Genomic DNA, 115,343 nt, shown 5'->3' with positions numbered 1-115,343 from the left:
CGGTGCCGTCCTCCACCCGGCCCGCCCGGTTCACGGCTCCCGCCGTCAGCGCGAGAGCCTCCACCAACGTCGTCTTGCCCGATCCGCTGTGGCCGACCAGCACCACATTCCGTACGGACGCGGGGTGGTCGGCCGCCGTAGCCCTGCCGGCGGCTCCGGGGTGTGCGTTCGCCTTGTCGCCCATGGCCTTGCCTCCCGTGCACGGTGAGGTCTCTGTGGGCGCGGGCACGACGGATCCTTCCCCGGACCGGGTCCAGGGGTACCCCCAGCGGTACGGCTCCGATGACGCCCGCGGTGACTTCGAGCTTTGCACTCGCGTCACGGTGCGTCCATACGGAGGACGCGATCGCGCCGTGCCACCCGCGGAGTCCCCGCGTGACACGGGGTGCGGGTGCCCGACCGTCGCACATGCGCGCGCGTGACTACGATGGGCCAGCCGGGGGCCAGCAGGGGCCGCCCGGCGACACCGACCGTCGGGAAGGCCATGCTGAACAAGTACGCGCGTGCATTCTTCACGCGTGTCCTCACACCGTTCGCCGCGTTTCTCATCCGCCGGGGGGTAAGCCCCGACACGGTCACCCTCCTGGGCACGGCCGGAGTGATGGCGGGCGCGCTGGTCTTCTACCCCCGGGGAGAGTTCTTCTGGGGCACGATCGTCATCACGCTCTTCGTCTTCTCCGACCTCGTCGACGGCAACATGGCGCGCCAGCTCGGCCGCTCCAGCCGGTGGGGGGCCTTCCTGGACTCCACGCTCGACCGGGTCGCCGACGGGGCCATCTTCGGCGGCTTCGCGCTCTGGTACGCGGGCAACGGCGACAACAACGTGCTCTGCGCCGTCTCGATCTTCTGTCTGGCCAGCGGGCAGGTGGTCTCGTACACCAAGGCCCGCGGCGAGTCGATCGGTCTGCCGGTCGCCGTCAACGGTCTGGTGGAGCGCGCCGAACGCCTGGTGATCTCACTGGTCGCGGCGGGCCTCGCGGGGCTGCACGAGTTCGGGGTTCCCGGCATCCAGTGGCTGCTGCCCGTCGCGCTGTGGATCGTCGCCGTCGGCAGCCTCGTGACGCTCGTCCAGCGCGTCGTCACGGTACGCCGGGAGTCCGCCGAGGCCGACGCGGCCGCCGCGCACAGCAGCGGGGCCACGTCGTGACCAGCCTCCAGGACAGACTGGTGGACGGGGCGTACGCGCTCGGCTGGAGCACCGTCAAGACGCTCCCGGAGCCGGTCGCCGTACGTCTCGGCCGCACCATCGCGGACATCGCCTGGAGGAAACGCGGCAAGGGCGTACTGCGCCTGGAGAGCAACTACGCGCGCGTGGTGCCCGACGCGGGCCCGGAACGGCTCGCGGAGCTCTCCCGTGCGGGCATGCGCTCGTACCTGCGCTACTGGATGGAGTCCTTCCGCCTTCCCGCCTGGAGCCGGGAGCGCGTGCGGACGGGCTTCGACCCCAGGGACGCGCATTACCTGACCGACGGCATCGCCTCCGACCGGGGTGTCATCCTCGCCCTCCCGCACATGGGCAACTGGGACCTCGCCGGCGCGTGGGTCACCACCAAGCTGGAGACGCCGTTCACCACCGTGGCCGAGCGCCTCAAGCCGGAATCGCTGTACGACCGCTTCGTCGCCTACCGCGAGGGCCTCGGCATGGAGGTCCTCCCGCACAGCGGCGGCACCGCGTTCGGCACCCTGGCCCGGCGGCTGCGCGACGGGGGCCTGGTCTGCCTGGTCGCCGAACGCGATCTGTCCGCGTCCGGCGTCGAGGTCAAGTTCTTCGGAGAGGCGACCCGGATGCCCGCGGGCCCGGCGCTGCTGGCCCAGCAGACCGGCGCGCTGCTCCTCCCGGTGACGCTCTGGTACGACGACTCACCCGTGATGCAGGGCCGTGTGCATCCCCCCGTCGAGGTCCCCGAGACAGGTACCCGGGCCGAGAAGACGTCTGTCATGACACAGGCGCTGGCCGACGCCTTCGCCACGGGTATTTCCGACCATCCGGAGGACTGGCACATGCTGCAGCGCCTGTGGCTCGCCGACCTGGAGCCCCGCCCCGCACCGTCCGACGGGGAGCGGCCGTGAAGATCGGCATCGTCTGCCCGTACTCGTGGGACGTACCGGGCGGCGTCCAGTTCCACATCCGTGACCTCGCCGAACATCTCATCCGCCTCGGGCACGAGGTCTCCGTCCTCGCCCCCGCGGACGACGAGACCCCTCTGCCGCCGTACGTCGTCTCGGCCGGCCGCGCGGTCCCGGTGCCCTACAACGGCTCGGTGGCGCGCCTGAACTTCGGCTTCCTGTCGGCGGCCAGGGTGCGGCGCTGGCTGCACGACGGCACCTTCGACGTGATCCACATCCACGAACCGACCTCGCCGTCCCTGGGACTGCTCGCGTGCTGGGCCGCGCAGGGGCCCATCGTCGCCACCTTCCACACCTCCAACCCGCGCTCCCGGGCGATGATCGCGGCGTACCCGATCCTGCAGCCCGCGCTGGAGAAGATCAGCGCGCGGATCGCGGTGAGCGAGTACGCGCGGCGCACGCTCGTCGAGCATCTGGGCGGTGACGCGGTCGTCATCCCGAACGGCGTCGACGTCGACTTCTTCGCCCGCGCCAAGCCCCAGCAGGAGTGGCAGGGCGACACACTCGGGTTCATCGGCCGCATCGACGAGCCCCGCAAGGGTCTGCCCGTCCTGATGAAGGCACTCCCGAAGATCCTCGCCGAACGCCCCAGGACCAGGCTCCTGGTCGCCGGCCGGGGTGACGAGGAGGAGGCCGTCGAGTCACTGCCCGCCGAGATGCGCTCACGCGTGGAGTTCCTCGGCATGATCAGTGACGAGGACAAGGCCCGCTTCCTGCGCAGCGTCGACGTGTACGTGGCACCCAACACCGGCGGCGAGAGCTTCGGGATCATCCTGGTGGAGGCCATGTCCGCGGGGGCGCCGGTACTGGCCTCCGACCTCGACGCCTTCGCCCAGGTGCTCGACCAGGGAGGGGCCGGGGAACTGTTCGCCAACGAGGACGCGGACGCGCTGGCCGCCTCCGCCGTACGCCTGCTGGGCGACCCCGAGCGCCGCGCCGAACTGCGTGCGCGGGGCAGCGCTCACGTACGGCGCTTCGACTGGTCCACGGTCGGCGCCGACATCCTGTCCGTGTACGAGACGGTGACGGACGGGGCGGCGGCGGTGGCGGCGGACGAACGGACGGGGCTGCGGGCACGGTTCGGGCTGGCGCGGGACGAGCGCGGGGGAGCGGCAGGAGGGCGTTGACGCCCTCCTGCGGGGCGGGACGCCCGCGCGGGGGACGTGAGGGGCGGGTGACCACGCCCGAGTAGCCTTGCGGCCCGTGACCGCAACCTTGATCTGGATCCTCGTCGGCCTCGCCGCGATCGGCCTCTACCTGAGCTGGACCGCGGGGCGTCTCGACCGGCTGCACGCCCGGATCGACGCCGCGCGCGCCGCGCTCGACGCGCAGCTGTTGCGCCGGGCCTCGGTCGCCCAGGAACTGGCGACCTCCGGGGTGCTCGACCCGGCCGCCTCGATCGTGCTCTACGAGGCGGCGCACGCCGCCAGACAGGCGGAGGAGGAGCAGCGCGAGGTCGCCGAGAGTGAGCTGAGCCAGGCTCTGCGGGCCGTCTTCGGAGAGGTGCAGCAGATGGAGGCGGTGCGGGAGGCACCCGGCGGGGACGCGGCGGCGAGTGAGCTGGCGCAGGCGGTGCGGCGGGTGCCGATGGCCCGGCGGTTCCACAACGACGCCGTGCGGGCGGCGCGGGCGTTGCGCAGGCACCGCAAGGTGCGGTGGTTCCGGCTGGCCGGTCACGCGCCCTTCCCGATGGCCTTCGAAATGGACGACGAGCCACCTACCGCGTTGGCTGACCGGCCTACGAGCTGAGCCGTCTGCTGCCTGGCCGTCCCTGGGGGCTGCCGCCCCCAGACCCCCGCTCCGGCCTTGAGGGCCTTGTCCTCAATCGCCGGACGGGCTGATGGTGCTTACCTGTGCTGGATATTTTCAGCCCGTCCGGCGTTTGAGGACGAGCCCTTCGGGCGATGCGGGGGTCCAGGGGCGCAGCGCCCCTGGCGGGGTCCGGGGCGGAGTCCCCGGGGACGGGTCGGGCAGGGGCGGCGGGGGCCGGAAAACGAGCCACCGGGTCCCCATTGGCCCTTGCAGTGGCCTGGTCCACTCCCGTTTCCTCGGTACTGCAGAAACCCTCTTTCACCGAGTGAGGTCAACCCGTGTCCAGCACGCTCCCCACCCCCGCCCGCCCCGAAGACAACGCGGCGACCGGCACCGCCCGAGTGAAGCGCGGCATGGCCGAGCAGCTCAAGGGCGGCGTGATCATGGACGTCGTCACCCCCGACCAGGCGAAGATCGCCGAGGACGCGGGCGCCGTCGCCGTCATGGCCCTGGAGCGGGTCCCGGCCGACATCCGCAAGGACGGCGGCGTGGCCCGGATGTCCGACCCGGACATGATCGAGGGCATCATCGACGCCGTCTCGATCCCGGTGATGGCCAAGTCCCGCATCGGCCACTTCGTCGAGGCCCAGGTCCTGCAGTCCCTCGGCGTCGACTACATCGACGAGTCCGAGGTCCTCACCCCGGCCGACGAGGTCAACCACTCCGACAAGTGGGCGTTCACCACCCCCTTCGTCTGCGGTGCCACCAACCTGGGCGAGGCCCTGCGCCGTATCGCCGAGGGCGCCGCGATGATCCGCTCCAAGGGCGAGGCCGGCACCGGCAACGTCGTCGAGGCCGTCCGTCACCTGCGTCAGATCAAGAACGAGATCGCCAGGCTGCGCGGCTACGACAACAACGAGCTGTACGCCGCGGCCAAGGAACTGCGCGCCCCGTACGAGATCGTCAAGGAGGTCGCCGAGCTCGGCAAGCTCCCGGTGGTGCTGTTCTCCGCGGGCGGCGTCGCCACTCCCGCCGACGCGGCGCTGATGCGCCAGCTCGGCGCCGAGGGCGTCTTCGTCGGCTCCGGCATCTTCAAGTCCGGCGACCCGGCCAAGCGCGCCGCCGCCATCGTGAAGGCCACCACCTTCTACGACGACCCGAAGATCATCGCGGACGCGTCCCGCAACCTCGGCGAGGCCATGGTCGGCATCAACTGCGACACCCTCCCCGAGGCCGAGCGCTACGCCAACCGCGGCTGGTAGGACACACCACTCATGAGCACCCCCGTCATAGGCGTCCTGGCCCTCCAGGGTGACGTACGGGAGCACCTCATCGCCCTGGCCGCGGCGGACGCCGTGGCCAGGGCGGTACGGCGCCCCGAGGAACTCGCCGAGGTGGATGGCCTGGTCATCCCCGGCGGTGAGTCCACCACCATCTCCAAACTGGCCCACCTCTTCGGCATGATGGAGCCCCTCCGCGCGCGCGTGCGTGAAGGGATGCCCGTGTACGGCACCTGCGCCGGCATGATCATGCTCGCCGACAAGATCCTCGACCCGCGCTCGGGGCAGGAGACGATCGGCGGCATCGACATGATCGTGCGCCGCAACGCCTTCGGACGCCAGAACGAGTCCTTCGAAGCGGCGGTCGCCGTCGAGGGCGTCGAGGGCGATCCCGTGGAGGGCGTCTTCATCCGCGCGCCCTGGGTCGAGTCCGTGGGGGCGGAGGCCGAAGTGCTGGCCACCCACGAGGGCCACATCGTCGCCGTGCGCCAGGGCAACGCGCTCGCCACCTCGTTCCACCCCGAACTGACCGGAGACCACCGCGTGCACGGCCTGTTCGTCGACATGGTGCGCGCGAACCGGACACCCGGCTCCTAGTAGGATCTGGGGGTCCCCCAGGCTCTCGCAGCGCGGGGGAGTTCGTACAGGATGGGTTACGCGAAGGAGACAGGCAGATGTCCGGCCACTCTAAATGGGCTACGACGAAGCACAAGAAGGCCGTGATCGACGCCAAGCGCGGCAAGCTCTTCGCGAAGATGATCAAGAACATCGAGGTGGCGGCCCGCACGGGCGGCGCCGACGTGTCCGGCAACCCGACGCTCTTCGACGCCATCCAGAAGGCCAAGAAGAGCTCGGTCCCGAACAAGAACATCGACTCGGCGGTCAAGCGCGGCGCCGGCCTCGAAGCCGGTGGCGCCGACTACGAGACGATCATGTACGAGGGTTACGGCCCGAACGGCGTCGCGGTGCTCATCGAGTGCCTCACCGACAACCGTAACCGCGCCGCCTCGGACGTCCGCGTCGCCATGACCCGCAACGGCGGCAACATGGCCGACCCGGGTTCGGTCTCGTACCTCTTCAACCGCAAGGGCGTCGTCATCGTTCCCAAGGGTGAGCTGACCGAGGACGACGTCCTGGGTGCCGTGCTCGACGCGGGCGCCGAGGAGGTCAACGACCTCGGTGAGTCCTACGAGGTCATCTCCGAGGCGACCGACCTGGTCGCCGTGCGCACCGCGCTGCAGGACGCCGGGATCGACTACGACTCCGCCGACGCCAACTTCGTCCCGACCATGCAGGTCGAGCTCGACGAGGAGGGCGCCCGGAAGATCTTCAAGCTGATCGACGCGCTCGAGGACAGCGACGACGTGCAGAACGTCTTCGCCAACTTCGACGTCAGCGACGAGGTCATGGAGAAGGTCGACGCCTGAGCGCCGACAGCCGAACGGGCCGACGGGACACACCCCGTCGGCCCGTCGCTTTGTCAGTGGCACCCGATAGCCTGCACGAACAGCTGTCACCGGTGGGTGACCGGGGGAGATCGACGAAGGGGGACCGGGGTGCGGGTACTGGGTGTCGACCCCGGGCTGACCCGATGCGGTGTCGGCGTGGTCGAGGGAGTCGCGGGCCGGCCCCTGACCATGCGCGGGGTCGGTGTCGTACGCACCCCGGCGGACGCCGAGTTGGGCCTGCGCCTCGTCGCCGTCGAGCAGGGCATCGAGCGGTGGCTCGACGAGTACGCGCCCGAATACGTCGCGGTGGAGCGGGTGTTCAGCCAGCACAACGTCCGCACGGTGATGGGCACCGCCCAGGCCAGCGCCGTCGCCATGCTCTGTGCCGCCCGTCGCGGCATCCCCGTCGCCCTGCACACCCCGAGCGAGGTCAAGGCCGCCGTCACCGGCAGCGGACGCGCGGACAAGGCCCAGGTCGGCGCGATGGTCACCCGGCTGCTCAGGCTGGACGCGCCGCCCAAACCCGCCGACGCCGCCGACGCCCTCGCGCTGGCGATCTGTCACATCTGGCGCGCACCCGCCCAGAACCGGCTCCAGCAGGCCGTCGCGCAGAACCGACTCCAACAGGCGGCCGCCCTGCACGCGGCGCAAGCGGCGTCGCAGGCCGCACCGCACCACGCATCGAAAGGCCGTACCGCATGATCGCCTTCGTCAGCGGCCCGGTCGCCGCTCTCGCCCCCGACTCAGCGGTGGTGGAGGTCGGCGGCATCGGAATCTCCGTCCAGTGCACGCCGGGCACCCTCGCCGCGCTCCGCATGGGACAGCCGGCCAGGCTCGCCACCTCCCTGGTCGTCCGCGAGGACTCCTTGACCCTGTACGGCTTCGCGGACGACGACGAGCGCGGGACCTTCGTGCTGCTGCAGACCGCGAGCGGTGTCGGCCCGCGCCTCGCCCAGGCCATGCTCGCCGTGCACACCCCAGACGCCCTGCGCCGGGCGATCGCCACGGGTGACGAGAAGGCCCTCACGGCCGTACCCGGCATCGGCAAGCGGGGAGCCCAGAAACTCCTGCTGGAGCTCAAGGACCGGCTCGGCGAGCCGCTCGGCACGGGCACCGGGATCGGCACCCCGGTCAGCACCGGCTGGCGCGAGCAGCTGCACGCCGCGCTGATCGGCCTCGGGTACGCCACCAGGGAGGCCGACGAGGCGGTCTCCGCGGTCGCCCCGCAAGCCGAGGCAGAGGAGGGGGCACCCCAGGTGGGCCGGCTCCTGAAGGCCGCCCTGCAGACTCTCAACCGCGCCCGCTGACCCGGCGGCCCGCCGCCCGACCCGACCGGCGCCCGCCGACCCACCGGCCGCCCCACCACCACACCGCGAGGCACACGCAATGAACTGGGACGACACGACCGACGAGACCGCCGCCGACCGGCTCGTCGGCGCGTCCGCCGACCGTGAGGACCAGGCCGTCGAGGCGGCCCTGCGCCCCAAGGACCTGGACGAGTTCATCGGCCAGGAGAAGGTCCGCGAGCAGCTCGACCTCGTGCTGCGCGCCGCCCGCGCCCGCGGCGCCACCGCCGACCACGTGCTGCTCTCCGGCGCCCCCGGTCTGGGCAAGACCACTCTCTCGATGATCATCGCGGCCGAGATGGGCGCCCCCATCCGCATCACCAGCGGCCCCGCCATCCAGCACGCAGGCGACCTCGCCGCGATCCTCTCCTCGCTCCAGGAGGGCGAGGTGCTCTTCCTGGACGAGATCCACCGCATGTCCCGGCCCGCCGAAGAGATGCTCTACATGGCGATGGAGGACTTCCGGGTCGACGTGATCGTCGGCAAGGGCCCGGGAGCCACCGCGATCCCCCTGGAGCTGCCGCCCTTCACCCTGGTCGGCGCCACCACCCGGGCAGGACTGCTGCCGCCCCCGCTGCGCGACCGCTTCGGCTTCACCGCACACATGGAGTTCTACGAGCCCGCCGAGCTGCAGCGCGTCATCCACCGCTCCGCGAACCTCCTCGACGTCGAGATCGGCACCGAGGGCGCCGCCGAGATCGCCGGCCGCTCCCGCGGCACCCCCCGTATCGCCAACCGTCTGCTGCGCCGGGTCCGGGACTACGCGCAGGTCAAGGCCGACGGCATCATCACCCGCGAGATCGCCGCCGCGGCGCTGAAGGTCTACGAGGTCGACGCCCGCGGCCTCGACCGCCTCGACCGAGGTGTCCTGGAAGCCCTGCTCAAGCTCTTCGGCGGCGGCCCGGTGGGGCTGTCCACGCTCGCGGTCGCCGTGGGGGAGGAGCGGGAGACCGTGGAGGAGGTCGCCGAGCCCTTCCTGGTGCGCGAGGGACTGCTCGCCCGTACGCCCCGTGGTCGCGTCGCGACTCCGGCGGCATGGGCACATCTCGGTCTCACCCCGCCCCAGCGGGCCATGGGGGGAAACGGACAAGGGGACCTGTTCGGGGCGTGACGGCGCGGGCACTCGCGGGGTCAGGAACCCCGGTGCCATGCTGAGCGTTGTTCCCTGAGCGCGGACTCGCTTAGACTCCGCCGATGCCGCCCTTGTAGGCGACATACATACCCCCATCCAGCAGGCCGCTCACCATCGCGGTCGAAGAAGGAAGTTCCGACCCGTGAGTCTCGTGACCCTCCTCCCGTTCATCGTGCTCATCGGGGCCATGTTCCTGATGACCCGGTCTGCCAAGAAGAAGCAGCAGCAGGCTGCTTCCATGCGCAACGACATGCAGCCCGGCTCCGGCGTGCGCACGATCGGTGGCATGTACGCCACCGTCAAGGAGGTCAACGAGGACTCGGTCCTTCTTGACGCGGGTCCCGGCGTGGACCTGCTCTTCGCGAAGAACTCGATCGGCGCCGTCCTCACCGACGACGAGTACAACCGCATCGTGCACGGCATCGAGCACGACCTCGAGGCCGACGGCCCGGTTGTCCCGGACGACGCCTCCTCCCTCACCGAGACCGACGAGCCCGCCGCCGACGCCTCTTCCGACGCCTCCGACGACAAGCCCATCGACCTCGGCAAGAAGGACGCCGCGGACGAGCCCGCCGACGCGAAGGCGGCCGAGGGCGACGAAGCAGAGCCGAAGAAGACCGACGGCGAGTCCGGCGCGAAGTAGCATCCCCCGGGGAACACGGCGCGATCCGCTCGCGCCCCGTGAACCCCAGGGATGTGCCTCTGTCGCACGGAGTCCCGACACCATGCCATGGCCGCCCACGCGCTGACCCCGCGCGAGGCGGCCCGAGAGGGAGTACGAGAAGGTGGCAGCACCGAAGAAGGGCCGGAGCGCGAGTGCCCAGAGCAGGCCGGGGCGCTCGCTTGCCCTCATCCTGATCGCCATCGTGGCGCTCACCGGGGGGATGTTCCTCTCCGGGCATTCCACCCCGCGTCTCGGCATCGACCTCGCCGGCGGCACCAGCATCACGCTGGAGGCGAAGAACGAGCCGGGCCAGCCGAACGCGATCAACAAGACCAACATGAACACCGCGGTCGACATCATGAACCGCCGTGTCAATGGTCTTGGTGTCTCCGAGGCAGAGGTCCAGACCCAGGGCGATCGCAACATCATCGTCAACATCCCCAAGGGCACGAACTCCAAGCAGGCCCGGGAGCAGGTCGGCACCACCGCCAAGCTCTACTTCCGCCCGGTGCTGGCCACCGAGGTCGCCGGGAACGCCGCGACGGCCAGTCCCTCGCCGAGCGCCTCCAGCAGCGACTCCTCGAAGGACAAGGCGACCGGCAAGGCGACCGACAAGGCGACGTCGTCGAGCTCCGCGACTCCGTCGGCCACGGCCACCTCCCAGGGCCGTGCGGTCACCGACGCTCTGAAGGCCGACAGCACGCCGTCCGCGAGCGCCTCGGCGAAGTCGTCGGCCTCCACCGCCGCCACGCCGTCGCCGAGCGGCAGCGTCGACCCCGCGACCGCCAAGCTCCAGGCCCAGTACGCCGCGCTCGACTGCACCGACAAGGCGGTCCGTGCCACGGCCGGTGACGGCGTCAAGCCCACCGACCCCACGGTCGCCTGCGGCAAGAACTCCTCGGGCCAGTGGCAGAAGTACGTGCTCGGCGCCGCCGAGGTCTCCGGCACGGACATCAAGAGCGCCGCGGCCGTCTTCGACACCCAGAGCGCCGCGGGCTGGAAGGTCACCATGGACTTCACGTCCGGTGGCTCCAAGAAGTTCGCCGACATCACCGGCAAGCTCGCGAAGAACCAGTCCCCGCAGAACCAGTTCGCCATCGTCCTCGACGGTGAGGTCGTCTCCGACCCGTACGTCAGCCAGGCGCTGACCGGCGGCAACGCGGAGATCTCCGGCAGCTTCACGCAGACCGAGGCGCAGGACCTGGCCAACATGCTGAAGTACGGCGCGCTGCCGCTCACCTTCAAGGAGGCGAGCGTCAACACCGTGACGGCCGCCCTCGGCGGCGAGCAGCTGCACGCCGGTCTGATCGCGGGCGCGATCGGCCTGGGCCTGGTCATCATCTACCTGGTGGTCTACTACCGGGGCCTGTCGGTCATCGCCATCGCCTCCCTGATGGTCTCCGCCATCCTCACGTACGTGATCATGGCGTTGCTCGGCCCCGCCATCGGGTTCGCGCTGAACCTGCCGGCGGTCTGTGGCGCGATCGTCGCCATCGGCATCACGGCGGACTCGTTCATCGTGTTCTTCGAACGCATCCGGGACGAGATCCGCGAGGGCCGCAGCCTGCGCCCGGCCGTCGAGCGTGCCTGGCCGCGCGCCCGGCGCACCATCCTGGTCTCCGACTTCGTGTCGTTCCTCGCCGCCGCGGTGCTCTTCATCGTCACCGTCGGCAAGGTCCAGGGCTTCGCGTTCACCCTCGGTCTGACCACCCTGCTCGACGTGGTCGTCGTCTTCCTCTTCACCAAGCCGCTGATGACGCTCCTCGCCCGCAAGAAGTTCTTCGCGAGCGGCCACAGCTGGTCCGGACTCGACCCGAAGCGACTGGGCGCCCAGCCGCCGCTGCGCCGCACCCGTCGCGCGTCCGCCCCCGTCGACACGAAGGAGGCGTGAGATGTCGAAACTCGGCACCCTCGGCGCCCGGCTCCACCGCGGTGAGATCGGCTACGACTTCGTCGGCAAGCGCAAGATCTGGTACGCCATCTCGATCCTGATCACCATCACGGCCATCCTCGGTCTGACGGTGCGCGGCCTGAACATGGGCATCGAGTTCCAGGGCGGAGCCGTCTTCACGACGCCGAAGCACATGACGTCCTCGGTGAACCAGGCCGAGACGTACGCGCAGGACGCCTCCGGTCACGACGCCATCGTCCAGAAGCTGGGCGACGGCAGCCTGCGCATCCAGATCGCGGGCATCGACACCGACAAGTCGGACCAGATCAAGGACCAGCTCTCCAAGGACCTGAAGGTCGACTCGGAGCAGATCAACGCCGACCTGGTCGGTCCCAGCTGGGGTGACCAGATCGCCAACAAGGCCTGGGAGGGCCTGGCGATCTTCATGGTCCTCGTGGTGATCTACCTGGCCATCGCGTTCGAGTGGCGCATGGCCATCGCCGCGCTGGTCGCCCTGATCCACGACATCACCATCACGGTCGGCATCTACGCCCTGGTCGGCTTCGAGGTCACCCCGGGCACCGTGATCGGTCTGCTGACGATCCTCGGTTACTCGCTCTACGACACGGTGGTCGTCTTCGACAGCCTCAAGGAGCAGACGAAGGACATCACCAAGCAGACCCGGTACACGTACAGCGAGGTCGCCGACCGCTCGATCAACGGCACCCTGGTCCGTTCGATCAACACCACGGTGGTCGCGCTGCTGCCCGTCGCCGGCCTGCTCTTCATCGGTGGCGGCGTGCTCGGCGCGGGCATGCTCAACGACATCTCGCTCTCGCTGTTCGTCGGCCTCGCCGCCGGCGCGTACTCCTCGATCTTCATCGCCACGCCGCTCGTCGCCGACCTCAAGGAGCGCGAGCCGCAGATGAAGGCGCTCAGGAAGCGCGTCCTCGCCAAGCGCGCCCAGGCGGCCGCGAAGGGCGAACCCCTGGACGAGCCGGCCTCGGCCGTCCCGTTCGACGACGATGACGAGCCGGAGGACGCCACACCGGCGGTCGTCGGCCCGCGCAATCAGCCCGCGTCCCGCAACCGGGGCCGCGGCCGACCTTCGGGGAAGCGCCGATGACCGAGCTGACGGACGTCTCCACGCTGCTGCTCAGCCGTATCCGCGACGTGGCCGACTATCCGGAGCCGGGCGTGGTGTTCAAGGACATCACGCCGCTGCTGGCCGACCCGGTCGCCTTCGAGGCGCTCACCGGCGCGTTCGCGGAGATCGCCGTCCGCACCGGGGCGACGAAGATCGTCGGCCTGGAGGCCCGCGGCTTCATCCTCGGTGCCCCGGTCGCCGTCCGCGCCGGGCTCGGCTTCATCCCCGTACGCAAGGCGGGCAAGCTCCCCGGAGCGACCCTGTCGCAGACGTACGACCTGGAGTACGGCTCCGCCGAGATCGAGGTGCACGCCGAGGACCTGGACGCGGGCGACCGCATCCTGGTCGTCGACGACGTCCTCGCCACCGGCGGCACCGCCGAGGCCTCGCTCCAGCTCGTCCGCAGGGCGGGCGCCGAGGTCGCGGGCGTCGCCGTGCTGATGGAGCTCGGCTTCCTCGGCGGCCGAGGCCGCCTGGAGCCCGCTCTCGCGGGCGCTCCGCTGGAGGCACTCCTCCAGATCTGAGCAACCCCCGACAGCTCGGAACAGCTCGGAACAGCTCGGGAAAGACCCAGGAAAGCTTCAGGAAAGGCCTGGGACACCCGTGGGACACCGTCGGAGGCGGGCCCGGAGGAATCCGGTGCCCGCCTCTCGCGTTCCCCCTGTACGGGCCGTCCCCACGGCCCAGAGCGAGCCCGGCGCCCAGGATCGCTACCATGGGGTCTCCGGAGCCTGACCGGGGGACCCGGAACGCGCACGAGGAGCCCTCTTGCCAGACGAGGCCCAGCCACTCACCGCCGCCAAGCCCGAGCCCGCCCCGGGCGGCACGGACACGCCCGCGAAGAGCGCCGCTCCCGGGCCGGTCGAGCACGCCCAGTCCGCGCCCGACGACAAGGCGGCCGAGCAGCCCCGCCCCAAGCCGGCCCCTGCCGAGCGCGTGGCGAGCACCCCGGCGGTCCGTTCGGCCCCGAGCCAGCCCGCGCGCACCGGTGGCTCCTCCAACCGCGTCCGCGCCCGCCTGGCCCGGCTCGGCGTGCAGCGCTCGAACCCGTACAACCCGGTCCTGGAGCCCCTGCTGCGGACAGTGCGCAGCAACGACCCCAAGATCGAGACGGCCACGCTCCGCCAGGTCGAGAAGGCCTACCAGGTCGCCGAGCGCTGGCACCGCGGCCAGAAGCGCAAGAGCGGCGACCCGTACATCACGCACCCGCTCGCCGTCACCACCATCCTGGCCGAGCTGGGCATGGACCCGGCCACCCTGATGGCGGGTCTGCTGCACGACACCGTCGAGGACACCGAGTACGGCCTGGACACCCTCAAGCGCGACTTCGGCGACCAGGTCGCCCTGCTCGTCGACGGCGTCACCAAGCTGGACAAGGTCAAGTTCGGTGAGGCCGCGCAGGCCGAGACCGTGCGCAAGATGGTCGTCGCCATGGCCAAGGACCCGCGCGTCCTGGTCATCAAGCTCGCCGACCGCCTGCACAACATGCGCACGATGCGCTACCTCAAGCGCGAGAAGCAGGAGAAGAAGGCGCGCGAGACCCTGGAGATCTACGCGCCGCTCGCCCACCGCCTGGGCATGAACACCATCAAGTGGGAGCTGGAGGACCTCGCCTTCGCGATCCTCTACCCCAAGATGTACGACGAGATCGTGCGCCTGGTCGCCGAGCGCGCCCCCAAGCGCGACGAATACCTCGCCATAGTGACCGACGAGGTCCAGTCCGACCTGCGCGCGGCCCGGATCAAGGCGACCGTCACCGGCCGCCCGAAGCACTACTACAGCGTCTACCAGAAGATGATCGTCCGCGGCCGTGACTTCGCGGAGATCTACGACCTGGTGGGCATCCGTGTCCTCGTGGACACCGTCAGGGACTGCTACGCGGCCCTCGGCACCGTGCACGCGCGATGGAACCCGGTACCCGGCCGGTTCAAGGACTACATCGCGATGCCCAAGTTCAACATGTACCAGTCGCTGCACACGACGGTCATCGGGCCCAACGGCAAGCCGGTCGAACTCCAGATCCGTACGTTCGACATGCACCGCCGTGCCGAGTACGGCATCGCCGCGCACTGGAAGTACAAGCAGGAGCCCTCCGCCGGCGCCTCCAAGGTCCGCACCGACGCCCCGAAGAGCGTCAGCAAGGACAAGGACGCTGTCAACGACATGGCGTGGCTGCGCCAGTTGCTCGACTGGCAGAAGGAGACCGAGGACCCCAGCGAGTTCCTGGAGTCGCTGCGCTTCGACCTGTCCCGCAACGAGGTATTCGTCTTCACGCCCAAGGGTGACGTCATAGCGCTCCCGGCGGGCGCGACCCCCGTGGACTTCGCGTACGCGGTCCACACGGAGGTCGGCCACCGCACGATAGGCGCCCGGGTCAACGGACGCCTCGTCCCCCTCGAATCGACCCTGGACAACGGCGACCTGGTGGAGGTCTTCACCTCCAAGGCGGCCGGCGCCGGACCCTCCCGCGACTGGCTCGGCTTCGTCAAGTCCCCGCGCGCCCGCAACAAGATCCGCGCCTGGTTCTCCAAGGAGCGCCGCGACGAGGCGATCGAGCAGGGCAAGGACGCCATCGCCCGCGCGATGCGCAAGCAGAACCTGCCGATCCAGCGCATCCTGACCGGCGACTCCCTGGTGACGCTCGCGCACGAGATGCGCTACCCCGACATCTCCTCGCTGTACGCGGCCATCGGCGAGGGCCATGTCGCCGCGCAGAGCGTCGTGCAGAAGCTGGTGCAGGCCCTCGGTGGCGAGGAGGCGGCCACCGAGGAGATCGACGAGAGCGTCCCGCCCGCCCGCGGCCGCGGCCGCAAGCGGCGCTCCAACGCCGACCCGGGTGTGGTCGTCAAGGGCGTCGACGACGTGTGGGTCAAGCTCGCGCGCTGCTGCACCCCGGTTCCCGGCGACCCCATCATCGGCTTCGTCACCCGGGGCAGCGGTGTCTCGGTCCACCGCAACGACTGCGTCAACGTGGAGTCCCTGTCGCGCGAGCCCGAGCGCATCCTCGACGTGGAGTGGGCGCCCACCCAGTCCTCGGTCTTCCTGGTCGCCATCCAGGTGGAGGCCCTGGACCGCTCCCGGCTGCTCTCCGACGTGACCCGCGTCCTGTCCGACCAGCACGTCAACATCCTGTCCGCGGCCGTCCAGACCTCCCGCGACCGGGTGGCGACCTCGCGCTTCACCTTCGAGATGGGCGACCCCAAGCACCTGGGGCACGTCCTGAAGGCGGTACGGGGCGTGGAGGGCGTGTACGACGTGTACCGGGTGACATCGGCACGCAGGCCCTAGTCGCTCGCCGGCATACGAGAGGGGCTCCCGTACCGATGTACGGGAGCCCCTCTCGTATGCCCTGGCGCGGAGGGCGACGGCTGGTCAGCCGCCGAACTCCTGCAGCCCCTTCAGCGCCTGCTCGAGCAGCGCCTGACGGCCGTCGAGCTCCCGCTGGAGCTTGTCGGCCTTCGAGGCGTTGCCCGCGGAGCGCGCGGTCTCGATCTGGCCCTGGAGCTTGTCCACGGCGGCCTGCAGCTGACCGGTCAGCCCCTCGGCACGCGCGCGCGCCTCCGGGTTGGTCCGGCGCCACTCCGCCTCCTCGGACTCCTGCAGGGCCCGCTCCACCGCGTGCATCCGGCCCTCGACCTTCGGCCGGGCGTCGCGCGGCACATGGCCGATGGCCTCCCAGCGCTCGTTGATCGAGCGGAAGGCGGCACGGGCGGCCTTCAGTTCCTGCACCGGGACGAGCTTCTCGGCCTCCTCGGCCAGCTCCTCCTTGAGCTTCAGGTTCTCCGACTGCTCCGCGTCCCGCTCGGCGAAGACCGAACCGCGCGCCGCGAAGAACACGTCCTGGGCGCCGCGGAAGCGGTTCCACAGGTCGTCCTCGTGCTCGCGCTGGGCGCGGCCCGCGGCCTTCCAGTCCGCCATCAGCTCGCGGTAGCGCGCCGCCGTCGGACCCCAGTCCGACGAGGCGGACAGCGACTCGGCCTCCGCGACCAGCTTCTCCTTGGTCTTGCGGGCGTCCTCGCGCTGCGCGTCCAGCGAGGCGAAGTGCGCCTTGCGGCGCTTGGAGAACGCCGAGCGCGCGTGCGAGAAGCGGTGCCACAGCTCGTCGTCCGACTTGCGGTCGAGCCGCGGCAGCCCCTTCCACGTGTCCACCAGGGAGCGCAGCCGCTCACCGGCCGCCCGCCACTGGTCGCTCTGCGCCAGCTCCTCCGCCTCGACGACCAGCGCCTCCTTGGAGTGCCGCGCCTCGTCGGACTGCTTCGCCCGCTGGACCTTGCGCTCCTCGCGGCGCGAGTCCACCGTCTCGACGAGCTTGTCCAGCCGTACCTTCAACGCCGCCAGATCGCCGACCGCGTGGTGGGCGTCCACCTGCGAGCGGATGTGGTCGATGGCGGTCTGGGCGTCCTTCGCCGACAGGTCGGTGGTCTTCACTCGCTTCTCGAGGAGGCCGATCTCCACAACCAGGCCTTCGTACTTGCGCTCGAAGTAGGCCAGCGCCTCGTCAGGGGAGCCGGCCTGCCAGGAACCGACGACCTGCTCGCCGTCGGCCGTACGCACGTACACGGTCCCCGTCTCGTCGACGCGGCCCCACGGGTCGCTGCTCACAGCGCCTCCTCCACATGATGCCTGCGAGGGCCTTCAGCGCCCCCGGGCATCGTCCACAGTTTCGTCACGGCCAACATAGGCGACCAGCACGGCGGCTGTCCGCATCCAGCGCGACCGAAATTTCGCAGTTGACGGTCAGGATTTCGTCACGGTCATCTTGTTGACCACGACCGTCGCGTTCGGCGCCCCGTCGCCCTGGCCCGTGCTCTCGCCGGCCGCGGCGATCTTCTTGAGGACCGTCAGACCGGACTTGGAAATAGTTCCGAACGGTGTGTAACTGGGCGGCAGCTGACTGTCCTGGTAGACCAGGAAGAACTGGCTGCCGCCGGTGTGCTTCTGGCCGGTGTTGGCCATGGCGACCGTGCCCGCCGGGTAGACGCCGCCCTTGAGGGATTTGTCCTTCAGGTTCTCGTCCGGGATCGTGTACCCGGGACCGCCGCTGCCGGTGCCCTTCGGGTCACCGCACTGCAGCACGTAGATGCCGTTCGTGGTGAGCCGGTGGCACTTCGTGTGGTCGAAGAAGCCCTTGCCCGCGAGGAAGCCGAACGAGTTCACGGTGTGCGGAGCCGCCGCCGCGTTGAGCGCGATGTCCACGTCTCCGCAGGTCGTGGCCATCTTCATGGTGTAGTCCGCGGACTTGTCGATGGTCATCGCCGGCTCCTTCTTCCAGCTCAGCGACTTCACCGCGCCCTCGGCCGGCTTGTTGCACGGATCCGGCGCCTTGCTGGTCGGGGCGGCGCTCGGCGTGACCTCCGCGCCGGCGTTGGCCTTCTTGTCGTCGTTCTTGAAGACCCCGGTCGCGTACGACACCACACCGACGACGACGACCACGCCGAGGACCGACGCGACCACCGTGTTGCGCGTGTGTGACTTGCGCCGCGCGGCCGTGCGCCGCTGCTGCTGCCGCAAGAACTTCTCCCGGGCGAGCTGACGCCGCCGCTGTTCCTGGGTGACCACCGGGTTATCTCCTCGTGCGTCTCGTACGTCAGGTGTGACGCGTGCGTCTGGTGAGCCGATCGCCCGCGTGTGCCCCGTACCGTATATGGGTTGGCTGAGGATTCGGCAGCGCCGGTAGGCTCTGAGCCACAGCCGCCCGCCCCGTACGACACAGCGCGTACCCATCCCGAAGGACGATCGTGCTCATTGCCGGGTTCCCCGCCGGGGCCTGGGGGACCAACTGTTACCTGGTCGCCCCCGCCGCGGGTGAGGAGTGCGTGATCATCGACCCGGGCCACCAGGCCGCCCAGGGAGTCGAGGAAGCACTCAAGAAGCATCGGCTCAAGCCCGTCGCGGTCATCCTCACCCACGGCCACATCGACCATGTCGCCTCGGTCGTCCCGGTGTGCGGAGCGCACGGGGTACCGGCGTGGATCCACCCCGAGGACCGGTACATGATGAGCGACCCCGAGAAGGCGCTCGGCCGGTCCATCGGCATGCCGCTGATGGGCGAGCTGACGGTGGGTGAGCCGGACGACGTCAAGGAGCTGGCCGACGGTGCCGGACTCGAACTGGCCGGTCTGGAGCTGTCCGTCGCGCACGCGCCCGGTCATACCAAGGGGTCGGTGACCTTCCGGATGCCCGAGAGCGCGGACGTCCCGTCCGTGTTCTTCTCCGGGGATCTGCTGTTCGCCGGCTCCATCGGACGCACCGACCTGCCCGGCGGTGACATGGACGAGATGCTCGGCTCGCTGGCCCGCGTGTGCCTGCCGCTCGACGACTCGACCGTGGTGCTGTCGGGGCACGGTCCCCAGACCACCATCGGCCAGGAGCGCGCCACCAACCCGTACCTGCGGCAGGTGGCGGCAGACCGTCAAGAGTCCGGCCCGCGGCCGGCTCCCCGACGAGGAATGTGACGAGAGACCTTCGTGAGCACCTTCAAGGCCCCCAAGGGCACCTACGACCTGATCCCGCCGGACAGCGCGAAGTACCTCGCGGTCCGCGAGGCCATCGCGGCGCCGCTGCGCAACTCCGGCTACGGCTACATCGAGACGCCCGGCTTCGAGAGCGTCGAACTGTTCGCGCGCGGGGTGGGTGAGTCCACCGACATCGTGACCAAGGAGATGTACGCCTTCGAGACCAAGGGCGGCGACCGGCTGGCGCTGCGCCCCGAGGGCACCGCGTCCGTGCTGCGCGCCGCGCTGGAGGCGAACCTGCACAAGCTCGGCAACCTGCCCGTGAAGCTCTGGTACTCCGGCTCGTACTACCGCTACGAGCGCCCCCAGAAGGGCCGGTACCGCCACTTCTCGCAGGTCGGTGCCGAGGCCATCGGCGCGGAGGACCCGGCGCTCGACGCCGAGCTGATCATCCTGGCGGACCAGGCGTACCGGTCGCTGGGACTGAGGAACTTCCGGATCCTCCTCAACTCGCTCGGCGACAAGGAGTGCCGTCCCGTGTACCGGGCCGCGCTCCAGGACTTCCTGCGCGGTCTCGCACTCGACGAGGACACCCTCCGGCGGGCCGAGATCAACCCCCTGCGGGTCCTCGACGACAAGCGCGACGACGTGCAGAAGCAGCTGGTCGGCGCGCCGCTCCTGCGCGACTTCCTGTGCGACGCGTGCAAGGCGTACCACGAGGAGGTGCGCGAGCTGCTCACGGCCGCGGGCGTGGCCTTCGAGGACGACGGCAAGCTGGTGCGCGGTCTGGACTACTACACCCGCACCACCTTCGAGTTCGTCCACGACGGTCTCGGCTCGCAGTCCGCGGTGGGCGGCGGCGGCCGCTACGACGGTCTCTCCGAGATGATCGGCGGCCCCGAACTGCCGTCGGTCGGCTGGGCGCTGGGCGTCGACCGTACGGTGCTGGCGCTGGAGGCGGAGGGCGTGGAGCTCGAAATCCCCGCGTCCACCAGTGTGTTCGCGGTGCCGCTGGGCGAGGAGGCCCGCCGGGTGCTCTTCGCCAAGGTCACGGAGCTGCGCAAGCTGGGGATCGCCGCCGACTTCTCGTACGGCGGCAAGGGGCTCAAGGGCGCGATGAAGAACGCGAACCGGTCCGGGGCGCGCTACACGATCGTCGCCGGCGAGCGGGATCTCGCCGAGGGCGTGGTGCAGCTCAAGGACATGGAGTCCGGCGAGCAGACCGCCGTCGGCGTCAACGAGATCGTGGCGGAACTCGAGGTCCGGCTCGGCTGAGCCCGCGGTGCTCCGCCCCGTCCGTCCTGCCCCTGAGGTGATTCCCGGGGCACGGGCGGCGGGGCGGTGCGTCAACCCGGCGGGCGCGGATTCGTCCTGTCGGACGATGCCGATCCGAGAGCGCCACGGGCGTGCTCCCGTCGCCGGGTCCGAGCAGGCCGAACACCACGCCCCGGCGGATTCCGGGATCGATGCCGTCGACGGCGCTCCCGTCCCCGCACCGGTTGCGCAGCCCTCGCGTACGTCCAACGCGAGCCCTTCCACCGGTGTCGCCATGGCCCCGGGCCTTCCGCCGAACCGAACGCTCCGGGACGACCGCACGTACCTCCTTATGTCCATCGAACGGTGGACACACCCGCGGGTACGGCACAATGTCGGTGCCCGCAGGCCCTTCGAAGCTACGGAAACGGCGTGATGAGCAAGACGACAGTCAAGGACGTCTCCACCGACCCGGAACGCGTCGACGGTCCCCGGACGGCCGGCGGCAGCCGTGCGCTCGCCCTGTTGCTGGTGATCACCGGTGCGGCCGGTCTGCTCGCCGCGTGGGTCATCACGATCGACAAGTTCAAGCTGCTGGAGAACCCGAACTTCGTGCCGGGGTGCAGCCTGAACCCGGTCGTCTCCTGCGGCAACATCATGAAGAGCGAGCAGGCCTCGGCCTTCGGGTTCCCCAACCCGATGCTGGGCCTGGTGGCGTACGGCATCGTGATCTGCGTCGGCGTGAGCCTGCTGGCGCGGGCCACCTTCCCACGCTGGTACTGGCTGACCTTCAACGCCGGCACCCTCTTCGGCGTCGGCTTCTGCACCTGGCTGCAGTTCCAGTCGCTGTACCGCATCAACTCGCTGTGCCTGTGGTGCTCGCTGGCCTGGGTCGCCACGATCATCATGTTCTGGTACGTGACGTCATTCAACGTACGCAACAGCTTCCTGCCCGCCCCGCGCTGGCTGAAGAGCTTCTTCGGCGAGTTCACCTGGGTCCTGCCGGTCGTGCACATCGGCATCATCGGCATGCTGATCCTGACCCGCTGGTGGGACTTCTGGACGAGCTGACAGCCCGAGGGGATTGTCAGTGGGGTGACATAGGGTTTCGTCCGTGGAGCCCGACCTGTTCACCGCCGCAGCCGAAGAACGCCAGGAGAAGGACCCCTCCGGGAGCCCCCTGGCCGTCCGGATGCGCCCGCGCACCCTCGACGAGGTCGTGGGCCAGCAGCATCTGCTGAAGCCGGGCTCACCCCTGCGCAGACTGGTCGGCGAGAGCGGCGGCGGCCCCGCAGGACCGTCCTCCGTGATCCTCTGGGGCCCGCCCGGCACCGGCAAGACGACCCTGGCGTACGTGGTCTCCAAGGCCACCGACAAGCGCTTCGTGGAGCTCTCCGCGATCACCGCGGGCGTCAAGGAAGTGCGCGCGGTCATCGAGAGCGCCCGCCGCGCCACCGGCGGCTTCGGCAAGGAGACCGTCCTCTTCCTGGACGAGATCCACCGCTTCAGCAAGGCCCAGCAGGACTCCCTGCTCCCGGCCGTCGAGAACCGCTGGGTGACCCTCATCGCGGCGACCACCGAGAACCCCTACTTCTCGGTGATCTCCCCCCTGCTCTCCCGCTCCCTCCTGCTCACCCTCGAACCGCTCACCGACGACGACCTGCGCGGACTGCTGCGCCGGGCGCTCAGTGACGAGCGGGGCCTCAAGGAATCCGTCACCCTCCCCGAGGACACCGAGCAGCACCTGATGCGGATCGCCGGCGGTGACGCCCGCCGCGCCCTGACCGCCCTGGAGGCGGCGGCGGGCTCCGCGCTGGACAAGGGCGAGGCGGAGATCACCCTCCAGACCCTGGAGGAGACCGTCGACCGCGCCGCGGTGAAGTACGACCGCGACGGCGACCAGCACTACGACGTGGCGAGCGCCCTCATCAAGTCCATCCGCGGCTCGGACGTGGACGCCGCGCTGCACTACCTGGCGCGGATGATCGAGGCCGGCGAGGACCCGCGCTTCATCGCCCGCCGGCTGATGATCTCCGCCAGCGAGGACATCGGCCTGGCCGATCCGCACGCGCTGCCGACAGCCGTCGCCGCCGCCCAGGCCGTCGCCATGATCGGCTTCCCCGAGGCCGCGCTCACGCTCAGCCACGCCACCATCGCCCTGGCCCTGGCGCCGAAGTCCAACGCCGCGACGACGGCGATCGGCGCCGCCATGGAGGACGTGCGCAAGGGCCACGCGGGCCCGGTGCCGATGCACCTGCGCGACGGGCACTACAAGGGCGCGGCCAAGCTCGGGCACGCCCAGGGGTACGTGTACCCGCACGACCTGCCCGAGGGCATCGCCGCCCAGCAGTACGCCCCGGAGGAGCTCAGGGACCGGGAGTACTACACGCCGACCCGGCACGGCACGGAGGCGCGCTACGCGGACGCGGTGGAGTGGACCCGCAAGCACCTCGGTCGAGGACGCTCCTGACCACCCTGTAGGATGACGCGAAGCGCTGCGTCCCGTGTCCGGCTCCGGTCGGCACCACCAGAACGGGACATCCAGCCGGAGCCCCCGCCTCCACGGGGGGATTCCAGGAGCGTCGCGCACCGTCGAAGGTGTCGCGGGCAGCCCACCACCACCCGGACTTCCGGGACAGGTCGGTGGGCCACTCGCGTGCTGCACGTATGTGCCCAGACCCAGGAGCGGCTGCCCGCCCCGCCCACGTGGATCCCCACAGTGGCGAGGAGGGTTTCCCGGGCTGCGGATTGCGACCTCCCCTAACCCTGGTGAAGCCGTATTCGCATCGGAAACATGAGGTGTTTGGTTCATGGCGAACCAGTCCCGCCCCAAGGTCAAGAAGTCGCGTGCCCTCGGCATCGCGCTGACCCCGAAGGCCGTCAAGTACTTCGAGGCCCGCCCCTACCCGCCGGGTGAGCACGGCCGCGGCCGCAAGCAGAACTCGGACTACAAGGTCCGTCTGCTCGAGAAGCAGCGTCTGCGCGCGCAGTACGACGTGTCCGAGCGCCAGCTCGTCCGCGCCTACGAGCGTGCCTCCAAGGTCCAGGGCAAGACCGGTGAGGCCCTGATCATCGAGCTCGAGCGCCGTCTCGACGCGCTGGTCCTGCGTTCGGGCATCGCCCGCACGATCTACCAGGCCCGCCAGATGGTCGTCCACGGCCACATCGAGGTCAACGGCCAGAAGGTCGACAAGCCCTCGTTCCGCGTCCGTCCCGACGACGTCGTGATGGTCCGCGAGCGCAGCCGCAGCAAGACGCTGTTCGAGGTCTCCCGTGCCGGTGGCTTCGCCCCCGACGGCGAGACCCCGCGCTACCTCCAGGTGAACCTCGGCGCCCTGGCGTTCCGCCTGGACCGCGAGCCGAACCGCAAGGAGATCCCGGTGATCTGCGACGAGCAGCTCGTCGTCGAGTACTACGCCCGCTGATCCTCATCCTGCGGACGTAGCACCACCTGCGCGTCAGCCCGTCGTCCCGCCGCCCTTCGAGGTGCGCGAGACGGCGGGCTCCTGCGTGTCCGGGGCCGGCCTGCGCGGTGCGGGCACCGCGCCCGGCGGTCGCTGTCCGGCCCGCCGCAGCGCCCGCTCCACCGCCGCCTCCCGCCCGAGCCGCTCCCCGGCCCGTACGCACTCCTCGTAGCGCTCGTCGCCCAGCCGCTCCCGGGCGCCCGCCTCGCACCGCTCGTGCGGCACGTTGTAGTACGCCGAGCCGAACAGCGGGAGCCCCACCGACGGCCACAGCCGGGCCGCCGCGCCCTGCAGCACCGCGGCCTCCGCCGGATCACCCTGCACCGTCGTGACCAGGGCGAGCAGCTCCAGCGCGAGGACCGTGCCGAGCAGGTCGTGGAAGGTGTGCGCGATGTCCAGGCACCGGACCAGAAGGTCCCGGGCCCGTGCCGGATCGCCGGCGGCGAGGGCCTCGTACGCCAGCACGTACAGCGCGTACGCCAGCGCCCAGCGCTCCCCGTGGTCCTCGCACACGCGGCGGACGTCCTCGCACAGCTTCACCGCGGCCGGCAGATCGCCCTGGAACGCCAGCGCCATCGCCAGCTCGACCTGCCCCATCAGCACGTTGCTGTTGAGCTCACCGATCTCGTGATAGCGGTCGAGCGCCGAGCGCAGCAGGGTCTCCGCGCGCCGCATGTCGTCGCTGACCAGCGCGAGACAGCCGGCACGGTGCTCGGCGTAGGCGAGGGCGGTGGGGTTACCGGTGCGCAGCGCCTCCTCGCGGCACTCCTGGAGCGCGGTCAGCGCGGACACCGTGTCGCCCTGCAGGATCGCCACGTAGCCGAGCACCCACAGGGCCTTGAGCCGCGACTGGTCACGGTCGCTGTCGAGTTCCACGCCGCGTTCCAGCCAGTGCCGGCCCTCCGCCAGCCGCCCGCAGCCCACCCAGTAGAACCACAGACTGCCCGCGAGGTACTGGCCCAGATGCGTCTCACCCGGCTCGGTCAGGCAGTACTCCAGGGCGCGGCGCAGATTCGGCAGCTCCGCCTCGATCCGCGCGGCCACCTCGGCCTGCCGCGGCGAGAACCAGTCCAGCTCGCACCAGGTCGCCAGGCCCATGTACCAGTCGCGGTGGCGGCGGCGCAGCCGGTCCGCGTCCCCCGACGCCGCCAGCCAGTCCGCCCCGTACGCCCGGACCGAGTCCAACATCCGGTAGCGCGGACCCGCGGGCGTCTCCTCGCGGGCCAGCACGGACTGCGCGAGCAGCGCGCCGAGCACGTCGAGGACGCGGTCGGCGTGCAGCCCGTCGCCGCCGCACACGTACTCGGCGGCCTCCAGATCGAACCGGCCGGCGAACACCGAGAGCCGCGACCACAGCAGCCGCTCCTCGGACGTGCACAGTTCATGGCTCCAGCCGATCGCCGTACGCAGCGTCCGGTGCCGCGGCAGAGCGTCCCGTCCGCCGCCCGTCAGCAGCCGGAAGCGGTCCTCGAGACGGGAGAGCAACTGGGCGGGGGAGAGGGCGCTCAGCCGGCCCGCGGCCAGCTCGACGGCGAGCGGGATCCCGTCGAGACGGCGGCACAGCTCCTGTACGTCCGACCGGTTGCCGTCGTCCAGCTCGAACCCGGGAACCCGGGCCGCCGCCCGCTCCTCGAACAGTTCCACGGCCTCCGCGTCGCCCAGCGGCGCCAGCGGGAACAGCCGTTCGCCCTCGATCTCCAGCGGCCTGCGTCCGACCGCGAGCACCCGCAGCCCCGGTGTGTGCCGCAGCAGCTCGCCCACCAGTGCGGCACACGCGTCCACCAGATGCTCGAACCCGTCGACGACGAGGAGGAGTTGGCGCCCGGCGAGACGGTCGAGCAGGAGCTCGCGCGGTGCCCGCGACGTCTGGTCCGTCAGGCCGAGGGCCTCCACGACCGCGTACGCGACGAGGTCCGGATCCCGTACGGCGGCCAGCTCCGCCCGCCACGTGCCGTCCCGCGCGTCCGCGCGCGCCGCCGTCCGCGCGGCGAGGCGCGACTTGCCGACGCCGCCCACGCCGGTCACCGTGACCAGCCGGGACCCCTCCAGCGCCTCGGCCAGCCGCGCGAGTTCGGCCGAGCGGCCGACGAACGCGTCGAGTTCCAGGGGCAGATTGCCGCGCGGCGTGCCGTCGGTGGGCCGGGGCCGGTCAAAATGCTGCATAGGACACGGAGAGTACTGACCTGTATGCGTTCCGTACAATCGCTTCGCACAACTCCGGCCCCCTCGGCCGTTAATGCGGTACGGGGCGACGGCCCCGGCGCGATAGGCTCGGGGGACGACTTTTCGATGTTCAGGCACGTACTAGGGAGCGGGTGCGACAGTGTCCGGTGGCGAGGTGGCCGGGATCCTGGTGGCCGTCTTCTGGGCGATCCTGGTCTCGTTCCTCGCCGTCGCGCTGGCGAGACTGGCCCAGACGCTCAAGGCGACCACCAAGCTCGTGGCGGACGTGACCGACCAGGCCGTCCCGCTGCTGGCCGACGCCTCGGAGGCGGTGCGCTCCGCACAGACCCAGATCGACCGGGTCGACGCCATCGCGTCGGACGTCCAGGAGGTCACGTCGAACGCGTCGGCGCTCTCCACGACCGTCGCCTCCACCTTCGGCGGCCCGCTGGTCAAGGTCGCGGCGTTCGGCTACGGCGTCCGCCGCGCCATCGGCGGCCGCAAGGACAATGTGCCCCCCAAGGCCTCCCGTCGTACCGTGATCGTGGGCCGCACCGTCCCGTCCGCGCGACGGGGAAAGCGGAAGAAGGACTGACGCAGCGATGTTCCGCCGTACCTTCTGGTTCACCGCCGGCGCAGCCGCTGGCGTGTGGGCCACCACCAAGGTCAACCGCAAGCTCAAGCAGCTGACTCCCGAGAGCCTCGCCGCCCAGGCCGCGAACAAGGCGATCGAGGCAGGGCACCGGCTCAAGGAGTTCGCGCTCGACGTCCGCGAGGGCATGGCCCAGCGGGAGGCCGAACTCGACGAGGCGCTCGGGCTGGGCGCGTCCGTCGAGCACGAACTCCCCGCACCCCGGCGGTACGCCGCCATCGAGAACCGTAACGATCCGAGGTATGTCGAGAGGTCGACGTACTCGCACAACCGGAATGAGGACCACTGATGGAGTCGGCCGAGATTCGCCGCCGCTGGTTGAGCTTCTACGAGGAGCGCGGTCACACCGTCGTTCCCTCGGCGTCGCTCATCGCGGACGACCCGACTCTGCTCCTGGTCCCCGCGGGCATGGTCCCCTTCAAGCCGTACTTCCTCGGCGAGGTCAAGCCGCCGTGGCCGCGCGCCACCAGCGTGCAGAAGTGCGTGCGCACGCCCGACATCGAAGAGGTCGGCAAGACCACCCGCCACGGCACGTTCTTCCAGATGTGCGGCAACTTCTCCTTCGGCGACTACTTCAAGGAAGGCGCCATCACCTACGCCTGGGAGCTGCTCACCTCGCCCCAGGACAAGGGGGGATACGGGCTCGACCCCGAGCGGCTGTGGATCACGGTCTACCTCGACGACGACGAGGCCGAGTCCATCTGGCGCGACAAGATCGGTGTCCCCGTCGAGCGCATCCAGCGCCTCGGCAAGAAGGACAACTACTGGTCCATGGGCGTCCCGGGGCCCTGCGGACCGTGCTCCGAGATCAACTACGACCGCGGTCCCGAGTTCGGGGTCGAGGGCGGCCCGGCCGTCAACGACGAGCGGTACGTGGAGATCTGGAACCTGGTCTTCATGCAGTACGAGCGCGGCGAGGGCACCTCGAAGGAGGACTTCGAGATCCTCGGTGAGCTGCCCAGCAAGAACATCGACACCGGCCTCGGCCTGGAACGCCTCGCCATGATTCTGCAGGACGTGCAGAACATGTACGAGATCGACACCTCCATGGCCGTCATCAGGAAGGCCACCGAGCTGACGGGCGTCGAGTACGGCGCCGCCCACGAATCCGACGTCTCGCTGCGGGTGGTCACCGACCACATGCGGACGTCCGTGATGCTCATCGGCGACGGTGTGAGCCCCGGCAACGAGGGCCGCGGATACGTCCTGCGCCGCATCATGCGCCGCGCCATCCGCAACATGCGGCTGCTCGGCGCCACCGGTCCCGTCGTCAAGGACCTCATCGACGTCGTGATCGAGATGATGGGCCAGCAGTACCCGGAGCTGGTCGGCGACCGTCGGCGCATCGAGACCGTGGCCCTCGCCGAGGAGGCCGCCTTCCTCAAGACGCTGAAGGCCGGCACGAACATCCTCGACACGGCCATCACGGACACCAAGGACTCCGGCGGCACGGTTCTCGCCGGCGACAAGGCCTTCCTGCTCCACGACACCTGGGGCTTCCCGATCGACCTCACCCTCGAAATGGCCGCCGAACAGGGCCTCTCCGTGGACGAGGACGGCTTCCGCCGCCTGATGAAGGAGCAGCGGGACAAGGCCAAGGCCGACGCCCGGGCCAAGAAGACCGGCCACGCCGACCTCGGTGCCTACCGGCAGATCGCCGACGCCGCCGGTGAGACCGACTTCATCGGATACGACCGGACCGAGGGAGAGTCGACGATCGTCGGCATCCTGGTCGACGGTGTGTCGTCGCCCGCCGCCACCGAGGGCGACGAGGTCGAGATCGTCCTCGACCGCACCCCGTTCTACGCCGAGGGCGGCGGCCAGATCGGCGACACCGGGCGCATCAGGGTGGACAGCGGCGCGATCGTCGAGGTCCGCGACTGCCAGAAGCCCGTCCCGGGCGTGTACGTCCACAAGGGCGTCGTCCAGGTCGGCGAGGTCACCGTCGGCGCCCAGGCCCAGGCCACCATCGACACCCGTCGCCGGACGGCCATCGCCCGCGCCCACTCGGCCACGCACCTCACCCACCAGGCCCTGCGCGACGCCCTCGGCCCGACGGCCGCCCAGGCCGGTTCCGAGAACCAGCCGGGCCGCTTCCGCTTCGACTTCGGTTCGCCTTCGGCCGTCCCCACGGCCGTCATGACCGACGTCGAGCAGAAGATCAACGAGGTGCTCGCCCGGGACCTGGACGTGCACGCCGAGGTCCTGAGTCTCGACGAGGCCAAGAAGCAGGGCGCCATCGCCGAGTTCGGCGAGAAGTACGGCGAGCGCGTGCGCGTCGTGACGATCGGCGACTTCTCCAAGGAGCTGTGCGGCGGTACGCACGTCCACAACACCGCCCAGCTCGGCCTGGTCAAGCTGCTCGGCGAGTCGTCGATCGGCTCCGGTGTGCGCCGTATCGAGGCCCTGGTCGGCGTCGACGCCTACAACTTCCTCGCCAAGGAGCACACGGTCGTCGCTCAGCTCCAGGAGCTGATCAAGGGCCGCTCGGAGGAGCTCCCGGAGAAGGTCTCCGCCATGCTCGGCAAGCTGAAGGACGCCGAGAAGGAGATCGAGAAGTTCCGCGCGGAGAAGGTCCTGCAGGCCGCCGCCGGTCTCGCCGGGTCCGCCAAGGACGTCCGCGGTGTCGCTCTGGTCACCGGCCAGGTACCGGACGGCACGGGCGCGGACGACCTGCGCAAGCTGGTCCTCGACGTACGCGGCCGCATCCAGGGCGGCCGGGCCGTCGTCGTGGCCCTGTTCACCACCTCGGGCGGCAAGCCGCTCACGGTCATCGCCACCAACGAAGCGGCCCGCGAGCGCGGTCTCAAGGCCGGCGACCTGGTCCGTACGGCCGCCAAGACCCTCGGCGGCGGCGGTGGCGGCAAGCCGGACGTCGCGCAGGGCGGCGGCCAGAACCCGGCCGCCATCGGCGAGGCCATGGACGCCGTCGAACGCCTGGTCGGCGAGACGGCCAAGTGAGCGTGGACGGGCCCGTGGGCACGGACGGTCCGGGCGGCCAGGACGGCCGGGGCATGCGCCGCGGCCGCCGGCTCGCGATCGACGTCGGGGACGCGCGGATCGGGGTCGCCTCGTGCGACCCCGACGGGATCCTCGCGACTCCGGTCGAGACCGTGCCGGGACGGGACGTGCCCGCCGCCCAGCGCCGGCTGCGGCAGCTGGTCGAGGAGTACGAGCCGATCGAGGTCGTCGTCGGACTGCCTCGCTCCCTCAAGGGGGGCGAGGGCCCGGCCGCCGTGAAGGTCCGTGGTTTCGCCCAGGAGCTCGCCCGGTCGATCGCGCCGGTCGCGGTGAGACTCCTCGACGAGAGAATGACCACGGTGTCGGCCAGTCAGGGACTGCGCGCCTCGGGCGTGAAGTCGAAGAAGGGCAGGTCGGTCATCGATCAGGCGGCCGCTGTGATCATCCTTCAACAGGCCTTGGAATCCGAACGGGTGTCAGGTAATCCACCTGGCGAGGGCGTCGAAGTGGTCATCTGATCGCGATACGGTAACGTTCCGCGCGATGTGGTGGTGTTCGAACAGCCACCGCACAGCAAATGAGGCGAACGGGAGCCGAGCCACCACGCCAGCGGCCACCGCCTCGCGGCTCTAGGGGATCGATGACTGAGTATGGCCGGGGCCCAGGCTCCGAACCGTGGCATCCGGAGGACCCGTTGTACGGGGACGGCGGATGGGGAGGGCAGGCCGCCGACGGCCAGCCCCCCTACGGCGGCCAGCCGCAGCACTATCCGCAGCAGCCGCAACAGCAGCAGGCGCAGTACGGCGACTGGAGCGACGGTCAGCAGGGCGGCTACGGCCAGCAGCAGTTCGATGCCGCGGGTCAGCAGCACCAGGGCCCGCAGCATCCGGGTCAGCAGCCGTACCACGGTCAGGGACAGCAGCACTACGGCGGTCAGGGACAGCAGCAGTACGGGGGGCAGTACCCCGGCCACGACCAGCAGCAGTACGCCGACCCGGGGCAGCAGCAGTACCAGGGTCAGGACCAGCAGCAGTACCAGGGTCAGGACCAGCAGCAGTACCACGACGGCGGCTGGGACAACGGGACACAGCACCAGGTCGCCTACGCGGCCGACCCGACCGACCCGTACGCGAACCAGGCCGCCGCCTACGGCGGTCAGCAGCCCGACTTCTACAACGCCCCCGACGCGTACCCGCCGCCGGAACCGCCCGCGCGCCGCCGCGCCGAGCCCGAACCGGCCCCGACCGACTGGGACCCGGGTCCGGACCAGGGCGAGCACGCCTTCTTCGCGGAGGGCGATGATGACGACGACTCCGACGACGACGATCCGAAAGGCGGCCGCGGCGACCGGAAGGGCCGGGGCGGCAAAGGCGGCACGACCAAGAAGCGCCGCAGCGGCTGCGCCTGCCTGGTGGTCGTACTCGTCTTCGGCGGCGGTGTCGGCGGTGTCGGTTACTTCGGGTATCAGTTCTACCAAAAACGTTTCGGCCCGGCTCCGGACTACGTGGGTGGCGGCACCGGAGAGGTGACGGTCAACATCCCCAAGGGCGCGGGCGGTTTCGCGATCGCGCAGGCACTGAAGCAGGCCGGCGTCATCAAGAGCGTCGACGCCTTCGTGTCCGCGCAGCAGACCAACCCCGACGGGACGAAGATCCAGGCCGGTGCCTATCTGCTGAAGAAAGAGATGTCGGCCGCCAGCGCCGTCAAGCTCATGCTCGACCCCAAGAGCCAGAACAACGTGGTCGTCGTTCCGGGCGAGCGCAACATCCTCGTCTACAAGAAGATCGACGAGAAGCTCTCGCTTCCCGACGGCACCACCGCCAAGGTCGCCAAGAAGGAATACAAGACCTTCGGACTGCCCAGCTGGGCGAACAACAACAAGGACATCAAGGAACCGCTGGAAGGATTCCTCTACCCGGCGACCTATCCCGCCGCCAAGGGGATGAAGCCGGAAGCCGTCCTGAAGCAGATGGTCACGCAGGCCGTGGAGAACTACAAGAAGCTGAACCTCGAGGCGAAGGCCAAGGAGTTCGACCTCGCCGACCCGCTGCAGCTCGTCACGGTCGCCAGCATGGTCCAGGCCGAGGGCAAGACCCACGACGACTTCCGCAAGATGGCAGAGGTGATCTACAACCGCCTCAAGTCCACGAACACTCAGACCAACCGACTGCTCCAGTTCGACTCGACCTTCAATTACCTGAAGGGCCAGAGCAAAATCCACATCAGCGAGTCCGAGATCAACCGCAACAAGGACCCGTACAACACCTATACGAACAGCGGTCTGCCGCCCGGTCCCATCGGAAACCCCGGTGACGACGCGTTCAAGGCGGCGCTGAACCCGACCGACGACGGCTGGCTCTACTTCGTGGCGACCGATGGCCAGAACAACACCGAATTCGCCAAGACCTACGCCGAATTCCAGAGGCTCAAGGACAAGTTCAATGAGAGTTCGGGCCACTGACGCCCGGCGGGCGGCGGTCCTCGGTTCGCCGATCGCCCATTCCCTCTCGCCGGTGCTGCACCGTGCCGCGTACCGGGAACTGGGACTCGACGACTGGTCCTACGACCGCTTCGAGGTCGACGAGGAGGCGCTGCCGGGATTCCTGGAGGATCTCGGCAGTGAGTGGGCGGGCCTCTCGCTGACCATGCCCCTCAAGCGGGCCGTCATCCCGCTGCTCGACGGGATCAGCGGGACGGCGGCCTCCGTCGAGGCGGTCAACACCGTCGTCCTCACCGACGACGGACGTCGCGTCGGCGACAACACGGACATCCCCGGGATGGTCGCCGCGCTGCGCGAGCACGGCATCGAGCAGGTGGAGTCCGCCGCCGTCCTGGGCGCCGGGGCCACCGCCTCGTCCGCGCTGGCCGCCCTGGCCCGCGTCTGCACCGGAGAAGTCGTCGCCTACGTCCGCAGCGCCGAGCGCGCCGCCGAGATGCGGCAGTGGGGCGAACGGCTCGACGTGACCGTCCGTACCGCCGACTGGGCGGACGCCGAGCGGGCCCTGCGCGCCCCGCTGGTGATCGCCACGACCCCGGCGGGCGCCACGGACGCGCTGGCCGCCGCGGTCCCGGAGCGGCCGGCGACCCTCTTCGACGTGCTCTACGACCCGTGGCCCACCGAGCTGGCCGCCCGCTGGTCGGCGTACGGCGGCGCCGTCGTCGGCGGCCTCGACCTGCTCGTGCACCAGGCCGTGCTGCAGGTCGAGAAGATGACCGGACGCTCCCCGGCCCCCCTGGGCGCCATGCGCACCGCGGGCGAGCACGCGCTCGCCGGACGCTGAAGCACCCTCCCGCCGGTCCCGTCGGGCATCCCCCGGCCCGACCGGACACGTCCGCCTGATGGACCTGAGGCCGGACGGGGGGTCCGGCCATGGGAGGATCGGGGGTGGCGGGCCCGGGCCGCGCACCCGGTCGCGCCGTCGCCGTACGCGAGGACGCGTGTACGCAGCAGCAGTACCAGGGCGCGAGCATGAGGAGCACCGTTGAGCAGGTTGCGCTGGCTGACCGCGGGGGAGTCCCACGGTCCCGCACTTGTCGCGACGCTGGAGGGTCTTCCCGCCGGCGTTCCGATCACCACGGACATGGTGGCGGACCACCTCGCCCGGCGGCGCCTGGGCTATGGACGCGGTGCCCGGATGAAGTTCGAGCGTGACGAGGTCACCTTCCTGGGCGGAGTCCGGCACGGCCTCACCCTCGGCTCGCCGGTGGCCGTCATGGTCGGCAACACCGAGTGGCCCAAGTGGGAGCAGGTCATGGCGGCCGACCCGGTCGCCCCGGAGATCCTCGCCGAACTCGCCCGCAACGCCCCGCTGACCCGGCCCCGGCCCGGCCACGCCGACCTCGCGGGCATGCAGAAGTACGGCTTCGACGAGGCCCGGCCGATCCTGGAGCGCGCCTCAGCCCGTGAGACCGCCGCCCGCGTGGCCCTGGGCGCGGTGGCCCGCTCGTACCTCAAGGAGACGGCCGGGATCGAGATCGTCTCGCACGTCGTCGAGCTCGCCGCGGCGAAGGCACCGTACGGCGTCTACCCCAGGCCCTCGGACGTCGAGAAGCTCGACGCCGACCCGGTGCGCTGCCTCGACAGCGACGCGTCGAAGGCGATGGTCGCGGAGATCGACCAGGCCCACAAGGACGGCGACACGCTCGGCGGCGTCGTCGAGGTGCTCGCGTACGGCGTGCCCGTGGGCCTCGGCTCGCACGTCCACTGGGACCGGCGGCTCGACGCCCGGCTCGCCGCCGCGCTCATGGGCATCCAGGCCATCAAGGGCGTCGAGGTCGGAGACGGCTTCGAACTGGCCCGGGTACCCGGCTCCCAGGCCCACGACGAGATCGTCCACAGCGAGCAGGGCATCCGCCGCACCACCGGCCGCTCCGGCGGCACCGAGGGCGGTCTGACCACCGGCGAGCTGCTGCGCGTCCGCGCCGCCATGAAGCCGATCGCGACCGTGCCGCGCGCGCTGGCCACCATCGACGTGGCCACCGGAGAGGCCGCCAAGGCCCACCACCAGCGCTCCGACGTGTGCGCGGTCCCGGCCGCGGGCATCGTCGCCGAGGCCATGGTCGCCCTGGTCCTCGCGGACGCGGTGGCGGAGAAGTTCGGCGGTGACAGCGTCCCCGAGACGCGGCGCAACGTCGAGTCGTACCTCGAGAACCTGGTCGTACGGTGACCGCGGCACCGCTGGTCGTGCTGGTCGGCCCGATGGGGGTCGGCAAGACCACGGTGGGCGCGCTGCTCGCCGAGCGGCTCGGCTGCGCCTACCGGGACACCGACGACGACATCGTGGCCGAACAGGGCCGCACCATCGCCGACATCTTCGTCGACGACGGCGAGCCGGTCTTCCGCGCCGTCGAGAAGAGCGCGGTCGGCCGCGCGCTGGCCGGCCACGACGGCGTCCTGGCGCTCGGCGGCGGCTCGATCCTCGACGAGGACACCCGCGCGCTGCTCACCGGGCACCGGGTCGTCTACCTCTCGATGGAGGTCGACGAGGCGGTCCAGCGCACCGGCCTGAACGTGGCCCGGCCGCTGCTCGCCGTCAACCCGCGACGGCAGTGGCGCGACCTGATGGAGGCACGGCGCCACCTGTACACCGAAGTCGCCAGCGCGGTCGTGCCCACCGACGGCCGCACCCCCGAAGAGGTCGCCCAAGCCGTCCTCGACGCACTGGAGTTGAAGGAAGCATGAGCGAGGCAGTGACGCGTATCCAGGTCGGCGGCACCGCGGGCACCGACCCCTACGAGGTCCTGGTCGGCCGTCAGCTGCTCGGTGAGCTCGGCGGGCTGATCGGCGACCGGGCCAAGCGCGTCGCGGTCGTCCACCCCGAGGCGCTCGCCGAGACCGGCGAGGCACTGCGCGCCGACCTGGCCGGGCAGGGGTTCGAGGCCGTCGCCATCCAGGTGCCGAACGCGGAGGAGGCCAAGACCGCCGAGGTCGCCGCCTACTGCTGGAAGGCGCTGGGCCAGTCCGGCTTCACCCGCACCGACGTGATCGTCGGCGTGGGCGGCGGCGCCACCACCGACCTGGCCGGTTTCGTCGCGGCGACCTGGCTGCGCGGGGTGCGCTGGATCGCCGTCCCCACCACCGTGCTCGGCATGGTGGACGCGGCGGTCGGCGGCAAGACCGGGATCAACACCGCCGAGGGCAAGAACCTCGTCGGCGCCTTCCACCCGCCGGCGGGCGTGCTCTGCGACCTGGCCGCGCTCGACTCGCTGCCGGTCAACGACTTCGTCTCCGGCCTCGCCGAGATCATCAAGGCCGGTTTCATCGCCGACCCGGCGATCCTGGAGCTCATCGAGTCCGACCCTCAGGCGGCCCGCACACCCGCGGGCCCGCACACCGCCGAGCTGATCGAGCGCTCCATCAAGGTCAAGGCCGAGGTCGTCTCCGGCGACCTCAAGGAGTCGGGGCTGCGCGAGATCCTCAACTACGGGCACACCCTCGCGCACGCCATCGAGAAGAACGAGCGCTACAAGTGGCGGCACGGCGCCGCCGTCGCCGTCGGCATGCACTTCGCCGCCGAACTCGGCCGGCTCGCGGGCCGGCTGGACGACGCCACCGCCGACCGGCACCGCACGATCCTCGAATCCGTGGGTCTCCCGCTGAGCTACCGCCACGACCAGTGGCCCAAGCTCCTGGAGAACATGAAGGTCGACAAGAAGTCGCGCGGCGACCTGCTGCGCTTCATCGTCCTGGACGGGCTGGCCAAGCCGACCGTCCTGGAGGGCCCCGACCCGGCCGTGCTCCTCGCCGCGTACGGCGAAGTCGGGGAGTAACACCCAACGGGCCCTCACTTGGGCAGGTTTGCCCTCGCGTCACGGGCACTTCCCGCCTTCCCCGGCCGTTCACACAACGGCGGCCGGGGAAGGTACCGTTCGGTAGGGGCGCCTCCCGCGCCCTCTAGGGTGGGGGAGAGCGGGTCGGGACCGAGGCTCCGCTCGCCAGCGCCCATCGCCTGTACGAGACGGAGTGGCACCGGATGCAGCACGCAGTGGGGGCTCCGCTGCCGCCGCCCCACCAGCCGGGGCACGGACCGGGCGCCGGCTGGTCGCTTACCGCGCACCACCCGGGGCACCCCGGCGGACACCCCGGTCCGGCACCCACGAGCGCACCCGCTCCCGGTTTCGCGGGCCCGCCGCCGGGACCCCCGGCGCCGCCGTCGCACCTGCCGCACCCCGCGCCCCCGCAGCACGTCCCCGTACCGCCCGTGCCCGACAGCACGGGACATGTGCAGCTGCCCCCGGGCGGCCCGGTCGGCATGCCGAGCGCACCCCCCGCCACGGGTGCCCCCGATCCCACGGCGACCACGCTCGCCGTGCTGCTCATCGGCCCCGCGGGCGCGGGCAAGACCAGCGTCGCCAAGTACTGGGCGGACCACCGCCGCGTGCCGACGGCCCACATCAGCCTCGACGACGTACGCGAATGGGTGCGCTCCGGGTTCGCCGACCCCCAGTCGGGGTGGAACGACCACTCGGAGGCGCAGTACCGCCTGGCCCGCCGCACCTGCGGCTTCGCCGCACGGAACTTCCTGGCGAACGGCATCTCCTGCATCCTCGACGACGCCGTCTTCCCGGACCGCCCGGTCGTCGGCCTCGGCGGCTGGAAGCGGCACGTCGGGCCGGGCCTGCTGCCCGTCGTCCTGCTGCCGGGCCTGGAGATAGTCCTGGAGCGCAACGCGGAGCGCTCCGGAAACCGCCGTCTCACCGACGAGGAAGTCGCCCGCATCCACGGCCGGATGGCCGGCTGGTACGGCTCCGGGCTGCCCATCATCGACAACTCGCAGCTCGACGTACCGGCCACGGCCCGGGTCCTGGACGACGTACTCGCCCGTTCGATCGCCAGCCCCCCGCAGTGGTAGCCCGGCCCTGACGGGACGACACCCTGGGGCCCCGTACCCCCACGCGCCCGTCCGGCCCCGCTGAACCGGCGGTATCGGGTCGGCGCTCGTAGGCTCGATTCATGTCAGAGGTGTACGCGGCTCGCCGCGAGCGGCTGAGGGAGCGCTGTACGGCGGGCGGCAGCGCGACCGCGCTCGTCACGCGCCCCGCCAACGTGAGGTATCTCGCGGGGGCGGCCCCGCGCGGTGCCGTCCTCCTGCTGGGCAGGGGAGAGGACCTGTTGCTCTGCGCGGGTCCGCCGGCCGACGAGGCCGGCGCGGGACGTCCGGACGAGGCGCTGCGCGTACAGGCGCTGTCGGGTCCGGGCGGTGACCCGGCCGTCGCCGCGGCCGATGTCGCCACCGCTCAGGGAGCCGACTCGCTGGCCGTGGAGGAACACCACCTGACCGTGACCCGGCACCGGGCCATCGGGTCGGTGGCGCCGCGACTGCGTCTGAGCGACCTGGGCGCCGCGGTCGAACAACTGCGGGTGATCAAGGACGAGGAGGAGATCTCCTGTCTGCGGGTCGGCGCCGAGATCGCCGACCAGGCGCTCGGGGAACTCCTCGAATCCATCCTCGTCGGCCGGACGGAGCGTCATCTCGCCCTCGAACTGGAGCGCCGGCTGGTCGACCACGGCGCCGACGGACCGGCCTTCGCGACCTCGGTGGGCACCGGGCCGAACTCCGGGAGATGCGGGCACCGGCCCACGGACCGGCGGGTCGAGGAGGGCGATTTCCTGTCCGTCTGTCTCGGCGCGACCTATCGCGGCTACCGCTGCGAGGTCGGCCGCACCTTCGTGATCGGCACCTCGCCCGCGGACTGGCAGATCGCCCTCTACGACCTCGTCTTCGCCGCCCAGCGGGCCGGACGCGAGGCGCTGGTGCCCGGCGTCGCCTACCGTGACGTGGACCGCGCGGCCCGTCAGGTGCTCGACTCCGCGGGGTACGCGGAGGCCCTTCCCACACTGACGGGACACGGTGTCGGGCTCGAAATCGACGAGGACCCGCAGTTGGCCCCCGCGGCCATGGGTAAACTGGACGCTTGCGTGCCGGTCACCGTCGAACCGGGGGTCCACCTCCCGGGCCGGGGCGGTGTCCGGATCGATGACACGCTCGTCGTACGCCCCGAGGCGGACGGCGGACCCGAGCTACTCACCATCACGACCAAGGAACTGCTCGCGCTCTAGCCCCCGGCTGTGCGCGTGTCCCGGGGTCGTCCACGTCAGTCCAGGAGATTCCGCAACCGTGGCTTCCACGAACGACCTCAAGAACGGCCTGGTGCTCAAGCTCGACGGAGGCCAGCTCTGGTCCGTCGTCGAGTTCCAGCACGTCAAGCCCGGCAAGGGCCCGGCCTTCGTGCGCACCAAGCTGAAGAACGTGCTCTCCGGCAAGGTCGTCGACAAGACGTTCAACGCCGGCGTCAAGGTCGAGACGGCCACGATCGACAAGCGCGACATGCAGTTCTCGTACATGGACGGCGAGTACTTCGTCTTCATGGACATGGACACGTACGACCAGCTCATGGTCGACCGCAAGTCCGTCGGTGACGCCGCCAACTTCCTGATCGAGGGCTTCACGGCCACCGTGGCGCAGCACGAGGGCGAGGTGCTCTTCGTCGAGCTGCCCGCCGCCGTCGAGCTCGTCATCCAGGAGACCGAGCCGGGTGTCCAGGGCGACCGCTCCACCGGTGGCACCAAGCCCGCCACCCTGGAGACCGGCCACCAGATCCAGGTCCCGCTCTTCATCACCACCGGTGAGAAGATCAAGGTCGACACCCGCACGAGCGACTACCTCGGCCGGGTGAACAGCTAACCGTGGCTGCCCGCAACACGGCCCGCAAGCGCGCCTTCCAGATCCTCTTCGAGGGCGACCAGCGCGGCGTGGACGTCCTGACGGTCCTCGCGGACTGGATCCGGCACTCCCGGAACGACACCCGGCAGCCACCGGTCAGCGAGTACACGATGGAGCTGGTCGAGGGCTACGCCACCAAGGCGAAGCGGATCGACGAGCTCATCGCGACGTACGCCGTCGACTGGACGCTGGACAGGATGCCGGTCGTCGACCGCAACATCCTGCGCCTCGGCGCCTACGAGCTGATCTGGGTCGACGGGACCCCCGACGCGGTGGTGCTCGACGAGGCGGTGCAGCTCGCCAAGGAGTTCTCGACGGACGAGTCGCCCTCGTTCGTCAACGGACTGCTGGGCCGGCTCAAGGACCTCAAGCCGTCGCTCCGCCGGGACGAGGCCTGACCGAGGCTCGTCCGTACAGCCTGGACACAGGTGGGAAATCGCCGGAGGGCCCGCAGCGCGTTCGCTGCGGGCCCTCCGGCGTTCCTGTGCCCACGAGGGCCCCGAGGCCCGCAGAAAGCCGCCGGGGTGGCCGGAACCTCATGGTCCCGGCCACCCCGGCGGCACGTTTCTGCTGAGCTGTCCGAAGGGGTCAGACCTCTTCGTGGGCGACGGCGCGGCGCGCGTCCGCGTCCAGCACGCCCCAGCTGATCAGCTGCTCGGTGAGGACCGAGGGGGACTGGTCATAGATGACGGCGAGGGTGCGCAGGTCGTCCTGGCGGATCGAGAGCACCTTGCCGTTGTAGTCACCGCGCTGCGACTGGATCGTCGCGGCGTAGCGCTGCAGGGGTCCCGCCTTCTCGGCCGGCACATGGGCCAGGCGCTCCAGGTCGAGGACGAGCTTCGGCGGCGGCTCGGCGGCCCCGCCCGGAGTGGTGCCGGGCAGCAGCTCCTGCACGGGGACCCCGTAGAAATCGGCCAGTTCGGCAAGACGCTGCACGGTCACGGCGCGGTCGCCTCGCTCGTAGGAACCGACCACGACCGCCTTCCAGCGTCCCTGGGACTTCTCCTCGACTCCGTGGAGGGAAAGGCCCTGCTGGGTGCGGATGGCCCGGAGCTTGGCCCCGAGCTGTTTGGCGTATTCGCTGGACATATAGCTCCCCGGACGCTGTATCAACGTGCGGCTCGGCCGCGCGGCTGGTGACTCTGGTGACTCACTGTGAGGTTACGCAGCGTTACTCTCCCCCGTCAAGCGGAATGGTCCGGACCCACCGCTCCACGGGGGTCACCCGGGGTGGCTCGAAGGGGGGTGATCAGGCGCGTTGCCGGCCTGGTACCGTGGATGGCGCAAATCCGACGTCCTTTAATGATCCGTCCCGTGAGGCGGAGAAGGAGGTCCGTTTCGTATGGACTCTGAGCAGGACAAGCAGCAGTACGCGGCCGGTGCACGGCCCGTTCTCGAAGGCCCCGACATCGCGCGGGTGCTGACCCGCATCGCCCACGAGATCGTCGAGCGCGCCAAGGGTGCCGACGACGTGGTGCTCCTCGGCATCCCGACCCGGGGCGTCTTCCTGGCCCGCAGGCTGGCCGACAAGCTCGCGGAGATCACCGGCCGCAAGATCCCGGTGGGCTCGCTCGACATCACCATGTACCGCGACGACCTGCGCATGCATCCGCCGCGAGCGCTGGCCCGTACCGAGATCCCCGGCGACGGCATCGACGGCCGGCTGGTCGTCCTCGTGGACGACGTGCTCTTCTCGGGGCGCACGATCCGCGCCGCGCTGGACGCGCTGAACGACATCGGCCGCCCGCGCGCCGTGCAGCTCGCGGTCCTCGTCGACCGCGGTCACCGCGAACTGCCCATCCGCGCCGACTACGTCGGCAAGAACCTCCCCACGTCGCTGCGGGAGACGGTCAAGGTCCAGCTCGCCGAGGAGGACGGTCGCGACACCGTGCTGCTCGGTGCGAAGCGGATCTCCCCGGACGCACAGCAGTAGCACTCCGGCGTCCGTTCACCGCGGTACGTCCTCCGAGCGCGCCTGCGCGCCCGCACCCCCGCCGCGGCGCTTTCGGGGCACACCCCCGTGGCGCCCGCCTCCCGAACTGAACTGCCTTACGGAGCCTGACAGATGCAGCGTCATCTCATCTCGGCCGCCGACCTCACCCGCGACGACGCCGTCCTGATCCTCGACACCGCCGAGGAGATGGCCCGGGTCGCCGACCGGCCGATCAAGAAGCTGCCGACCCTGCGCGGCCGCACCGTCGTCAACCTCTTCTTCGAGGACTCGACCCGCACCCGGATCTCCTTCGAGGCCGCCGAGAAGCGCCTCTCCGCGGACGTCATCAACTTCACCGCCAAGGGATCGAGCGTCTCCAAGGGCGAGTCCCTCAAGGACACCGCCCAGACCCTCGAGGCCATGGGCGTCGACGCCGTCGTCATCCGGCACGGCGCCTCCGGAGCCCCGTACCGGCTCGCCACCTCCGGCTGGATCGACGCCGTCGTCATCAACGCCGGTGACGGCACCCACCAGCACCCCACGCAGGCCCTGCTGGACGCCTTCACCATGCGCCGCCGCCTGGTCGGCCGTGACGCCGGGATCGGCCAGGACCTGGCCGGCAAGCGCATCACGATCGTCGGTGACGTCCTGCACAGCCGCGTCGCCCGCTCCAACGTCGACCTGCTGCACACCCTCGGAGCCGAGGTCACCCTCGTCGCGCCGCCGACCCTGGTGCCGGTCGGCGTCGGGTCGTGGCCCTGCGAGATCTCGTACGACCTCGACAGCACGCTCGCCAAGTCCGACGCGGTGATGATGCTGCGCGTCCAGCGCGAACGCATGAACGCGGCCTTCTTCCCGACCGAGCGCGAGTACTCACGGCGCTACGGGCTCGACGGCGACCGCATGGCGAAGATGCCCGAGCACGCCATCGTGATGCACCCCGGCCCGATGGTCCGCGGCATGGAGATCACCGCCGAGGTGGCCGACTCCGACCGCTGCACCGTCGTGGAGCAGGTCGCCAACGGCGTCTCCATCCGCATGGCCGTCCTGTACCTCCTGCTGGGCGGCAACGAGCCCGCCGTCACCCACACCCGCACCGAGGAGAAGTAAGAAGAATGAGCAAGATCCTGATCCGTGGTGCGAAGGTGCTCGGCGGCGAGCCCCAGGACGTCCTGATCGACGGCGACACGATCGCCGCGGTCGGCACCGGACTGCCGGCCGAGGGCGCCGAGATCGTCGAGGCGGACGGCAAGGTCCTCCTGCCGGGCCTCGTCGACCTGCACACCCATCTGCGCGAGCCCGGCCGTGAGGACTCCGAGACCGTCCTGACCGGCACACGGGCGGCGGCGAGCGGCGGCTACACCGCCGTGTTCGCCATGGCCAACACCTTCCCGGTCGCCGACACCGCCGGTGTCGTCGAGCAGGTCTACCGGCTCGGCCAGGAGCACGGCTACTGCGACGTGCAGCCCATCGGCGCCGTGACGGTCGGCCTGGAGGGCAGGAAGCTCGCCGAACTCGGCGCCATGCACGAGTCCGCCGCCGGCGTCACGGTCTTCTCGGACGACGGCAAGTGCGTGGACGACGCGGTGATCATGCGCCGGGCGCTGGAGTACGTGAAGGCCTTCGGCGGCGTCGTCGCCCAGCACGCCCAGGAGCCCCGCCTCACCGAGGGCGCCCAGATGAACGAGGGCGTCGTCTCCGCCGAACTGGGCCTCGGAGGCTGGCCGGCGGTGGCCGAGGAATCGATCATCGCCCGGGACGTCCTGCTCGCCGAGCACGTCGGCTCGCGCGTCCACATCTGCCACCTGTCGACCGCCGGCAGCGTCGAGATCGTGCGCTGGGCCAAGTCCCGCGGCATCGACGTGACCGCCGAGGTCACCCCGCACCACCTCCTCCTCACCGACGAGCTGGTCCGCACCTACGACCCGGTCTACAAGGTCAACCCGCCGCTGCGGACCGAGCGTGACGTGATGGCCCTGCGCGAGGCGCTCGCCGACGGCACGATCGACATCGTCGCCACCGACCACGCGCCGCACCCGCACGAGGACAAGGACTGCGAGTGGGCCGCCGCCGCCATGGGCATGGTGGGCCTCGAGACCGCGCTGTCCGTCGTGCAGCAGACGATGGTCGAGACCGGGCTGCTCGACTGGACCGGCGTCGCCGACCGGATGGCCTCGGCCCCCGCGCGCATCGGGCGGGCCGACGGGCACGGCCGTCCCGTCTCGGCGGGCGAGCCCGCCAACCTCACGCTCGTCGACACCGCATACCGTGGGTCCGTGGACCCCGCGGGCTTCGCCTCGCGCAGCCGCAACACCCCCTACGAGGGCCGTGAGCTGCCGGGCCGGGTCACCCACACCTGGCTGCGGGGCAAGGCCACCCTCGTCGACGGGAAGCTCGCGTGACACCTCTCATCCCGATGGCCGCCTCCCTGGCCACCGAACAGAAGTCGGCCGAAGTGACCGACTGGGCCGCCCGGATCGGCTGGCTCGTCGGACTCGTCCTCTTCGTCGCCCTCGTCTACTGGCTGATGCGTGAGGGCTGGAAGTGGCGCGGCACCCTCCAGGGCGACCTGCCGGAGCTGCTCACCGCGCCGGACGACCCCGGCCCGGCGAGACTGGGCATGAGCGGCCGCTACCACGGCTCCACCACCGCCGGGCAGTGGCTCGACCGCATCGTCGCGCACGGCCTGGGCACCCGCAGCCGGGTCGAGCTCACGCTGACGGACGCGGGACTGGACGTCGTACGCCCCGGCGCGACGGACTTCTTCGTCCCCGCCGAGGCGCTGCGCGAGGCCCGGCTCGACAAGGGGATCGCCGGCAAGGTCCTCACCGAGGGCGGCCTGCTCGTCGTCACCTGGGCACACGGCGACCGGCTGATCGACTCCGGCTTCCGCTCCGACCGCGCGGCCGAGCACGGCGAGTGGGTCGACACCCTGAACAGCATGATCAGCAAGAGCACCGACACGGAAGGCGCACGATGACGACCTCCATCCAGGGAGCCGCCTCGCAGAGGCACAAGGCGGCTCCCGCCGTACTCGTCCTGGAGGACGGCCGGATCTTCCGCGGCCGCGCCTACGGGGCCGTGGGGGTGACCTTCGGCGAGGCCGTGTTCTCCACCGGGATGACCGGCTACCAGGAGACCCTCACCGACCCGTCGTACCACCGCCAGGTCGTCGTCATGACCGCCCCGCACGTCGGCAACACCGGTGTCAACGACGAGGACCCCGAGTCGGGGCGGATCTGGGTCGCCGGGTACGTCGTCCGCGACCCCGCGCGCGTGCCCTCCAACTGGCGCGCCCGCCGCTCGCTCGACCAGGAGCTGCGCGACCAGGGCGTCGTCGGCATCAGCGGTGTCGACACCCGCGCCCTCACCCGCCACCTGCGTGAGCGCGGCGCCATGCGCGTCGGCATCTTCTCCGGCAACGCGCTGCCCGACGAGGGCACCATGCTCGGCGAGGTGCGCCAGGCGCCCGAGATGCAGGGCGCGAACCTCGCCGCGCAGGTCGCCACCAAGGAGGCGTACGTCGTCCCGGCGATCGGCGAGAAGCGGTTCACCGTCGCCGCCGTCGACCTGGGCATCAAGGGCATGACCCCGCGCCGGATGGCCGAACGCGGCATCGAGGTGCACGTACTTCCCGCCACGGCCACGGCCGAGGACGTCTACGCCGTGAACCCCGACGGAGTGTTCTTCTCCAACGGTCCCGGCGACCCGGCCACCGCCGACGGCCCGGTCTCCGTGATGCGGGAGGTGCTCGCCCGCAGGACGCCCCTGTTCGGCATCTGCTTCGGCAACCAGATCCTCGGCCGCGCGCTCGGCTTCGGCACCTACAAGCTGAAGTACGGCCACCGGGGCATCAACCAGCCCGTGCAGGACCGTACGACCGGCAAGGTCGAGGTCACCGCGCACAACCACGGCTTCGCCGTCGACGCGCCGCTCGACGGGGTCTCCGAGACCCCCTACGGCCGCGCCGAGGTCTCCCACGTCTGCCTGAACGACCAGGTCGTCGAGGGGCTCCACCTCCTCGACCAGCCGGCCTTCAGCGTCCAGTACCACCCCGAAGCGGCAGCCGGCCCGCACGACGCCGCCTACCTGTTCGACCGCTTCGTATCCCTGATGGAGGGCCAGCGTGCCTAAGCGCACCGATATCCAGTCCGTCCTGGTCATCGGCTCCGGCCCGATCGTCATCGGCCAGGCCGCCGAGTTCGACTACTCCGGCACCCAGGCGTGCCGCGTCCTGCGCGCCGAGGGCCTCAGGGTCATCCTGGTCAACTCCAACCCGGCGACGATCATGACCGACCCGGAGATCGCCGACGCCACCTACGTCGAGCCGATCACCCCGGAGTTCGTCGAGAAGATCATCGCCAAGGAGCGGCCGGACGCGCTCCTGCCCACCCTCGGCGGTCAGACGGCCCTCAACACGGCCATCTCGCTGCACGGCGCCGGAACCCTCGACAAGTACGGCGTCGAGCTGATCGGCGCCAACGTCGAGGCGATCAACAAGGGCGAGGACCGCGAACTCTTCAAGGGCGTGGTCGAGGCCGTGCGCGAGAAGATCGGGCACGGCGAGTCCGCCCGCTCCGTCATCTGCCACTCCATGGACGACGTGATCGCGGGCGTCGAGACGCTCGGCGGCTACCCCGTCGTCGTCCGCCCCTCCTTCACCATGGGCGGCGCCGGCTCCGGCTTCGCGCACGACGAGGAGGAGCTGCGCCGCATCGCCGGCCAGGGCCTGACGCTCTCCCCGACCACCGAGGTGCTCCTGGAGGAGTCGATCCTCGGCTGGAAGGAGTACGAACTGGAGCTGATGCGCGACAAGCACGACAACGTCGTGGTCGTCTGCTCCATCGAGAACTTCGACCCCATGGGCGTGCACACCGGTGACTCGATCACCGTCGCCCCGGCGATGACGCTCACCGACCGCGAGTACCAGCTCCTGCGCGACATCGGCATCGCCGTCATCCGCGAGGTCGGCGTCGACACCGGCGGCTGCAACATCCAGTTCGCGGTGAACCCCGAGGACGGCCGGGTGATCGTCATCGAGATGAACCCGCGCGTCTCCCGCTCCTCGGCGCTCGCCTCCAAGGCGACCGGCTTCCCGATCGCCAAGATCGCCGCGAAGCTCGCCGTCGGGTACACGCTCGACGAGATCCCGAACGACATCACCGAGAAGACGCCGGCCTCCTTCGAACCGACGCTCGACTACGTGGTGGTCAAGGCCCCGCGCTTCGCCTTCGAGAAGTTCCCGAGCGCCGACTCCACCCTCACCACGACCATGAAGTCGGTCGGCGAGGCCATGGCGATCGGCCGCAACTTCACCGAGGCGCTGCAGAAGGCGCTGCGGTCGCTGGAGAAGAAGGGCTCGCAGTTCACCTTCGTGGGCGAGCCGGGCGACAAGGCCGAACTGCTGGCGGAGGCCGTACGGCCGACCGACGGGCGCATCAACTGCGTCATGCAGGCCATCCGCGCGGGCGCCACGCCCGAGGAGGTCTTCGAGTCGACGAAGATCGACCCGTGGTTCGTGGACCAGCTCTTCCTGATCAAGGAGATCGCGGACGAGCTGGCCGGCGCCGACAAGCTGCACCCCGAACTGCTCGCCGAGGCCAAGCGGCACGGCTTCTCCGACGTCCAGATCGCCGAGATCCGCGGCCTGCGCGAGGACGTCGTGCGCGAGGTGCGGCACGCGCTGGGCGTGCGCCCGGTGTACAAGACGGTCGACACCTGTGCCGCCGAGTTCGCGGCGAAGACGCCGTACTTCTACTCCTCCTACGACGAGGAGACCGAGGTCGCCCCGCGCGAGAAGCCGGCGGTCATCATCCTGGGCTCCGGTCCGAACCGCATCGGCCAGGGCATCGAGTTCGACTACTCCTGCGTCCACGCCTCCTTCGCGCTCAGCGACGCGGGCTACGAGACCGTGATGGTCAACTGCAACCCCGAGACCGTCTCCACCGACTACGACACCTCCGACCGTCTGTACTTCGAGCCGCTGACGCTCGAGGACGTGCTGGAGATCGTGCACGCGGAGTCGCTGGCCGGTCCCCTCGCGGGTGTGATCGTGCAGCTCGGCGGCCAGACCCCGCTCGGTCTGGCGCAGGCGCTCAAGGACAACGGCGTGCCGGTCGTGGGCACCTCCCCGGAGGCGATCCACGCCGCCGAGGACCGCGGCGCCTTCGGACGCGTCCTCGCGGAGGCGGGACTGCCGGCCCCCAAGCACGGCACCGCCACCACCTTCGTCGAGGCCAAGGCCATCGCCGACGAGATCGGCTACCCCGTCCTCGTACGGCCCTCGTACGTCCTCGGCGGACGCGGCATGGAGATCGTCTACGACGAGACGCGGCTGTCCTCGTACATCGCCGAGTCGACCGAGATCAGCCCCTCCCGGCCGGTCCTGGTCGACCGCTTCCTCGACGACGCGATCGAGATCGACGTGGACGCGCTCTACGACGGCGAGGAGCTCTACCTCGGCGGCGTCATGGAGCACATCGAGGAGGCCGGCATCCACTCCGGCGACTCCGCGTGCGCACTGCCGCCGATCACCCTCGGCGGGTTCGACATCAAGCGCCTGCGGGCCTCCACGGAGGCCATCGCCAAGGGTGTCGGCGTCCGCGGCCTGATCAACATCCAGTTCGCCATGGCGGGCGACATCCTGTACGTCCTGGAGGCCAACCCGCGCGCCTCGCGCACCGTCCCCTTCACCTCGAAGGCGACCGCGGTGCCGCTGGCGAAGGCCGCCGCCCGGATCTCGCTGGGCGCGACCGTGGCGGAGCTGCGGGCCGAAGGGCTGCTCCCGGCCCACGGCGACGGCGGCGAACTGCCCCTCGACGCGCCGATCTCCGTCAAGGAGGCCGTCATGCCGTGGTCGCGCTTCCGCGACATCCACGGGCGCGGCGTGGACACCGTCCTCGGCCCGGAGATGCGCTCCACGGGTGAGGTCATGGGCATCGACTCGGTGTTCGGCACCGCCTACGCCAAGTCGCAGGCGGGCGCCTACGGTCCGCTGCCGACCAAGGGCCGCGCCTTCATCTCGGTCGCCAACCGGGACAAGCGATCGATGATCTTCCCGGCGCGCGAGCTCGTCGCCCACGGCTTCGAGCTCCTCGCCACCTCCGGCACGGCCGAGGTGCTCAAGCGCAACGGCATCAACGCCGCGGTCGTGCGCAAGCAGTCCGAGGGCACCGGCCCGAACGGCGAGCGGACCATCGTCCAGCTCATCCACGACGGCGAGGTCGACCTCATCGTCAACACCCCGTACGGCACCGGTGGCCGCCTCGACGGCTACGAGATCCGTACGGCCGCCGTGGCGCGGTCCGTGCCGTGCCTGACGACGGTCCAGGCGCTGGCCGCCGCCGTCCAGGGCATCGACGCGCTCAACCACGGCGACGTGGGCGTGCGCTCCCTCCAGGAACACGCCGAGCATCTGACCGCGGCCCGCGACTAGCAGCCCGCAGAGCCCGGAGAGGGGGACACCGGAAACGGTGTCCCCCTCTCCGTGAGGGTTCCACGTCTTCGTGAGGACACATGTACAAGATCTTCTTCAACCTCGTCTTCAAGCGGATGGACCCCGAGCGGGCCCACCACCTCGCCTTCCGCTGGATCCGGCTCGCCGCCCGCGTCCCCGTCCTGCGCACCTTCGTCGCCGCCGCGCTCGCCCCCCGCTTCGCGGAGCTGCGCACCGAGGCGTTCGGGCTGCGCATGCACGGCCCCTTCGGGCTCGCGGCCGGCTTCGACAAGAACGCCGTCGCCATCGACGGGATGTCGATGCTCGGCTTCGACCACATCGAGATCGGTACGGTGACGGGGGAGCCGCAGCCGGGCAACCCCAGGAAGCGGCTCTTCCGGCTGGTGCCGGACCGGGCGCTGATCAACCGCATGGGGTTCAACAACGAGGGCTCCGCGGCCGTCTCCGAGCGCCTGGCGGCCCGTACACCCGTCTTCAGGACCGTCGTCGGCGTCAACATCGGCAAGACCAAGGCCGTCCCCGAGGCCGAGGCCGTCGGCGACTACGTGAAGTCGGCCGAGCGGCTCGCCCGGCACGCCGACTACCTCGTGGTCAACGTCAGCTCCCCGAACACCCCCGGTCTGCGCGACCTGCAGGCCACGGAGGCGCTGCGGCCCCTGCTGAGCGCCGTCCGCGACGCCGCCGACCGTGCCGTGACCGACCGGCGTGTGCCGCTCCTCGTCAAGATCGCCCCCGACCTCGCCGACGAGGACATCGACGCGGTCGCCGACCTCGCCGTCGAACTCGGCCTGGACGGGATCATCGCCACGAACACCACCATCGCGCGCGAGGGCCTCGGTCTGAGGTCCGAACCCTCCCTCGTCGAGGAGACCGGCGGGCTCTCCGGCGCGCCGCTGAAGGCACGCTCCCTGGAGGTGCTGCGCCGCCTCTACGCGCGCGTGGGCGACCGGATCACCCTGGTGGGCGTGGGCGGCATCGGGAACGCCGAGGACGCCTGGCAGCGCATCCTGGCCGGCGCCACGCTGGTCCAGGGGTACAGCGCCTTCGTCTACGAGGGTCCCTTCTGGGGCCGCGCGATCCACAAGGGCCTCGCCGCCCGTCTGCGGACGAGCCCGTATGCCACCCTCGCCGACGCGGTCGGCGCCGACGTGAGGAAGCCCGCATGAGCCTGGAACCCTTCGGAGCACGCCTGCGCCGCGCCATGGACGAGCGCGGCCCCCTGTGCGTCGGCATCGACCCGCACGCCTCCCTGCTCGCCGACTGGGGCCTGACCGACGACATCGCCGGACTGGAGCGCTTCAGCCGCACCGTCGTCGAGGCGCTGGCCGAGCGGGTCGCGGTCCTCAAGCCGCAGAGCGCGTTCTTCGAGCGCTTCGGCTCCCGCGGGATCGCCGTCCTGGAGAAGTCGGTCGAGCAGGCGCGGGCGGCCGGGGCGCTGGTCGTCATGGACGCCAAGCGGGGCGACATCGGTTCGACCATGGCCGCGTACGCGGAGACCTTCCTGCACAAGGGCGCGCCGCTGTTCTCGGACGCGCTGACCGTGTCGCCCTACCTGGGCTACGGCTCGCTGAGGCCCGCGGTGGAGCTGGCGCGCGAGAGCGGTGCCGGGCTCTTCGTGCTCGCGCTGACCTCCAACCCGGAGGGCGGCGAGGTGCAGCACGCGGTCCGTGGGGACGGCCGTACCGTCGGGGCGACCATCCTGGCCCATCTCGCCGCCGAGAACGCCGCTGAGGCGCCCCTGGGGTCCTTCGGCGCGGTCGTCGGCGCCACCCTGGGCGATCTCTCCTCCTACGACCTGGACATCAACGGGCCGCTCCTGGCTCCGGGAATCGGCGCCCAGGGGGCCACCGCGGCCGATCTCGCGGGAGTCTTCGGGGCGGCGGTGCGCAACGTCGTCCCGAACGTGAGCCGGAGTGTTCTTCGTCACGGTCCCGACGTTCGCGCGCTGCGGGAGTCCGCGGACCGCTTCGCGGAGGAGATCAGGTCCGCGGTCGAGGCCGCCTGAGCGCCCTTTCCGGGTCCTATCGGGGCCTTCGGGACCTCGGGCCGACATCCCGCGGGTCCCCGGAAGTCCTTCGGCGGTCCTCCGATGAGTGCGTCCGGAGCGGCCGGAGTCTGAATACATCCTCAAATCCTGGGCAGTATGTCGCAAATGTCCGGCTCCAGGGAGGCTGACCAGGACTTTTCCGCTGTTCTCGCTGACTCTGGCGGACTTGCCCGCTAGTCTCCGTCGAGTGGGGGCACCTCCCACGCCCTCTAGGTAGTGGGGGAGAACGGGCAAGCGTGTTGCTCGTAGCTCCCCAGGTGTGGGGCGACTAGGTTCCTCACCGGTCCGTATCCGACAGTTCGACATCCGAGGTGACGTAGGCGTGGCTCTTCCGCCCCTTACCCCTGAACAGCGCGCAGCCGCGCTCGAAAAGGCCGCCGCGGCTCGCCGGGAGCGGGCCGAGGTCAAGAATCGACTCAAGCACTCCGGCGCCTCCCTTCACGAGGTCATCAAGCAGGGCCAGGAGAACGACGTCATCGGCAAGATGAAGGTCTCCGCTCTCCTCGAGTCCCTGCCGGGCGTGGGCAAGGTCCGCGCCAAGCAGATCATGGAGCGACTCGGGATCTCCGAGAGCCGCCGCGTGCGCGGTCTCGGCTCGAACCAGATCGCCTCCTTGGAGCGTGAGTTCGGCGGTTCCGGCGCCTGAGTCCTGGGCACCCCGGGATTGCTGGAATAATCGCTGCATGAGTGAACGTCCGCGGCTGACCGTGCTCTCCGGCCCCTCAGGGGTCGGCAAGAGCACGGTCGTCGCTCATATGCGCAAGGAACACCCCGAGGTCTGGCTCTCGGTGTCGGCGACGACCCGCAAGCCGCGCCCCGGTGAGAAGCACGGGGTCCACTACTTCTTCGTCTCGGACGAGGAGATGGACAAGCTGATCGCCAACGGCGAGCTCCTGGAGTGGGCCGAATTCGCCGGCAACCGCTACGGGACACCCCGCGCGGCCGTCCTCGAGCACCTCGAGACGGGTGTGCCGGTTCTTCTGGAGATCGACCTCCAGGGCGCCCGGCAGGTGCGCGAGTCCATGCCCGAGGCGCTGCTCGTGTTCCTGGCTCCGCCCTCCTGGGACGAGCTGGTGCGCAGGCTCACCGGGCGGGGCACCGAACCACCCGAGGTGATCGAGCGCCGTCTGGAGGCCGCCAAGATCGAACTGGCCGCCGAGCCGGAGTTCGACGTCACCCTGGTCAACACCTCCGTCGAGGACGTGGCGCGTGAGCTGCTAGCCTTGATGGAAGTTGTTTGATATTCCAGGTCAATTTCCACCTTTCGGAAGGCAGAGCGTGTCCTCTTCCATCACCGCTCCCGAGGGCATCATCAACCCTCCGATCGACGAGCTCCTCGAGGCCACCGACTCGAAGTACAGCCTCGTGATCTACGCGGCCAAGCGCGCCCGTCAGATCAACGCGTACTACTCGCAGCTCGGCGAGGGCCTCCTCGAGTACGTCGGTCCGCTCGTCGACACCCACGTCCACGAGAAGCCGCTCTCCATCGCCCTGCGCGAGATCAACGCGGGTCTGCTCACGTCCGAGGCCGTTGAGGGCCCCGCGCAGTAGTCCGCTGTTTCACTTCATCCCGGGCCCGGCAGTACGACTGCCGGGCCCGTGGTGTGTCATGGAGTCGTACGTCTTCGAGCCGGGGCGTACGGGTGTCGAGTGTGGGGAGGCCCGGTGGACAAGCCGAAGGTCGTGCTGGGGGTCAGCGGTGGCATCGCCGCGTACAAGGCGTGCGAGCTGCTGCGCAGGCTGACGGAGTCGGGGCACGACGTGCGGGTCGTGCCGACCGCGTCCGCCCTGCACTTCGTGGGTGCCGCCACCTGGTCCGCGCTCTCCGGCCACCCGGTCTCCACCGAGGTCTGGTCGGACGTCCACGAGGTCCCGCACGTCCGCATCGGGCAGCACGCGGACCTGGTGGTGGTGGCCCCCGCGACGGCGGACATGCTCGCCAAGGCCGCCCACGGGCTGGCCGACGACCTCCTCACCAACACCCTGCTCACCGCCCGCTGCCCGGTCGTCTTCGCGCCCGCCATGCACACCGAGATGTGGGAGCACCCGGCCACCCAGGAGAACGTGGCGACGCTCCGCCGCCGCGGCGCCGTCGTCATCGAGCCCGCCGTGGGCCGCCTGACCGGCGTGGACACCGGCAAGGGCCGGCTCCCCGACCCCACGGAGATCTTCGAGGTCTGCCGCCGGGTGCTGGCCCGGGGCGTGCGCGAACCCGACCTCGCGGGCCGCCATGTCGTCGTCAGCGCCGGCGGTACCCGGGAACCGCTCGACCCCGTCCGCTTCCTCGGCAACCGTTCCTCCGGCAAACAGGGGTACGCCCTCGCCCGCACCGCGGCCGCACGAGGGGCCCGGGTGACGCTGATCGCCGCGAACACCGGACTGCCGGACCCGGCGGGCGTCGACGTGGTGCGGGTCGGCACGGCCGTGCAGCTGCGCGAGGCGGTGCTCAAGGCGACCCCGGACGCCGACGCCGTGGTGATGGCCGCGGCCGTGGCGGACTTCCGCCCCGCCGCCTACGCGACGGGGAAGATCAAGAAGAAGGACGGCCAGGAACCGGAGCCGATCGTTCTGGTCCGAAATCCGGACATCCTCGCCGAGATCTCGGCGGACCGTCCGCGCCCCGGCCAGATCGTGGTCGGTTTCGCCGCCGAGACGGACGACGTCCTCGCCAACGGCCGCGCGAAACTGGAGCGCAAGGGGTGCGATCTCCTCGTGGTGAACGAGGTGGGGGAGCGCAGGACCTTCGGATCCGAGGAGAACGAGGCCGTGGTGCTGGGCGCCGACGGCAGTGAGACCGCGGTGCCCCACGGACCCAAGGAAGCCCTGGCCGAGACCGTGTGGGATCTGGTGACACGCCGTCTGCCGTAGAGGTCCCCGTCACCTCAACAGGTGACTGCGGCCGTGCGGAATTCGCTCGCGGCAACCCTGGTGGAGAGCGATCTCCAGGGCGCAGAATGCCCGTGCCGCAGGTCACAGGGCTTCCGAGAAGCGAGACAGGGGGGCCTGCCGGCGAGCGCGACCGATAAACTGTTCTCGGACGACGCCGGGCGCAGCTCCCGTCCCGTCCGCCAATGATCAGCCAGCAGCCGCTGCAACCACAGGGAGCGTTGTGTCCCGTCGCCTGTTCACCTCGGAGTCCGTGACCGAGGGTCACCCCGACAAGATCGCTGACCAGATCAGCGACACCATTCTCGACGCGCTTCTGCGGGAGGACCCGACGTCCCGGGTCGCCGTGGAGACGTTGATCACGACCGGCCTGGTGCACGTGGCCGGAGAGGTCACGACCAAGGCGTACGCGCCGATCGCCCAGCTGGTCCGGGACAAGATCCTGGAGATCGGCTACGACTCGTCGAAGAAGGGCTTCGACGGCGCTTCGTGTGGTGTCTCGGTGTCGATCGGCTCCCAGTCCCCGGACATCGCGCAGGGCGTAGACACGGCGTACGAGTCCCGCGTCGAGGGTGACGAGGACGAGCTCGACAAGCAGGGCGCCGGCGACCAGGGCCTGATGTTCGGGTACGCGACCGACGAGACGCCCAACCTGATGCCGCTGCCGATCCACCTGGCGCACCGGCTCTCCCGTCGGCTGTCCGAGGTCCGCAAGAACGGCACGATCCCCTACCTCCGTCCCGACGGAAAGACCCAGGTCACCATCGAGTACGACGGTGACAAGGCGGTCCGGCTGGACACGGTCGTGGTCTCCTCGCAGCACGCGAGCGACATCGACCTGGACTCGCTGCTCGCGCCCGACATCCGCGAGTTCGTGGTGGAGCCGGAGCTGAAGGCCCTCCTCGACGACGGCATCAAGCTGGAGACCGAGGGCTACCGCCTGCTGGTCAACCCGACCGGCCGCTTCGAGATCGGCGGCCCGATGGGCGACGCCGGCCTGACCGGCCGCAAGATCATCATCGACACGTACGGCGGCATGGCCCGCCACGGCGGCGGCGCCTTCTCCGGCAAGGACCCGTCCAAGGTCGACCGCTCGGCCGCGTACGCGATGCGCTGGGTCGCCAAGAACGTCGTCGCCGCGGGTCTCGCCTCGCGCTGCGAGGTCCAGGTCGCCTACGCCATCGGCAAGGCCGAGCCCGTCGGTCTCTTCGTGGAGACCTTCGGGACCGCGAAGGTCGACGCGGAGAAGATCGAGACCGCCATCACCGAGGTCTTCGACCTCCGCCCGGCGGCCATCATCCGCGACCTCGACCTGCTGCGCCCGATCTACTCCCAGACGGCCGCGTACGGTCACTTCGGCCGGGAGCTGCCCGACTTCACGTGGGAGCGGACGGACCGTGTGGACGCGCTCCGCAGGGCCGTCGGTCTGTAGACCACCCGCGGCTCGCCACGTCCTGCCGAGGCCCGGTGCCCCCGAGGGGTGCCGGGCCTCGGCGTTGTTCCTGCCCTTCCCGCCCTTCCGGTCGTTCCCGTGCCGCCGGTCTCTGCCCGGTGCCGATGCTTAAGCACGCGGCCCTGATGCCGCCGACGGGCCGGGCCGGAAAACGCCTGGCGGGGAACGGCCGCCGTTCGTAGGCTGACGATCTCCCGGTGCGATGGCCGCGGCTACTTCGGCGGAGTGCGCCCTTCGGGCGTGCGGTGAAACTGGATGCATCATGAAGCCGCTGCCGCCTGGACCTCGGGAGAGCCGACGTCGCGGCCGCCCTTGCCCGCCGGTCGTTCGCCGCGAGGGCGAGGGCGAGGGCGAGGGCTAGGGCTAGGGCGAGGGCACGGCCCGGGGCGTTCGCGATCCGTCGGCGGCCCGCTTCCGGGCGGGCGGCGGTGTCGGTGCGGTCTGGTAGGAATACTGCTGTGAGCAGCGCGAACGGGCGGGGTGAGGGTGACGCGGAGGGCGCGCCGCCCGAGCAGCTTGCGCTGATCCGCGAAGGTGTGCGGCAGGCCAGGGCACCGAAGGCGAAGCCGCGGACCTGGCGCGGCGCCGCGCTCGCCAAGGAGCTGCCCGTCGCGCGGGTGCTCGTCGACAAGGGCGTGCTGCATCTGGACCGGTACTTCGACTACGCCGTGCCCGAGGAGCTCGACGCCCAGGCGCAGCCCGGTGTCCGGGTCCGGGTGCGGTTCGGGGCCGGGCGGCACCGGGTGCGGGACGGGCGGCGCGAGGGCGGGGGCCTCATCGACGGCTTCCTCGTCGAGCGGCTGGCCGAGTCCGACTACTCAGGACCGCTCGCCGCGCTGGCCCAGGTGGTGTCCCCCGAACCGGTCCTCGGCCCCGAGCTGCTGGGGCTGACCCGGGCCGTCGCCGACCGGTACGCGGGCAGCCTCGCCGATGTGCTGCAACTCGCCGTGCCGCCGCGCAACGCCCGGGCCGAGGCGAAGCCCTCCGCGGCACCCCTGCCCGCTCCCGACGCGCCCGCGGCGGAGTCCTGGACGCGGTATGCGCGGGGGGCCGCCTTTTTGGAGTCGCTCGCCCGCGGCGGCTCCCCGCGGGCCGTGTGGAACGCGTTGCCGGGGCCCGAATGGGCCGACGAGCTCGCGCGGGCGGTGGGCGCGACGCTCGCCTCGGGACGCGGCGCGCTCGTCGTCGTACCGGACGGCAGGACCGTCTCCCGTGTGGACGCGGCGCTGACCTCGTTGCTGGGGGAGGGGCGGCACGCGGTCCTCACGGCCGAGGCCGGACCCGAGAAGCGGTACCGGGAGTGGCTCGCCGTGCGGCGCGGGTCCGTACGGGCCGTCGTGGGGACCCGCGCCGCCATGTTCGCGCCGGTGCGCGATCTGGGACTCGTCGTTCTCTGGGACGACGGGGACGGCAGCCACAGCGAGCCGCACGCACCGCAGCCGCATGCGCGAGAGGTCCTGCTGCTGCGGGCCGCCCATGACAAATGTGCCTTTCTGCTGGGGAGTTGGAGCTGCACGGTCGAGGCCGCGCAGCTGGTCGAGAGCGGCTGGGCGTTGCCGCTGGCCGCCGAGCGGGACCAGGTGAGGGCGAGCGCGCCGCTCGTACGGACCGTGGGGGACGGCGATCTCGCGCGGGACGAGGCGGCGCGGGCCGCCCGGCTGCCCACTCTGGCCTGGCAGGTGGTCAGGGAGGGGCTGCGGCACGGGCCTGTGCTGGTGCAGGTGCCGAGGCGCGGGTACGTACCGCGGATGGCCTGCGCGCAGTGCCGGGCTCCGGCCCGCTGCCGGCACTGCGCCGGCCCCTTGGAGGCGCAGGACGCCGGCGCGCTGCGGTGCACGTGGTGCGGGCGGGACGAGGCGGCCTGGCACTGTCCCGAGTGCGGTGGGTTCCGGCTGCGGGCGCAGGTCGTGGGCGCCCGGCGGACCGCCGAGGAGCTGGGACGGGCCTTTCCCGCGGTGCCGGTACGGACGTCGGGGCGCGAGCAGGTGCTCGACACGGTGCCGGGGGCACCCGCGCTCGTCGTGTCCACGCCGGGCGCCGAACCCGTCGCGGAGGGCGGGTACGCGGCCGCGCTGCTGCTCGACGGCTGGGCGATGCTGTCGCGGCCCGATCTGCGCGCCGGTGAGGAGGCCCTGCGGCGCTGGATCGGGGCCTCGGCGCTGGTGCGCGGGCAGGGAGCGGGCGGCACCGTGGTGGTCGTGGCGGAGCCGACCCTGCGGCCTGTGCAGGCGCTCGTACGGTGGGACCCCGTCGGGCACGCGGTGCGTGAGCTCGCCGAGCGCGCCGAGCTGGGCTTTCCACCGGTGTCACGGATGGCGGCGGTGTCGGGTACGGCGGAGGCGCTCGCCGGTTTTCTCGCGGTGGTCGAACTGCCCGGCGACGCCGAGGTGTTGGGGCCGGTGCCGCTGCCCGTCACCGATGCCGGGCGACCGCGCCGGGTGGGGGCGCCGCCTCCGGGGGGAGCGGTGGGAGCGGGCGCTCGTCCGGGTACCGCCGGGGAGCGGTGCCGCACTGGCGGCCGCGCTGAAGGCCGCGCAGGCGGCGCGGATGGCGCGCGGGGGAGCGAACCCGTACGGATTCGGATCGATCCGCCGGACATCGGGTGACGGGTGGCCGCAGGGCTGCCTCCCGGGGCGGCGGCGCCGGGAGGCAGGGCGGAGCAGGACGGACGGGGGAGCCGGGTTCAGCCGTTGCGCGGGCCCGGGAACGCGGTGGGCCGCACCTCTTCGCGGAGTGTGGGGCTGCCCGCTGTCGGCTGCGTCGGCATGGAGCGGGCGGCGGGGACCGTAGGCACCGCGGGGACGCCGGTGGTGACCGCGACCGTGCGGGCACTAGCGGTCTCGGTGGCGCGCTCGGCCTCCGCGGCGGCCTGGGCGGCGGCGCGACGGGCGCCGTAACGGCGGTGCACCGCCTGCTTGGTGACCCCGAGGGCCGAGCCCACCGCGTCCCACGAGAAGCCCAGCGAGCGGTCGAAGTCCACGGCGGCCGTGACCAGTGTCTCGACGCTGTCGCGCAGCTCCTGGGCGAGGCGGACGGTCGGGGCGGGGGCGCGCCCGTAGACGACGAAGCCCGTGGCGGGGCCGGAGCGGCGCGGGCGGTAGACGTTGCCCAGTTGGGCGGTGAGCGTGCGCAGTGCGTCCACCTGCCGGCGGACCCGCTCGATGTCCCGCACCAGCAAGTGCAGGCTGGCCCGAGCCTGGGCGTCGTGGGTTGCGTGGTCGGCCATGAACAAGCCTCTCGAACCGGCGTTGAAAAGGATCGGGCCGCGATCACGGCCCGTGGGTGGTCAACTCTCTCTTGACCAACGCGTTTTTGGGTGAGTGGTCACGCTGCGGGGGCGTAGGGGCATATGCAGAGGGCGCGTCGGGGGGCGTACGCCCCCGGTGCGCACGGCCCGCATGGCCCGTACGGCGGCGATCACGGCCCGCACGTCCTGTGCGGGACGTGGGACCGCCGACGGTGCGGGTCCCGGCGGTACGGGCGTTGGAGCCGGCGTCGGGGCGCGGGATGTCCGGACAGCGCCCGAGCCCGGTGACCCCGCGACGCATAGACTGGTGCGCCGCCCCGTACCTCGGCCCCGCCGGCGTGCTCGCGGGGTCTGAAGAGTTCCCGCCCGAGAGGCCAACCGCCACCCATGAAGCTCGTCTTCGCAGGTACCCCCGAGGTCGCCGTTCCCGCACTGGACGCCCTGATCGCCTCTGGGCGGCACGAGGTGGCCGCCGTCGTCACGCGGCCCGACGCGCCCGCCGGGCGGGGGCGCCGGCTCGTCGCGAGCCCGGTCGCCGAGCGCGCGGCGGAGGCCGGGATCGAGGTGCTGAAGCCGGCCAGGCCGCGGGACGAGGGGTTCCTGGCGCGTCTTCGGGAGATCGGACCCGACTGCTGTCCCGTGGTGGCCTACGGGGCGTTGCTGCCCCGGGTCGCCCTCGACGTCCCCGCCCACGGCTGGGTCAACCTGCACTTCTCGCTGCTGCCCGCCTGGCGCGGCGCCGCCCCGGTGCAGCACGCGGTGATGGCGGGCGACGAGATCACCGGTGCGTCCACCTTCCTCATCGAGGAGGGGCTCGACTCGGGCCCCGTGTACGGGACCGTCACCGAGGAGGTCCGGCCCACCGACACCAGCGGGGACCTGCTGACCCGGCTGGCCTTCGCCGGTTCCGGGCTGCTCCTCGCGACCATGGACGGTATCGAGGACGGCACCCTGAAGGCGGTACCGCAGCCGGCCGACGGCATCACCCTGGCGCCGAAGATCTCCGTCGAGAACGCCCACGTCGACTGGTCCGCACCGGCGCTGCGCGTGGACCGGGTGGTCCGCGGCTGCACCCCGGCGCCGGGTGCGTGGACCGTCTTCCGCGGCGAGCGGCTCAAGCTCGTACAGGCCGCGCCGGTGCCCGAGCGTGCCGACCTCGCCCCGGGCGAGCTGTCCGTCGGGAAGAACAACGTGTACGTCGGAACCGGTTCGTACGCCGTCGAACTGCTCTGGGTCCAGGCCCAGGGCAAGAAGCCGATGCGCGCGGCGGACTGGGCACGTGGCGTGCGTATCTCCTCCGGAGAGGCACTCGGGGTCTGAGCGCCGTCGGGGCGATCGCGCCGGAGCCCGTCGCCCGACCGGAGCTCGGCACCGCACCGGATCTGGTTGCGGCCGGGGCTTGCCGTCGCACTGGGCCAGGTTGTCGCGGAGGGGCTTGGCGCCGCCGATGGGCCCGTTCGTCGGCCGGCGCTCGGCGTCGCACTGGGGTGCGGCATCGGCCCGGTTGTTGCGCCCCCGGCCGGCTCGCCCGGCCGGACTCGCCCCGGTCCCGCCCGGTCGGGCCTGCCCAGAGCCTGTCCTCGTCCCGCCCGGCCCCCGCCAGGCCTGGTACACCCGGCACTCCCACAGCCCCGGCCACGCGGAGCTCCCGGCCCCCGGCCACGTGGTGCGCACGGCCCCGGCCACGGCGAGCGCCCCCCGGTCACGCGGAGCGCCCGGCGCCGGGTTTCACCCCGCGGCGTACGCTGGACGGACGCACCTTTCCTGGATCCGGAGCACCTTTTTCGTGAGTGAGCAGTCCCGTCGGCCGAGCAAGCCCGGCAAGCCCTACCGCCGCCCCCAGAAGGACCCGGTCCGCTTCCTCGCCTTCGAGGCGCTGCGGGCCGTGGACGAGCGGGACGCGTACGCCAACCTCGTCCTGCCCCCGCTGCTGCGCAAGGCGCGGGAGAAGGGCGACTTCGACGGGCGGGACGCGGCCCTGGCGACCGAACTCGTGTACGGGACGCTGCGTCGGCAGGGCACGTACGACGCCGTCATCTCGGCCTGTGTCGACCGGCCGCTGCGCGAGGTCGACCCGCCGGTGCTGGACGTCCTCAGCCTCGGCGTCCACCAGCTGCTCGGGACACGCATCCCGACGCACGCCGCCGTGTCCGCCTCGGTCGAACTCGCCCGCGTCGTGCTCGGCGACGGGCGCGCCAAGTTCGTCAACGCGGTGCTGCGCAAGGTCGCGCGGCAGGATCTCGACGGCTGGCTGGAGCAGGTCGCGCCGCCCTACGACGACGACCCCGAGGACCATCTGGCCGTCGTGCACTCGCACCCGCGCTGGGTCGTCTCCGCACTGTGGGACTCGCTCGGCGGCGGGCGGGCCGGCATCGAGGATCTGCTGGAGGCCGACAACGAGCGGCCCGAGGTGACCCTCGTCGCCCGGCCCGGCCGCTCCACCGCGGGCGAACTCCTCGGTGCCCTGGGTGAGGAGTCCGCCCTGCCGGGGCGCTGGTCGCCGTACGCCGTGCGGCTCAGCGAGGGCGGCGAACCGGGTGCCATCGACGCCGTACGGGAGGGTCGTGCGGGTGTCCAGGACGAGGGCAGCCAGCTGGTGGCCCTCGCCCTCGCGAACGCGCCGCTCGACGGACCCGACAGGGCCTGGCTGGACGGCTGCGCGGGCCCCGGCGGCAAGGCCGCCATGCTCGCCGGGCTCGCCGCCGAGCGCGGCGCCGTGCTGCTCGCCTCGGAGAAGCAGCCGCACCGGGCCGGGCTCGTCGCCAAGGCGCTGGCCGGGAACCCCGGCCCGTACCAGGTGATCGCCGCCGACGGCACCCGTCCGCCGTGGCTGCCCGGCACGTTCGACCGTGTCCTCATGGACGTGCCCTGCACCGGCCTCGGTGCCCTGCGGCGCCGTCCCGAGGCGCGCTGGCGGCGCCGCCCGGAGGACCTCGACGGTTTCGCGTCGTTGCAGCGCGGGCTGCTGCGCACCGCGCTCGACTCCGTCCGGATCGGCGGCGTCGTCGGATACGCGACCTGCTCGCCGCACCTCGCGGAGACCCGCGCGGTCGTTGACGACGTGCTCAAGCACTACGAGAACGGCTCCGCCGAACTGCTCGACGCCCGTCCGCTGCTCCCGGACGTACCGGCGCTCGGCGACGGCCCCGACATCCAGCTGTGGCCGCATCTGCACGGGACGGACGCGATGTACCTGGCGCTGATCAGACGGACCTCCTGAGCCCCGTCCCGCTGACCCGCCGACCCTGTCCCGGCCGTCATGGCTGCCCTCGAGGCCATGACGGACGGGACCCGCGGGCGGCCCGGAACGGCAGGGCGGACCACCGTGCGGCAGCTCCGCGACGGCCCCGTTCCGGACCGGGGAGAGCAACCGGTGCCGAGCATGGCAGTCTTGGGGCATGGCCGTGCAGATCAACCCCAGCATTCTCTCCGCCGACTTCGCCCGCCTCGCCCAGGAGGCACAGGCGGTACAGGGAGCGGACTGGCTCCATGTCGACGTCATGGACAACCACTTCGTACCGAACCTCACGCTCGGGGTGCCGGTCGTGGAATCCCTGGTCCGTGCGACGGACACGCCGCTGGACTGCCATCTGATGATCGAGGACGTCGATCGGTGGGCGCCCCAGTACGTCGAAGCGGGTGCGGGTTCCGTCACCTTCCACGTCGAGGCGGCCGCGGCGCCGGTGCGGCTCGCCCGCGAGATCCGGGCCATGGGCGCCCGCGCCTCCATGGCGCTCAAGCCCGCGACCCCCATCGAGCCGTACGAGGATCTGCTGCCCGAGCTCGACATGCTGCTGATCATGACGGTGGAGCCGGGCTTCGGGGGCCAGGCGTTCCTGGACATCATGCTTCCGAAGATCCGCCGCACCCGTGAGCTGATCAGCAAGCACGGACTCGAACTCTGGCTCCAGGTCGACGGCGGGGTCTCGGCCTCCACCATCGAGCGGTGCGCGGAGGCGGGCGCGGACGTTTTCGTGGCCGGATCGGCGGTCTACGGGGCATCGGACCCGGCCCAGGCGGTACGTGCATTGCGCACCCAGGCGCAGGAGGCGACGGCTCATGCGGCGTGGGCGTGCGACCACTGAACCAAGGGAACGTGAACGCCGCCCATCTGGGCTGATCAAGTACGCCGGATCTGCAAGGATGAACGGCGAATCCAGAGTGTGAACAGCAGTGAGGAGATCGCCGTGTCGGGTATGTCGGCGGGCCGGTCAGCGATGCGGATGGGACCCGCTGAGCTGGTCCAGGCGGCGGCCATGGCCCGCCGCTTCTACCTCGAGGGCAAATCCAAGATCCAGATCGCCGAGGAGTTCGGCGTCAGCCGCTTCAAGGTGGCCAGGGTCCTGGAGACCGCTCTCGAACGGGATCTCGTGCGGATCGAGATCCGCGTGCCGGCCGAGCTGGACGCGGAGCGCTCCGACGCGCTGCGCGCCCGCTACGGCCTCCGGCACGCCGTGGTGGTCGAGTCCCCGGCCGACGCCGAGGAGTCGCCCGACCCCGAGAACCTCGGAGAGGTGGCCGCCGACCTGCTCGGTGAGCTCGTCAACGAGGGCGATGTCCTCGGCCTCGCGTGGGGCCGCTCCACCATTCACATGGCCGCGGCGCTCGACCGGCTGCCGCCGTGCACGGTGGTGCAGCTGACGGGCGTGTACGACGCGGGGACCGCCGAGCGCGGTTCGGTGGAGGCGGTGCGCCGCGCCGCCCAGGTGTCGGGCGGGGACGCCCACCCCATCTACGCGCCGATGCTGCTGCCCGACGCGGCGACCGCGGCCGCGCTGCGCAACCAGACGGGGATCGCGCGCGCCTTCGAGTACTTCGACAAGGTCACCGTCGCCTGTGTCTCGATCGGCTCCTGGGAGCCCGGCATCTCGACGGTGCACGACATGCTCAGCGACGAGGAACGCGCCCACTACGCGTCCCTCGGCGTCGCCGCCGAGATGTCCGCGCACCTGTTCGACTCCGAGGGCCGGCGGGTCGGCCGGGACCTGGGCGAGCGGTGCATCACCGTCGAGACCGACCGGCTGCGCCGTATCCCCGAGGTCGTCGCGATCGCGGGCGGACAGCGCAAGGCGGCCGCGATCGACGCCGTGCTGCGCTCCGGACTCGTCACCAGCCTGGTGACGGACACCTCGGCCGCGGACTACCTGATGACGGCGGGCCCGGCACCGCGCCCGGCGCTGACCCGCCAGGACCCGGACGGGCCGTGACCCCACGCGGGCTCACCGCGCCCTCGGACCCCGCCGTGTCCCCTCGGGTGCCCCGTCGTGCCCCACGGACGGCAGAGGGCCCGTGAGGGGCTCACCGGGCCCCTTACGCGCGCCGCGCGCGGCCGGCCGTGGCGGCGTCGACGCCATGCTGTCGCGGTCCGTGCCCCGGCTCGTCGCGGGTCTCCTCCTCTGCCTGGCGGTCCTGCTCACGGGGTGCTCCTCCGCACCCCCGTCCGCTTCCCCGGCGGACACCGCCCCCGGCGCCTCCGCGGCGCCCGGCTGGGCCCGGGGCATGGGCACCGTGCGGGAGGCCAGGCTCCCCGCCGAGGCCCGCGCGACCCTCGCCCTCATCGACCGCGGCGGCCCCTTCCCGTACGCCAGGGACGGCGTCGTCTTCGGCAACTTCGAGCGGATGCTGCCGCTCCACCAGCGTGGCTACTACCACGAGTACACCGTCCGGACGCCCGGCGAACGGGACCGGGGAGCCCGGCGCATTGTCACCGGGCAGGCCGGTGAGATCTACTACACCGATGATCACTACGAGTCCTTCCGGGCGGTGTTGAGATGACCGACGGAACCCTCGCGGACGTCCTGGCCGCCGCCGGCTGGGCCCATGTCCGGCTCGACCTCACCGGGGTCACCGGCAAAGCCGCGTTCATGGACCGTTGCGCCCGCGCCCTCGACCTGCCGGACTGGTTCGGGCGGAACTGGGACGCCCTCGCCGACTGCCTCGGAGACCTGTCCTGGGCCCCGCCCGCCCGTGGACGGCTGCTCGTCGTCACCGGCTGGCGGGAATTCGCCCGAGCGGCGCCACGGGACTGGGGCATCGCGCAGGAGGTGTTCTCCGAGGCCACCGACCACGGGCGGGGCACCGCGGGGGCGCTCCAGGTCGTCCTCGCTCTTGGAGGATCCGACGACGGCCCCACCGGCCGGCCTGGATGATGTGTCTGGGTATCTCACCAGGGCCGCCATGGGACAATGAAGTACGTGCTTTCCCCCTGGCTGACCTGTCCGGGGGCCACCTCTGATCGACCGGGATGTGCAGCACGTGCGTTTCCTCAACGACATCCAGCCCCCGTACGACCTGACGTACGACGACGTCTTCATGGTGCCCAGCCGCTCGGCGGTCGGCTCCCGACAGGGCGTGGACCTCGCCGCCCCGGACGGGACGGGCACCACGATCCCGCTGGTCGTGGCCAACATGACCGCCATCGCCGGCCGCCGGATGGCCGAGACCGTCGCCCGCCGCGGCGGCCTCGTCGTCATCCCGCAGGACATCCCGATCGAGGTCGTCACCGAGGTCGTCACCTGGGTCAAGGGACGCCACCTGGTGCTCGACACCCCGATCATCCTCGCCCCTCACCAGACGGTCGCCGACGCCCTCGCGCTGCTGCCCAAGCGCGCGCACAACGCGGGCGTCGTCGTGGACGAGGACGGCCGCCCGGTCGGCGTGGTCACCGACACCGACCTGACCGGCGTGGACCGCTTCACCCAGCTCTCCGAGGTCATGTCCCGGGACCTGCTGCTGCTCGACGCCGACATCGAGCCGCGCGAGGCGTTCAACAAGCTGGACGGGGCCAACCGCCGCTACGCCCCCGCCGTCGACCGGGACGGCAGGCTCGCCGGCATCCTCACCCGCAAGGGCGCCCTGCGCGCCACGCTCTACACCCCGGCCACCGACGCGAACGGCAGGCTGCGCATCGCCGCCGCCGTCGGCATCAACGGCGACGTCGCGGGCAAGGCCAAGCAGCTCCTCGACGCGGGCGTCGACACCCTCGTCATCGACACGGCGCACGGCCACCAGGAGTCGATGATCAGCGCGATCAGGACCGTGCGCGCGCTCGACCCGCACGTCCCGATCGCGGCGGGCAACATCGTCGCCGCCGAGGGCGTCAAGGACCTCGTCGAGGCGGGCGCGGACATCATCAAGGTGGGTGTCGGCCCCGGCGCCATGTGCACCACCCGGATGATGACCGGCGTCGGCCGGCCCCAGTTCTCCGCCGTCCTGGAATGCGCCGCCGAGGCGAAGAAGTACGGCAAGCACGTGTGGGCCGACGGCGGGGTCCGCCACCCGCGCGACGTCGCCATGGCACTGGCCGCCGGCGCGTCCAACGTCATGATCGGCTCCTGGTTCGCCGGGACGTACGAGTCCCCGGGCGACCTCCAGCAGGATGCCAACGGGCGGCTGTACAAGGAGTCGTTCGGCATGGCCTCCGCCCGCGCGGTCCGCAACCGCACCAGCGAGGAGTCGGCCTACGACCGCGCCCGCAAGGCCCTGTTCGAGGAAGGCATCTCCACCTCGCGGATGTTCCTCGACCCGGCCCGCCCGGGTGTCGAGGACCTGATCGACTCGATCATCGCGGGCGTCCGTTCCTCCTGCACCTACGCCGGCGCCAACTCACTGGAGGAGTTCAGCGAGAAGGCCATCGTCGGCATCCAGAGCGCCGCCGGGTACGCCGAGGGCAAGCCGCTGCACGCCAGCTGGAGCTGACCCGCACCCCTTCCGAACGGCCCCGCGGTGCGCCCGCGCGGGCCGTTCGGCGTTCGCGCACCGGCCGGCGGCGCGGCCGACCGGGACCGCCACCGGCTCGTTCCGACGGGCCGGGGACGGCGCGCACGACCATCGAAAGGGCCCGCGCAACGAACACGCGCGCAGCCCGGATGAACGCAATGATCTTGCGGAGACGCGCAAGGTTGCTGCATTACGCCGGTGAAGGCCTGGCTCATAGGGTCGAGCGCTGTACATGGCGTGGCGGGGACCCCGCTCGGTGGGTCCCTCCTGTCAGGGGTGCCGCCGGTCCCCGCCTTCCCGACCGGCAGCGATGAAGGAGCCAGCGCGTGCTCGATCCCGGCGCACCCCCGCAGTCCCGTACACAGGCCGCCCCACCGTCCCCGGGTGTCGGCGCGCGTCTGATGCGCCGCAAGCCCGTGGAACGCCTGGTCGCCGAGGGAGGCCAGGGAGAAGGCGGCAGCCTGCGGCGTTCCCTCGGCCTCTGGCAGCTGACGATGATCAGCATCGGTGCCACGCTCGGCACCGGGATCTTCGTGGTCCTCGGCGAGGCCGTCCCCAAGGCCGGACCCGCGGTCACCCTCTCCTTCGTGATCGCGGGCCTCACGGCGCTCTTCTCCGCCCTCTCGTACGCGGAACTGGCGGGCACCATCCCGGTCGCCGGGTCCTCGTACTCGTACGCGTACGCAACGATGGGCGAACTGATCGCCTGGATCTGCGGCTGGTGCCTGGTCCTGGAGTACGGCGTCTCGGTGGCCGCCGTCGCGGTCGGCTGGGGCGAGTACCTGAACGAGCTGCTCGACGGCACCATCGGCGTCACCATCCCGGACGCGTTCTCCGCGCCGCCCGGGGACGGCGGACTCTTCAACCTGCCCGCGCTGATCGTCGTCCTGCTCGCCATGGCCTTCCTGCTCGGCGGCGCCAAGGAGTCCGCGCGCGCCAACACGGTCATGGTGGCCGTGAAGATCGTCGCGCTGCTGCTGTTCTGCGCCATCGGCATCCAGGGCTTCAAGTCCGGCAACTACGAACACTTCATGCCGCTCGGCATGGCGGGCGTCAGCGCGGCCGGGGCCACGCTCTTCTTCTCGTACATCGGCTTCGACGCCGCCTCCACGGCCGGTGAGGAGGCGAAGAACGCGCAGCGCGACCTGCCCCGCGCGATCATGCTCTCGCTGGTCATCGTCACGGCGCTGTACGTCGTCGTCGCGGCCGTCGCCGTGGGCGCGAAGCCCTGGCGGCGGTTCAACGACTCGGAGGCCGCCCTCGCCGAGATCATGAAGAACGTCACCGGGCAGACCTTCTGGGGCACCCTGCTCGCGGCCGGCGCGGTCATCGCGATCGCCAGCGTCGTCCTGACCGTGCTCTACGGCCAGACCCGCATCCTCTTCGCCATGTCCCGCGACGGACTCGTGCCCAAGGTGTTCTCACGGGTCCACCCGAAGACCGGCGCGCCCCGCGCCAACACCGTGATCGTCTCGCTGTTCTGCGGTGTCCTGGCCGCCGCGATCCCGCTCGGCCGGCTGGCCGACGCCACCAGCATCGGAACGCTCTTCGCCTTCGCGCTGGTCAACGTCGCCGTCGTCGTGCTGCGCCGGACGCGCCCGGACATGCGGCGCACTTTCCGGGTACCGCTGTCGCCGGTGCTGCCCGCGATCGGCTTCGCGCTCTGCGTCTGGATGATGGGCAGCCTCTCGGCCGTCACCTGGGTGGTCTTCGGAGTCTGGATGGCCGCCGGGCTCGTGTTCTACTTCAGTTACGGCTACCGCCGCTCCCGTATCGCCACCGTAGAGAAGTGAACCACCCGCAGTGCTGAACGATCTCGACGAACGCATCGTGCACGCCCTCGCCGAGGACGCCCGCCGCTCCTACGCGGATATCGGCCAACTGGTCGGGCTGTCCGCCCCGGCCGTGAAACGCAGGGTGGACCGGTTGCGGGCGACCGGGGCCATCACGGGGTTCACCGTACGGGTGGACCCGGCCGCGCTCGGCTGGGAGACGGAGGGTTTCGTCGAGATCTACTGCCGGCGCAACACCTCGCCGGAGACCATCCAGCGTGGGCTGGAGCGCTACCAGGAGGTCGTGGCCGCGTCCACGGTCACCGGGGAGGCGGACGCGGTCGTCCAGGTCTTCGCGTCCGACATGCGGCACTTCGAGCGCGTGCTGGAGCGGATCGCGGGGGAGTCGTTCGTGGAGCGGACGAAGTCCGTGCTGGTGCTTTCGCCGTTGCTGCGGAGGTTCTCTTCGGGGTCGCCCACGTAGGGCCTGTGGCCGGGACCAGGGGCGGGGCCGGGGCGGGGCGGCGGCTGCGGGTGGTCCGTGGCTGGTCGCGCAGTTCCCCGCGCCCCTGAAGGGCGCGGGTTGCCTGCGCCCCTGAAGGACGCGGGGAGTCCGTCTCAACTCCGCCTCTACTCCGCCGTCTTCCTCGCCATGGCGTTGTTCCCTATCGAGTTGTGCACGCTGAAGCTCACGGCGTCCGAGCGGTAGCGGTCGTCCGACCACTCCACCGGGCGTCCTTCGCGGGTCGTGGTGACGCGGCGGACGCGGAGCAGGGGGCTGGTGCGCCGGATGCCGAGGAGGTCGGCGTCCTGGGCACCCGCCGCCACCGCGTCGATGACGTGCTCGCCATAGGCGAAGACCAGGCCCGTGTCCTCGAAGAGCCGCTGGGTCACCGAGGGGCAGTCGGGCTCGATGGGCTCGACGGCGGGGGAGATCCAGTCGGCGTACACGGTCCGTTCCAGGAGTACCGGCTCACCGTCCAGGCCGCGCACCCGCAGTACGTGCAACACGGCGGTGCCTTCGGGCAGTTGGAGGCGCACGGCATCCTCGGCGGTCGCCGGACGGTAGGTCTGCTCGACCACGTGTCCCGTCGCCTCCCGCCCCATCGTGCGTGCCCACTCGGCGAAGCTGCGCAGTTCGGCGAAGCTCTGGCTGCGGCGGCTGGCCAGCACCACCCGGCGCGCGCCCTGGCGGGACCCGATCAGGCCCTCGGCGGTCAGGGCCGCGACGGCCTGGCGGACCGTGCCGCGCGCCACGCCGTACTGCGCCGCGAGGTCCGTCTCCGGGGGCAGCAGACTGCCCACCGTGTACTCCTCGCGGTCGATCGCCTGCCGCAGCTCGTCGGCGATCTCCTCGTGTCGCGCCCCCATGCTTCCCCTCTGATCCGGCTGCTGTGCACAGCGTGACCAGCGTAATCGAGATCTGACGGTGATCTGAGCAGCTCGGGATTGTGCAGGGAATCGGGGTTCAGGGTTTCGCCAGAGTTTACGAACAGGACATCAGCGCCGGGCCTACTGGGGTCAACTTGTTCAGACAAGTTCTCCGCTCCATCACACCCTCGTGCGTAATCCTGGAGAGACCGTGACCGTGTTCCTGCCGAGGACCGCCGTCCTCACCGGCGGCCTCGCCGTCGCCGCCGCCCTCGCCCTCAGCGCCTGTGGCGCGGCCCCCGACGACAAGGCGACCACCGCCGACGGCAAGAGCGCGGCCACCGCGACCTCCGCCGCGGACTTCGGTGGTCTCGACGCCCTCGTGAAGGCGGCGAAGAAGGAGGGCACGCTGCACGCGATCGCGCTGCCCCGTGACTGGGCCAACTACGGCGCGCTGATCGACGGCTTCACCAAGAAGTACGGCATCAAGATCGACGTGGAGAACCCGGCCGGCTCCAGCCAGGACGAGATCAACGCCGTCACCTCGCGCAAGGGCCAGGACCGCGCCCCCGACGTCCTCGACCTGGGCAGCTCGTTCGCGCTGAGCGCCGCCCAGCAGGGCCTGCTCGCCCCCTACCAGGTCACCTCGTTCGCCGACATCCCCGAGGCCCAGAAGGACCCGAAGGGGCAGTGGTTCAACGACTACGGCGGCTACGTCTCCATCGGCTGCGACGCCAAGAAGGTCAAGGAGTGCCCCAAGACCTTCGCCGACCTGCTCAAGCCGCAGTACAAGGGCCAGGTCGCCCTCAACGGCAACCCCACCAAGTCCGGTTCGGCGTTCGCCGGCGTGTACGCGGCCGCCCTCGCCAACGGCGGCTCCTTCGACGACATCCAGCCCGGCATCGACTTCTTCGGCAAGCTGAAGAAGAGCGGCAACTACACGCCCGTCGAGTCGACCCCGGCCACCGTCGAGAAGGGCGAGACGCCGATCAGCATCGACTGGGACTACCTGAACGCCGGCTACGCCGACGAGTTCAACTCCAAGGGCCTCGACTGGACGGTCACTGTCCCCTCCGACGGTCAGTTCTCCCAGTACTACTCGCAGGCCATCAACAAGGACGCCCCGCACCCGGCGGCCGCCCGCCTGTGGCAGGAGTACCTCTACAGCACCGAGGGCCAGAACCTCTGGGTCAAGGGATACGCCCGCCCGGCCCTGATGCCGGCCATGGACAAGGCCGGCACGCTCGACAAGACCGCCGCCGCCCGGCTCCCCAAGGTCACGGGCACGCCGAGCTTCCCGACCGAGGACCAGCAGAACAAGGCCAAGGGCATCCTCGCCCAGGGCTGGGGCAAGGCCGTCTCCGGATGACCGTCGCCCTCACCGAGGCCGACACGGTGCCCGCCGCTGCCCCACGGCAGCGGCGGCGCCGCGCCGTCGGCCCGCTCGCCGTCCTGCCGCTGCTCGCCTTCGTCGCCATCGCCTTCGGGGTCCCGGCCCTGGCCATGCTGAACGGCGCCTTCACGCTCAAGGACCAGGCCACCGGTGCCACTTCGTACACCACGGCCAACCTGACCGCCTCGCTCCAGGGCGCGTACCTCACCGCCCTGGTCGGCAGCGTCAAGCTGTCCGCCGTCTCGGCCGCCCTCGCGACCGTGTTCGGACTGCTGCTCGCCCAGGCCGTCGTCACCTCCCGCTTCCGCGCGCTGCGCGAGGCCGTGCTGACCGCGTCCGGTGTCCTCGCCAACTTCGGCGGTGTACCCCTGGCCTTCGCCTTCGTCGCCACCCTCGGCAACGCGGGCGTCCTGACCCGGCACCTGGGCCTGACCGACAAGGGCTGGAACCTCTACAGCTTCTGGGGACTGGTCATCGTCTACCTCTACTTCCTGATCCCGCTGATGGTCCTCACCATCACGCCCGCCCTGGACGGACTGCGCTCCCAGTGGCGCGAGGCCGCGCAGAACAACGGCGCCACCGGGGTCCAGTACTGGCGCCATGTCGCTCTCCCCGTCCTCGCGCCCTCACTGCTCGGCGGCCTGGTGCTGCTCTTCGGCAGCGCCTTCGCGGCGTACGCCACCGCCGCGGCCATGGTGGGCAGCGCGGTCCCGCTGGTCACCCTGCAGATCGCCGACGCCATCTCCGGGAACGTCCTGGTGGGCCAGGAGAACGTGGCCCTCGCCCTCAGCCTCGACATGGTCCTCGTCGCGGGCCTGGTCATGGCCGTGTACCTGCCCCTGCAACGACGGAGCGCGCGATGGCTGGAAGCGTGAACAAGTCCCCGCGTCCGCGCCCCTGGCGCGGCGTCGTCCTGGCCTTCGCCGGGCTCTACTTCCTGATCCCGCTCGCCGCGTCCCTGGTCTTCACGGTCGACGTGCCGAACCAGGGAATCACCTTCGACGCCTACAGCCAGATCGTCGGCGCCGACGGCTTCACCTCCAGCCTGCTGCTCTCGCTGGAACTGGCCGCCGCCACCATCGCCGTGGTCCTGCTGCTGATGGTGCCGGCGATGGTCGCCCTGCGGCTGAGCGCCCCGAAGCTGCGGCCCGTGGTCGAAGTGATCTGCTCGCTGCCGCTGGTCGTCCCGCCGATCGCGTTCGTGGCCGGGATCTCCACCGTCCTCAAGTGGGGTCCCGAACACCTCTCCCACACCCCGCTCTTCCAGACGTTCGTGGCGCTGCAGAACCCCGACTTCCCGTTCGTGCTCGTCCTCGCCTACGTCGTGATGGCGCTGCCCTTCGTGTACCGGGCCCTGGACGCCGGACTGCGCGCCGTCGACGTACGCACCCTCGTCGAGGCCGCCCGCAGCTGCGGGGCGAACTGGCCGCAGGCGCTGGTGCGGGTCGTGCTGCCCAATCTGCGTGGGGCACTGCTCAACGCCTCCTTCCTCACCCTGGCGCTGGTGCTCGGCGAGTTCACCGTCGCCCAGCTGCTCGGCTTCCAGCCGTTCGCCGTGTGGATCTACAGCATCGGCGGCTCGCAGGCCCAGCTCTCCGTCGCCGTCTCCGTGCTCAGCCTGCTCGTCACCTGGGCACTGCTCCTCTCGCTCGCCGGACTCGGCGGGCGCTCCCGTACCGCTTCCCGGGGATGACCATGACCCTCACCACGCACAAGACCGCCCCGGCGGTGGAGAAGGCCGCCACCGTCGAATTCCGAGGCCTGCGCAGGGCGTTCGGCACGACCGTGGCCCTCGACGGGCTCGACCTGACCGCCCGGCCCGGCGAACTCCTCGCCCTGCTCGGCCCGTCCGGCTGCGGCAAGACCACCGCGCTGCGGATGCTCGCCGGCTTCGAACACCCCGACTCCGGCGAGGTGCTGGTCGACGGCGAGGACGTCACCCGCGTCCCCGCCCACCGCCGCGACGCCGGCATGGTCTTCCAGTCGTACAGCCTCTTCCCGCACCTCAGCGCCCTCGACAACGTGGCCTTCGGGCTGCGTATGCGCAAGGTGCGGACGGCGGAGCGCCGCACCCGCGCCGCCGAACTGCTCGACCTCGTGGGCCTGGCCGACAAGGGCGAGCGCTTCCCCCACCAGCTCTCCGGCGGCCAGCAGCAGCGCATCGCGCTGGCCCGCGCGCTCGCCCTGCGCCCGCGTGTCCTGCTCCTCGACGAACCGCTCTCGGCGCTCGACGCGAAGGTGCGGCTCAGCCTGCGCGAGGAGATCCGCGGGCTGCAGCAGGAACTCGGCATCACCACCCTGTTCGTGACGCACGACCAGGAGGAGGCGCTGTCCATGGCCGACCGTGTCGCCGTGATGCGGTCCGGGCGGCTCGAACAGTGCGCGGCTCCCGCCGAGTTGTACGGGCGGCCCGCCACCGCGTTCGTCGCGGAGTTCGTGGGCACGATGAGCCGTATCCCGGGGCGCCTTGAGGCCACGACGGTCGAGGTGCTCGGACAGCGGCTGCCCATCGACGGGGACGCCCCCGACGCGCGGGAGGTGGACGTACTGGTACGGCCCGAGGCGGTACGGGTGGAGGCCGACGAGGCCGGTGACGCCCGGCTCGTGGCCAGCGCGTTCCTCGGGGCCGCGACCCGTGTCACCGTGCGGCTCGCGGACGGCACCGAGGTGAAGGCCGACCTGCCCACGCACGAGGCCGCCACGATCGGGCCGGGCGCGGCCGTCACCGTACGCCTGCCGGAGCGGCCGGTACTGGTCGCCGAGCGCGCGCACTGACCGGCTCCGCTGCCGGCGTCTTCCCCACCGGACCTCGCCCCACCGGACCTCCCCCCACTGATGAAAGAGAACACCGTGACCCACCGCGCCACCCCCCGACTCCCGCTCCAGGCCGTCCTGTTCGACATGGACGGCACGCTCGTGGACACCGAGCGACTGTGGTGGGAGGCGGTGGAACAGGTGGCCGTCGGGCTCGGGCGCCCGCTCACCGGGGAGGATCAGCCGGAGGTTCTCGGGCGGCCCGTCGAGTACACCGCCGACTGGCTGGGCGCGGTCACGGGGACCCCGGCGGAGGGCATCGCCGCCGCGCTGCACCGGGAGTTCGCGGACCGCGTCCGGACCGGGATCGTGCCCCGCCCGGGCGCGCTGCGGCTCCTCGGGGATCTGGCGCGCGAGGGCGTCCCCACCGCCCTGGTGACCGCCTCGCCCCGGGCCGTCGCCGACACCGTCCTGGACGCGCTCGGTGCCGCGCACTTCGCCACCTCCGTGACCGCCGACGACACCGAGCGCACCAAGCCCGCCCCCGATCCGTACCTCGCCGCCTGCCGCGCGCTCGGCGTCGACCCCGCCCTCTGCGTGGCCGTCGAGGACACCGAGACCGGGGTGGCCTCTGCCGAGGCCGCGGGGTGCGCGGTGCTCGCCGTGCCCTCGCTCGCGCCGATCGACCCCGCCCCCGGACGCACGGTGCTCACCAGTCTGGAGGAGGTGACGCCGGACCGGCTGCGGGGCATGCTGGCGCCCCGTGAGCTGCGCGTGATGAGCTGGAACCTCTGGTACGGCGGGACCAAGGTCGACGACCACCGGGAGAAGCAGCTCAAGGTCATCACGGAGAGCGGCGCGGACGTGGTCGGCCTCCAGGAGACGTACGGGAACGCGGCACCGGAACTGGCCGAGGCCCTCGGCTGGCACCACCACCGGGCCGGGGACAACCTCGGGATCATCAGCCGCCACCCGATCACCGCCCGCCTCGGCGACCCCGAGGTCGGCTTCTACGGCGGGACCGGGGTGCGGATCCGGTTGGACGGCGGCCAGGAGGTGGCCGTCTGGAGCACCCACCTCGACTACACGCCGTACGGACCGTACGAGGCCCGCTTCGACGGGCTTCCCGCGGCCGCACTGATCGCCCACGAGGACGGCCGGCTGGGACAGATGCGGGAGATCCTGCGCGAGATCGACGCCGCGGCCGACCCCGCCGTCCCCGTGATCCTGGTCGGCGACTTCAACAGCCCCTCGCACCTGGACTGGCCGGACGTGGAGTGGCCGGTGACCCGGGCGGCCGAGGAGGCCGGCCTGCGCGACTCCTACCGCGAGGCGCACCCCGACCCGGTGCGGGACCCGGGCCACACCTGGTCGCCGATCCACGCCCTCCACGAGGACGGCAGCGGACGCCCCGAGCCGCAGGACCGCATCGACTTCGTCCTCCACGACGGCCGCGGCCTGCACGTACGAGACTCCCGCACCGTCGTCACCGGCACCCCGCGCACGTGGCCCGACGTAGCAGCCAACGCCTGGCCCTCGGACCACGCGGCAGTACTCACCACGTTCACCCTCGACTAGGGCGTGTTGCGAAAGTCCCGTCTGCCCCGCTCCGGGCGGACGACGGGACTTTCGCAACACGCCCTGGACGCCCCCACCGAGCCCCGGCTCCCCGCGCGCCGGAGGCCCTCTTCGGGGTCGCGGGGACCAGCCTCCCAGGGGCGCGGGGAACTGCGCGCCCAGCCCCCACGCACCCGCACCCGACACCGCACCCCCGGGACCCGGGGCGAAGCCCCGGAACCGGCACCCGAGGCCCCCCGGAGGCCCCCCCGCAACAAATCACCGCCGGACGGCCCCCGCACGCAACGATTCGTTCACCGGCACGCAACGGCTCCTCCTTGTCCACGCCGGCCCGGCGACCGTACCGTCTACCTGGCCCCCAAACCCGTCCGTACCGGTGAGGAACACGCATGCGCACAGCCCTGCTCCAGAGCTCCGGCCGACCCGGCTCCGTCGTCGAGAACCTCAAGGTCCTCGACGCCGCCGCGGGCCACGCCGCCGCCGCCGGTGCCGGGCTGCTGGCCGCACCCGAGATGTTCCTCACGGGCTACGCGATCGGCGACGACATCGGGCGTCTGGCCGAGCCCGCCGACGGCGACGCCGCCGACGCGATCGCCGAGATCGCCACCCGGCACGGCGTGGCCGTCGCCTACGGCTACCCCGAGCGCTCCGGTGAGCGGGTCCACAACTCCGCGCAGCTGATCTCCGCCGACGGCACCCGGCTCGCGAACTACCGCAAGACCCACCTCTTCGGCTGCTTCGAGCGCGACCACTTCACCCCGGGCGACCAGCCGGTGGTCCAGGCCGAGCTGAACGGCCTCCGCGTCGGCCTGATGATCTGCTACGACGTGGAGTTCCCGGAGAACGTCCGGGCGCACGCCCTCGCCGGCACCGACCTCCTCGTCGTGCCGACCGCGCAGATGCACCCCTTCCAGTTCGTCGCCGAGTCCGTCGTGCCGGTACGCGCCTTCGAGAACCAGATGTACGTCGCCTACGTCAACCGGGTCGGCGTGGAGGGGGAGTTCGAGTTCGTCGGGCTGTCCACGCTGGCCGGGCCCGACGGAGTCGCCCGCACCCGCGCCGGGCGCGCCGAGGAACTGGTCCTGGCCGAGGCCGACCCCGCCTTCCTCGCGGCCTCGCGCGAGGCGAACCCGTATCTGAAGGACCGCCGCCCCGGCCTCTACGGGTCGCTCGTCTGAACCCTCAGCCCTCCCCCCGAAGCTTTGTCGCAAGGAGTCCGTACCCCATGACGTCCACGGTGCCCACCGCCGTCCAGCACACCGACGCGCAGCAGCCGCCGATCACCATGTTCGGCCCGGACTTCCCGTACGCCTACGACGACTTCCTGGCGCATCCCGCGGGCCTCGGCCAGATACCCGCGACCGCGCACGGCACCGAGGTCGCGGTCATCGGCGGCGGCCTCTCCGGGATCGTGGCCGCCTACGAACTGATGAAGATGGGCCTCAAGCCCGTCGTGTACGAGGCCGACGAGATCGGCGGCCGGCTGCGCACGGTGGGCTTCGAGGGGTGCGACCCCGCACTGACGGCCGAGATGGGCGCCATGCGCTTCCCGCCGTCCTCGACCGCCCTCCAGCACTACATCGACCTGGTGGGACTGGAGACCCGGCCGTTCCCCAACCCGCTCGCGGAGACCACGCCCTCGACGGTCGTCGACCTCAAGGGCGAGTCGCACTACGCGACCACCGTCGACGACCTGCCGCAGGTCTACCGCGACGTGATGAACGCCTGGAACGCCTGTCTCGAAGAGGGCGCCGACTTCTCCGACATGAACCGGGCCATGCGCGAGCGCGACGTCCCGCGCATCCGTGAGATCTGGGCGAAGCTCGTGGAGAAGCTCGACAACCAGACCTTCTACGGTTTCCTCTGCGACTCGGACTCCTTCAAGTCCTTCCGGCACCGCGAGATCTTCGGCCAGGTCGGCTTCGGCACGGGTGGCTGGGACACCGACTTCCCGAACTCGATCCTCGAGATCCTGCGCGTCGTCTACACCGAGGCCGACGACCACCACCGCGGCATCGTCGGCGGCTCCCAGCAGCTGCCGCTGAGGCTGTGGGAGCGCGAGCCGGTGAAGATCGTCCACTGGGCGCCCGGGACCTCGCTGGCCTCGCTGCACGACGGCGCCCCGCGTCCGGCGGTGACCCGGCTGAACCGTACGTCGGGCAACCGGATCACCGTGACGGACGCGAACGGCGACATCCGCACCTACCAGGCGGCGATCTTCACCGCGCAGTCCTGGCTGCTGCTCTCGAAGATCGCCTGCGACGACTCGCTCTTCCCGATCGACCACTGGACGGCGATGGAGCGGACCCACTACATGGAGTCGAGCAAGCTCTTCGTGCCCGTCGACCGTCCGTTCTGGCTCGACAAGGACGAGACGACCGGGCGTGACGTCATGTCGATGACGCTCACCGACCGGATGACCCGCGGCACCTACCTCCTGGACGAGGGCCCGGACAAGCCCGCCGTCATCTGCCTCTCGTACACGTGGTGCGACGACAGCCTGAAGTGGCTGCCGCTGTCCGCGAACGAGCGGATGGAGGTCATGCTGAAGTCGCTCGGCGAGATCTACCCGAAGGTCGACATCCGGAAGCACATCATCGGCAACCCGGTGACCGTCTCCTGGGAGAACGAGCCCTACTTCATGGGGGCGTTCAAGGCCAACCTGCCCGGCCATTACCGCTACCAGCGGCGTCTGTTCACGCACTTCGTGCAGGACGCGCTGCCCGAGGACAAGCGGGGCATCTTCCTCGCCGGCGACGACATCTCCTGGACGGCCGGCTGGGCCGAGGGCGCCGTGCAGACCGCGCTGAACGCGGTCTGGGGCGTCATGCACCAGCTGGGCGGAGCGACCGACCCGACCAACCCCGGGCCCGGCGACGTCTACGACGAGATCGCGCCGGTGGAGCTGCCCGAGGACTGAGGGTCCACGGCTGCGGGCCGGGCGGGGCGACCGGGGTTCTCGGACCCCGGCCGCGGTGCTCGGACCTCGGCGGCGGTTCCCGGGCTTCGGCGGCGGTGCTCAGACCCCGGCCGCGCGGGCCAGCCCGTACACCTCCGCAGCGACGTCCACGAGTTCCGAGGCGTCGCGGAGCGGTGCCTGGAGATCGAGCAGGAACTCCCCTACCCCCTCCACCCTGTGTGCGGCCAGGTCCTCGGCGATCTGTGCCGCGCTGCCCGTGAACAGCGGACGCTCGGCGCCCTCGTAGGGCTTGGCCGAGTACTGCGCGTTGACCCGGACGCAGACCTCGATCGGCCGTTGCCTGCCGCGCTCGGCGGCCAGTTCCTTGAGCCGGGTCCACTCCTCGGTGAGCTGGGCGACGCCCTGGGCGACCGGCATCCAGCCGTCGGCGCGGTCGACCAGCCGACGCAGCGCCCGCGGGCTGTTCGCCGGCAGGTACACCGGGATCGGACGCGCGGGCTTCGGCCCGACCACGGACGGGGCGATGGTGGTGATCTCGCCCTCGTACGACACCGGGTCCGGTCCCCAGACCGCCGCGCAGACGTCCAGGATCTCGTCGAGGACCTTGCCGCGCTTGTCGAAGGGCGCCACGCCCGCCGCCGCGTACTCGTCGTGGGACCAGCCCGTGCCGAGGCCCGCCACCACCCGGCCGCCACTGGCAGCGTCCAGCGTGGCGAGCGAGCGGGCCAGCTGGAAGGGGACGTGCAGCGGCGCCACGAGGACGCTCGTGCCGAGCCGCGCCCGCCCGGTCGACGCGGCCGCCAGGGTCAGGGTCACCAGCGGGTCGGCGACCGAGCGGTAGGTGTCTGGCCAGGGCAGCCCCGGAATCCCGTACAGCCCTTGGGTGGCGGGTTCGGGGAAGAGCACCCGCTCGAACACCCACAGGCTCTCGTAGCCGGTCTCCTCCGCCGCGCGGGCCACCGCCGGCACATCGCGCCCGATGTCGTACTGCTTCATCTGCGGAAGGCCGAGTCCGAGCCGGATCGCCATACCAGTCGCCCCTTTGCACATCGGTGAGCCGTCCGGTCAACGTACAGCGATCACCGCGAGGTTCACCGGCTTACCTTCCACAGTGGCCGGTTCGGTCCCCCAGAGGGGTCAGCATCATCCGTCCGGTCAGGCCCACCGCCGCGTCGAGACGGTCCTCGAACTCGCGGGCGAGGCCGGAGAGTCCGCGCAGCGCCCACAGCGCCCGTGCCGCCGACCAGCCGGCGTCGCGCGCCCGTTCCAGGCTCCACGCGCCCAGCAGATGGGTGAGCGGGTCGGCGACCTCCAGGAGGTCGGGCCCCGGCATCAGATCCTCGCGGACGCGCTCCTCCATCGACACGAGGAGGTCGCCCACGCGCTCGAATTCGTCCTCCAGGTCGGCCGGTTCGCAGCCGAGCGCGCGACAGGTGTCCACGACGGCCAGCGCCAGATCGTGTCCGACGTGCGCGTTGACGCCCGCGAGCGCGAACTGCAGGGGGAGTACTCCGGGATGGCGCCGGAACTGCAGCAGCGGCCGCCAGCAGGCGGGCGGGCAGCCCTCCTCGGCCACCGTCAGATACCGCTCGGCGAAACGGACGTCCAGGGTGACCGCGGCCCCGGGATCCGGGAACTCCCCGGCGTCCAGACGCCGGTCGATCTCCTCGGTGACGGTGAGGTAGACACGGTTGAAGACCGCGACCCCGTCCCGCTCCGGCAGGGTCGCCTCCAGCGCCCGCATCCGGGAGACGACCGTGTGCACGGGAGTGGTGAACTGCTCCAACTGCGCCATGGGGGAAGGGTCCCAGTCGTAGGCCGGTGGGCGTGCCGCCTGGCCGGGCGCGTCCCCAGAACGGGGGAATACGCCCCCGCCGGGAGTGTCGCGAGCGGGAGAGCGACGGGTGTCAGGCGTACGTGCCCCGCGCCGGGCCGCGCACAGGGGGAGCGGGTACGTACGGCCCGGCGCGTGCCGTGGTGGCGGCGGCCCGAATCGCCGCCGCCTATGAGCCGGCGCGCTGGTCCGGGTCCTCGGAGGAACTGTCCTCGTCGTCGTAGGCCGACGTACCGGAGTCGAGCAGCGGCTGCTGGGTCTTGAGATGGGCCGGCGCCATCGCCCGCAGCACGTGGTACCCGGTGATCACGACGAGGGTGCCGAGCGCGATGCCGCTGAGCGAGAAGGTGTCCGTGAACTTCAGCGTGACGCCGCCGACGCCGATGATGATGCCCGCCGCGGCCGGCACCAGGTTCAGCGGATTGCGCAGGTCGACCCGGCCGTGCAGCCAGATCTGGGCGCCGAGCAGGCCGATCATGCCGTACAGGATGACGGTGATGCCGCCGAGGACGCCGCCCGGGATCGCGGCGACGACCGCGCCGAACTTGGGGCAGACGCCGAACAGCAGGGCGAATCCCGCGGCGGCCCAGTAGGCGGCGGTCGAGTAGACGCGTGTCGCGGCCATCACGCCGATGTTCTCGGAGTACGTGGTGTTGGGCGGCCCGCCCACCGCCGTGGAGAGCATCGAGGCGGCGCCGTCCGCGGAGATCGCGGTGCCCAGCCTGTCGTCCAGCGAGTCGCCGGTCATCTCGCCCACGGCCTTGACGTGGCCCGCGTTCTCGGCGACCAGCGCGATCACGACCGGCAGCGCGACGAGGATCGCCGACCACTGGAACGAGGGGCCGTGGAAGTGCGGCAGCCCGATCCAGTCCGCCCTGCCGACACCGGAGAGGTCCAGTCGCCAGTGGTCGGTGACCTTGCCGCCCGCGTCGACCGAGTGGATCTTCCCGAAGATCCGGTCGCAGGCCCAGGAGAGCACGTATCCGAACACCAGGCCGAGGAAGATCGCGATCCGGGACCAGAAGCCGCGCAGGCAGACTACGGACAGCCCCGTGAACAGCATCACGAGCAGCGCCGTCCACTGGTCCTGCGGCCAGTACGTGGAGGCGGTCACCGGAGCCAGGTTGAAGCCGATCAGCATGACGACGGCGCCGGTGACGACCGGCGGCATCGCGGCGTGGATGATCCGCGCCCCGAACCGCTGCACGGCGAGCCCCACCAGGAACAGGACGACGCCCACGACGAACACCGCGCCGGTCACCGTCGCGCTCGTGCCGCCCTGCGCGCGGATGATCGCGGCGACGCCCACGAACGAGAGCGAACAGCCGAGATAGCTGGGCACCCGGCCACGCGTGGCGAGCAGGAAGATGACCGTCGCGACGCCGGACATCATGATCGCGAGGTTCGGGTCGAGCCCCATCAGCACGGGCGCCACGAAGGACGCCCCGAACATCGCCACCACGTGCTGGGCGCCGAGCCCGACGGTGCGCGGCCAGGAGAGGCGTTCATCGGGGCGGACGACGGCCCCGGGCGCGGGGTTGCGCCCGTCGCCGTGCAGTTTCCAGCGCACGCCGAGATCCATGGTGCGACTTCGCTTTCTCTGTACGTGAATCGGTCCGGACCATTGTCATGGCTAACTGGCGGTTCTACGCTCGCACGGTCCCACTCATGAACAACGTTCACATGTCTGATCGGAGTGTTCGATGGGTAGAAGACCCCGTGCGGGCGTGGTCCTGGCGGCCGTGGTCGCCCTCGCGGCCGCCGTCGTCCCGACCACCGCCTCGGCCCACGCGGGCCGTTCGACACCGAAGGCCCCCGCCACCGCGGTCCTCGACGGCGCCCGGCTGCAACGGACGAAGATCCGTCTGGACCATGGCGACGCCGGACTCCGGCACGCGGTCGCGAACCTCACGGCCCGCGCCGACGGCTGGCTGGACCAGGGCCCCTGGACGGTCGTCGACAAGCCGAAGCCCGCCCCCGGCGGCGACGTCCACGACTACCTCAGCCAGGCCCCGTACTGGTGGCCCTCGCAGCCCGCGACCGCCGACAACCCCTGGGGCTGCCCCTATGTCCAGCGCGACGGGCAGCGCAACCCCGAGGTCGACACCGGCACCGACCGCCAGGACGTCGAGAAGGTCTTCGACTCGACGTACGACCTGGCACTCGCCTGGTACTACACCGGCAGGAAGCAGTACGCCCAGAAGGCCGCCACCGTCCTGCGCACCTGGTTCCTCGCCCCGTCCACCCGGATGAACCCGAACCTGGACCACGGGCAGTTCATCCCCTGCAAGTACGACGGCCGGGCCATCGGCATCATCGACTTCTCGCAGTCCTACACCAGCGTCCTGGACGCCGTCGCGATCCTCGACACCGGCGCCCCCGGCTGGTCGAGGACCGACCGCACGGCCATGCGCTCCTGGAACACCGACTTCCGCGACTGGCTGGTGGACAGCCCCTTCGGTGTCGAGGAGGGTGCCGCCGCGAACAACCACGGCACCTTCTACGACATGCAGCTCGCCGCCCTGGCGTACGCGACCGGCGACAGGGACCTGGCCCGGCGGACCGTGCTCGACGCGCGGTCCAGGCGCATCGACCCGCAGATCGCCGCCGACGGCACCCAGCCCCAGGAACTCGCCCGCACCCGCAGCTGGCACTACTCGACCTTCGACCTCGTCGCGTACACCCGCCTCGCGGCCATCGGCCGGCACGTCGGGGTGGACCTGTGGGCGTACCGGGGGCCGGACGGGCAGAGCCTGTTCAAGGCGGTCGACCAACTGCTGCCGGCCGCCACGGGAGCCGCCCCGTGGCCCTACCCGGAACTGGAGTTCCACCGCTTCGCGGCGAGCGACGTCGTGCACGCGGCGGCCGACGCGGGGGACCGGGCGGCGCGCGCCGCCGTGCCGCGGCTGGAGGCACCGCCCGGCGGCGACCTCTGGGCGCTGCGGCCGGCCGCGGAGCAGCTCGACTCGATCGCGGGCTGACCCGGCGGCGTACGAACACCCTGATCAGGGGCTCCTGAGCGGCTGCTTAGGATGGGGTGCCCCCACCGCCCCTCCCGGCACCCTCAGGAGTCCCGCCCGTGACCGCCGAAGCCCCCGTCGCCCCCGCCCTCCCGTACGGGAGACTGCTCCCCGTCACCGTCCACTTCGACGACCTCGACGCGCTGGGGCTGCTCCACAACGCCCGCTATCCCGTGCTCGTCGAACGCGCGTGGACCGCGCTCTGGAACGAGAACGGCTTCGGCTTCGAGGGGGACTGGGAGGCCGCGGGCGACTTCTGCAACGCGGTCAGGGAACTCCGGATCAGCTACGACGCGCCGGTCGACCGGCCCGGCGCGTACGCCGTCCACCTGTGGCTGGAGCGGCTCGGCAACACCGGGCTGACGTACGGCTTCCGCTTCTGCTCGGCCGACGGCGCGGTCACCTACGCGCGCGGCACCCGGGTCCTGGTCCGGCTCGACGCCGGCACGCTGCGCCCGACGTCGTGGAGCGACCGCTTCAGGGCCGTGGGCCGGGAACTGCTGCGTTCGGGCGGCTGACCTTCGGACGGTCGCGCTCGCCCGCGCGCAGCACACCCGCGAACACGGCGAGTCCGCTCGCCAGGACCGTGACCAGTCCGAACGACACCACCAGACTGGTCGCCTGGGCCAGCGAGCCGATCGCGCTCGGCGCGACCAGACCCGAGGTGTACGTGATGGTGGCGACGCCCGCGATGGCCTGGCTGGGGTTGGGGCCGGCGTGACCCGCCGCGGCGAAGCAGAGCGGGACGACGACCGCGATCCCGAGGCCCAGCAGGGCGAAGCCGCCCATCGCGACCGCGGGGTTGCCCGCGACGACGACGAGCAGGCCGCCGAACACGGCCAGCGCACCGCCCGCCCGCACGGTGCGCACCGCGCCGAACCGGTTCACCACGGCGTCCCCCACGAGCCGGGCCAGCGCCATGGTCAGCATGAAGCCGGTCGTCGACGCCGCCGCGAGCCCGGCCGAGGTGCCGAGTTCGTCCTTGAGGTAGACCGCCGACCAGTCCAGGCTCGCGCCCTCGGCGAACACGGCGCAGAAGCCGATCGCGCCGATGAGCAGCGCCGACTTCGGCGGCAGCGCGAAGCGCGGCGGGGGGACCTCGTCCTCGGTCGGCCGCAGGTCCAGGACCCATCGGCACGCGGTGAGCCCCAGGACCGTCAGGACCCCGGCGGCCAGAACGTGGTGCACACGCGCGTCCGAACCGAGATGCGCGGCGAGGGTGCCGCCCGCCGATCCGACCAGCGCGCCCGCGCTCCACATGCCGTGCAGCCCCGACATGATCGACCTGCCGAGGCGGTTCTCGATCTCGACGCCGAGCGCGTTCATCGCCACGTCCGCCATGCCCGCCGTCGCGCCGTAGACGAAGAGGGCCAGGCACAGGGTGTAGAGGTTCGGCGCGACGGACGGGAGGACCAGCGCCAGCGTCCACAGGGAGATCAGCCCGCGCAGCGCGGTGCGTGCGCCGAAGCGGTGGCTGATCCGGCCCGCCAGCGGCATCGCGAGGGAGGCGCCGACGGCCGGGAACGCCAGGGCCAGTCCGAGCTGGCCCGTGCTGACGGACGCGTGGTCCTGGATCCAGGGCACGCGGGTGGCGAACGAGCCCGTCACCGCTCCGTGCACCGCGAACACGGCGGCCACGGCGTACCGGGCCCGCTTCACCTCGGCCGCGTCCTGGACCACGTCACTCGGTGTTCCCGTCATGCCGGCTTTCCCGTCATCCCCGTGCTCCCCGTCGGACCTGTCATTCCCGTCCTCCCGGCTCCGCTCCCCATGCTGCCGCCGTAAACTATCAGGGACCCTGCCTGATAGATAGGTGACTTCCCGGCCGTCCGAGCCGGCAGCCGTACGCCCCGGGTCCCGCGCCGGCGGGCCCCGCCGATCTGGGAGGACTCCGTGATCTGGGAAGATCCCGGCATGCCCGCATCTCCGAGCACGGCCCGGGCCATCAACGACCGGCTCGCCCTGCGGCTGCTGCAGCAGGAGGGCCCGCTGACGGCCGGACAGCTGAAGCAGCTCACGGGCCTGTCCCGGCCCACCGTCGCCGACCTCGTCGAACGCCTGACCATCGCCGGACTGATCTCGGTCGTGGGGGAGTCGGGGGAGCAGCGGCGCGGCCCGAACGCCCGGCTGTACGGGATCGTCGCGGACCGGGCGCAGCTGGCCGCCCTGGACGTGCGCACCGAGGGCGTCACGGTCGTCGTCGCCGACCTGCTCGGCGCGGAGCTCGCGCGGGCGTCGGTGCCCATCGCGGACGACGCCGGCACGGGGCCCGCCGTCGAGCAGGCGGTCGCCCTGGTGGAGCGGGCCGCGAAGGAGGCCGGAGCCGAGCGGCTGCACACCGTCGGCATCGGGGCGCCCGGTCTCATCGACCCCGCCACCGGTGAACTCCGGGACTCCTCCGGCCTCCCCGAATGGCACCGCCGCCTGGTCGCGGCCCTCCAGGAGCGCCTGCCCGCCCGGGTCATCGTCGAGAACGAGACGAACCTCGCGGCCCTCGCCGAGCAGCGCGAGGGCGCGGCCCGGGACCGGGACACCTTCGTCCTCCTCTGGCTCGGCCACGGCACCGGTGCGGCCGTCGTCCTCGACGGCAGACTCCGCCGCGGTGCCTCGGGCGGCACCGGCGAGATCGGGTTCCTGCCGGTGCCGGGCACCACCACGCTGCCGTCCGCGACGGACTGCGAGGGAGGCTTCCACTCGCTGGCCGGGGCCGCCGCGATCGCCGAACTCGCGGCGGGATTCGGGCTGGAGGCGGCGGAGTCACCCGGTGAACCACGGGCGGCGGCACTGGTGCGCGCGGCGGTGGCGGCCGTGTCCTCCGCCGGCACCGACCGCTTCCTGTACGACCTCGCGGACCGGTTCTCGCCGCCCTCGCCGACCGCCTCGCCGTCGGCGCCGCGTCCGTCGTGGCCGTCCTCGACCCCGGCTGCGTGGTGCTCGGCGGTGAGGTGGGGCAGGCGGGCGGGGAGGCGCTGGCCGGGCGGGTCGGCGAGAGGCTGGCCCGGATGTCCCCGCTTAAGCCGAGGTGCGGGTAAGCTCGCTGGGCGGAGGCGCGGTGCTGCGTGGCGCCCTCCTGACGGCCCGGGAGTCGGCCCAGGACGATCTGTTCGCACCGCATCCGCGGTGATCCACCGCGCCGCCCCGCTCGTCCCGGGCGCGCGGCCGGGAGGGGGAAGTCGGGGGCCCGGGAGCGGAGTTCCCGTAGGCGCTCGGCGGAGTGTCTCTCCCCGGTGGGGAGACCCGGCGGCGGGGCAAGGGCCTCCGTCACCGCCGCCGGGTCGCTCAGGGGGCGAGTAGGCCACCTCGGCTTCTGCAAACCTTGATCGCCGACACTAAGAGGACTAGACCAGAGCGTCAATAGGTATGGACCAATATCCGTATCGTCGTCAAGTATGCGCGCCATCGCGGGAGTTGAGCGCCCCTGCGCCGCGCCAGAAGTCCATTCGGACAACCTGTGAGGCACCCCACAGAACTTCACGCGCATGGGCATGGACAGGGCATGGCACACTGATGCTGTACCAGAAGCAGCGCACTCCGGGGTCGGTGAAAGTCCGAACCGGCGGTTACAGTCCGCGACCCGGCCGCTTCCAGCGGCCGGTTGACCAGGTGAAATTCCTGGACCGACGGTTAAAGTCCGGATGGGAGGCAGTGCGCGGCGGGCGGGCATTCGTGCGCGCTGCCGGTTGTCGTGACGTGTCCTTCGGGACGGGTCCCCTTCGGCATCGTTCCCGGTGCCGTAGTCCGTTTCATTCTGTCGTCATCGACAGGCCCCGGAGTCCGTGCCCCATGAGGCAGGAGGACCCGGGAAGTGTTCACCGGAATCGTCGAAGAGCTGGGTGAGGTCACCGCCGTCGAGAATCTCGACGAGGCCTCCCGCTTCCGTCTGCGCGGACCCGTCGTCACGCAGGGCGCACGGCACGGCGACTCCATCGCCGTGAACGGAGTCTGTCTCACCGTCGTCGACCACGAGGGCGACGAATTCACCGCCGACGTCATGGCGGAGACCCTGAACCGTTCCAGCCTCGGTGCCCTCACCGTCGGCTCCCGCGTCAACCTCGAACGCCCCATGGCCGTGGGTGACCGCCTCGGCGGACACATCGTCCAGGGCCATGTCGACGGCACCGGCACGGTCCTCGAGCGCAAGCCGTCCGAGCACTGGGAGATCGTGAAGATCTCGCTGCCCGCGGACCTCACCCGGTACGTGGTCGAGAAGGGTTCCATCACCGTCGACGGCATCAGCCTGACGGTGGTCGACGCGGCCCCGGACCACTTCACCGTCAGCCTCATCCCCACCACCCTCGACCTGACCACGCTCGGCCGCAAGCAGCCCGGCGACCCGGTCAACCTCGAGGTGGACGTCATCGCCAAGTACGTCGAGCGGCTGCTCGGTGCCCGGGGCGAGCAGCCGGTCGCGCTGCCGGACACCTCCGGGAGCCGGCCGTGAACTGGCTCAACTCCGAGGCGTTCACACTCTTCGGACAGCACATCAAATGGTCGGACATGATCGGCAACGTGATCGGTCTGATCGGTCTCGCGCTCGGCTGGCGGCGCTCCATCTGGAGCTGGCCCGTACAGCTCCTGTCCGGCGTCATCCTGCTCACGGCCTTCGCCTCGGCCCATCTCTCCGGCAGTGCCGGGAAGCAGCTCGTGGTCATCGTCGTCGCCCTGTGGGGCTGGTGGCAGTGGAACCGCGGCCGGGGCCAGGGCCAGGACGGTTCCATCGCTGTACGGTTCGCCACCTGGCGCGAACGCGCCTGCCTGGCGGCCGCCGCGGCCGTCGGCACCCTCGCGGTGAGCGCCCTGTTCCACGCGTACCCGTCGCTGTCCTGGGACCCCTGGCCGGACGCCTACATCTTCGTCGGCACGGTCATCGCCATGTACGCCCAGGCGCGCGGCATGGTCGAGTTCTGGTTCGCCTGGCTGCTGGTCGACGTGGTGGGCGTCCCGCTCAACTTCGCCAACGGCTTCGCCTTCTCCGGTTTCGTCTACGTCGTCTATGGCGCGCTCGTCCTGTGGGGCATGCGCGACTGGTGGCTGCGCTCCCGCAAGGCCGGGCAGCCCCTCCTGGAAGGAGTCCCGGCATGACCGCCGCCCCCGTCTGGTACAGCACCGGCCACGAGCAGGACGTCTCGGACTTCGCGCTCGACCCGGTCGAGAAGGCCATCGCCGACATCGCGGCCGGCCGGCCGATCGTCGTCGTCGACGACGAGGACCGGGAGAACGAGGGCGACCTCGTCATCGCCGCAGAGAAGGCGACCCCCGAGATCATCGCGTTCATGATGAGCGAGTGCCGCGGACTGATCTGCGCACCCATGGAAGGCGACGAACTCGACCGCCTCCAGCTCCCCCAGATGGTCGAGAACAACACCGAGTCGATGAGGACGGCGTTCACGGTCTCGGTGGACGCCTCCGGCGCCCACGGCGTGACCACCGGCATCTCGGCCGCCGACCGCGCCACCACACTCCGGCTGCTGGCCGGGGGCCAGGCCGGGGCGGGCGACTTCGTCCGGCCGGGCCACATCTTCCCGCTGCGCGCCAGGCCCGGCGGCGTCCTCGTCCGCAACGGCCACACCGAGGCGGCCGTCGACCTGGCCCGGCTCGCCGGCCTGCGCCCCGCGGGCGCCATCGTGGAGATCGCCGGGGAGGACGGCCGCATGCTGCGCCTTCCCGAACTGATCCCGTTCGCCCGCAAGCACGGCCTGACCATCATCTCCATCGAGGACCTGATCGCCTACCGCCGCTCGCCCCAGGTGCCGACCCCGCTCGACCAGGGGGCACCCCCGGCCGAACCCGCGGTCCGCCGCGAGGCCAGGACGCAGCTGCCCACCGCCTTCGGCGAGTTCACGGCGTACGGCTACCGCTCCACCGCCGACGGGGTCGAGCACGTCGCCCTCGTCCACGGCGAGATCGGCGACGGCGAGGACGTCCTCGTCCGCGTCCACTCCGAGTGCCTGACCGGCGATGTCTTCCACTCGCTGCGCTGCGACTGCGGCCCCCAGCTGCAGACCTCCCTCCAGCGCATCCAGGCCGAGGGCCGCGGCGTCGTCGTCTATCTGCGCGGACACGAGGGGCGGGGCATCGGACTGCTGTCCAAGCTGCGCGCCTACGAGCTCCAGGAACGCGGCCGGGACACCCTCGACGCCAACCTCGAACTCGGCCTGCCCGCCGACGCCCGCGACTACGGCGCGAGCGCGCGGATCCTGGAGGACCTCGGCGTCCACAGCCTGCGTCTGCTGACCAACAACCCCGACAAGACCGACGCGCTCGTCCGGTACGGCCTGCGGGTCACCCGGCGGGAGCCGATGCCCGTCCAGGCGGGCGAACACAACCTCCGCTACCTGCGCACCAAGCGGGACCGGATGGGGCACGACCTGCCCTGGCTGGAGACGCCCACCGCGTCCGCCTGCGGCAACCAGTGACACCCGCGGGAGGCAACACCCGCGGAATCCAGTAACAACCAGATCCAGTAACAGCCAGATCCAGTAACGACGGCACAACCGGCAACACGGCACAAAAGCACTGAGGAGAGACGTGAGCGGCAAGGGTGCACCCGAACTGTCCGTACGCAACTGCGGCGACCTGCGCGTCGCGGTCATCGCGGCACAGTGGCACGAAAAGGTGATGGACGGCCTCGTGGACGGCGCGCTGCGCGCCCTGCGCGAGCTGGGAATCGACGAGCCGACCCTGCTGAGGGTCCCGGGCAGCTTCGAGCTCCCGGTCGTCGCCAAGGTCCTGGCGGGCCGCGGCTACGACGCCATCGTCGCGCTCGGCGTCGTCATCCGCGGCGGCACACCCCACTTCGAATATGTGTGCCAGGGCGTCACCCAGGGCCTCACCCAGGTCTCCATCGACACCGGCGTCCCCATCGGCTTCGGCGTACTGACCTGTGACACCGAGGAGCAGGCCCTGGACCGGGCGGGCATCGAGGGCTCCCGCGAGGACAAGGGGCACGAGGCGGTGACGGCCGCCGTGGCGACCGCGGCCACACTGCGCTCAGTATCCGAACCCTGGCACTGAGGCACCGGCTCGGGCGCGTAGGGTGGGCAGCACCATGTCCAAGAAGACGTTCGAGGAGCTCTTCACCGAGCTCCAGCAGAAGGCCGCCGACGGCGACCCCACCACCTCCCGCACCGCCGAGCTGGTGGGCAAGGGCGTCCATGCCATCGGCAAGAAGGTCGTCGAAGAGGCCGCCGAGGTCTGGATGGCCGCCGAGTACGAGGGCAAGGACGCCGCCGCCGAGGAGATCTCCCAGCTCCTGTACCACGTCCAGGTGATGATGGTGGCGCGCGGAATCTCCCTCGACGACGTGTACGCCCACCTCTGAGCCGCGTCCCTCACTCCGCCGACGTACGAACCAACAGACGTACGCACTAACAAAGGAAGCCGACCTCATGCTGCGCATCGCCGTCCCCAACAAGGGTTCCCTGTCAGGACCTGCGGCGGAGATGCTGCATGAGGCCGGCTACCGGCAGCGCCGGGAGTCCAAGGAGCTCCGGATCGTCGATCCGGGCAACGAGGTCGAGTTCTTCTACCTCCGCCCCCGCGACATCGCGATCTACGTCTCCTCGGGCCGCCTCGACATCGGCATCACAGGACGCGACCTGCTCATCGACTCCGGAGCCAAGGCCGAGGAGATCCTCCCGCTCGGCTTCGCCCGCTCCACGTTCCGTTTCGCCGGCAAGCCCGGCACCGCCAAGAGCGTCGACGACCTCGCCGGCCTGACCGTCGCCACCTCCTACGAGGGCATCGTCGCGGGCCACCTCGCCGACAACGGCATCGACGCCTCCGTCGTCCACCTCGACGGCGCCGTCGAGACCGCGATCGAACTCGGTGTCGCCGAGGTCATCGCGGACGTCGTCGAGACCGGCACCTCGCTGCGCAACGCGGGCCTCGAGGTCTTCGGTGAGCCGATCATGAAGTCCGAGGCCGTCGTCATCCGCCGTGTCGAAGCCGACACCGCCGAGGACGCCGAGCCCAAGGTCCAGCAGTTCCTGCGCCGCCTTCAGGGCGTCCTGGTCGCACGCACGTACGTGATGATGGACTACGACTGCCGCGCCGAGCACCTGGAGCAGGCCGTCGCGCTCACCCCCGGCCTGGAGTCGCCGACCATCTCGCCGCTGCACAACGAGGGCTGGGTGGCCGTCCGCGCGATGGTGCCCGCCAAAGAGGCGCAGCGGATCATGGACGACCTGTACGCGCTCGGCGCGCGGGCCATCCTGACCACGGCCATCCACGCCTGCCGCCTCTGAGGACCGCCCGAACCATGCCCGACCTTCCCGAACTCCCCGTCACGTTCCGGCCGTCCCGGACCCGGGCCGTCCTGCTCACCGCGGGCGTCGCCATCTTCGTGGTCATCACGACGGTCGCGATGCTCCTGGAGCAGCTCAGCCCGGGGGAGCGCGTCAGCTTCGTCTTCACCGCCGCGCTGCTCCTCGGCGTCCTCCTGCTCCTGTCCCGGCCCAAGGTCGTCGCCGATGAGAGCGGAGTCACAGTCGTCAACATCGCCAGCAGCCGGCACCTGGACTGGGCGGAGATCCTCCAGGTCAACCTGCGCCCCGGCGACCCCTGGGTGTTCCTCAACCTCAGTGACGGCACCAGTCTTCCGGCGCTCGGCATCCAGCCGGGCATCGCCCGACAGCGCGCGATCGACGACGCCCGCACCCTGCGGGCACTGGCCGAAGCCCGCTCCATCGGCGACCCCGAGCAACATCACGGCTGACTCTCGGCCTTCCACCCTGCCCGGCGGGCCCATGTCTTGATTAACCTGTTGGCGGAGGCGTTTTCGTTGCGCCTCCGTCACTGACGTGCCACCCGGTACTCAGAGGCCCCCTGCTACCCGAGGAGTGACTCCCTCCAGCGATGGACGGATCGTCCTGTAGTACCTGCGCCGCCCCCTCCCGACCCATCGAGGCGGCGGCATGACCATCCCCCTGCTGCTTCTCGCGGCGGCGTTCCTGCTGATCCTCGCCAACGGTTTCTTCGTGGCGGCGGAGTTCGGCCTCGTCACGGTCGAGCGGCCGGACGCCGAGAAGGCCGCGGCCGAAGGCGACCGACGGGCCCGTACCGTCGTCAACTCGCTCAAGGAGCTGTCCTTCCAGCTCTCCGGCACCCAGCTCGGCATCACCATCACCTCGCTCGTCGTCGGCATGCTCGCCGAACCGGCGCTCGCCGAGCTGCTCCACGGACCCTTCACCGCGCTCGGCCTGCCCGAGGGCGTCGTGTCCGGCGTGGCCGTGGTGACCGGCATGCTGCTCGCCGCGGCCGTGCAGATGGTCGTCGGCGAACTCGTGCCGAAGAACTGGGCGGTCTCCAAGCCGCTGCAGGTCGCCCGCTTCGTCGCGGGCCCGCAGCACGCCTTCTCCAGCCTGTTCCGGCCGGTGATCGCCGCGCTCAACACGGTCGCCAACCGGCTGGTACGGGCACTCGGCGTCGAACCCGCCGAGGAGCTGGCCTCCGCCCGCACCCCCGGCGAGCTCGTCTCCCTGGCCCGGCACTCGGCCCAGGCCGGCGCCCTGGAGCAGGACACCGCGGATCTCTTCGTACGGACCATCTCGCTGGCCGACCTCACCGCGCAGCACGTCATGACACCGCGGGTGAGGGTCAGCGCCCTCCAGTCGACGGCCACGGCGGAGGACGTCGTCAACCTCACCCGGGCCACCGGGCTGTCCCGCTTCCCCGTCTACCGGGAGCGGATCGACGAGGTGGTCGGCATGGTCCATCTCAAGGACGCCCTCGCGGTGCCCTCGCGCGACCGGCTGCGCACCCCCGTCGGCCGGATCGCCCAGCCCCCGCTGCTCGTCCCGGAGACGCTGCCCGTGCAGCCGCTCCTGGAACGGCTGCGCAGCGAACAGCCCATCGCCGTCGTCGTCGACGAGTACGGCGGTACGGCGGGCGTCGTCACCCTGGAGGACATCGTCGAGGAACTCGTCGGTGAGGTCCGCGACGAGCACGACGGACAGGACCTGCCGGAGCTCGCCGTGGCGCCGCCCGAGGAGGGACGGCCCGCCTGGGACGCCGACGGCAGCTGCCGTGTCGACGTCCTACAGCGCATAGGACTGGATGTGCCCGAGGGGCCGTACGAGACCGTGGCGGGTCTCGTCGCCGATCTGCTCGGCCGCATCCCGGCACCCGGTGACAGGGCGGAGCTTCCGGGCTGGCGCCTTTCGGTGCGCCAGGTCGGGCACTACCGCGCCGAGCGGGTCCGGCTGGTCAGGATCGCCGACGCGGCCCTCGCCCCGGAGGCCGTCCGATGAGCGTGCTCCAACTCCTCTTCGCCGTTCTCCTGGTGCTCGCCAACGGCTTCTTCGTCGGCGCCGAGTTCGCGCTCGTCTCCGTGCGCCGCAGCCAGATCGAGCCGCTGGAGTCCGCCCGGGCCCGCCAGGTCCTGTACGGGCTGGAGCGGCTGCCGCAGATGATGGCCGCGGCCCAGTTCGGCATCACCATCTGCTCACTGACGCTCGGCGCGGTCGCCGAGCCGACCGTCGCCCATCTGCTGGAGCCCGTCTTCGAGGCGGTCCATCTGCCGGACGGCGTGATCCACCCCCTCGGATACGTCATCGCGCTCGCCCTCGTGGTCTTCTTCCACCTCGTCATCGGCGAGATGGTCCCGAAGAACCTGGCGATGGCCGCGCCGGAGAAGACCGCGCTGTGGCTGAGCCCGGGGCTGGTCGCCTTCGCCCGCCTGTGCCGGCCGGTCACGGTGGCCCTCGGCGCGTGCGCGCGACTGATCCTGAAGCTGTTCCGGGTGGAGCCCAAGGACGAGGTCGAGGCGGTCTTCACGAGCGAGCAGCTCAACCGCCTGGTCGAGGACTCGGGGCAGGCAGGCCTGCTGGACCCGGAGGAGCAGGAGCGACTCGAGGACGCCCTGGAGCTGGGTTCCCGACCGGTGACGGACGTCCTCCTGGACCGCGAGTCCCTGGTCACCGTGGGCGCCTCGGTCACCCCGGGCCAGGTCGTCGCCCTCACCGCGCGCACCGGGTACTCCCGTTTCCCGGTGGTCGCGGAGAACGGCGCCTTCATGGGCTACCTGCATGTGAAGGACGTCCTCGACGTGGAGGAGTCCGAGCGTGCGGTGCCCCAGCAGATCTGGCGGCACATGACCACCCTGCGGTCGGAGCTCCCCCTCGACGACGCCCTGACCGTGATGCGCCGCGCCGCCACGCACCTCGCGCAGGTCGCCGACGCGTCGGGGAAGGTGCTCGGGCTCGTGGCGCTGGAGGACGTACTGGAGCTGCTGGTCGGCGAGGTACGGGATCCGGCGCATCGAGACGTCACCGTGGTGGCCGCGACGCTGCGTACGACGCTCAGCGAGGCTCCTTCGGAGGAGGCGCTGGCGACCTGAGGGGCCGTCCCTGGGGGCTCCGCCCCCAGACCCCCGTATCGGCCTGGACGGCCTCGTCCTCAAACGCCGGACGGGCTGAAAGGCCCGGCCTCGGCCGGAACCTTCCAGCGCGGGCGCGCATCTCCAGCCCATCCGGCGTTTGAGGACGAGCCCTTCGGGCGAAGCGGGGGTCCAGGGGCGGCGGGGGCGAAAGCCGGTTCACAGGGCCGAGGGGTCCTGGGGCCCCCGCCCCGACAACACCTCCCCGTACGCCTGCATGAGATCCGGCAGCCGAAGCGTGGACAGATCGTCCCGCGACGGCGTGTTCGGATACCCGGACAACCGCAGATCCCGGTACGCGCAGCTCTTCTCGTACAGCGTCCGCAGGAACCGCCCGTTGCCGAGCTCGTCGATCCACCCCTGATCGACGACGTGCCCGGCGATCGAGCGCAGCTCGTCCAGCGCCTCCTCGTCCCAGATGTCACCGTTCTCCGCGGCCAGCACCTCGCCGATGGAGGTGAGTTCGAGGGGGCGGTAGGACGGGAAGTCGACGCGGGTGGTGAAGCGCGAGGACAGCCCGGGGTTGGCGGCGAGCAGACGGTCCATGCCCTCCGGGTATCCGGCGAGGATGACGACCAGGTGGTCGCGGTTGTCCTCGGCCCGCTTCAGGAGCACCTGCAGGGCCTCGTCGCCGTACGCGTCGCCCTTGCCGTATCCCGAGTTGGACAGCGAGTACGCCTCGTCCACGAAGAGAACCCCGCCGATCGCGGAGTCGATCAGCTCATTGGCCTTGACGGCGGTCTGGCCCAGATACTCGCCCACCAGATCCGCCCGCTGCGCCTCCACGAGGTGGTCGCCGCCGAGCAGGCCGAGCGCGTAGAAGACCCGGCCGAGAATGCGGGCCACGGTGGTCTTGCCGGTGCCCGAGGGGCCGGAGAAGACGAAGTGCCGCTTCGGCGGCTGGACCGGCAGCCCCTGCCCGGTCCGCAGCCGCGCCATGTTCAACTGCGCCGACAACGCCTTGACCTGGCGCTTCACGGGCTCAAGACCCACCATGCGCTCCAGCTCGGCGAGCGCCTCATCGAGCAGTGCCGGGTCGGTCGGTCCGGCGGGCAGCGGCCTGACCGGCACCACGGCCTTCTCCCGCACCATGTCGGTCTCGGGCGACACCGCGCCGGGCGGCAGCGGGTCCGCCTCGGGGAGCCGGAGGTCACGGCCCTCCCCTCCCCACAGCGGATCCAGGCCGTCCGGGCCGTCCATGACGTCCTGCCCGATCCCGGTGAGCGTGATCGCCGCCAGGTCGGCGGCGGCATCGTCGTACCCGTCGCCCTCGGAGATCGCGGCGAGCCGCGCGGAGGTGTCCATGAAGGCGGGGTCGACGCGGTGCACGGCCCGGTACAGCGGCAGCGCGGCGGCCGACCGGCCGGTGCCCTCGTGTGCCCGGGCCAGCCAGTACCGCAGCTCCTTGCGCTGGGGCTGTTCGCTGCGGCAGCGCATCAGCGCCGACGACAGCAACGGCTCCGCCTGCCCGAACATCTCCAGACGGACCCGGGCCATGCCGCCGAAGAGACCGGCCTCTATGCCCAGCATCGGATCGTCGATCAGCGGGTCCGTGTGCCGGACCAACTGCTCCCAGTCCTTGACGAGATAGGCCCGGCAGGCATGCAGGAAGCGCACCTGCGGATCCGCGTCCACCGGCGGCAGCCCGGCCAACGCCCGGTCCAGCTCGGGGACATGGCGGCCGTCCAGCCAGTGCGAGGCGTGCGCGAGCAGCAGATCGCGCGGGCTTTCGAGCACCGGTTGCACCCACCAGCCCAGCCAGTACCAGGAGTTCAGAGTGCGTCGGTGCCGGGAGCGCTGTTCGCCGAAGCGGTCCCGGTGCCGGAACATGCGCAACAGCGCGGTCGTCGTGTCCACGCGCAGCGCGTGCAGTCCGAGCCAGCCGTCCGCCATGCCGGGGTCCATCCGGACCGCGGTGCGGAACTCCTCCTCCGCCTGCGGATAGGCGCCCATCGTGTAGGCGTCCACACCTCGCATCCAGGCGAGGTCGGCCGGGGCCTCCGGGCCCTGCGTGCCGAAGTCCATCACGTCCCCCACAAACCGTGCCCCCGATGGTTCTCCGAGCGGGCCGGTGCCCGTCGGCAGCTTGGTCGAACCGCTGTGCCGCGGACGGGAGTTGCACCGGTGCGCAGAGCAAGCCGTCCGAAGGTCGCACCGAGAGGCATGGTACCTGCGCCGCATGGGCCTGCCGAAGGGTGGCGACAGCACCGTTGCACGAGGTGGGAGCAGACGGGGCGCACTTCACTCGGTGACCCAGGGTGAGCGAATCGCGGCGCGCGGCGCCCGAAAAGAAAGGGTGTGGGCAGAACGAAGCCCCCGATCACGGGGGAACAACCGGGGGCTTCGCGTCTGCGGGGCGACCCCGGGGGGCCGCACATTCAGAACGTAAGTCCTGTACGGCCCCCCGGTCAAGCCGAGTTGAGGCACTGGCGGAACTTCTCCCGCAAGGGTCTTCACGACTTCAGCACATTGCGGATGGTCCGTCACCGTGCGTGAGGAACTGGTCCGGTCCAAGAGTCCCGGCAGGCCCCGAAAACACCTCGTATCCCTCGGAACACTGCCGCACCAGAAGATCCGCGAAGGGCCTTGAGGGATCCTCGGCGAAATGCCGACGTTCCGCGGCGACCCACTCGGCCCAGAACGCGCTCTGCGCGTCTCCGTCCCGCCGGCGCCCGCGCGTCCAGGCCTCGTCGTGAGGCAGTTCCATCCACAGCAGCCGCGCGAGATGCGGGCGCAGCGCACGGCGTCCGGCGCCGACGCCCTCCAGGAGGATCACGGGCGCGGGCGACAGTTCACACACCGGCCCGAAGACCCTGGCCGTCCAGTCGTACGGGGCGTAGCGCGCCGCCGCGCCCCGGCCCAGCGGCTCGATCACCTGGTCCAGCAGGCGCGCCGTCCAGTCGAAGAGTTCCTCGTGCGTGGCGATGTCGTCGAGGTGCAGTACGGGCGCGCCGCCCAGTGCCGCGGCCAGCCGTCCGGTGAACGTGGTCTTCCCGGAGCCCGCGTGCCCGTCGACGCCGATCAGGCGGACGGGGCCGGCGGAGGGGGGCAGCCGGCGCAGGTGCGAGGCGAGGTCGTGAATGGGGGGTCCCGGGGTCCGGTGAGGTGTGTGCGGGTATATCCGGGATCATTTTAGGTCGGGTCGATTTCTTCCGGATCAGTGGGCGGGAAACGCGTGGAGAAAGGCGCACGGGAGCGGTTGCCGGGAAACTCGGGGGACGGGCGTGGAAGAGGCGGAGAACAGGCGGACAAAGACGAGGGGAGCCGTCGTGAAAGTCCCGAAGGTGCCCAGGAAAAGCGGTCGGAAATCCGCGCCGACAGGGCCGATTCCCGGCCGTTCGGTATGACCGGCGTCGAATCGTCCGTCGGCCTCGCAGGTCACGCCAGTGGTACCGACCAATATTGGTGGGCGTGGCACGGCCCGAAGTGCTGGCAGAAGTCGCCTCACCCTGTCCATAGTTGGGAATTGCCGCTTCCGGACGAACGGGGGTCACCCACCCATGACCAGAGCTTCAGAGCCGTCCCGCAGAACCATTCTGGCCGCGGCGGTGGCCGCGGCGGCGACCGGTGCCGCGGCCACTCCGGCCGAGGCGGCGGAAGCACGCTCCCGGGAGGCACGCCGGGGGCACGCGCCCGCGCGCGCCGTGGACAACCGCGCCTGGACCTCGTACGCGGACTGGCGCTCCGGTACCGCGAAGGGCACGCGGGCCGTGTCGGGCGCCCGGCCGGGTCTCGTGATCGCCTCCCCGGCCGGCACCGTCGCGTACACGGATCCGCACACCGGCAGGACGGCCACCTGGGAGTACGCGACCTGGACCTCCCCGGTCCACCGGCTCGCCGTCCCCGCCACCGAGGCCATCGCCTCCTGGAACGCGCGCACCCCCGCGGGCACCTGGCTCCAGGTCGAGCTCACCGGTACCTACTCCGACGGCACCGCCACGCCCTGGTACGTGATGGGACGCTGGGCGGCCGGCGACCAGGACATCAGGCGGACCTCCGTCGACGGCCAGAAGGACGGCAGAAGCAGCGTCTGGACGGACACCTTCGCCATCGACGACGCGGCCTCGGGCCTGCGGCTCGTCTCGTACCGGCTGCGCCTGACGCTGTACCGCGCCCCGGGTTCCGGAGCCACGCCCACCGTGTGGCGGCTCGGCGCGATGGGCTCCGACATCCCCGACCGCTTCACCGTCCCGGCCTCCGCTCCCGGGCTCGCCCGTGAGCTGGCGGTGCCGCGCTACTCGCAGGAGATCCACGCCGGCCAGTACCCCGAGTACGACAACGGCGGCGAGGCGTGGTGCAGTCCCACCTCCTCACAGATGATCATCGAATACTGGGGGCGCAAGCCGACGGCGGAACAACTGGCCTGGATCGAACCGGGTCTGGCCGACCCGCAGGTGTGCCACGCGGCCCGCTCGACCTACGACTACCAGTACGACGGCTGCGGCAACTGGCCCTTCAACGCCGCCTACGCGGCGACGTACAAGGACCTGCAGGGCGTGGTGACGCGCCTCGGCTCGCTCACCGACCTGGAGACCCTGATCGCGGCGGGCATCCCGGCCATAACGTCCCAGTCCTTCCTCAAGTCGGAGCTGACCGGAGCGGGTTACGGCACCTCGGGCCATCTCATGACCGTCGTCGGCTTCACCGCGGACGGGGACGTGATCGCCAACGACCCGGCCTCGCCCGACGACGCAGCGGTGCGCCGCGTCTACCGGCGGTCCGAGTGGGAGACGATCTGGCTGCGCACCAAGCGGTACAACGCCTCCGGGAACGTCGCCTCCGGTACCGGTGGGGTCTGCTACCTGTACTTCCCCGCGCAGCCGACGGAGCGGCAGCGCCGGGCGCTCGCGGCGGTCGGCGTCCGGTGAGGAGGGGGCGGCCCCCGAAGCGGGCCGCCCCCCGGTTCAGCCCTGTACCGGGTCGACCACCCAGTCCGGGTGGTTCGGCATCGGCGGGGTCTTCGCGCCGTGGAGCCACGGGTGCAGGAATCCGTCCAGGTCCTGGCCCGCGACCTTCGAGGCCAGGTCGATGTAGTCCTGCGTGCCGGCGATCCTTCCGCGGTACTGGGTGACCCAGGCCCGCTCGATCTTCCCGAAGACCGTCTGGCCGACCTTCTCCCTCAGGGCGTACAGGACGAGGGTCGAGCCGTCGTACCGCATCCGCTTGAAGAGGTTCGGTTCGGTCGGCTCGGCCGGGGCGCCGTAGTCGTGCCGCCACTGGTCGTGGGCGGCGTACGCCGTCCTCATCGTGGCCTCGAAGCTGTCGCCGCCGTGCGCCTCCGAGTACAGGCGTTCGTAGAAGCGGGCGTGTCCCTCGCTCAGCCACAGGTCGGACCAGGTCCTGATGCCGACGCTGTCGCCGGTCCACTGGTGGGTGAGCTCGTGCACCAGGTTGCGTTCGGCGCTCACCCGGTCGCCGAGCAGGTCGGCCTTCGGGATCAGGGAGAGCGTCTGGGTCTCCAGGGCGACCCCCAGGTCGGTGTCGCCGACGAGCAGGCCGTACCGGTCGAAGGGGTAGGGGCCGAGCCGCTCCTCCAGCCACGCGATGTGGTCCGCGGTGAGCTTGCGGTACTGCTCGGTGGCCGCGACCAGACCGTCCGGGACCACGTCGCGCAGGGGCAGCCCGTGCGGGCCGGTGCTGTCGACGAAGGTGAACCTGCCGATCGCGAGCTGCGCGAGCTGGGTCGCGAGCGGCTGTCCGGAGTCGTACGTCCACCGCACGCGCCCGTCCGCCTGTTCGGTGCGGCCGGTGAGCTTCCCGTTGGCCACGGCGGTCAGACCGGGCGGGGTGGTGATGTGGAAGGTGATCGGGGCGCGCTGGCTCGGGTGGTCGTTCGAAGGGAAGATCATCTTGGCGCCGTCGGGCTGCGGATAGAGCACGGTGCCGTCGGGCGTGGGAATCCAGCCGTAGTCCTCGATGGCGTCGTCGCGGTGGCGCAGCTGGGTCGGATCGGCGGTGTAGGTGACCTTGACCGTGAACGGCTTGCCCTGCGCGAGCGGCTCGGCCGGGGTGATCACCAGCTCGTCGCCGTCGCGCACGGCCGTGGCCGGCGTCCCGTTCACGGTCACCGTGTGCAGGGTGTTGCCGGCGAAGTCCAGGTCGAAGCGGGACAGGGCCTGGGTGGCGGTCGCCTTGACCGTCGTGGCCGCCTCGAAGGGCGTCCCGGGTGCCCGCCAGTCGAAGTCGAGGAGATAGCGGCTGACCCGGTAGCCGCCGTTGCCGTCGAGCGGGAAGACCGGGTCGCCGAGGCCCGCGGCACCCGGGGAGGGTGCGGCGGAGGGGGAGGAGACGGCGGACGAGGAGGTCGCGGCCTGTGAGACCGGCCCCGTCAGGGCGGCTGCCACCGTGATCGCCGCCGCCAGAGCGAGGCGGGCTCTGCGGCGAGGCGTCCGTAACGTGCTCATCGAGGACCTTTCGGTTGGCTGACCACTGTCCTGTGAGGAGACCCACACCTGTGGCACACCGTTGCGGAAATCGGAGCGATTCGACGGTGGTCGAAGTGTCCGGAGTGGCGAGGGGTGACCAAGGTCTCTACCGCTGGAACCCGTTCCGGTGGCAAGGTGGTCGGGTCGGTGGGGAGCCGGTGAGGGGCGGGGACCCGACCGCACCCCTACGTCTGCGAGAAGCCATGACCGCGACCTCCGCCACCGACCCCCGTGTCCGCGCCCGCACCGGCGGCCCCAAGGACGACGGTCCCAAGATCCTCGAACACGTCGTGGGCTGGATCTTTGTCGTGGTCCTGGCGATGCTCGTCACGCAGCTCGGCCTGCTGTGAGCTGATCGCTCCGGCGCCCCGCCGAAAGCGGGTCCGGCCAGTCGATCCGAGTCGAACGAGCAGGTGGCATCGTTCTGTCATACTGCCAACGTCCCGCTGGCAGTCGGAGACTAGGGCCGGAATTGAATCATAGTCAACAGCGTGCTGTCGACCGCCCCCGGGCGCGCGGCACCGATCGTTCGCTGGCGCGCCGCACCGAACTGATCGCCATCGGGCGGAAGTTGTTCGCGGACACGTCCTACGACGCCCTGTCGATGGACGACATCGCGCGGCAGGCGCACGTCGCCAAAGGGCTGATCTACTACTACTTCAAGTCCAAGCGCGGCTACTACCTCGCCATCGTCGAGGACTCCGTCGCGGACCTGGTCTCCCGGGCGGCGGGCGGCCTCGAACTGCCCCCGGCCGAGCGGGTGCACCGCACCATCGACGGCTATCTCCGCTACGCCGAGCACAACCAGGCCTCGTACCGCACGATCATCACGGGCGGGGTCGGCTTCGACACCGAGGTGCAGGCCATCCGCGAGGGCGTGCGCGAGGTCATCGTCGAGACCATCGCCGAAGGGGCCTACGGCAGGCGCGAGATCGCGCCGCTGCCCCGGATGGCGCTGCTCGCCTGGCTCTACAGCGTCGAGGGCGCGACCCTCGACTGGATCGGCCACCCGACCCTGCCCCGCGACACCATGCGCGAGCTGCTGGTGAAGACGCTGGGCGGCGCGATGCGGGCGGTCGAGGAGATCGACCCCTCCTACCGGGCTCCGCAGTCCGCCCGCCGGGACTCCTGAACAGAGGGGCGGGGGCCGGTGGCTCCCGCCCCGAGTGCCGTACCCCGGCGGCCGGTTGAGCGACTCGGGCGGCTCACCGTTCCTGGCGCCGCTGTCGCGCTCCCGGGAGAACGTGCCGCCCGGACCCTGCTGGTTCCCGTACGTGATCCGCCCGGACGGCGCCGTGCGGATCACCACGGACGCTGCCCAGGTGCTCGGCGGATCCGGCCGCACGCCGTCGGTGCGAGGACAAGGGGCTGCAGATCGTCGAGGGCGCCCGTCGGATCCGGCGGACGGTCATCGCCCGTCATCCCGGGGGTCCCGCCCCGCGCCGAACTGGTACGGGCTTACCGGAGGCGTCGCCAGCCGGACCCACTCCGGGTCGTGCAGTCCCGGCAGCGTGCGGCCGCGATCGGCCCATGTGCGGAGCAGGGCACGGTAGATGGGGGGATCCGGGACCGGTGGGGGCGGGGGACCTGCCGAACCGATTCCGCCGACACGGGGGCGAAGATCTGGCGCCCACGCCCGGTCGCCGTATAGGTGAGGGTCATGCCGGGGCAACGTTCGGGTGGCCGGACAGGTCACCGGCCCACGCAATCGGGCGTGAGTTCGCGACCGGCTCGTACGGGGTGCCACGACCGGTCGGCGCGAGGGGCACCGCCCGCCGGCGGGGGTCTTCGGGCCGGGGTACGGCGTCTGGCCCCCGCGCGATATCTGACGTACCGTCAATTTCTCCGCCCGGGGACCGCACCCCTCCGTGCGGAGGTCGACTGCCGTGCCCCCAGGGAGGCCTGACATGTCCGACGACCGCCCCGTCGCCCTCGACGAGTACCCCGTGCACCAGGTGCCCCTGTCCATGAAGCACGTCGCGACCGGCGACCGGAACGCCTACGACCGCTGCATCTTCCACGTCTTCGACCACCAGGGAAGGGCGTTGCTCATCCTGGGACTCGGTGTCTATCCGAACCTCGGGGTGATCGACGCGTACGCCACCCTGCGGCGGGGTGACCTCCTGCACGCGGTGCGGGCGTCGGACGCGCTCGGGGACGACCGGACGGAACTGGCCGTCGGTCCGCTCCGGATCCGCGTCGAGCGCCCTCTGAAGGAGTTCGTGCTGAGCTGTGCGGCCGATCCCGGCGATCCCGACGGGCTGTCGTACGAGATCACCTGGACGGCGGACTTCCCCGCGCTCTGGGAGCCGCACCACCTCCAGCGGCGTGGCGGCCGGCTCACCCTGGAGGGGAGGCGCTTCGTGCAGGCGGGCCACTGCGAGGGCTGGATCCGCCGCGGCGGCGAGGAGATCCTCCTGTCCCCGGGCCGGTGGACCGGCACCCGCGACCGCAGCTGGGGCGTGCGCCCGGTCCCGGGGGAGGAGGGCGGCAGGTTCGCGGAGGAGAATCCGGCGGAGGGCTTCCACTGGGTGTGGTGCCCGGTCCGGTTCGAGGACCGCTTCCTGATGGTCGTCGTCCAGGAGGACGCCGACGGCCATCGGTCGCTGAACGACGCGACGCTCGTACGCGACGGCGCGCGCGACCTCCAACTCGGCTGGCCGCAGACCGACATCACCTACCGGTCCGGCACCCGCCGGCCCACCTCCGCCGTCATCCACCTCAGCCGCCCGCGGGACCGGGCACCGCTGCGGCTGGACGTCGAGGTCCTCACCTCCTCGCCGCTCGCCGTGGGAGCGGGCTATCCGCCCGCCGACGACTGGCAGCACGGCACCTGGCGCGGGCGCGGCTGGACCGACCGCCGCACCTACGACCTCTCCGACCCGGCCGCGCACCCGCGCGCCGCGTACGGGGTCGTCGACCACGCCGCCCGCTGCACGCTGGACGGGCAGGTCGGACACGGGATCTTCGAACACGGCTCGTTCGGCCGGCACGACCCGAGCGGCTTCACCGGATACGACGCGGTCGCGCCCTGACGCCCGGACGCGCCCCGAAGGGAGTGGACATGGCCACGGCACCCCGCCCGCGCACGACCACCCGCGACCGGGACGAACTCGCCCGGCGACTGACCGCCTGGCTCGGCGCACGCCTCCCCGGCGCCAAGGCGGTGCGCGTCACCGCCCCCGCGTCCAACGGCATGTCCAGCGAGACCCTGCTGTTCGACATCGATCACCCCGAACCGCCCCTGGTCGCCTGTGCGTTGAGACTGGCGGCGGACCCGGCGGCGTACACCGTCTTCCCCGTGTACGACCTGCCCCGCCAGTACCGCACGATGCGGCTGGTCGCCGAGCACACCGACCTCCCCGTGCCCCGGGTGCTGTGGCTGGAGGAGGACCCCGGACCGCTCGGCGCGCCCTTCTTCGTCATGGAACGGGTCGAGGGGCGCGTACCGCCCGACGTCATGCCCTACACGTACGAAGGGAACTGGCTGCACGCGGCGAGCGACCGGGAGCGGGCGCGGCTGGAAGCCGCCTCGGTCTCGCTGCTCGCCCGGCTCCACGACCAAGTACCCATCGCCGCCGCGGAGTTCCTGGCACTTCCCGGCGACGGCAGCTCCCTGCGCCGCCACGTCGTGGCCCAACGCGCCTACTACACCTGGGTCGTCGACGGACGCGCGCGCTCACCCCTCATCGAGAGCGCCTTCGACCGGCTCGACGAGCTGTGGCCGCGCGACGAGGGCGAGACGGTGCTCAACTGGGGCGACGCGCGCATCGGGAACGTCGTCTACGACGGCTTCGAACCCGCGGCCGTCCTCGACTGGGAGATGGCGGCGCCCGCCCCTCGCGAGGTCGACCTCGGCTGGACCGTCTATCTGCACCGCTTCTTCCAGGACCTCACGGTGAGCTTCGGCCAGCGCGGACTGCCCGGGTTCCTGCGCCGCGACCGGGTGGAGCGACGTTATGCCGAACTCACCGGCCACCCACCGCGCGACATGGACTTCTACACGCTGTACGCGGCCCTGCGGCACGCCATCGTCATGCTGCGCATCGCCTACCGCCAGGTGCACTTCGGCGAGATCGCCGTCCCCCCGGACGCTGACACCCTGATCCTGCACCACGACAGCCTGCGGGCCATGGTGCAGGGCGGCTACTGGCAGGGCCCGGAGGCCGGCCGCTGAACGCTGGCGCGGCTCAGGCGGCCTGACGCCGCATCTCTGGGACCCGCATCGGGCGCGAGCCCGGTCCGCCGACGTGCGAGAACGGCTGCGTCCGCCAGTCGAGGCCCTGAGGGAGCGTCAACAGCAGCGCGGTGTCCTGCTCCTGAAGCTCCATGGACTCGTCGGCGGACCGGGCGTCCGCCGCGGCGCGGCCCGTACCGGCGCAGACCGTGAGCCCGAACGGGTTCCACGGCGAGGCACACAGCGCGTGCTCCGGCAGGACCTCCTCGTCCGCCAGGAGCGCGATGGGCTGCGCGCAGTCCGGGCAGATCACCCGGACCATCTCGAAGGTGTCGTACGCGTCGAAGTCCTCGCCGTCGACGGCGTCCGCGTCGACGCCCTCCGGCTCCGGATCGACGGTGGCCTGCTGCCGCTTGAACGCGGTACGACCTGGGCGCTTGAGACTCTGCATGGGTTTCTCCCCCTCGGGTGGGCCGACAAGGCGCTGCGACCTCGACCACAGCAAGCATTTCCCGTCCTGTCTCCGTGGTAATCACGAGAACATCACGGACCCGGTTGTGGCACTGTGTCGTTCGTCACAAGCCGCCCCGCAGACGCCTCGCACGGTGGATTTGTCCCCCCGAGCGGCCCGCTGACCGCTCCCCCGCACATCACAAACCGGGTATGACCTGCACTCCTGAGGTATCCGACGGGATCAAGCGCACTGTAGGTTCTTGCGCCATGGAGGAGCTGGACCGACAGATCGTGCAGCTGCTCGTCGCAGACGGGCGGATGAGTTACACCGACCTGGGCAAGGCCACGGGCCTTTCCACGTCCGCCGTGCACCAGCGGGTGCGCCGGCTCGAGCAGCGCGGCGTGATCCGCGGCTACGCGGCGGTCGTGGACCCGGAGGCCGTCGGGCTGCCCCTGACCGCCTTCATCTCGGTGAAACCGTTCGACCCGAGCGCCCCGGACGACATCGCGGAACGCCTCGCGGACGTACCGGAGCTGGAGGCCTGCCACAGCGTCGCGGGCGACGAGAACTACATCCTCAAGGTGCGGGTCTCGACCCCGCACGAACTGGAGGAGCTGCTGGCCCGGCTGCGCACCCTCGCGGGTGTGTCGACCCGTACGACGGTGGTCCTGTCGACGCCGTACGAGGCACGGCCGCCCCGCATCTGACCCGTCCGGGCGACGACGGGTGGCCACCCGGGCGATGACCGGCACCCGGCAGGCGCGAGACTGTTCCCCATGAGTGAGAGCACCGCCCCGTCCGACACCGTGCTGCTGCGCGGTGGAGAAGTCCACAGCCCCGCCGACCCCTTCGCCACCGCGATGGTCGTCGAACGCGGTCAGATCGCCTGGGTCGGCTCGGAGGGCGCCGCCGACGCCTTCGCCGACGGGGTCGCCGAGGTCGTGGACCTGGAAGGCGCGCTCGTCACCCCGGCCTTCACCGACGCCCATGTGCACACCACCGCCACCGGCCTCGCGCTCACCGGCCTCGACCTCAGCGACGCGCCCTCCCTGGACGCGGCCCTCGCCCTCGTACGCGACTTCGCCGCCGCCCGCCCCGCCGACCGGGTCCTGCTCGGCCACGGCTGGGACGCGGCCCGGTGGCCCGGCGGCCGCCCCCCGACGCGCGCCGAGCTCGACGAAGCCGCCGGCGGCCGTCCGCTCTACCTCTCCCGCATCGACGTGCACTCCGCCGTGGCCACCACCGCGCTCCTGGACCTGGTCCCCGGCGTCACCGGACGCACCGGCTACCAGGACGGCCCGCTGACCCGGGACGCCCACCACGCCGTCCGCGCCGCCGCCCTCGGCGCCGTCACCGCACGGCAGCGCACCGCGGCCCAGCGCGCGGCCCTCGCCCACGCCGCCTCTCTCGGCATCGGCTCCGTGCACGAGTGCGCGGGCCCGGACATCTCCTCCGAGGACGACCTCACCGGACTGCTGCGGCTCGCCGCCGAGGAGCGCGGCCCCCGGGTCGTCGGCTACTGGGCCGAGCAGGGCGAGGAGGGCGTGGCGAAGGCCCGCGAACTGGGCGCGATCGGCGCCGCCGGCGACCTCTTCGTCGACGGCTCCCTCGGCTCGTACACCGCCTGCCTGCACCAGCCCTACGCCGACGCCGGGCACAGCGGCACCGCGTACCTCGACGACGCCGCCGTGGCCGCCCATGTGATCGCCTGCACCGAGGCGGGCCTCCAAGCGGGCTTCCACGCCATCGGGGACGCCGCCGTGACCTCGGTGGTCGAGGGCGTGCGCGCGGCCGCCGAGAATGTCGGCCTGGCTCGCGTCCGGGCCGCCCGGCACCGCGTCGAGCATGCCGAGATGCTGACGCCGGAGACGATCGCCTCCTTCGCCGAGTTCGGTCTCACCGCGTCCGTGCAGCCCGCCTTCGACGCGCTGTGGGGCGGGGAGGACGGCATGTACGCCCAGCGCCTCGGCGCGGAGCGGGCCCGCTCCCTCAACCCGCTGGCGGCCCTGCTGCGCACCGGCGTCCCCCTCGCCTTCGGCTCCGACAGTCCGGTCACCCCCCTCGACCCGTGGGGCACCGTCCGGGCCGCGGCCTTTCATCGCACCCCGGAGCACCGGGTGTCGGTGCGCGCCGCCTTCACGGCGCACACACGGGGCGGATGGCGCGCGATCGGACGCGACGACGCGGGTGTCCTGGTGCCGGGCGCGCCCGCGGACTACGCCGTGTGGGGCACCGGGGAACTGGTGGTGCAGGCCCCCGACGACCGGGTCGCCCGCTGGTCCACCGACCCCCGTTCCGGCACCCCCGGACTGCCGGACCTGAGCCCCGGCGGTGACCTGCCCGTCTGTCTGCGCACCGTCGTCGGCGGCCGGACGGTCTTCGTACGGCCGGGCGAGTGATCTCCTGGGGCGGCGGGGTGGTGATCGCCCCCCGCCGTCCCGTCGCGCGACCTGCGAATCCTCCTCGCTGACCTGGTCAGAGAGGGAAAGCCCGCAGTTCAGGCGAGTGTTGACAGCTGGCCGCAGCGGGCCGGTAGGTTCGGCCGGGTCCACCACCGGACGTCCGACCGGAGAACTTCCAGACAGTCGCCGGAGCGCCGCTGGGTCAGGGGCGGTGTGCCGCACCGGCGCACCACCACTGGGAGCCAGGCTCAGCGGCGGCGCCACGGCGAGGGAACGTTCACGCCTGTCGGCAGGGTGTGACCCGGGTGGGGCCCGGACGTCCAGTAGACAACGGCTTTCGGTCGACCCGCAGCCAGCGGGTCCCTGGTCGGCCCGAAGGGCGCCGGGCCCCCATCCGCAGGCGCGGTGCTCCGGCGCGGGAAGGGCGCTCTTACCCGGCTCTTGTCGAATCGACACCCCTGTCCTGACGCACCGGCGCGTCAGTGCAGGCTGTGGCCACTATGGTGGACCCCTGCGTACGGACTTGAAGGGGCAGTAGTGAACGACGGCGACGGGACCCCCGCGACAGGAGCCCAGGCGAGGCGGTTCGGCCCGCTCGGCACAGCCTTGGTGATCATTCCGACCTACAACGAGGCGGAGAACATCAAGAAGATCGTCGGCCGGGTGCGCGCCTCGGTGCCCGATGCGCACGTCCTGGTGGCGGACGACAACAGCCCTGACGGCACGGGCAAGTTCGCCGACGAGCTGGCCGCTGACGACGACCACGTCCAGGTTCTGCACCGCAAGGGCAAGGAAGGCCTGGGTGCCGCCTATCTCGCCGGCTTCCGCTGGGGCCTGGAGCACGGCTACGGCGTCCTGGTCGAGATGGACGCGGACGGTTCGCACCAGCCGGAGGAGCTGCCCCGGCTGCTCACCGCGCTGAAGGGCGCCGACCTCGTTCTCGGCTCGCGCTGGGTGCCGGGCGGACGGGTGGTGAACTGGCCCAAGTCCCGCGAGTTCATCTCGCGCGGCGGCAGCATGTACTCCCGGCTCTTGCTCGACGTGCCCATCCGGGACGTCACCGGCGGCTACCGGGCCTTCCGGCGGGAGACCCTGGAGGGCCTCGGACTCGGCGAGGTCGCGTCCCAGGGGTACTGCTTCCAGGTGGACCTGGCCCGGCGTGCCGTCAAGGCGGGGTACCACGTCGTGGAGGTGCCCATCACCTTCGTCGAGCGGGAACTCGGTGACTCCAAGATGAGCCGCGACATCCTCGTGGAGGCCCTGTGGCGGGTCACCACGTGGGGTGTGGGGGAGCGGGTCGGCCGGATCACCGGACGCAAGCCGTCCGCGTAGGGCCTTCCGGGCGGTTCCCGGGGCTTCGCGGACCCGCGTTCCGCCCCACGGTCGGGGCTGATCATCCGCTTATCCCGTACTGAGCCGTGCCCAGGCACACTGGGTGCATGACGACTGGCGTACCGACTCCCACGCACCCCGCCCGGCCGCGGCGATCCCGGCTGCGTACGTTCCTGCCGCTCGGCATCGCCGTCTGGCTGGTGCTGGAGATCTGGCTGTTGACCGTGGTCGCGGGTGCGGCGAGCGGCTTCACGGTCCTCCTGCTGCTGGTCGCCGGTTTCGTGCTCGGTTCCGTGATCGTCAAACGGGCCGGCCGCCGTGCCTTCCGCAACCTCAGCGAGACGCTGCAACAGCAGCAGAGCGGCGCGGCCCCCACGGGCGGGGGCGGCGACGGCAACGGGCTGATGATGCTCGGCGGCCTGCTCCTGATGCTGCCGGGCCTCATCTCGGACGCCGTGGGCCTGCTTCTGCTGATCCCGCCCGTCCAGAAGGCCCTGAGCCGGTACGCCGAGCGCGCCATCGAACGCAAGATCCGCGAGGCCGTCCCCGGCAGCGTCGGTGACGCCTTCCAGCAGGCCCGCATCCATCGCCCGGACGGCAAGGTGGTCCAGGGCGAGGTCATCAGGGACGACACCCCCCGGGAACCTGGCCCGGCTTCCCGCCCCGGACCGCATCCTCCACTGACGGGCTGACGGGCTGACGGGCTGACGGGCTGACGGGCTGACGGGCGGGGCAGTCGGCCGCGCGGCGCGTGCCGGTCAACCTGTTCCTCCAGGTGCCGGCGGACGTACTCCTGTCCGTCCGGCGCTTGAGAGTGAACTCTTCCGGGTGACAGTGACCTGCGGCCGTTCGGCACTGTGCGCCCCGGCCGGTCTCCCGCCAGGGACCGTCCGCTCCGCAGGGCGCTGCGGGGTAAAGGGCCGGAATTCCGTCTGGGGCCGGCCCAATCTGGCCGGGGACCCCGGAGAGGCGTCACGCGGGCCTGTCACCCGGGGCAGTCCGCTCCGCCGGGCACCGCGCGACATACGCGGCCGGGCTTCCGTCGGGGGCCGCCCCAATCCGCCGGGCACCCCGGAGTACCGGGCTCCCGAAGGGCACCCCGCAGTGGACGCCGGGCCCATCGCCCGCCCCACGTCACCCGCGGAGCGCAACGCACGAGACCGCGGGCCCCGTACGGAGAACGTACGGCGCTCGCGGTCTCGGCGTGCGGTGTATGCCACCCAGCCCCCGGAGGGGCTACGCGGACTTGCGGCTGTCCCGCGGATGCACCGCGATGTTCATCGCGCCGGAGCGCAGAACGGCCAGGCGCTCCTCGAGGACCTCTTCGAGTTCCTCTCGGGTGCGCCGCTCCATCAGCATGTCCCAATGCGTACGCGCGGGCTTGGCCTTCTTTTCCTCAGGGCCGTCGCCGTCCACCAGGAGTGCCTGGGCCCCGCAGACCTTGCACTCCCACTCCGGCGGAATCTCCGCCTCGACCGAGAAGGGCATCTCAAACCGGTGCCCCTTCTCGCATGCGTACTCCACGGCCTGGCGCGGGGCCAGGTCGATGCCGCGGTCCGTCTCGTAGCTGGTCACCACGAGGCGCGTGCCGCGAAGAGCTCGCTCACTCATGAATCGTGCCTCCCGGGCTTGTCGCCCACAGGACAGGTGTCGCTGTCGTCGTCATCCGGTCAACGTCCGGTCGGCGGTAAAGATTCCCGTTCCGGGTCATGCGTCGCCGTCGTAGCCGCCCCTTGTTGTACCCACCGGCACCCGGTTTGTCACATCTGGCAGCAGATGTCACCCAACGCTTCAGTATCTTTGACGCGCAGTAACGGTACGCCTGGCAGGCCAAACGCGTACACTACCGTCCTTTGGCCTCTGGTGCTAAATCCTGTCCGGTACGGGATTTCCCGCGTCGCGGATCGCCTGCCCCACCGGAACCCTCGCGAGCAGCGCGAATCCGATGACGAAGAAGGCCACGAGCGAGATGATCGCGTCCCGATAACTTCCCGTCAGTTGGTAGGTCAAACCGAACAGAAGCGGGCCCAACCAGCTCATCCCCCGGTCGCTCATCTCGTACGCGGAGAAGTACTCGGCCTCCTTACCGCTCGGTACGAGGTGCGAGAACAGGGAGCGCGACAGGGCCTGGCTGCCGCCCAGGACGAGGCCGATGCCGGCGGCGAGGACGAAGAACCACACCGGCGCGCCGGCGGGCAGGAAGTACCCGGCGGCGAGTGTCACCGTCCAGGCGACGAGTGAACCGAGGATGGTCCGTTTGGCCCCGTACACGCGTGCCAGCCGTCCCATGCCCAGTGCGCCTCCGACCGCGAGCACCTGCACCAGCAGCACGGCGACGATCAGCGTCGACTGGCTCAGGCCCAGCTCCTCGGACCCGTACACCGACGCCTGCGAGATCACCGTCTGGATGCCGTCGTTGTAGACCAGGTAGGCGAACAGGAAGGAGAGGGTGAGCGGTTTGCCGCGCATGTCGCGCACGGTGGCCGCCAGCTGCCGCCAACCGTGCGCCGGCGACCTCCCGTCGGCGGCCGTAGGGCGGTCGCGCAGCCGCTTGAGCGGTACGAGCGTGAAGGCGCCCCACCAGACGCCGGCCGAGGCCAGGCAGATGCGGACGGCCGTCGACTCGGAGACGCCGAAGGAGTCGTGGGCCGTGAACAGCACGAGGTTGGCGATCAGGACCAGCGAGCCCGCCGCGTAGCCGAAGGCCCAGCCGCGGGACGAGACCGCGTCGCGCTCCTCGGGTGGCGCGATCTGCGGCAGGTAGGAGTTGTAGAGCACCATCGACACGGCCACCGAGGCGTTGGCGACGACCAGCAGCACACCGCCGAGCAGGTAGCGGTCCCCGCCCAGGAAGAACATGCCCGTCGTGGCCGCGGCGCCGAGGTACGCGGACGCGGCGAGTAGCGGCTTCTTGCGTCCGGTGCGGTCGGCCGCCGCGCCGGCCATCGGCATCACGAAGATCGACAGGATGACGGAGGCGGAGACCGCGTAGGCGAAGAAGGAGCCGGCCCGGATCGGGATCCCCAGCGGGTGCACGAATCCGTCCGCGTCCGCCGCGTGCTTGGCGACCGCCGTGAGATAGGGACCCAGGAACACGGTGAGCACGCTCGTCGAGTAGACGGAGCAGGCCCAGTCGTAGAAGTACCAGCCGTGTTGCTCACGGCGTCGCTCGGCGACCTCGTCGGTCGCCCGTGCCCGCACGGTGTCGGTGCCCACCCGTGCCCCTCGCTTCCGGCTGAACTGACCCTGAACCAACCTTGAACGGACCGAATGGACCGAATGGACCGAACGGACCGCGCGAGAGGGCTAGACCCAGGTGCCCCGGTCCTCAAGGACCCCGCGCAGCGTGTCGATGTGATCGGTCATGATGCCATCGACTCCCAGGTCCAGGAGCCGGTGCATGCGATCCGGATCGTTCACCGTCCACACGTGGACCTGCAGGCCGCGCGCGTGGGCGGCGCGCACGAAGCGCCGGTCGACCACCGGCACGCCCGACTGGGACTCGGGCACCTGGGCGGCGATCGCCGAGTCGCGCAGCGCGGCCGGTATGCCGTACGACCGCAGCCGCAGCCCCAGGACGCCCTTGGTGCCGTACGAGGTGGCCAGGCGGGGACCCGCCAGGCGCTGGGCGCGGAAGACGCGCGCCTCGGAGAAGGAGCCGACGCAGACGCGGTCCCAGGCGTCGGTGCGGCCGATGAGGTTGAGCAGGGGATGGAGGGCGGGCTCCGCCTTGACGTCCACGTTCCAGCGCACCTCGGGAAAGATCTCGAGGAGTTCCTCGAAGAGGGGTACTGGCTCCTTGCCCGCCACACGCGCGTGGCTCACGTCCTCCCACGGGAGGTCCGCGATGCGGCCCGCGCCGTCCGTCACCCGGTCGAGGGTCGTGTCGTGGAAGGCGACGAGCTTGCCGTCCGCCGTCGCGTGCACATCCGTCTCGATGTAGCGGTAGCCCGTCGCCACCGCCCGCCGGAACTGGGCGACGGTGTTCTCCAGGCCGTCCGCCGCCCCGCCGCGGTGGGCGAAGGCGATCGGGCCGGGGTGGTCCAGGTACGGATGGCGTATGCGCGTGCTCACCCTGGAAGTATCGCGCCCTCCGGTTGACCGGTGGCAACGACCGTGCTGCCGGTCGGTGCCCGGCGGACGGCGAACGCCCGCAGGAAGAGCTGGGCGAGGGGGCCGATCGCGACGGCGTACAGCACGGTGCCGATGCCGACGGTGCCGCCGAGCGCGAATCCGGCCGCGACCACGGCGACTTCGAGGACCGTGCGGACCAGGCGGATCGAGCGGTCCGTACGCCGGTGCAGACCCGTCATCAGACCGTCGCGCGGACCCGGACCGAAACGGGCGGAGATGTAGAGGCCCGTCGCGAGGCCGTTCAGCACGATGCCCGCCAGCATCAGGGGGACGCGTACGGCCAGCGAGTGCGTGTCGGGTACCAGGGCGAGCGTGCCGTCCATCGCGATGCCCACCACGAACACGTTCGAGATCGTGCCGAGGCCCGGCCGCTGACGCAGGGGGATCCACAGGAGCAACACCGCCGCGCCCACGAAGATCGACACCACGCCGATCGTCAGACCGGTCAGCTCGGCGAGCCCCTGGTGCAGCACGTTCCAGGGCTCCAGGCCGAGCCCCGCCTCCACGAGCAGGGCCGAACTCGCGCCGTACAGCGCGAGGCCCGCGTACAGCTGGACGAGACGTCGCGGGAGGTGCCGTCCGGTTTCGGGGCGGGTGGGCTCGGTGTGCGCGGGCTGGGCGCGCGGGGATGCGGCGGGGGTCGAGCCGTGTGGCGGGGAGGCGGGTGGTGCCGAGGCGGGTGGTGCGGGATGGCGGCGGATCGGCTTAAGCGCGTGGTCGACCGGTGCGGCGTCGGCCGGCGCGGAGTCGGCGGATGTGGACATGACGTGCCCCCCTGGGTGGTGCCTGTGGTGGTGCCAGTGGCCTGGCTCGTGCCATTCTGTGGCTTGATGGAGGACGCCATCCAAGGCCAATCCGGGGAAGGTGGACTGGACATCATGGCGCAGTGGACATCGGCGATGGGTGCCGCGCAGCTCGCCCGGCTGCTCAACTCCCAGCAGGAACGCCCCCCGGGGCCGGGCGCCCGGCGGCCGCCCGCCTATCGCGCGCTCGCCGACGGCGTGCGGCTGCTCGTGCTGGAGGGCCGGGTACCGGTCGCCGCGCGGCTGCCCGCCGAGCGGGAACTCGCGTTGGCCCTGTCCGTCAGCCGTACGACGGTCGCGGCGGCCTACGAGGCCCTGCGCGGCGAAGGATTCCTGGAGTCGCGCAGGGGAGCCGGCAGCTGGACCGCCGTCCCCGCCGGGAACCCGCTGCCCGCGCGCGGGCTGGAGCCGCTGCCCCCCGAGGCCCTCGGGTCCATGATCGACCTCGGCTGCGCGTCGCTGCCGGCGCCCGAGCCGTGGCTCACCCGCGCCGTGCAGGGCGCCCTGGAGGAACTGCCCCCGTACGCGCACACGCACGGCGACTATCCGGCGGGGCTGCCCGCGCTGCGCGCGATGATCGCCGAGGGGTACACGAGGCGCGGCATTCCGACCATGCCCGAGCAGGTCATGGTGACCACGGGTGCGATGGGCGCGATCGACGCCATCTGTCATCTCTTCGCCGGGCGCGGCGAGCGCATCGCCGTCGAGTCGCCCTCGTACGCCAACATCCTCCAGTTGATGCGGGAGGCCGGCGCTCGGCTCGTGCCCGTCGCCATGGCCGAGGGGCTCGCCGGGTGGGACATGGACCGCTGGCGGCAGGTCCTGCGCGACGCGGCGCCCCGGCTCGCCTATGTCGTCGCCGACTTCCACAATCCGACGGGGGCCCTCGCGGACGAGGACCAGCGGCGCAGGCTGGTGGACGCGGCCCGTTCCGCCGGGACCGTCCTGGTGGTCGACGAGACGATGAGCGAGCTGTACCTGGAGGACGGGCTGTCCATGCCCCGTCCCGTGTGCGGCTTCGATCCCGCCGGGTCCACGGTCATCACGGTCGGATCGGCCAGCAAGGCGTTCTGGGCGGGGATGCGCATCGGCTGGGTGCGGGCGGCCCCCGACGTGATCCGCAGTCTCGTCGCCGCGCGCGCGTACGCCGACCTCGGCACGCCCGTGCTGGAGCAGCTGGCCGTGAACTGGCTGTTCAGTACGGGAGGTTGGGAACAGGCGGTGGCCATCCGGCGGGAACAGGCCCGGGAGAACCGGGACGCGCTCGTCACCGCCGTACGCCGGGAGCTGCCCGACTGGGAGTTCTCCGTCCCGCGGGGCGGGCTGACGCTGTGGGTGCGCACCGGGGGGCTGTCGGGGTCGCGGCTCGCCGAGGTGGGCGAGCGGGTGGGCGTACGGGTGCCGTCAGGACCGCGCTTCGGGGTCGACGGGGCGTTCGAGGGGTATGTGCGGCTGCCGTTCACGGTCGGGGGCGCGGTCGCGGACGAGGCGGCGGTGCGGTTGGCCGCGGCGGCGCGGTTGGTGGAGACGGGGGCGAGCGCGGGGAACGAGGGTCCTCGCACGTTCGTGGCCTAGGGCGTGTTGCGATAAGTCCCGTCGTCCGCCCGGAGGGCGGGTGCGTCTCTCGGTGGGCCGGGCGGAAGCCCGCGTACTGGACGTACTCGGGTTTTCGCCCGGTGCGGCGAGAGTGCGTGCCAGGCGTCGCGAGGCAGGCGGGACTTTCGCAACACGCCCTAGCTCGATCCGGGCGGGTCGGCGTGGCCGGCCCGCCCGGTGTCCGAGGGCGAGGGTCAGCCTTCCGCCGCCGCCGGTTCCGCCGCGGCCGGGACCGGCTCCGGGTCGGCCGGGGCCGTCCGGACCGGCAGGAGGTCCAGTACCGCGCGGCGCTGCGTCTCG

At 71.4% G+C, this 115,343-nt stretch carries 104 protein-coding genes, 3 pseudogenes and 1 riboswitch (2 of these 108 cut by a window edge); of the genes and pseudogenes, 85 read left to right on the top strand and 22 right to left on the bottom strand.

What is annotated here, in order from left to right:
• A protein-coding gene (locus HEP85_RS08175) for an elongation factor G-like protein EF-G2 (protein WP_168533435.1) crosses the window boundary here: on the bottom strand, positions 1 to 184 show its 5' portion. Its footprint begins 2,015 nt before the window's first position; 184 of the gene's 2,199 nt are visible here — the first part of the coding sequence; its start codon is at positions 182 to 184; its stop codon lies off the left edge, out of view.
• A gap of 243 nt (positions 185 to 427) precedes the next feature.
• Here HEP85_RS08175 and pgsA point away from each other — a divergent pair, with 243 nt between their 5' ends.
• The 15 genes from pgsA to HEP85_RS08100 all read left to right on the top strand — a co-directional run bounded on the left by pgsA (position 428) and on the right by HEP85_RS08100 (position 16,075).
• Positions 428 to 1,147 carry a phosphatidylinositol phosphate synthase gene (gene pgsA / locus HEP85_RS08170; RefSeq protein ID WP_168533433.1) on the top strand — a complete coding sequence of 240 codons (720 nt, stop codon included), beginning with the start codon at positions 428 to 430 and terminating at the stop codon, positions 1,145 to 1,147.
• Positions 1,144 to 2,070: a phosphatidylinositol mannoside acyltransferase gene (locus tag HEP85_RS08165; RefSeq protein ID WP_168527199.1), complete on the top strand. Its 927-nt coding sequence runs from the start codon at positions 1,144 to 1,146 to the stop codon at positions 2,068 to 2,070. The genes pgsA and HEP85_RS08165 overlap by 4 nt, the downstream gene beginning before the upstream one ends.
• Entirely contained in the window at positions 2,067 to 3,254 is a 1,188-nt protein-coding gene (locus HEP85_RS08160; protein WP_168527198.1) for a glycosyltransferase family 4 protein, read from the top strand. The genes HEP85_RS08165 and HEP85_RS08160 overlap by 4 nt, the downstream gene beginning before the upstream one ends.
• A 76-nt stretch (positions 3,255 to 3,330) precedes the next feature.
• Positions 3,331 to 3,876, top strand: coding sequence for a hypothetical protein (locus HEP85_RS08155; protein ID WP_168527197.1), 546 nt, complete (start codon positions 3,331 to 3,333; stop codon positions 3,874 to 3,876).
• A gap of 341 nt (positions 3,877 to 4,217) precedes the next feature.
• Entirely contained in the window at positions 4,218 to 5,141 is a 924-nt protein-coding gene (gene pdxS / locus HEP85_RS08150; protein ID WP_168527196.1) for a pyridoxal 5'-phosphate synthase lyase subunit PdxS, read from the top strand.
• 12 nt (positions 5,142 to 5,153) lie between these two features.
• Entirely contained in the window at positions 5,154 to 5,756 is a 603-nt protein-coding gene (gene pdxT, locus HEP85_RS08145; RefSeq protein WP_168527195.1) for a pyridoxal 5'-phosphate synthase glutaminase subunit PdxT, read from the top strand.
• Positions 5,757 to 5,833: 77 nt separating this feature from the next.
• Positions 5,834 to 6,586, top strand: a complete 753-nt coding sequence (locus HEP85_RS08140) for a YebC/PmpR family DNA-binding transcriptional regulator (RefSeq protein ID WP_168527194.1) — start codon at positions 5,834 to 5,836, stop codon at positions 6,584 to 6,586.
• Between the two features lie 129 nt (positions 6,587 to 6,715).
• Positions 6,716 to 7,309 carry a crossover junction endodeoxyribonuclease RuvC gene (gene ruvC / locus HEP85_RS08135; protein WP_168527193.1) on the top strand — a complete coding sequence of 198 codons (594 nt, stop codon included), beginning with the start codon at positions 6,716 to 6,718 and terminating at the stop codon, positions 7,307 to 7,309.
• Positions 7,306 to 7,914 carry a Holliday junction branch migration protein RuvA gene (ruvA, locus tag HEP85_RS08130; RefSeq protein WP_168527192.1) on the top strand — a complete coding sequence of 203 codons (609 nt, stop codon included), beginning with the start codon at positions 7,306 to 7,308 and terminating at the stop codon, positions 7,912 to 7,914. Before ruvC ends, ruvA begins: the two co-directional genes overlap by 4 nt.
• 79 nt (positions 7,915 to 7,993) lie before the next feature.
• Entirely contained in the window at positions 7,994 to 9,064 is a 1,071-nt protein-coding gene (gene ruvB / locus HEP85_RS08125; RefSeq protein ID WP_168527191.1) for a Holliday junction branch migration DNA helicase RuvB, read from the top strand.
• Positions 9,065 to 9,227: 163 nt separating this feature from the next.
• Positions 9,228 to 9,728, top strand: coding sequence for a preprotein translocase subunit YajC (yajC, locus tag HEP85_RS08120; protein ID WP_168527190.1), 501 nt, complete (start codon positions 9,228 to 9,230; stop codon positions 9,726 to 9,728).
• 142 nt (positions 9,729 to 9,870) lie between these two features.
• Entirely contained in the window at positions 9,871 to 11,640 is a 1,770-nt protein-coding gene (gene secD / locus HEP85_RS08115) for a protein translocase subunit SecD (RefSeq protein WP_168527189.1), read from the top strand.
• A 1-nt stretch (position 11,641) separates the two neighbouring features.
• A complete protein-coding gene (secF, locus tag HEP85_RS08110) occupies positions 11,642 to 12,766 on the top strand; it encodes a protein translocase subunit SecF (RefSeq protein WP_168527188.1) in 1,125 nt (374 codons plus the stop codon).
• A complete protein-coding gene (locus tag HEP85_RS08105) occupies positions 12,763 to 13,311 on the top strand; it encodes an adenine phosphoribosyltransferase (protein WP_168533431.1) in 549 nt (182 codons plus the stop codon). The genes secF and HEP85_RS08105 overlap by 4 nt, the downstream gene beginning before the upstream one ends.
• Positions 13,312 to 13,555: 244 nt before the next feature.
• On the top strand, positions 13,556 to 16,075 hold the full coding sequence (locus HEP85_RS08100; protein WP_329286367.1) for a RelA/SpoT family protein: 2,520 nt from the start codon (positions 13,556 to 13,558) through the stop codon (positions 16,073 to 16,075).
• 84 nt (positions 16,076 to 16,159) lie between these two features.
• Here the strand turns inward: HEP85_RS08100 and HEP85_RS08095 are convergent, their stop codons facing one another.
• Positions 16,160 to 17,389 (bottom strand): DUF349 domain-containing protein, encoded by a 1,230-nt coding sequence (locus HEP85_RS08095; RefSeq protein ID WP_168527187.1) that lies wholly within the window; start codon positions 17,387 to 17,389, stop codon positions 16,160 to 16,162.
• Positions 17,390 to 17,524: 135 nt separating this feature from the next.
• Entirely contained in the window at positions 17,525 to 18,346 is an 822-nt protein-coding gene (locus HEP85_RS08090; RefSeq protein ID WP_168527186.1) for a peptidylprolyl isomerase, read from the bottom strand.
• Positions 18,347 to 18,525: 179 nt separating this feature from the next.
• On the opposite strand from HEP85_RS08090, the gene HEP85_RS08085 reads away from it, so the two are divergent.
• Both HEP85_RS08085 and hisS read left to right on the top strand, forming a co-directional pair.
• Positions 18,526 to 19,242: an MBL fold metallo-hydrolase gene (locus tag HEP85_RS08085; RefSeq protein WP_168527185.1), complete on the top strand. Its 717-nt coding sequence runs from the start codon at positions 18,526 to 18,528 to the stop codon at positions 19,240 to 19,242.
• A gap of 12 nt (positions 19,243 to 19,254) precedes the next feature.
• On the top strand, positions 19,255 to 20,517 hold the full coding sequence (gene hisS, locus HEP85_RS08080; RefSeq protein ID WP_168527184.1) for a histidine--tRNA ligase: 1,263 nt from the start codon (positions 19,255 to 19,257) through the stop codon (positions 20,515 to 20,517).
• Positions 20,518 to 20,586: 69 nt separating this feature from the next.
• Here hisS and HEP85_RS08075 read toward each other — a convergent pair.
• Positions 20,587 to 20,793 (bottom strand): annotated as a pseudogene (locus HEP85_RS08075) (ABC transporter ATP-binding protein); the annotation flags it as partial.
• A gap of 138 nt (positions 20,794 to 20,931) precedes the next feature.
• Here HEP85_RS08075 and HEP85_RS08070 point away from each other — a divergent pair.
• From HEP85_RS08070 to rpsD, 3 genes are all read left to right on the top strand, one after another.
• Positions 20,932 to 21,567, top strand: coding sequence for a vitamin K epoxide reductase family protein (locus HEP85_RS08070; protein WP_168527183.1), 636 nt, complete (start codon positions 20,932 to 20,934; stop codon positions 21,565 to 21,567).
• A 43-nt stretch (positions 21,568 to 21,610) separates the two neighbouring features.
• Positions 21,611 to 22,966, top strand: coding sequence for a replication-associated recombination protein A (locus HEP85_RS08065; RefSeq protein ID WP_168527182.1), 1,356 nt, complete (start codon positions 21,611 to 21,613; stop codon positions 22,964 to 22,966).
• Between the two features lie 340 nt (positions 22,967 to 23,306).
• A complete protein-coding gene (rpsD, locus tag HEP85_RS08060; protein WP_153291663.1) occupies positions 23,307 to 23,921 on the top strand; it encodes a 30S ribosomal protein S4 in 615 nt (204 codons plus the stop codon).
• Positions 23,922 to 23,954: 33 nt separating this feature from the next.
• Here the strand turns inward: rpsD and HEP85_RS08055 are convergent, their stop codons facing one another.
• The gene (locus tag HEP85_RS08055; protein WP_168527181.1) at positions 23,955 to 26,123 is read right to left on the bottom strand and encodes an AAA family ATPase; all 2,169 of its coding nucleotides are present in this window, start codon (positions 26,121 to 26,123) and stop codon (positions 23,955 to 23,957) included.
• Between the two features lie 160 nt (positions 26,124 to 26,283).
• Here HEP85_RS08055 and HEP85_RS08050 point away from each other — a divergent pair, with 160 nt between their 5' ends.
• The 13 genes from HEP85_RS08050 to nusB all read left to right on the top strand — a co-directional run bounded on the left by HEP85_RS08050 (position 26,284) and on the right by nusB (position 39,358).
• Positions 26,284 to 26,718, top strand: coding sequence for a DUF948 domain-containing protein (locus HEP85_RS08050; protein WP_168527180.1), 435 nt, complete (start codon positions 26,284 to 26,286; stop codon positions 26,716 to 26,718).
• Between the two features lie 7 nt (positions 26,719 to 26,725).
• Positions 26,726 to 27,064: a DUF6167 family protein gene (locus tag HEP85_RS08045; RefSeq protein WP_168527179.1), complete on the top strand. Its 339-nt coding sequence runs from the start codon at positions 26,726 to 26,728 to the stop codon at positions 27,062 to 27,064.
• Positions 27,064 to 29,736: an alanine--tRNA ligase gene (gene alaS / locus HEP85_RS08040; RefSeq protein WP_168527178.1), complete on the top strand. Its 2,673-nt coding sequence runs from the start codon at positions 27,064 to 27,066 to the stop codon at positions 29,734 to 29,736. The genes HEP85_RS08045 and alaS overlap by 1 nt, the downstream gene beginning before the upstream one ends.
• Positions 29,737 to 29,789: 53 nt before the next feature.
• Entirely contained in the window at positions 29,790 to 30,254 is a 465-nt protein-coding gene (gene ruvX, locus HEP85_RS08035) for a Holliday junction resolvase RuvX (RefSeq protein ID WP_168533427.1), read from the top strand.
• Positions 30,255 to 30,376: 122 nt separating this feature from the next.
• The gene (gene mltG, locus HEP85_RS08030) at positions 30,377 to 32,197 is read left to right on the top strand and encodes an endolytic transglycosylase MltG (RefSeq protein WP_168527177.1); all 1,821 of its coding nucleotides are present in this window, start codon (positions 30,377 to 30,379) and stop codon (positions 32,195 to 32,197) included.
• Positions 32,178 to 33,017, top strand: a complete 840-nt coding sequence (locus tag HEP85_RS08025; protein WP_329286350.1) for a shikimate dehydrogenase — start codon at positions 32,178 to 32,180, stop codon at positions 33,015 to 33,017. Before mltG ends, HEP85_RS08025 begins: the two co-directional genes overlap by 20 nt.
• A gap of 201 nt (positions 33,018 to 33,218) precedes the next feature.
• Positions 33,219 to 34,403 (top strand): chorismate synthase, encoded by a 1,185-nt coding sequence (aroC, locus tag HEP85_RS08020; RefSeq protein ID WP_168527176.1) that lies wholly within the window; start codon positions 33,219 to 33,221, stop codon positions 34,401 to 34,403.
• Positions 34,400 to 34,918: a shikimate kinase gene (locus tag HEP85_RS08015; RefSeq protein ID WP_168527175.1), complete on the top strand. Its 519-nt coding sequence runs from the start codon at positions 34,400 to 34,402 to the stop codon at positions 34,916 to 34,918. The genes aroC and HEP85_RS08015 overlap by 4 nt, the downstream gene beginning before the upstream one ends.
• Positions 34,915 to 36,006: a 3-dehydroquinate synthase gene (gene aroB / locus HEP85_RS08010; RefSeq protein ID WP_168527174.1), complete on the top strand. Its 1,092-nt coding sequence runs from the start codon at positions 34,915 to 34,917 to the stop codon at positions 36,004 to 36,006. Before HEP85_RS08015 ends, aroB begins: the two co-directional genes overlap by 4 nt.
• A 203-nt stretch (positions 36,007 to 36,209) precedes the next feature.
• Positions 36,210 to 37,088 carry a Pro-rich N-terminal domain-containing protein gene (locus HEP85_RS08005; protein WP_168527173.1) on the top strand — a complete coding sequence of 293 codons (879 nt, stop codon included), beginning with the start codon at positions 36,210 to 36,212 and terminating at the stop codon, positions 37,086 to 37,088.
• A gap of 101 nt (positions 37,089 to 37,189) precedes the next feature.
• Positions 37,190 to 38,296, top strand: coding sequence for an aminopeptidase P family protein (locus HEP85_RS08000; RefSeq protein ID WP_329525880.1), 1,107 nt, complete (start codon positions 37,190 to 37,192; stop codon positions 38,294 to 38,296).
• A 58-nt stretch (positions 38,297 to 38,354) separates the two neighbouring features.
• A complete protein-coding gene (gene efp, locus HEP85_RS07995; RefSeq protein WP_010988257.1) occupies positions 38,355 to 38,921 on the top strand; it encodes an elongation factor P in 567 nt (188 codons plus the stop codon).
• Between the two features lie 2 nt (positions 38,922 to 38,923).
• On the top strand, positions 38,924 to 39,358 hold the full coding sequence (gene nusB, locus HEP85_RS07990; RefSeq protein WP_168527171.1) for a transcription antitermination factor NusB: 435 nt from the start codon (positions 38,924 to 38,926) through the stop codon (positions 39,356 to 39,358).
• Between the two features lie 190 nt (positions 39,359 to 39,548).
• On the opposite strand, the gene bldD is transcribed toward nusB, so the two are convergent.
• Positions 39,549 to 40,049, bottom strand: coding sequence for a transcriptional regulator BldD (gene bldD, locus HEP85_RS07985; protein WP_148007825.1), 501 nt, complete (start codon positions 40,047 to 40,049; stop codon positions 39,549 to 39,551).
• A gap of 253 nt (positions 40,050 to 40,302) precedes the next feature.
• On the opposite strand from bldD, the gene pyrR reads away from it, so the two are divergent.
• From pyrR to HEP85_RS07915, 14 genes are all read left to right on the top strand, one after another.
• Positions 40,303 to 40,893 (top strand): bifunctional pyr operon transcriptional regulator/uracil phosphoribosyltransferase PyrR, encoded by a 591-nt coding sequence (pyrR, locus tag HEP85_RS07980; protein ID WP_168527170.1) that lies wholly within the window; start codon positions 40,303 to 40,305, stop codon positions 40,891 to 40,893.
• Between the two features lie 132 nt (positions 40,894 to 41,025).
• A complete protein-coding gene (locus tag HEP85_RS07975) occupies positions 41,026 to 42,003 on the top strand; it encodes an aspartate carbamoyltransferase catalytic subunit (RefSeq protein ID WP_168527169.1) in 978 nt (325 codons plus the stop codon).
• A gap of 5 nt (positions 42,004 to 42,008) precedes the next feature.
• On the top strand, positions 42,009 to 43,295 hold the full coding sequence (locus tag HEP85_RS07970) for a dihydroorotase (protein WP_168527168.1): 1,287 nt from the start codon (positions 42,009 to 42,011) through the stop codon (positions 43,293 to 43,295).
• Complete coding sequence (locus HEP85_RS07965) at positions 43,292 to 43,873, top strand: hypothetical protein (protein WP_329286332.1); 582 nt, start codon at positions 43,292 to 43,294, stop codon at positions 43,871 to 43,873. Before HEP85_RS07970 ends, HEP85_RS07965 begins: the two co-directional genes overlap by 4 nt.
• Positions 43,870 to 45,027 (top strand): glutamine-hydrolyzing carbamoyl-phosphate synthase small subunit, encoded by a 1,158-nt coding sequence (gene carA, locus HEP85_RS07960; RefSeq protein ID WP_168527167.1) that lies wholly within the window; start codon positions 43,870 to 43,872, stop codon positions 45,025 to 45,027. The genes HEP85_RS07965 and carA overlap by 4 nt, the downstream gene beginning before the upstream one ends.
• Positions 45,020 to 48,328 carry a carbamoyl-phosphate synthase large subunit gene (carB, locus tag HEP85_RS07955; protein ID WP_168527166.1) on the top strand — a complete coding sequence of 1,103 codons (3,309 nt, stop codon included), beginning with the start codon at positions 45,020 to 45,022 and terminating at the stop codon, positions 48,326 to 48,328. Before carA ends, carB begins: the two co-directional genes overlap by 8 nt.
• Positions 48,329 to 48,408: 80 nt before the next feature.
• Positions 48,409 to 49,515, top strand: coding sequence for a quinone-dependent dihydroorotate dehydrogenase (locus HEP85_RS07950; RefSeq protein ID WP_168527165.1), 1,107 nt, complete (start codon positions 48,409 to 48,411; stop codon positions 49,513 to 49,515).
• A complete protein-coding gene (gene pyrF, locus HEP85_RS07945) occupies positions 49,512 to 50,354 on the top strand; it encodes an orotidine-5'-phosphate decarboxylase (protein WP_168527164.1) in 843 nt (280 codons plus the stop codon). The genes HEP85_RS07950 and pyrF overlap by 4 nt, the downstream gene beginning before the upstream one ends.
• Before the next feature lie 364 nt (positions 50,355 to 50,718).
• Positions 50,719 to 51,042, top strand: a complete 324-nt coding sequence (locus tag HEP85_RS07940; RefSeq protein WP_016638838.1) for an integration host factor — start codon at positions 50,719 to 50,721, stop codon at positions 51,040 to 51,042.
• 37 nt (positions 51,043 to 51,079) lie between these two features.
• Positions 51,080 to 51,637: a guanylate kinase gene (gene gmk / locus HEP85_RS07935; RefSeq protein WP_168527163.1), complete on the top strand. Its 558-nt coding sequence runs from the start codon at positions 51,080 to 51,082 to the stop codon at positions 51,635 to 51,637.
• 37 nt (positions 51,638 to 51,674) lie between these two features.
• Positions 51,675 to 51,947 (top strand): DNA-directed RNA polymerase subunit omega, encoded by a 273-nt coding sequence (rpoZ, locus tag HEP85_RS07930; RefSeq protein WP_003982715.1) that lies wholly within the window; start codon positions 51,675 to 51,677, stop codon positions 51,945 to 51,947.
• 114 nt (positions 51,948 to 52,061) lie between these two features.
• Positions 52,062 to 53,264, top strand: coding sequence for a bifunctional phosphopantothenoylcysteine decarboxylase/phosphopantothenate--cysteine ligase CoaBC (coaBC, locus tag HEP85_RS07925; RefSeq protein WP_168527162.1), 1,203 nt, complete (start codon positions 52,062 to 52,064; stop codon positions 53,262 to 53,264).
• Between the two features lie 241 nt (positions 53,265 to 53,505).
• A complete protein-coding gene (gene metK / locus HEP85_RS07920; protein ID WP_168527161.1) occupies positions 53,506 to 54,714 on the top strand; it encodes a methionine adenosyltransferase in 1,209 nt (402 codons plus the stop codon).
• A gap of 479 nt (positions 54,715 to 55,193) precedes the next feature.
• A complete protein-coding gene (locus HEP85_RS07915) occupies positions 55,194 to 57,341 on the top strand; it encodes a primosomal protein N' (RefSeq protein ID WP_369657644.1) in 2,148 nt (715 codons plus the stop codon).
• 77 nt (positions 57,342 to 57,418) lie between these two features.
• Here HEP85_RS07915 and HEP85_RS07910 read toward each other — a convergent pair whose 3' ends face one another.
• Positions 57,419 to 57,961, bottom strand: a complete 543-nt coding sequence (locus tag HEP85_RS07910) for a hypothetical protein (protein WP_168527160.1) — start codon at positions 57,959 to 57,961, stop codon at positions 57,419 to 57,421.
• A 408-nt stretch (positions 57,962 to 58,369) separates the two neighbouring features.
• Here HEP85_RS07910 and fmt point away from each other — a divergent pair, with 408 nt between their 5' ends.
• The 9 genes from fmt (at position 58,370) to HEP85_RS07865 (ending at position 67,957) form a co-directional block, all read left to right on the top strand.
• Positions 58,370 to 59,302, top strand: a complete 933-nt coding sequence (fmt, locus tag HEP85_RS07905) for a methionyl-tRNA formyltransferase (RefSeq protein WP_369657643.1) — start codon at positions 58,370 to 58,372, stop codon at positions 59,300 to 59,302.
• A 466-nt stretch (positions 59,303 to 59,768) separates the two neighbouring features.
• Positions 59,769 to 61,202 carry a transcription antitermination factor NusB gene (locus HEP85_RS07900; protein ID WP_329286320.1) on the top strand — a complete coding sequence of 478 codons (1,434 nt, stop codon included), beginning with the start codon at positions 59,769 to 59,771 and terminating at the stop codon, positions 61,200 to 61,202.
• A gap of 178 nt (positions 61,203 to 61,380) precedes the next feature.
• A complete protein-coding gene (gene rpe / locus HEP85_RS07895; protein WP_168527159.1) occupies positions 61,381 to 62,067 on the top strand; it encodes a ribulose-phosphate 3-epimerase in 687 nt (228 codons plus the stop codon).
• A gap of 78 nt (positions 62,068 to 62,145) precedes the next feature.
• On the top strand, positions 62,146 to 63,189 hold the full coding sequence (locus HEP85_RS07890) for a sugar-binding transcriptional regulator (protein WP_168527158.1): 1,044 nt from the start codon (positions 62,146 to 62,148) through the stop codon (positions 63,187 to 63,189).
• 145 nt (positions 63,190 to 63,334) lie between these two features.
• Positions 63,335 to 63,757 (top strand): ribonuclease domain-containing protein, encoded by a 423-nt coding sequence (locus HEP85_RS07885; protein WP_168527157.1) that lies wholly within the window; start codon positions 63,335 to 63,337, stop codon positions 63,755 to 63,757.
• Positions 63,754 to 64,131 carry a barstar family protein gene (locus HEP85_RS07880; protein ID WP_168527156.1) on the top strand — a complete coding sequence of 126 codons (378 nt, stop codon included), beginning with the start codon at positions 63,754 to 63,756 and terminating at the stop codon, positions 64,129 to 64,131. The genes HEP85_RS07885 and HEP85_RS07880 overlap by 4 nt, the downstream gene beginning before the upstream one ends.
• Before the next feature lie 106 nt (positions 64,132 to 64,237).
• Positions 64,238 to 65,680: a GuaB1 family IMP dehydrogenase-related protein gene (locus HEP85_RS07875; protein WP_168533426.1), complete on the top strand. Its 1,443-nt coding sequence runs from the start codon at positions 64,238 to 64,240 to the stop codon at positions 65,678 to 65,680.
• Positions 65,681 to 66,027: 347 nt separating this feature from the next.
• A complete protein-coding gene (locus HEP85_RS07870; protein ID WP_168527155.1) occupies positions 66,028 to 67,494 on the top strand; it encodes an amino acid permease in 1,467 nt (488 codons plus the stop codon).
• Between the two features lie 10 nt (positions 67,495 to 67,504).
• On the top strand, positions 67,505 to 67,957 hold the full coding sequence (locus tag HEP85_RS07865) for an Lrp/AsnC family transcriptional regulator (protein WP_037621108.1): 453 nt from the start codon (positions 67,505 to 67,507) through the stop codon (positions 67,955 to 67,957).
• A 146-nt stretch (positions 67,958 to 68,103) separates the two neighbouring features.
• Here HEP85_RS07865 and HEP85_RS07860 read toward each other — a convergent pair whose 3' ends face one another.
• Positions 68,104 to 68,844, bottom strand: a complete 741-nt coding sequence (locus HEP85_RS07860) for a GntR family transcriptional regulator (protein WP_168527154.1) — start codon at positions 68,842 to 68,844, stop codon at positions 68,104 to 68,106.
• 211 nt (positions 68,845 to 69,055) lie between these two features.
• Here HEP85_RS07860 and HEP85_RS07855 point away from each other — a divergent pair, with 211 nt between their 5' ends.
• The 7 genes from HEP85_RS07855 to HEP85_RS07825 all read left to right on the top strand — a co-directional run bounded on the left by HEP85_RS07855 (position 69,056) and on the right by HEP85_RS07825 (position 77,489).
• The gene (locus tag HEP85_RS07855) at positions 69,056 to 70,213 is read left to right on the top strand and encodes an ABC transporter substrate-binding protein (RefSeq protein WP_168527153.1); all 1,158 of its coding nucleotides are present in this window, start codon (positions 69,056 to 69,058) and stop codon (positions 70,211 to 70,213) included.
• Positions 70,210 to 71,112 (top strand): ABC transporter permease subunit, encoded by a 903-nt coding sequence (locus tag HEP85_RS07850; RefSeq protein WP_168527152.1) that lies wholly within the window; start codon positions 70,210 to 70,212, stop codon positions 71,110 to 71,112. The genes HEP85_RS07855 and HEP85_RS07850 overlap by 4 nt, the downstream gene beginning before the upstream one ends.
• Positions 71,097 to 71,930: an ABC transporter permease gene (locus HEP85_RS07845; protein ID WP_168527151.1), complete on the top strand. Its 834-nt coding sequence runs from the start codon at positions 71,097 to 71,099 to the stop codon at positions 71,928 to 71,930. The genes HEP85_RS07850 and HEP85_RS07845 overlap by 16 nt, the downstream gene beginning before the upstream one ends.
• The gene (locus HEP85_RS07840) at positions 71,927 to 73,012 is read left to right on the top strand and encodes an ABC transporter ATP-binding protein (protein ID WP_168527150.1); all 1,086 of its coding nucleotides are present in this window, start codon (positions 71,927 to 71,929) and stop codon (positions 73,010 to 73,012) included. Before HEP85_RS07845 ends, HEP85_RS07840 begins: the two co-directional genes overlap by 4 nt.
• A gap of 75 nt (positions 73,013 to 73,087) precedes the next feature.
• Positions 73,088 to 74,569: an HAD-IA family hydrolase gene (locus tag HEP85_RS07835; RefSeq protein ID WP_282189839.1), complete on the top strand. Its 1,482-nt coding sequence runs from the start codon at positions 73,088 to 73,090 to the stop codon at positions 74,567 to 74,569.
• Positions 74,570 to 74,958: 389 nt separating this feature from the next.
• A complete protein-coding gene (locus tag HEP85_RS07830; protein WP_168527148.1) occupies positions 74,959 to 75,747 on the top strand; it encodes a carbon-nitrogen hydrolase family protein in 789 nt (262 codons plus the stop codon).
• Positions 75,748 to 75,794: 47 nt separating this feature from the next.
• Positions 75,795 to 77,489, top strand: coding sequence for an NAD(P)/FAD-dependent oxidoreductase (locus HEP85_RS07825; RefSeq protein WP_168527147.1), 1,695 nt, complete (start codon positions 75,795 to 75,797; stop codon positions 77,487 to 77,489).
• Positions 77,490 to 77,588: 99 nt separating this feature from the next.
• On the opposite strand, the gene HEP85_RS07820 is transcribed toward HEP85_RS07825, so the two are convergent.
• From HEP85_RS07820 to HEP85_RS07810, 3 genes are all read right to left on the bottom strand, one after another.
• Complete coding sequence (locus HEP85_RS07820) at positions 77,589 to 78,518, bottom strand: LLM class F420-dependent oxidoreductase (protein WP_168527146.1); 930 nt, start codon at positions 78,516 to 78,518, stop codon at positions 77,589 to 77,591.
• 70 nt (positions 78,519 to 78,588) lie between these two features.
• Positions 78,589 to 79,284, bottom strand: coding sequence for a DUF5995 family protein (locus tag HEP85_RS07815; protein WP_168527145.1), 696 nt, complete (start codon positions 79,282 to 79,284; stop codon positions 78,589 to 78,591).
• 208 nt (positions 79,285 to 79,492) lie between these two features.
• Entirely contained in the window at positions 79,493 to 80,905 is a 1,413-nt protein-coding gene (locus HEP85_RS07810) for a uracil-xanthine permease family protein (RefSeq protein WP_168527144.1), read from the bottom strand.
• 121 nt (positions 80,906 to 81,026) lie between these two features.
• Between HEP85_RS07810 and HEP85_RS07805 the strand changes: the two genes are divergently transcribed.
• Both HEP85_RS07805 and HEP85_RS07800 read left to right on the top strand, forming a co-directional pair.
• A complete protein-coding gene (locus HEP85_RS07805; RefSeq protein ID WP_168527143.1) occupies positions 81,027 to 82,304 on the top strand; it encodes an alginate lyase family protein in 1,278 nt (425 codons plus the stop codon).
• A gap of 98 nt (positions 82,305 to 82,402) precedes the next feature.
• On the top strand, positions 82,403 to 82,861 hold the full coding sequence (locus tag HEP85_RS07800; RefSeq protein ID WP_168527142.1) for a thioesterase family protein: 459 nt from the start codon (positions 82,403 to 82,405) through the stop codon (positions 82,859 to 82,861).
• Here the strand turns inward: HEP85_RS07800 and HEP85_RS07795 are convergent.
• Positions 82,821 to 84,044, bottom strand: coding sequence for an MFS transporter (locus HEP85_RS07795; RefSeq protein WP_168527141.1), 1,224 nt, complete (start codon positions 84,042 to 84,044; stop codon positions 82,821 to 82,823). The two genes, HEP85_RS07800 and HEP85_RS07795, sit on opposite strands and share 41 nt — an antisense overlap.
• A gap of 213 nt (positions 84,045 to 84,257) precedes the next feature.
• Between HEP85_RS07795 and HEP85_RS07790 the strand changes: the two are divergent.
• The 10 genes and pseudogenes from HEP85_RS07790 to HEP85_RS07745 all read left to right on the top strand — a co-directional run bounded on the left by HEP85_RS07790 (position 84,258) and on the right by HEP85_RS07745 (position 93,681).
• A pseudogene (locus HEP85_RS07790) lies at positions 84,258 to 85,467 on the top strand (ROK family transcriptional regulator).
• A gap of 398 nt (positions 85,468 to 85,865) precedes the next feature.
• Positions 85,866 to 85,996: riboswitch (FMN riboswitch) on the top strand.
• 152 nt (positions 85,997 to 86,148) lie between these two features.
• The gene (locus HEP85_RS07785; RefSeq protein WP_168527140.1) at positions 86,149 to 86,784 is read left to right on the top strand and encodes a riboflavin synthase; all 636 of its coding nucleotides are present in this window, start codon (positions 86,149 to 86,151) and stop codon (positions 86,782 to 86,784) included.
• Positions 86,781 to 87,425, top strand: a complete 645-nt coding sequence (locus tag HEP85_RS07780) for a nicotinamide mononucleotide transporter family protein (protein ID WP_168527139.1) — start codon at positions 86,781 to 86,783, stop codon at positions 87,423 to 87,425. The genes HEP85_RS07785 and HEP85_RS07780 overlap by 4 nt, the downstream gene beginning before the upstream one ends.
• The gene (locus HEP85_RS07775; RefSeq protein ID WP_369657642.1) at positions 87,422 to 88,759 is read left to right on the top strand and encodes a bifunctional 3,4-dihydroxy-2-butanone-4-phosphate synthase/GTP cyclohydrolase II; all 1,338 of its coding nucleotides are present in this window, start codon (positions 87,422 to 87,424) and stop codon (positions 88,757 to 88,759) included. The genes HEP85_RS07780 and HEP85_RS07775 overlap by 4 nt, the downstream gene beginning before the upstream one ends.
• Positions 88,760 to 88,871: 112 nt before the next feature.
• Entirely contained in the window at positions 88,872 to 89,357 is a 486-nt protein-coding gene (gene ribH / locus HEP85_RS07770; protein WP_168527138.1) for a 6,7-dimethyl-8-ribityllumazine synthase, read from the top strand.
• Between the two features lie 34 nt (positions 89,358 to 89,391).
• Positions 89,392 to 89,664, top strand: coding sequence for a phosphoribosyl-ATP diphosphatase (locus HEP85_RS07765; RefSeq protein ID WP_168527137.1), 273 nt, complete (start codon positions 89,392 to 89,394; stop codon positions 89,662 to 89,664).
• A gap of 67 nt (positions 89,665 to 89,731) precedes the next feature.
• Positions 89,732 to 90,589, top strand: coding sequence for an ATP phosphoribosyltransferase (gene hisG / locus HEP85_RS07760; RefSeq protein ID WP_168527136.1), 858 nt, complete (start codon positions 89,732 to 89,734; stop codon positions 90,587 to 90,589).
• A 14-nt stretch (positions 90,590 to 90,603) separates the two neighbouring features.
• Complete coding sequence (locus HEP85_RS07755) at positions 90,604 to 91,059, top strand: PH domain-containing protein (protein WP_168527135.1); 456 nt, start codon at positions 90,604 to 90,606, stop codon at positions 91,057 to 91,059.
• A 199-nt stretch (positions 91,060 to 91,258) separates the two neighbouring features.
• Positions 91,259 to 92,593, top strand: a complete 1,335-nt coding sequence (locus HEP85_RS07750; protein ID WP_168527134.1) for a hemolysin family protein — start codon at positions 91,259 to 91,261, stop codon at positions 92,591 to 92,593.
• Positions 92,590 to 93,681 carry a hemolysin family protein gene (locus tag HEP85_RS07745; RefSeq protein ID WP_168527133.1) on the top strand — a complete coding sequence of 364 codons (1,092 nt, stop codon included), beginning with the start codon at positions 92,590 to 92,592 and terminating at the stop codon, positions 93,679 to 93,681. Before HEP85_RS07750 ends, HEP85_RS07745 begins: the two co-directional genes overlap by 4 nt.
• 198 nt (positions 93,682 to 93,879) lie before the next feature.
• Here HEP85_RS07745 and HEP85_RS07740 read toward each other — a convergent pair whose 3' ends face one another.
• Complete coding sequence (locus HEP85_RS07740; protein WP_168527132.1) at positions 93,880 to 95,745, bottom strand: AAA family ATPase; 1,866 nt, start codon at positions 95,743 to 95,745, stop codon at positions 93,880 to 93,882.
• Between the two features lie 436 nt (positions 95,746 to 96,181).
• Positions 96,182 to 96,802, bottom strand: coding sequence for a hypothetical protein (locus HEP85_RS07735; RefSeq protein WP_329294737.1), 621 nt, complete (start codon positions 96,800 to 96,802; stop codon positions 96,182 to 96,184).
• A gap of 418 nt (positions 96,803 to 97,220) precedes the next feature.
• On the opposite strand from HEP85_RS07735, the gene HEP85_RS07730 reads away from it, so the two are divergent.
• Positions 97,221 to 98,588 carry a peptidase C39 family protein gene (locus HEP85_RS07730; RefSeq protein WP_168527130.1) on the top strand — a complete coding sequence of 456 codons (1,368 nt, stop codon included), beginning with the start codon at positions 97,221 to 97,223 and terminating at the stop codon, positions 98,586 to 98,588.
• Positions 98,589 to 98,624: 36 nt separating this feature from the next.
• Here the strand turns inward: HEP85_RS07730 and HEP85_RS07725 are convergent, their stop codons facing one another.
• Positions 98,625 to 100,124, bottom strand: a complete 1,500-nt coding sequence (locus tag HEP85_RS07725) for a M1 family metallopeptidase (RefSeq protein WP_168527129.1) — start codon at positions 100,122 to 100,124, stop codon at positions 98,625 to 98,627.
• A gap of 224 nt (positions 100,125 to 100,348) precedes the next feature.
• On the opposite strand from HEP85_RS07725, the gene HEP85_RS07720 reads away from it, so the two are divergent.
• Positions 100,349 to 100,495 (top strand): SCO1431 family membrane protein, encoded by a 147-nt coding sequence (locus HEP85_RS07720; protein WP_168527128.1) that lies wholly within the window; start codon positions 100,349 to 100,351, stop codon positions 100,493 to 100,495.
• 122 nt (positions 100,496 to 100,617) lie between these two features.
• Positions 100,618 to 101,277 carry a TetR/AcrR family transcriptional regulator gene (locus HEP85_RS07715; protein ID WP_168527127.1) on the top strand — a complete coding sequence of 220 codons (660 nt, stop codon included), beginning with the start codon at positions 100,618 to 100,620 and terminating at the stop codon, positions 101,275 to 101,277.
• A gap of 276 nt (positions 101,278 to 101,553) precedes the next feature.
• On the opposite strand, the pseudogene HEP85_RS07710 reads toward HEP85_RS07715, so the two are convergent.
• A pseudogene (locus HEP85_RS07710) lies at positions 101,554 to 101,807 on the bottom strand (hypothetical protein).
• A 245-nt stretch (positions 101,808 to 102,052) separates the two neighbouring features.
• On the opposite strand from HEP85_RS07710, the gene HEP85_RS07705 reads away from it, so the two are divergent.
• Positions 102,053 to 103,180, top strand: a complete 1,128-nt coding sequence (locus tag HEP85_RS07705; RefSeq protein WP_329286275.1) for a hypothetical protein — start codon at positions 102,053 to 102,055, stop codon at positions 103,178 to 103,180.
• Positions 103,181 to 103,209: 29 nt separating this feature from the next.
• Positions 103,210 to 104,322, top strand: coding sequence for a phosphotransferase family protein (locus HEP85_RS07700; RefSeq protein ID WP_168527126.1), 1,113 nt, complete (start codon positions 103,210 to 103,212; stop codon positions 104,320 to 104,322).
• 13 nt (positions 104,323 to 104,335) lie between these two features.
• Here the strand turns inward: HEP85_RS07700 and HEP85_RS07695 are convergent, their stop codons facing one another.
• Positions 104,336 to 104,773, bottom strand: coding sequence for a hypothetical protein (locus HEP85_RS07695; protein WP_168527125.1), 438 nt, complete (start codon positions 104,771 to 104,773; stop codon positions 104,336 to 104,338).
• A gap of 269 nt (positions 104,774 to 105,042) precedes the next feature.
• Between HEP85_RS07695 and HEP85_RS07690 the strand changes: the two genes are divergently transcribed.
• From HEP85_RS07690 to fxsA, 4 genes are all read left to right on the top strand, one after another.
• Positions 105,043 to 105,483 carry an Lrp/AsnC family transcriptional regulator gene (locus tag HEP85_RS07690; RefSeq protein WP_168527124.1) on the top strand — a complete coding sequence of 147 codons (441 nt, stop codon included), beginning with the start codon at positions 105,043 to 105,045 and terminating at the stop codon, positions 105,481 to 105,483.
• Between the two features lie 69 nt (positions 105,484 to 105,552).
• Positions 105,553 to 107,175 (top strand): amidohydrolase, encoded by a 1,623-nt coding sequence (locus HEP85_RS07685; RefSeq protein ID WP_369657641.1) that lies wholly within the window; start codon positions 105,553 to 105,555, stop codon positions 107,173 to 107,175.
• A gap of 540 nt (positions 107,176 to 107,715) precedes the next feature.
• Positions 107,716 to 108,510, top strand: coding sequence for a polyprenol monophosphomannose synthase (locus HEP85_RS07680; protein WP_168527123.1), 795 nt, complete (start codon positions 107,716 to 107,718; stop codon positions 108,508 to 108,510).
• 107 nt (positions 108,511 to 108,617) lie between these two features.
• Positions 108,618 to 109,202, top strand: coding sequence for an FxsA family membrane protein (gene fxsA / locus HEP85_RS07675; RefSeq protein WP_168527122.1), 585 nt, complete (start codon positions 108,618 to 108,620; stop codon positions 109,200 to 109,202).
• A 544-nt stretch (positions 109,203 to 109,746) separates the two neighbouring features.
• Here fxsA and HEP85_RS07670 read toward each other — a convergent pair.
• The 4 genes from HEP85_RS07670 to HEP85_RS07655 all read right to left on the bottom strand — a co-directional run bounded on the left by HEP85_RS07670 (position 109,747) and on the right by HEP85_RS07655 (position 113,195).
• Entirely contained in the window at positions 109,747 to 110,121 is a 375-nt protein-coding gene (locus tag HEP85_RS07670; protein ID WP_003977404.1) for an RNA polymerase-binding protein RbpA, read from the bottom strand.
• A 255-nt stretch (positions 110,122 to 110,376) separates the two neighbouring features.
• Positions 110,377 to 111,726 carry an MFS transporter gene (locus HEP85_RS07665; RefSeq protein WP_168527121.1) on the bottom strand — a complete coding sequence of 450 codons (1,350 nt, stop codon included), beginning with the start codon at positions 111,724 to 111,726 and terminating at the stop codon, positions 110,377 to 110,379.
• A 90-nt stretch (positions 111,727 to 111,816) separates the two neighbouring features.
• The gene (locus HEP85_RS07660) at positions 111,817 to 112,584 is read right to left on the bottom strand and encodes a glycerophosphodiester phosphodiesterase (protein ID WP_168527120.1); all 768 of its coding nucleotides are present in this window, start codon (positions 112,582 to 112,584) and stop codon (positions 111,817 to 111,819) included.
• Complete coding sequence (locus tag HEP85_RS07655) at positions 112,581 to 113,195, bottom strand: YitT family protein (RefSeq protein ID WP_168533422.1); 615 nt, start codon at positions 113,193 to 113,195, stop codon at positions 112,581 to 112,583. The genes HEP85_RS07660 and HEP85_RS07655 overlap by 4 nt, the downstream gene beginning before the upstream one ends.
• Before the next feature lie 327 nt (positions 113,196 to 113,522).
• On the opposite strand from HEP85_RS07655, the gene HEP85_RS07650 reads away from it, so the two are divergent.
• A complete protein-coding gene (locus tag HEP85_RS07650) occupies positions 113,523 to 115,022 on the top strand; it encodes a PLP-dependent aminotransferase family protein (RefSeq protein ID WP_329286261.1) in 1,500 nt (499 codons plus the stop codon).
• Positions 115,023 to 115,237: 215 nt separating this feature from the next.
• On the opposite strand, the gene HEP85_RS07645 is transcribed toward HEP85_RS07650, so the two are convergent.
• Positions 115,238 to 115,343 carry the 3' end of a hypothetical protein gene (locus tag HEP85_RS07645; RefSeq protein WP_329525856.1) on the bottom strand. 1,460 nt of this gene lie beyond the right edge of the window, so the window shows 106 of its 1,566 coding nt (coding positions 1,461-1,566); its start codon lies off the right edge, out of view; its stop codon occupies positions 115,238 to 115,240.

It is taken from the genome of Streptomyces sp. RPA4-2 (assembly GCF_012273515.2).
Lineage (GTDB): Bacteria > Actinomycetota > Actinomycetes > Streptomycetales > Streptomycetaceae > Streptomyces > Streptomyces kaempferi.
This window is presented reverse-complemented; position numbering and strand designations above follow the sequence as displayed.

Coding starts and splice junctions, on each gene's coding strand:
- HEP85_RS08045 (WP_168527179.1), top strand. CDS start 26,726: ATGTTCCGCCGTACCTTCTGGTTCACCGCCGGCGCAGCCGCTGGCGTG.
- HEP85_RS07720 (WP_168527128.1), top strand. CDS start 100,349: ATGACCGCGACCTCCGCCACCGACCCCCGTGTCCGCGCCCGCACCGGC.
- pdxT (WP_168527195.1), top strand. CDS start 5,154: ATGAGCACCCCCGTCATAGGCGTCCTGGCCCTCCAGGGTGACGTACGG.
- secF (WP_168527188.1), top strand. CDS start 11,642: ATGTCGAAACTCGGCACCCTCGGCGCCCGGCTCCACCGCGGTGAGATC.
- HEP85_RS07765 (WP_168527137.1), top strand. CDS start 89,392: ATGTCCAAGAAGACGTTCGAGGAGCTCTTCACCGAGCTCCAGCAGAAG.
- HEP85_RS07850 (WP_168527152.1), top strand. CDS start 70,210: ATGACCGTCGCCCTCACCGAGGCCGACACGGTGCCCGCCGCTGCCCCA.
- HEP85_RS08055 (WP_168527181.1), bottom strand. CDS start 26,123: ATGCAGCATTTTGACCGGCCCCGGCCCACCGACGGCACGCCGCGCGGC.
- HEP85_RS08005 (WP_168527173.1), top strand. CDS start 36,210: ATGCAGCACGCAGTGGGGGCTCCGCTGCCGCCGCCCCACCAGCCGGGG.
- HEP85_RS07705 (WP_329286275.1), top strand. CDS start 102,053: ATGTCCGACGACCGCCCCGTCGCCCTCGACGAGTACCCCGTGCACCAG.
- pyrR (WP_168527170.1), top strand. CDS start 40,303: ATGGACTCTGAGCAGGACAAGCAGCAGTACGCGGCCGGTGCACGGCCC.
- pgsA (WP_168533433.1), top strand. CDS start 428: ATGGGCCAGCCGGGGGCCAGCAGGGGCCGCCCGGCGACACCGACCGTC.
- HEP85_RS07725 (WP_168527129.1), bottom strand. CDS start 100,124: ATGAGCACGTTACGGACGCCTCGCCGCAGAGCCCGCCTCGCTCTGGCG.
- fmt (WP_369657643.1), top strand. CDS start 58,370: ATGAAGCTCGTCTTCGCAGGTACCCCCGAGGTCGCCGTTCCCGCACTG.
- HEP85_RS07805 (WP_168527143.1), top strand. CDS start 81,027: ATGGGTAGAAGACCCCGTGCGGGCGTGGTCCTGGCGGCCGTGGTCGCC.
- HEP85_RS07880 (WP_168527156.1), top strand. CDS start 63,754: ATGACCGACGGAACCCTCGCGGACGTCCTGGCCGCCGCCGGCTGGGCC.
- HEP85_RS07670 (WP_003977404.1), bottom strand. CDS start 110,121: ATGAGTGAGCGAGCTCTTCGCGGCACGCGCCTCGTGGTGACCAGCTAC.
- HEP85_RS08070 (WP_168527183.1), top strand. CDS start 20,932: ATGAGCAAGACGACAGTCAAGGACGTCTCCACCGACCCGGAACGCGTC.
- HEP85_RS08140 (WP_168527194.1), top strand. CDS start 5,834: ATGTCCGGCCACTCTAAATGGGCTACGACGAAGCACAAGAAGGCCGTG.
- HEP85_RS07860 (WP_168527154.1), bottom strand. CDS start 68,844: ATGGGGGCGCGACACGAGGAGATCGCCGACGAGCTGCGGCAGGCGATC.
- HEP85_RS07830 (WP_168527148.1), top strand. CDS start 74,959: ATGCGCACAGCCCTGCTCCAGAGCTCCGGCCGACCCGGCTCCGTCGTC.
- HEP85_RS07650 (WP_329286261.1), top strand. CDS start 113,523: ATGGCGCAGTGGACATCGGCGATGGGTGCCGCGCAGCTCGCCCGGCTG.
- rpe (WP_168527159.1), top strand. CDS start 61,381: ATGGCCGTGCAGATCAACCCCAGCATTCTCTCCGCCGACTTCGCCCGC.
- mltG (WP_168527177.1), top strand. CDS start 30,377: ATGACTGAGTATGGCCGGGGCCCAGGCTCCGAACCGTGGCATCCGGAG.
- aroB (WP_168527174.1), top strand. CDS start 34,915: ATGAGCGAGGCAGTGACGCGTATCCAGGTCGGCGGCACCGCGGGCACC.
- HEP85_RS07975 (WP_168527169.1), top strand. CDS start 41,026: ATGCAGCGTCATCTCATCTCGGCCGCCGACCTCACCCGCGACGACGCC.
- HEP85_RS08025 (WP_329286350.1), top strand. CDS start 32,178: ATGAGAGTTCGGGCCACTGACGCCCGGCGGGCGGCGGTCCTCGGTTCG.
- bldD (WP_148007825.1), bottom strand. CDS start 40,049: ATGTCCAGCGAATACGCCAAACAGCTCGGGGCCAAGCTCCGGGCCATC.
- HEP85_RS07730 (WP_168527130.1), top strand. CDS start 97,221: ATGACCAGAGCTTCAGAGCCGTCCCGCAGAACCATTCTGGCCGCGGCG.
- HEP85_RS07950 (WP_168527165.1), top strand. CDS start 48,409: ATGTACAAGATCTTCTTCAACCTCGTCTTCAAGCGGATGGACCCCGAG.
- HEP85_RS07810 (WP_168527144.1), bottom strand. CDS start 80,905: ATGGATCTCGGCGTGCGCTGGAAACTGCACGGCGACGGGCGCAACCCC.
- HEP85_RS07910 (WP_168527160.1), bottom strand. CDS start 57,961: ATGGCCGACCACGCAACCCACGACGCCCAGGCTCGGGCCAGCCTGCAC.
- HEP85_RS07885 (WP_168527157.1), top strand. CDS start 63,335: ATGCTGTCGCGGTCCGTGCCCCGGCTCGTCGCGGGTCTCCTCCTCTGC.
- gmk (WP_168527163.1), top strand. CDS start 51,080: ATGAGTGAACGTCCGCGGCTGACCGTGCTCTCCGGCCCCTCAGGGGTC.
- fxsA (WP_168527122.1), top strand. CDS start 108,618: ATGACGACTGGCGTACCGACTCCCACGCACCCCGCCCGGCCGCGGCGA.
- HEP85_RS07690 (WP_168527124.1), top strand. CDS start 105,043: ATGGAGGAGCTGGACCGACAGATCGTGCAGCTGCTCGTCGCAGACGGG.
- HEP85_RS07970 (WP_168527168.1), top strand. CDS start 42,009: ATGAGCAAGATCCTGATCCGTGGTGCGAAGGTGCTCGGCGGCGAGCCC.
- HEP85_RS07815 (WP_168527145.1), bottom strand. CDS start 79,284: ATGGCGCAGTTGGAGCAGTTCACCACTCCCGTGCACACGGTCGTCTCC.
- ruvX (WP_168533427.1), top strand. CDS start 29,790: ATGCGCCGCGGCCGCCGGCTCGCGATCGACGTCGGGGACGCGCGGATC.
- HEP85_RS07740 (WP_168527132.1), bottom strand. CDS start 95,745: ATGGACTTCGGCACGCAGGGCCCGGAGGCCCCGGCCGACCTCGCCTGG.
- HEP85_RS07700 (WP_168527126.1), top strand. CDS start 103,210: ATGGCCACGGCACCCCGCCCGCGCACGACCACCCGCGACCGGGACGAA.
- HEP85_RS07825 (WP_168527147.1), top strand. CDS start 75,795: ATGACGTCCACGGTGCCCACCGCCGTCCAGCACACCGACGCGCAGCAG.
- HEP85_RS07685 (WP_369657641.1), top strand. CDS start 105,553: ATGAGTGAGAGCACCGCCCCGTCCGACACCGTGCTGCTGCGCGGTGGA.
- HEP85_RS07795 (WP_168527141.1), bottom strand. CDS start 84,044: ATGACGGGAACACCGAGTGACGTGGTCCAGGACGCGGCCGAGGTGAAG.
- HEP85_RS08000 (WP_329525880.1), top strand. CDS start 37,190: ATGTCAGAGGTGTACGCGGCTCGCCGCGAGCGGCTGAGGGAGCGCTGT.
- HEP85_RS07820 (WP_168527146.1), bottom strand. CDS start 78,518: ATGGCGATCCGGCTCGGACTCGGCCTTCCGCAGATGAAGCAGTACGAC.
- HEP85_RS07750 (WP_168527134.1), top strand. CDS start 91,259: ATGACCATCCCCCTGCTGCTTCTCGCGGCGGCGTTCCTGCTGATCCTC.
- HEP85_RS07775 (WP_369657642.1), top strand. CDS start 87,422: ATGACCGCCGCCCCCGTCTGGTACAGCACCGGCCACGAGCAGGACGTC.
- alaS (WP_168527178.1), top strand. CDS start 27,064: ATGGAGTCGGCCGAGATTCGCCGCCGCTGGTTGAGCTTCTACGAGGAG.
- ruvB (WP_168527191.1), top strand. CDS start 7,994: ATGAACTGGGACGACACGACCGACGAGACCGCCGCCGACCGGCTCGTC.
- pyrF (WP_168527164.1), top strand. CDS start 49,512: ATGAGCCTGGAACCCTTCGGAGCACGCCTGCGCCGCGCCATGGACGAG.
- HEP85_RS07840 (WP_168527150.1), top strand. CDS start 71,927: ATGACCATGACCCTCACCACGCACAAGACCGCCCCGGCGGTGGAGAAG.
- carA (WP_168527167.1), top strand. CDS start 43,870: ATGACGACCTCCATCCAGGGAGCCGCCTCGCAGAGGCACAAGGCGGCT.
- HEP85_RS07745 (WP_168527133.1), top strand. CDS start 92,590: ATGAGCGTGCTCCAACTCCTCTTCGCCGTTCTCCTGGTGCTCGCCAAC.
- HEP85_RS07755 (WP_168527135.1), top strand. CDS start 90,604: ATGCCCGACCTTCCCGAACTCCCCGTCACGTTCCGGCCGTCCCGGACC.
- ruvA (WP_168527192.1), top strand. CDS start 7,306: ATGATCGCCTTCGTCAGCGGCCCGGTCGCCGCTCTCGCCCCCGACTCA.
- HEP85_RS08105 (WP_168533431.1), top strand. CDS start 12,763: ATGACCGAGCTGACGGACGTCTCCACGCTGCTGCTCAGCCGTATCCGC.
- hisG (WP_168527136.1), top strand. CDS start 89,732: ATGCTGCGCATCGCCGTCCCCAACAAGGGTTCCCTGTCAGGACCTGCG.
- rpsD (WP_153291663.1), top strand. CDS start 23,307: ATGGCGAACCAGTCCCGCCCCAAGGTCAAGAAGTCGCGTGCCCTCGGC.
- HEP85_RS07845 (WP_168527151.1), top strand. CDS start 71,097: ATGGCTGGAAGCGTGAACAAGTCCCCGCGTCCGCGCCCCTGGCGCGGC.
- HEP85_RS07695 (WP_168527125.1), bottom strand. CDS start 104,773: ATGCAGAGTCTCAAGCGCCCAGGTCGTACCGCGTTCAAGCGGCAGCAG.